Origin of the sequence: Terasakiella brassicae (assembly GCF_014641495.1) — a bacterium.
GTDB classification, from domain to species: Bacteria; Pseudomonadota; Alphaproteobacteria; order Rhodospirillales; family Terasakiellaceae; genus Terasakiella; species Terasakiella brassicae.
In genome coordinates this window covers 1-115343 of record NZ_BMHV01000011.1, presented here as the reverse complement: position 1 = coordinate 115343, position 115343 = coordinate 1, and the positions used below count along the sequence as shown (strand labels likewise).

106 protein-coding genes, 1 tRNA gene and 1 pseudogene (1 of these 108 running past the window's edge) are annotated in these 115343 nt (G+C 47.9%); 49 read left to right on the top strand and 59 right to left on the bottom strand.

Going from position 1 to position 115343, the window contains the following annotated elements; translation table 11 throughout:
• The 3 genes in view from IEW74_RS09350 to IEW74_RS09340 are tightly spaced (at most 4 nt apart) and all read left to right on the top strand, a layout consistent with a single transcriptional unit that may run on beyond the window.
• Positions 1–1692 carry the 3' portion of an FAD-dependent oxidoreductase gene (locus IEW74_RS09350; protein ID WP_188664114.1) on the top strand. It extends 84 nt beyond the left edge of the window, so the window shows 1692 of its 1776 coding nt (coding positions 85–1776); the start codon falls outside the window, past its left edge; the stop codon is at positions 1690–1692.
• Positions 1693–1694: 2 nt separating this feature from the next.
• Entirely contained in the window at positions 1695–3530 is a 1836-nt protein-coding gene (locus IEW74_RS09345; RefSeq protein WP_188664112.1) for a 2-oxoacid:acceptor oxidoreductase subunit alpha, read from the top strand.
• Between the two features lie 4 nt (positions 3531–3534).
• A complete protein-coding gene (locus IEW74_RS09340; RefSeq protein WP_188664110.1) occupies positions 3535–4587 on the top strand; it encodes a 2-oxoacid:ferredoxin oxidoreductase subunit beta in 1053 nt (350 codons plus the stop codon).
• 36 nt (positions 4588–4623) lie between these two features.
• On the opposite strand, the gene IEW74_RS09335 is transcribed toward IEW74_RS09340, so the two are convergent.
• Together IEW74_RS09335 and IEW74_RS09330 are read right to left on the bottom strand one after the other, a co-directional pair.
• On the bottom strand, positions 4624–5313 hold the full coding sequence (locus IEW74_RS09335) for a class I SAM-dependent methyltransferase (RefSeq protein WP_229734293.1): 690 nt from the start codon (positions 5311–5313) through the stop codon (positions 4624–4626).
• A gap of 3 nt (positions 5314–5316) precedes the next feature.
• Positions 5317–5844, bottom strand: coding sequence for a hypothetical protein (locus tag IEW74_RS09330; RefSeq protein WP_188664108.1), 528 nt, complete (start codon positions 5842–5844; stop codon positions 5317–5319).
• Positions 5845–6008: 164 nt separating this feature from the next.
• On the opposite strand from IEW74_RS09330, the gene IEW74_RS09325 reads away from it, so the two are divergent.
• A complete protein-coding gene (locus IEW74_RS09325; RefSeq protein WP_188664106.1) occupies positions 6009–6602 on the top strand; it encodes a malonic semialdehyde reductase in 594 nt (197 codons plus the stop codon).
• A gap of 102 nt (positions 6603–6704) precedes the next feature.
• The gene (locus tag IEW74_RS09320) at positions 6705–9218 is read left to right on the top strand and encodes an EAL domain-containing protein (protein ID WP_188664104.1); all 2514 of its coding nucleotides are present in this window, start codon (positions 6705–6707) and stop codon (positions 9216–9218) included.
• Here IEW74_RS09320 and IEW74_RS09315 read toward each other — a convergent pair.
• Both IEW74_RS09315 and IEW74_RS09310 read right to left on the bottom strand, forming a co-directional pair.
• Positions 9215–9484, bottom strand: coding sequence for a (2Fe-2S) ferredoxin domain-containing protein (locus tag IEW74_RS09315; protein WP_188664102.1), 270 nt, complete (start codon positions 9482–9484; stop codon positions 9215–9217). The two genes, IEW74_RS09320 and IEW74_RS09315, sit on opposite strands and share 4 nt — an antisense overlap.
• A gap of 276 nt (positions 9485–9760) precedes the next feature.
• A complete protein-coding gene (locus IEW74_RS09310; protein WP_188664100.1) occupies positions 9761–10027 on the bottom strand; it encodes a hypothetical protein in 267 nt (88 codons plus the stop codon).
• A gap of 123 nt (positions 10028–10150) precedes the next feature.
• Here IEW74_RS09310 and cutA point away from each other — a divergent pair, with 123 nt between their 5' ends.
• Positions 10151–10483, top strand: a complete 333-nt coding sequence (gene cutA, locus IEW74_RS09305; RefSeq protein ID WP_188664097.1) for a divalent-cation tolerance protein CutA — start codon at positions 10151–10153, stop codon at positions 10481–10483.
• Positions 10484–10513: 30 nt separating this feature from the next.
• Here cutA and IEW74_RS09300 read toward each other — a convergent pair whose 3' ends face one another.
• Positions 10514–11665, bottom strand: coding sequence for a bifunctional 2-C-methyl-D-erythritol 4-phosphate cytidylyltransferase/2-C-methyl-D-erythritol 2,4-cyclodiphosphate synthase (locus IEW74_RS09300; RefSeq protein ID WP_188664095.1), 1152 nt, complete (start codon positions 11663–11665; stop codon positions 10514–10516).
• A 76-nt stretch (positions 11666–11741) separates the two neighbouring features.
• Between IEW74_RS09300 and IEW74_RS09295 the strand changes: the two genes are divergently transcribed.
• From IEW74_RS09295 to IEW74_RS09240, 12 genes are all read left to right on the top strand, one after another.
• Positions 11742–12551 (top strand): cytochrome C assembly family protein, encoded by an 810-nt coding sequence (locus IEW74_RS09295; protein ID WP_188664093.1) that lies wholly within the window; start codon positions 11742–11744, stop codon positions 12549–12551.
• Between the two features lie 177 nt (positions 12552–12728).
• On the top strand, positions 12729–13727 hold the full coding sequence (gene dusB / locus IEW74_RS09290; RefSeq protein WP_188664091.1) for a tRNA dihydrouridine synthase DusB: 999 nt from the start codon (positions 12729–12731) through the stop codon (positions 13725–13727).
• Positions 13728–13729: 2 nt separating this feature from the next.
• Positions 13730–14827 carry a two-component system sensor histidine kinase NtrB gene (locus tag IEW74_RS09285; protein WP_188664089.1) on the top strand — a complete coding sequence of 366 codons (1098 nt, stop codon included), beginning with the start codon at positions 13730–13732 and terminating at the stop codon, positions 14825–14827.
• Positions 14828–14845: 18 nt separating this feature from the next.
• Entirely contained in the window at positions 14846–16294 is a 1449-nt protein-coding gene (gene ntrC, locus IEW74_RS09280; protein WP_188664087.1) for a nitrogen regulation protein NR(I), read from the top strand.
• 106 nt (positions 16295–16400) lie between these two features.
• Positions 16401–18707, top strand: a complete 2307-nt coding sequence (locus tag IEW74_RS09275) for a sensor histidine kinase NtrY-like (RefSeq protein WP_188664085.1) — start codon at positions 16401–16403, stop codon at positions 18705–18707.
• Complete coding sequence (ntrX, locus tag IEW74_RS09270; RefSeq protein WP_188664083.1) at positions 18697–20085, top strand: nitrogen assimilation response regulator NtrX; 1389 nt, start codon at positions 18697–18699, stop codon at positions 20083–20085. The genes IEW74_RS09275 and ntrX overlap by 11 nt, the downstream gene beginning before the upstream one ends.
• Positions 20086–20097: 12 nt before the next feature.
• Positions 20098–21474 carry a Trk system potassium transporter TrkA gene (gene trkA / locus IEW74_RS09265; protein WP_188664081.1) on the top strand — a complete coding sequence of 459 codons (1377 nt, stop codon included), beginning with the start codon at positions 20098–20100 and terminating at the stop codon, positions 21472–21474.
• 3 nt (positions 21475–21477) lie between these two features.
• Positions 21478–22326 carry a D-amino-acid transaminase gene (locus IEW74_RS09260; protein WP_188664079.1) on the top strand — a complete coding sequence of 283 codons (849 nt, stop codon included), beginning with the start codon at positions 21478–21480 and terminating at the stop codon, positions 22324–22326.
• A 4-nt stretch (positions 22327–22330) separates the two neighbouring features.
• Positions 22331–23026: an HAD family hydrolase gene (locus tag IEW74_RS09255; protein WP_229734292.1), complete on the top strand. Its 696-nt coding sequence runs from the start codon at positions 22331–22333 to the stop codon at positions 23024–23026.
• A 51-nt stretch (positions 23027–23077) separates the two neighbouring features.
• The gene (gene hfq / locus IEW74_RS09250; protein ID WP_069185874.1) at positions 23078–23326 is read left to right on the top strand and encodes an RNA chaperone Hfq; all 249 of its coding nucleotides are present in this window, start codon (positions 23078–23080) and stop codon (positions 23324–23326) included.
• 77 nt (positions 23327–23403) lie between these two features.
• Complete coding sequence (gene hflX / locus IEW74_RS09245) at positions 23404–24762, top strand: GTPase HflX (protein ID WP_188664154.1); 1359 nt, start codon at positions 23404–23406, stop codon at positions 24760–24762.
• Positions 24763–24899: 137 nt separating this feature from the next.
• Positions 24900–25169, top strand: coding sequence for a hypothetical protein (locus tag IEW74_RS09240; protein WP_188664076.1), 270 nt, complete (start codon positions 24900–24902; stop codon positions 25167–25169).
• A gap of 3 nt (positions 25170–25172) precedes the next feature.
• Here IEW74_RS09240 and IEW74_RS09235 read toward each other — a convergent pair whose 3' ends face one another.
• Both IEW74_RS09235 and IEW74_RS09230 read right to left on the bottom strand, forming a co-directional pair.
• Positions 25173–25562 (bottom strand): GtrA family protein, encoded by a 390-nt coding sequence (locus IEW74_RS09235; RefSeq protein WP_188664074.1) that lies wholly within the window; start codon positions 25560–25562, stop codon positions 25173–25175.
• Positions 25563–25568: 6 nt separating this feature from the next.
• Positions 25569–26297, bottom strand: a complete 729-nt coding sequence (locus tag IEW74_RS09230) for a class I SAM-dependent methyltransferase (protein WP_188664072.1) — start codon at positions 26295–26297, stop codon at positions 25569–25571.
• 113 nt (positions 26298–26410) lie between these two features.
• Here IEW74_RS09230 and IEW74_RS09225 point away from each other — a divergent pair, with 113 nt between their 5' ends.
• Genes IEW74_RS09225 through asnB form a run of 3 tightly spaced genes read left to right on the top strand, consistent with a single transcriptional unit; the run spans position 26411 to position 30810 of the window.
• On the top strand, positions 26411–27946 hold the full coding sequence (locus tag IEW74_RS09225) for a hypothetical protein (RefSeq protein WP_188664070.1): 1536 nt from the start codon (positions 26411–26413) through the stop codon (positions 27944–27946).
• A gap of 11 nt (positions 27947–27957) precedes the next feature.
• Positions 27958–28947, top strand: a complete 990-nt coding sequence (locus IEW74_RS09220; protein ID WP_188664068.1) for a glycosyltransferase family 2 protein — start codon at positions 27958–27960, stop codon at positions 28945–28947.
• Positions 28948–28956: 9 nt separating this feature from the next.
• Positions 28957–30810 carry an asparagine synthase (glutamine-hydrolyzing) gene (gene asnB / locus IEW74_RS09215; RefSeq protein WP_188664066.1) on the top strand — a complete coding sequence of 618 codons (1854 nt, stop codon included), beginning with the start codon at positions 28957–28959 and terminating at the stop codon, positions 30808–30810.
• A gap of 12 nt (positions 30811–30822) precedes the next feature.
• Here asnB and IEW74_RS09210 read toward each other — a convergent pair whose 3' ends face one another.
• Positions 30823–31497: a c-type cytochrome gene (locus IEW74_RS09210; RefSeq protein ID WP_188664064.1), complete on the bottom strand. Its 675-nt coding sequence runs from the start codon at positions 31495–31497 to the stop codon at positions 30823–30825.
• 190 nt (positions 31498–31687) lie between these two features.
• Here IEW74_RS09210 and IEW74_RS09205 point away from each other — a divergent pair, with 190 nt between their 5' ends.
• The 3 genes from IEW74_RS09205 (at position 31688) to IEW74_RS09195 (ending at position 35275) form a co-directional block, all read left to right on the top strand.
• Complete coding sequence (locus IEW74_RS09205) at positions 31688–32512, top strand: inositol monophosphatase family protein (protein WP_188664062.1); 825 nt, start codon at positions 31688–31690, stop codon at positions 32510–32512.
• Entirely contained in the window at positions 32505–34316 is a 1812-nt protein-coding gene (gene recQ, locus IEW74_RS09200) for a DNA helicase RecQ (RefSeq protein ID WP_188664060.1), read from the top strand. Before IEW74_RS09205 ends, recQ begins: the two co-directional genes overlap by 8 nt.
• A 95-nt stretch (positions 34317–34411) precedes the next feature.
• Positions 34412–35275, top strand: coding sequence for an NAD(P)-dependent oxidoreductase (locus IEW74_RS09195; RefSeq protein WP_188664058.1), 864 nt, complete (start codon positions 34412–34414; stop codon positions 35273–35275).
• Positions 35276–35382: 107 nt separating this feature from the next.
• Here IEW74_RS09195 and mazG read toward each other — a convergent pair whose 3' ends face one another.
• From mazG to thiS, 11 genes and pseudogenes are all read right to left on the bottom strand, one after another.
• Positions 35383–36213 carry a nucleoside triphosphate pyrophosphohydrolase gene (gene mazG / locus IEW74_RS09190; protein ID WP_308419096.1) on the bottom strand — a complete coding sequence of 277 codons (831 nt, stop codon included), beginning with the start codon at positions 36211–36213 and terminating at the stop codon, positions 35383–35385.
• Between the two features lie 635 nt (positions 36214–36848).
• Complete coding sequence (locus IEW74_RS09185) at positions 36849–37622, bottom strand: MBL fold metallo-hydrolase (RefSeq protein ID WP_188664056.1); 774 nt, start codon at positions 37620–37622, stop codon at positions 36849–36851.
• 1 nt (position 37623) lies between these two features.
• Positions 37624–38403 carry a TatD family hydrolase gene (locus tag IEW74_RS09180; RefSeq protein WP_188664053.1) on the bottom strand — a complete coding sequence of 260 codons (780 nt, stop codon included), beginning with the start codon at positions 38401–38403 and terminating at the stop codon, positions 37624–37626.
• Between the two features lie 17 nt (positions 38404–38420).
• Positions 38421–40148 carry a methionine--tRNA ligase gene (gene metG / locus IEW74_RS09175; RefSeq protein ID WP_188664051.1) on the bottom strand — a complete coding sequence of 576 codons (1728 nt, stop codon included), beginning with the start codon at positions 40146–40148 and terminating at the stop codon, positions 38421–38423.
• 41 nt (positions 40149–40189) lie between these two features.
• Positions 40190–41305, bottom strand: a complete 1116-nt coding sequence (locus IEW74_RS09170) for a DNA polymerase III subunit delta' (RefSeq protein ID WP_188664049.1) — start codon at positions 41303–41305, stop codon at positions 40190–40192.
• Complete coding sequence (gene tmk, locus IEW74_RS09165) at positions 41302–41940, bottom strand: dTMP kinase (protein ID WP_188664047.1); 639 nt, start codon at positions 41938–41940, stop codon at positions 41302–41304. The genes IEW74_RS09170 and tmk overlap by 4 nt, the downstream gene beginning before the upstream one ends.
• A complete protein-coding gene (locus IEW74_RS09160; RefSeq protein ID WP_188664045.1) occupies positions 41940–43088 on the bottom strand; it encodes a D-alanyl-D-alanine carboxypeptidase family protein in 1149 nt (382 codons plus the stop codon). Before IEW74_RS09160 ends, tmk begins: the two co-directional genes overlap by 1 nt.
• A gap of 1 nt (position 43089) precedes the next feature.
• The gene (locus tag IEW74_RS09155; RefSeq protein WP_188664043.1) at positions 43090–44067 is read right to left on the bottom strand and encodes a septal ring lytic transglycosylase RlpA family protein; all 978 of its coding nucleotides are present in this window, start codon (positions 44065–44067) and stop codon (positions 43090–43092) included.
• Positions 44068–44133: 66 nt separating this feature from the next.
• Positions 44134–45327, bottom strand: coding sequence for a lytic murein transglycosylase (locus tag IEW74_RS09150; protein ID WP_188664041.1), 1194 nt, complete (start codon positions 45325–45327; stop codon positions 44134–44136).
• Between the two features lie 100 nt (positions 45328–45427).
• Positions 45428–46156, bottom strand: a complete 729-nt coding sequence (locus IEW74_RS09145) for a type 1 glutamine amidotransferase (protein ID WP_188664039.1) — start codon at positions 46154–46156, stop codon at positions 45428–45430.
• 26 nt (positions 46157–46182) lie between these two features.
• Positions 46183–47169 (bottom strand): annotated as a pseudogene (gene thiS / locus IEW74_RS09140) (sulfur carrier protein ThiS).
• 138 nt (positions 47170–47307) lie between these two features.
• On the opposite strand from thiS, the gene aroQ reads away from it, so the two are divergent.
• The 4 genes from aroQ (at position 47308) to aat (ending at position 50361) form a co-directional block, all read left to right on the top strand.
• On the top strand, positions 47308–47751 hold the full coding sequence (aroQ, locus tag IEW74_RS09130; protein ID WP_188664035.1) for a type II 3-dehydroquinate dehydratase: 444 nt from the start codon (positions 47308–47310) through the stop codon (positions 47749–47751).
• Positions 47752–47769: 18 nt separating this feature from the next.
• On the top strand, positions 47770–48225 hold the full coding sequence (locus tag IEW74_RS09125; RefSeq protein ID WP_188664033.1) for an acetyl-CoA carboxylase biotin carboxyl carrier protein: 456 nt from the start codon (positions 47770–47772) through the stop codon (positions 48223–48225).
• A gap of 12 nt (positions 48226–48237) precedes the next feature.
• Entirely contained in the window at positions 48238–49581 is a 1344-nt protein-coding gene (gene accC, locus IEW74_RS09120) for an acetyl-CoA carboxylase biotin carboxylase subunit (RefSeq protein WP_188664031.1), read from the top strand.
• 99 nt (positions 49582–49680) lie between these two features.
• A complete protein-coding gene (gene aat / locus IEW74_RS09115; RefSeq protein WP_188664029.1) occupies positions 49681–50361 on the top strand; it encodes a leucyl/phenylalanyl-tRNA--protein transferase in 681 nt (226 codons plus the stop codon).
• On the opposite strand, the gene IEW74_RS09110 is transcribed toward aat, so the two are convergent.
• The 5 genes from IEW74_RS09110 to IEW74_RS09090 form a co-directional block, all read right to left on the bottom strand.
• The gene (locus tag IEW74_RS09110; RefSeq protein ID WP_188664027.1) at positions 50283–50699 is read right to left on the bottom strand and encodes a DUF2155 domain-containing protein; all 417 of its coding nucleotides are present in this window, start codon (positions 50697–50699) and stop codon (positions 50283–50285) included. The two genes, aat and IEW74_RS09110, sit on opposite strands and share 79 nt — an antisense overlap.
• Positions 50699–51163, bottom strand: a complete 465-nt coding sequence (gene mlaD, locus IEW74_RS09105) for an outer membrane lipid asymmetry maintenance protein MlaD (protein ID WP_308419095.1) — start codon at positions 51161–51163, stop codon at positions 50699–50701. Before mlaD ends, IEW74_RS09110 begins: the two co-directional genes overlap by 1 nt.
• Before the next feature lie 18 nt (positions 51164–51181).
• Positions 51182–51649, bottom strand: coding sequence for an MlaD family protein (locus IEW74_RS09100; RefSeq protein WP_188664025.1), 468 nt, complete (start codon positions 51647–51649; stop codon positions 51182–51184).
• 99 nt (positions 51650–51748) lie between these two features.
• Complete coding sequence (locus tag IEW74_RS09095) at positions 51749–52102, bottom strand: NADH:ubiquinone oxidoreductase subunit NDUFA12 (protein ID WP_188664023.1); 354 nt, start codon at positions 52100–52102, stop codon at positions 51749–51751.
• Positions 52103–52198: 96 nt separating this feature from the next.
• Positions 52199–53971 carry a putative bifunctional diguanylate cyclase/phosphodiesterase gene (locus IEW74_RS09090; protein ID WP_188664021.1) on the bottom strand — a complete coding sequence of 591 codons (1773 nt, stop codon included), beginning with the start codon at positions 53969–53971 and terminating at the stop codon, positions 52199–52201.
• A 694-nt stretch (positions 53972–54665) separates the two neighbouring features.
• Between IEW74_RS09090 and IEW74_RS09085 the strand changes: the two genes are divergently transcribed.
• From IEW74_RS09085 to IEW74_RS09070, 4 genes are all read left to right on the top strand, one after another.
• Positions 54666–58328 (top strand): vitamin B12-dependent ribonucleotide reductase, encoded by a 3663-nt coding sequence (locus IEW74_RS09085; protein ID WP_188664019.1) that lies wholly within the window; start codon positions 54666–54668, stop codon positions 58326–58328.
• Between the two features lie 151 nt (positions 58329–58479).
• Positions 58480–58950, top strand: coding sequence for a RidA family protein (locus IEW74_RS09080; RefSeq protein WP_188664017.1), 471 nt, complete (start codon positions 58480–58482; stop codon positions 58948–58950).
• A complete protein-coding gene (locus IEW74_RS09075) occupies positions 58871–60085 on the top strand; it encodes a GNAT family N-acetyltransferase (RefSeq protein WP_229734289.1) in 1215 nt (404 codons plus the stop codon). The genes IEW74_RS09080 and IEW74_RS09075 overlap by 80 nt, the downstream gene beginning before the upstream one ends.
• A gap of 83 nt (positions 60086–60168) precedes the next feature.
• Positions 60169–60552, top strand: coding sequence for a hypothetical protein (locus IEW74_RS09070; RefSeq protein WP_188664015.1), 384 nt, complete (start codon positions 60169–60171; stop codon positions 60550–60552).
• 3 nt (positions 60553–60555) lie between these two features.
• Here the strand turns inward: IEW74_RS09070 and IEW74_RS09065 are convergent, their stop codons facing one another.
• The 5 genes from IEW74_RS09065 to IEW74_RS09045 form a co-directional block, all read right to left on the bottom strand.
• Entirely contained in the window at positions 60556–61644 is a 1089-nt protein-coding gene (locus IEW74_RS09065) for a CaiB/BaiF CoA transferase family protein (protein WP_188664012.1), read from the bottom strand.
• 98 nt (positions 61645–61742) lie between these two features.
• Positions 61743–64067, bottom strand: a complete 2325-nt coding sequence (gene clpA, locus IEW74_RS09060) for an ATP-dependent Clp protease ATP-binding subunit ClpA (protein WP_188664010.1) — start codon at positions 64065–64067, stop codon at positions 61743–61745.
• 29 nt (positions 64068–64096) lie between these two features.
• Complete coding sequence (clpS, locus tag IEW74_RS09055) at positions 64097–64426, bottom strand: ATP-dependent Clp protease adapter ClpS (RefSeq protein ID WP_188664008.1); 330 nt, start codon at positions 64424–64426, stop codon at positions 64097–64099.
• A 174-nt stretch (positions 64427–64600) separates the two neighbouring features.
• On the bottom strand, positions 64601–65326 hold the full coding sequence (locus IEW74_RS09050) for a phasin family protein (RefSeq protein ID WP_188664006.1): 726 nt from the start codon (positions 65324–65326) through the stop codon (positions 64601–64603).
• A 141-nt stretch (positions 65327–65467) separates the two neighbouring features.
• On the bottom strand, positions 65468–66136 hold the full coding sequence (locus IEW74_RS09045; RefSeq protein ID WP_188664004.1) for a hypothetical protein: 669 nt from the start codon (positions 66134–66136) through the stop codon (positions 65468–65470).
• A 120-nt stretch (positions 66137–66256) separates the two neighbouring features.
• On the opposite strand from IEW74_RS09045, the gene IEW74_RS09040 reads away from it, so the two are divergent.
• Positions 66257–67447 carry a D-alanyl-D-alanine carboxypeptidase family protein gene (locus IEW74_RS09040; protein ID WP_188664002.1) on the top strand — a complete coding sequence of 397 codons (1191 nt, stop codon included), beginning with the start codon at positions 66257–66259 and terminating at the stop codon, positions 67445–67447.
• Between the two features lie 262 nt (positions 67448–67709).
• On the opposite strand, the gene pgmG is transcribed toward IEW74_RS09040, so the two are convergent.
• The 7 genes from pgmG to IEW74_RS09005 form a co-directional block, all read right to left on the bottom strand.
• Positions 67710–69089: a phosphoglucomutase/phosphomannomutase PgmG gene (gene pgmG, locus IEW74_RS09035; RefSeq protein ID WP_188664000.1), complete on the bottom strand. Its 1380-nt coding sequence runs from the start codon at positions 69087–69089 to the stop codon at positions 67710–67712.
• Between the two features lie 66 nt (positions 69090–69155).
• On the bottom strand, positions 69156–70472 hold the full coding sequence (locus tag IEW74_RS09030; RefSeq protein ID WP_188663998.1) for a UDP-glucose dehydrogenase family protein: 1317 nt from the start codon (positions 70470–70472) through the stop codon (positions 69156–69158).
• Positions 70473–70493: 21 nt separating this feature from the next.
• On the bottom strand, positions 70494–71369 hold the full coding sequence (galU, locus tag IEW74_RS09025) for a UTP--glucose-1-phosphate uridylyltransferase GalU (RefSeq protein ID WP_444545762.1): 876 nt from the start codon (positions 71367–71369) through the stop codon (positions 70494–70496).
• 87 nt (positions 71370–71456) lie between these two features.
• Positions 71457–72896: a hypothetical protein gene (locus tag IEW74_RS09020; RefSeq protein ID WP_188663994.1), complete on the bottom strand. Its 1440-nt coding sequence runs from the start codon at positions 72894–72896 to the stop codon at positions 71457–71459.
• Positions 72889–73362, bottom strand: coding sequence for a J domain-containing protein (locus IEW74_RS09015; RefSeq protein WP_188663992.1), 474 nt, complete (start codon positions 73360–73362; stop codon positions 72889–72891). Before IEW74_RS09015 ends, IEW74_RS09020 begins: the two co-directional genes overlap by 8 nt.
• Positions 73363–73369: 7 nt before the next feature.
• Positions 73370–74122, bottom strand: a complete 753-nt coding sequence (locus tag IEW74_RS09010) for a division plane positioning ATPase MipZ (protein ID WP_188663990.1) — start codon at positions 74120–74122, stop codon at positions 73370–73372.
• Complete coding sequence (locus tag IEW74_RS09005; protein ID WP_188663988.1) at positions 74119–76176, bottom strand: molybdopterin-dependent oxidoreductase; 2058 nt, start codon at positions 76174–76176, stop codon at positions 74119–74121. The genes IEW74_RS09010 and IEW74_RS09005 overlap by 4 nt, the downstream gene beginning before the upstream one ends.
• Positions 76177–76280: 104 nt before the next feature.
• On the opposite strand from IEW74_RS09005, the gene IEW74_RS09000 reads away from it, so the two are divergent.
• From IEW74_RS09000 to IEW74_RS08985, 4 genes are all read left to right on the top strand, one after another.
• Positions 76281–76691: a hypothetical protein gene (locus IEW74_RS09000; protein ID WP_188663986.1), complete on the top strand. Its 411-nt coding sequence runs from the start codon at positions 76281–76283 to the stop codon at positions 76689–76691.
• Positions 76692–76712: 21 nt separating this feature from the next.
• A complete protein-coding gene (locus IEW74_RS08995) occupies positions 76713–77831 on the top strand; it encodes an NAD(P)/FAD-dependent oxidoreductase (protein WP_188663984.1) in 1119 nt (372 codons plus the stop codon).
• An 11-nt stretch (positions 77832–77842) separates the two neighbouring features.
• A complete protein-coding gene (locus IEW74_RS08990) occupies positions 77843–78910 on the top strand; it encodes a hypothetical protein (protein ID WP_188663982.1) in 1068 nt (355 codons plus the stop codon).
• Positions 78911–78998: 88 nt separating this feature from the next.
• Positions 78999–80630, top strand: coding sequence for an acyl-CoA synthetase (locus IEW74_RS08985; protein WP_188663981.1), 1632 nt, complete (start codon positions 78999–79001; stop codon positions 80628–80630).
• 18 nt (positions 80631–80648) lie between these two features.
• On the opposite strand, the gene IEW74_RS08980 is transcribed toward IEW74_RS08985, so the two are convergent.
• From IEW74_RS08980 to cobD, 3 genes are all read right to left on the bottom strand, one after another.
• Positions 80649–80891, bottom strand: a complete 243-nt coding sequence (locus IEW74_RS08980) for a hypothetical protein (RefSeq protein WP_188663979.1) — start codon at positions 80889–80891, stop codon at positions 80649–80651.
• A 68-nt stretch (positions 80892–80959) separates the two neighbouring features.
• Positions 80960–81163 carry a hypothetical protein gene (locus tag IEW74_RS08975; protein ID WP_188663977.1) on the bottom strand — a complete coding sequence of 68 codons (204 nt, stop codon included), beginning with the start codon at positions 81161–81163 and terminating at the stop codon, positions 80960–80962.
• Between the two features lie 75 nt (positions 81164–81238).
• Positions 81239–82240 (bottom strand): threonine-phosphate decarboxylase CobD, encoded by a 1002-nt coding sequence (gene cobD / locus IEW74_RS08970; RefSeq protein WP_188663975.1) that lies wholly within the window; start codon positions 82238–82240, stop codon positions 81239–81241.
• Between the two features lie 301 nt (positions 82241–82541).
• Between cobD and IEW74_RS08965 the strand changes: the two genes are divergently transcribed.
• The 3 genes from IEW74_RS08965 to IEW74_RS17605 all read left to right on the top strand — a co-directional run bounded on the left by IEW74_RS08965 (position 82542) and on the right by IEW74_RS17605 (position 85374).
• Positions 82542–83591: a Glu/Leu/Phe/Val family dehydrogenase gene (locus IEW74_RS08965; protein WP_188663973.1), complete on the top strand. Its 1050-nt coding sequence runs from the start codon at positions 82542–82544 to the stop codon at positions 83589–83591.
• Between the two features lie 156 nt (positions 83592–83747).
• Positions 83748–84788: a Fe(3+) ABC transporter substrate-binding protein gene (locus tag IEW74_RS08960; protein WP_188663971.1), complete on the top strand. Its 1041-nt coding sequence runs from the start codon at positions 83748–83750 to the stop codon at positions 84786–84788.
• A 163-nt stretch (positions 84789–84951) separates the two neighbouring features.
• The gene (locus tag IEW74_RS17605; protein ID WP_373283804.1) at positions 84952–85374 is read left to right on the top strand and encodes a PilZ domain-containing protein; all 423 of its coding nucleotides are present in this window, start codon (positions 84952–84954) and stop codon (positions 85372–85374) included.
• Here the strand turns inward: IEW74_RS17605 and IEW74_RS08950 are convergent.
• Positions 85310–85744, bottom strand: a complete 435-nt coding sequence (locus tag IEW74_RS08950) for an Lrp/AsnC family transcriptional regulator (RefSeq protein WP_188663967.1) — start codon at positions 85742–85744, stop codon at positions 85310–85312. The two genes, IEW74_RS17605 and IEW74_RS08950, sit on opposite strands and share 65 nt — an antisense overlap.
• Positions 85745–85837: 93 nt before the next feature.
• Between IEW74_RS08950 and IEW74_RS08945 the strand changes: the two genes are divergently transcribed.
• From IEW74_RS08945 to IEW74_RS08935, 3 genes are all read left to right on the top strand, one after another.
• Positions 85838–86800, top strand: a complete 963-nt coding sequence (locus IEW74_RS08945) for a nucleoside recognition protein (protein ID WP_188663965.1) — start codon at positions 85838–85840, stop codon at positions 86798–86800.
• A gap of 63 nt (positions 86801–86863) precedes the next feature.
• On the top strand, positions 86864–87796 hold the full coding sequence (locus IEW74_RS08940; RefSeq protein WP_188663962.1) for a response regulator: 933 nt from the start codon (positions 86864–86866) through the stop codon (positions 87794–87796).
• Positions 87797–87856: 60 nt separating this feature from the next.
• Entirely contained in the window at positions 87857–88984 is a 1128-nt protein-coding gene (locus IEW74_RS08935; RefSeq protein ID WP_188663960.1) for a THUMP domain-containing class I SAM-dependent RNA methyltransferase, read from the top strand.
• Positions 88985–88988: 4 nt separating this feature from the next.
• Here the strand turns inward: IEW74_RS08935 and IEW74_RS08930 are convergent, their stop codons facing one another.
• On the bottom strand, positions 88989–89408 hold the full coding sequence (locus tag IEW74_RS08930; protein ID WP_188663958.1) for a DUF1489 family protein: 420 nt from the start codon (positions 89406–89408) through the stop codon (positions 88989–88991).
• Positions 89409–89641: 233 nt separating this feature from the next.
• On the opposite strand from IEW74_RS08930, the gene IEW74_RS08925 reads away from it, so the two are divergent.
• Positions 89642–91288, top strand: coding sequence for a SulP family inorganic anion transporter (locus IEW74_RS08925; protein WP_188663956.1), 1647 nt, complete (start codon positions 89642–89644; stop codon positions 91286–91288).
• On the opposite strand, the gene IEW74_RS08920 is transcribed toward IEW74_RS08925, so the two are convergent.
• Genes IEW74_RS08920 through IEW74_RS08875 form a run of 10 tightly spaced genes read right to left on the bottom strand, consistent with a single transcriptional unit; the run spans position 91272 to position 102174 of the window.
• Entirely contained in the window at positions 91272–91949 is a 678-nt protein-coding gene (locus IEW74_RS08920) for a DUF445 domain-containing protein (RefSeq protein WP_188663954.1), read from the bottom strand. The two genes, IEW74_RS08925 and IEW74_RS08920, sit on opposite strands and share 17 nt — an antisense overlap.
• A gap of 46 nt (positions 91950–91995) precedes the next feature.
• Complete coding sequence (locus tag IEW74_RS08915) at positions 91996–92898, bottom strand: hydroxymethylglutaryl-CoA lyase (protein ID WP_188663952.1); 903 nt, start codon at positions 92896–92898, stop codon at positions 91996–91998.
• 56 nt (positions 92899–92954) lie between these two features.
• The gene (locus tag IEW74_RS08910) at positions 92955–94952 is read right to left on the bottom strand and encodes an acetyl/propionyl/methylcrotonyl-CoA carboxylase subunit alpha (RefSeq protein ID WP_188663950.1); all 1998 of its coding nucleotides are present in this window, start codon (positions 94950–94952) and stop codon (positions 92955–92957) included.
• A 5-nt stretch (positions 94953–94957) separates the two neighbouring features.
• The gene (locus IEW74_RS08905) at positions 94958–95746 is read right to left on the bottom strand and encodes an enoyl-CoA hydratase/isomerase family protein (RefSeq protein WP_188663948.1); all 789 of its coding nucleotides are present in this window, start codon (positions 95744–95746) and stop codon (positions 94958–94960) included.
• A gap of 15 nt (positions 95747–95761) precedes the next feature.
• Positions 95762–97375 (bottom strand): carboxyl transferase domain-containing protein, encoded by a 1614-nt coding sequence (locus IEW74_RS08900; protein WP_188663946.1) that lies wholly within the window; start codon positions 97373–97375, stop codon positions 95762–95764.
• A 3-nt stretch (positions 97376–97378) separates the two neighbouring features.
• Entirely contained in the window at positions 97379–97990 is a 612-nt protein-coding gene (locus tag IEW74_RS08895) for a 2-hydroxychromene-2-carboxylate isomerase (RefSeq protein ID WP_188663945.1), read from the bottom strand.
• A 2-nt stretch (positions 97991–97992) separates the two neighbouring features.
• The gene (locus IEW74_RS08890) at positions 97993–98607 is read right to left on the bottom strand and encodes a 2-hydroxychromene-2-carboxylate isomerase (protein ID WP_188663942.1); all 615 of its coding nucleotides are present in this window, start codon (positions 98605–98607) and stop codon (positions 97993–97995) included.
• Between the two features lie 16 nt (positions 98608–98623).
• Entirely contained in the window at positions 98624–99760 is a 1137-nt protein-coding gene (locus IEW74_RS08885) for an acyl-CoA dehydrogenase (RefSeq protein ID WP_188663940.1), read from the bottom strand.
• A 36-nt stretch (positions 99761–99796) separates the two neighbouring features.
• The gene (locus IEW74_RS08880) at positions 99797–100984 is read right to left on the bottom strand and encodes an acetyl-CoA C-acyltransferase (protein WP_188663938.1); all 1188 of its coding nucleotides are present in this window, start codon (positions 100982–100984) and stop codon (positions 99797–99799) included.
• A gap of 17 nt (positions 100985–101001) precedes the next feature.
• Positions 101002–102174 (bottom strand): isovaleryl-CoA dehydrogenase, encoded by a 1173-nt coding sequence (locus IEW74_RS08875; protein ID WP_188663936.1) that lies wholly within the window; start codon positions 102172–102174, stop codon positions 101002–101004.
• Between the two features lie 642 nt (positions 102175–102816).
• Here IEW74_RS08875 and IEW74_RS08870 point away from each other — a divergent pair.
• Entirely contained in the window at positions 102817–103392 is a 576-nt protein-coding gene (locus tag IEW74_RS08870; protein WP_188663934.1) for a hypothetical protein, read from the top strand.
• Here IEW74_RS08870 and IEW74_RS08865 read toward each other — a convergent pair.
• The 7 genes from IEW74_RS08865 to IEW74_RS08835 form a co-directional block, all read right to left on the bottom strand.
• The gene (locus tag IEW74_RS08865) at positions 103389–103823 is read right to left on the bottom strand and encodes a PaaI family thioesterase (protein WP_188663932.1); all 435 of its coding nucleotides are present in this window, start codon (positions 103821–103823) and stop codon (positions 103389–103391) included. The two genes, IEW74_RS08870 and IEW74_RS08865, sit on opposite strands and share 4 nt — an antisense overlap.
• 22 nt (positions 103824–103845) lie before the next feature.
• On the bottom strand, positions 103846–104298 hold the full coding sequence (locus IEW74_RS08860; protein ID WP_188663930.1) for an acyl-CoA thioesterase: 453 nt from the start codon (positions 104296–104298) through the stop codon (positions 103846–103848).
• 261 nt (positions 104299–104559) lie between these two features.
• Complete coding sequence (locus IEW74_RS08855; RefSeq protein WP_188663928.1) at positions 104560–104952, bottom strand: MerR family transcriptional regulator; 393 nt, start codon at positions 104950–104952, stop codon at positions 104560–104562.
• A gap of 72 nt (positions 104953–105024) precedes the next feature.
• Positions 105025–106443, bottom strand: coding sequence for a magnesium transporter (gene mgtE, locus IEW74_RS08850; RefSeq protein ID WP_229734288.1), 1419 nt, complete (start codon positions 106441–106443; stop codon positions 105025–105027).
• A gap of 6 nt (positions 106444–106449) precedes the next feature.
• Entirely contained in the window at positions 106450–108756 is a 2307-nt protein-coding gene (locus IEW74_RS08845) for an NADP-dependent malic enzyme (RefSeq protein ID WP_188663926.1), read from the bottom strand.
• A gap of 276 nt (positions 108757–109032) precedes the next feature.
• On the bottom strand, positions 109033–109512 hold the full coding sequence (locus IEW74_RS08840; RefSeq protein ID WP_188663924.1) for a cupin domain-containing protein: 480 nt from the start codon (positions 109510–109512) through the stop codon (positions 109033–109035).
• A gap of 103 nt (positions 109513–109615) precedes the next feature.
• Positions 109616–109702 (bottom strand) — tRNA-Leu (locus tag IEW74_RS08835).
• Positions 109703–109827: 125 nt separating this feature from the next.
• On the opposite strand from IEW74_RS08835, the gene lipB reads away from it, so the two are divergent.
• Entirely contained in the window at positions 109828–110475 is a 648-nt protein-coding gene (lipB, locus tag IEW74_RS08830) for a lipoyl(octanoyl) transferase LipB (protein ID WP_188664144.1), read from the top strand.
• Positions 110476–110553: 78 nt separating this feature from the next.
• On the opposite strand, the gene IEW74_RS08825 is transcribed toward lipB, so the two are convergent.
• A complete protein-coding gene (locus IEW74_RS08825; RefSeq protein WP_188663922.1) occupies positions 110554–111378 on the bottom strand; it encodes an OmpA family protein in 825 nt (274 codons plus the stop codon).
• 233 nt (positions 111379–111611) lie between these two features.
• Here IEW74_RS08825 and IEW74_RS08820 point away from each other — a divergent pair, with 233 nt between their 5' ends.
• The 3 genes from IEW74_RS08820 (at position 111612) to IEW74_RS08810 (ending at position 115154) form a co-directional block, all read left to right on the top strand.
• A complete protein-coding gene (locus tag IEW74_RS08820) occupies positions 111612–112295 on the top strand; it encodes an HAD-IA family hydrolase (protein ID WP_188663921.1) in 684 nt (227 codons plus the stop codon).
• Positions 112296–112297: 2 nt separating this feature from the next.
• Positions 112298–114373, top strand: a complete 2076-nt coding sequence (locus IEW74_RS08815; protein WP_188663919.1) for an AsmA family protein — start codon at positions 112298–112300, stop codon at positions 114371–114373.
• A 73-nt stretch (positions 114374–114446) separates the two neighbouring features.
• Complete coding sequence (locus IEW74_RS08810) at positions 114447–115154, top strand: ATP12 family chaperone protein (RefSeq protein WP_188663917.1); 708 nt, start codon at positions 114447–114449, stop codon at positions 115152–115154.
• Positions 115155–115343: the final 189 nt, after the last annotated feature.

Here is a 115343-nt window from a genome sequence, read left to right as displayed (position 1 = left end):
CCGGAATACATTCGCCTTATTTTAGCACGCCGTTATACGGACTCCTACATGGTCAACTGGGAAGCAAACGTGTTCCCTGGTGTCTTGGGTCGTGTCTGTGACCGTCCGTGTGAACCAGCCTGTAGACGTCAGCGCGTCGAGGAAAAACCCGTGGCGATCTGTCGCCTTAAACGGGTTGCTGCCGATAATAAGGAAGAGATCAAAGACCGTCTTCCCATCATCCCGACCAAGAAAAATGGCAAAAAAATTGCCTTAATTGGCGGGGGACCGGCATCCCTGACGGTTGCGCGCGACCTGATGCCCTTGGGATACGAATGTACGATTTTTGAACGTGATGCCCAGGCTGGCGGCATGATGCGCACCCAAATCCCGTCTTTCCGTCTGCCTTTGACAACATTGGACAGCGAGGTCGATGTGGTTCTGGACATGGGGGTTGAACGTCGTTTTAAGGGCGATGTTACCTCTATGAAAGCCGTGATGGATGAAGGTTTTGACGCTATCTTTGTCGGCACCGGCGCCCCAAGCGGCCGTCCGTTAAAAATGGATGGATTGGAAGAAGCCGGTGATCATGTCGAAATCGGCATTAACTGGCTGGCGGGCGTTACATTCGGTCATATCAAAAAAGCACCGAAACGGGTCGTTGTTCTGGGCGGTGGTAACACGGCAATGGACTGTACACGCACAGCACGCCGATTGGGCGCACAAGAGGTCAAAGCCATTGTGCGATCTTCCTATGACGAAATGAAATCTTCAGAATGGGAACGCGAAGATGCAATGGCGGAAAATGTCGAAATTATCCCCAACCACACCCCTTTGCGGTATGTGGTCGAAGATGGGAAATTTATCGGCGTTGAATTTGACCGTGTGAAAACACATTGGGAAAAAGGCAAACGTAAACTGATTTCAACAGGGGAAGCGCCTGTTCTGGTCGAATGTGATCTTGTTCTGGTTGCCATTGGTCAAGATGCCAGCTTCCCGTGGATTGAACGCAACCTCGGTATTGATTTTGATGACTGGGGCATGCCTGTTCTGAACAAAGACACCCTGCAATCCAGCCATGAGAAAGTCTTCTTTGGGGGGGATGCGGCCTTTGGTCCGGAAAACATCATTACCGCCGTTGCCCACGGCCATATCGCAGCCGGGTCCATTGATCGTTTTCTCAATAAGGAAAAAGACGTCAATGCCGTTCCGGTCGGGGAATACAGTCTGACTTCACAGAAAATGGGCATTCACGAATGGTCTTATCAAAGTGCTGTTTCCAATGATCCGCGCAACACGGTGCCGGTGATGAATTTGGAAGAGGCACTGGCAAATATCGATGCCGAAGTCGAACTCGGATTTGATGAAAAACTCGCCTTAAGCGAAGCCGCCCGATGCCTAAGTTGTGATGTGCAGACCGTCTTTTTGGGGGAACGCTGCATTGAATGCGTTGCCTGTGAAGATATCTGCCCGATGGACTGTATCAACTTTATCCCCAATGGTGACGAAGACGACTTGCGTGCGCGCTTACGTGTCCCGGCGATTGGAAATGACCGCGATATTTATGTTTCCGGCGAGCTGAAAAGCCGCAAAATTATGGTTAAGGACGAAGATGTATGTCTGCATTGCGGCCTATGTGCCGAACGATGTCCGACAGGGGCATGGGATATGCAGAAATTCCTTTTCAAAGCGACACAGATTGAGGTGGCATAAACATGAAAACCATTAATTCAGTCAACGAATTCGTCATTCGCTTTGCCAACACAAACGGAACCGGCTCTGCCAGTGCCAACAACATGTTCGCCAAAGCAATTTTCCGCATGGGCGTTCCGGTAAGCCCACGCAACGTCTTCCCATCAAACATTCAGGGTATGCCGACATGGTATGACGTGCGCGTCAGTGAAAAAGGCTATCTGGGGCGCCGCGCCGGTGGGGCCGACATCGTTGTTGCCATGAACGCGCAAAGCATGGTGGATGATGTACAAAGTGTCGAGGCAGGCGGTTATTTCCTCTATGACTCAACCAAGGAAATCGACCCGCAATTGATGCGCAAAGATATTACGTTTCTGGGGATGCCCATCTCAGCCATCTGCCTGCGTGAATATAACGACCCGCGTCAACGCCAACTGTTTAAAAACGTCATCTATGTCGGTGCGCTGGCAGCTTTGCTTGATATGGATTTCGATGTGCTGAAAGGTTTAATCGCCGATCAGTTCAAAGGTAAGGAAAAGCTGATTTCGCCGAACGTTCATGCGTTAGAACTCGGCTATCAATATGCCAAAACAAATTTCAACTGCCCGCTGAGCATTCGCGTTCAAAAATCAGACAAAGTCGGCAACCGCATTCTGATTGACGGTAACACAGCCGCTGGTTTGGGTGCTGTTTACGGCGGGGCAACCGTGGCAGGATGGTATCCGATCACTCCCTCCACATCGGTTGTGGAAAATTATGAAAAATACTGTAATCGTCTGCGTATTGACCCGGCCTCGGGCAAAAAGAACTTTGCTGTTATGCAGGCCGAAGACGAACTTGCCGCCATCGGTATCGCCATTGGTGGGGGGTGGAACGGGGCACGTTCCTTTACCGCAACGTCCGGTCCGGGTATCTCCTTGATGACGGAATTTCTCGGCCTTGCTTATTTTGCCGAAATTCCGGTTGTTTTAATTGATGTGCAACGCGCAGGCCCGTCAACCGGGATGCCGACACGGACACAACAATCTGACATTCTTGCTTGTGCTTATGCCTCTCATGGAGATACGAAACAGGTCCTGATCTTCCCATCCACACCAACGGAATGCTTCCATATGACAGCGGATGCGTTTGATTATGCCGAACGTATTCAAACGCCGATCATGGTGATGACGGATCTTGATCTCGGTATGAACGATCATATGAGTGACGAACTCAGCTGGGACGACAGCCGCACGTATGATCGTGGCAAGGTCTTAAATGCCCAACAACTTGAAGAAGTTGAAGAATTTGGACGTTATCTGGACGTGGACGGTGATGGCATTTGTTATCGTACCTATCCCGGCACACACCCGGAAAAAGGCATTTATTTCACACGTGGGACGTCACGCAACGAATATGCCGCTTACACAGAACGTGGCGAAGATTACGTGCGCAATATGGAACGTTTAAATAAAAAGTTCCGTACTGCTGCCGAAATTCTGCCACAACCGGAAATGCACAGCCAAAACAAAGGCAGCAAAATCGGTGTGGTTTATTTCGGCACAACGAATGCTGCGATGGATGAAACGTTTGATCTTCTGCGCGCACAAGGCCAAAACGTCGACGGGATGCGCCTCAAGGCGTTCCCCTTTGCCAAGGCTGTGGAAGATTTTATCGAACAACACGATCAGGTCTTTGTTGTTGAACAAAACCGCGACGCCCAAATGCGGACCCTGTTGATGAATGAACTGGACATTGACCCGGCAAAACTGATCAAAGTTTGTAACTATGACGGTTTACCGATTACGGCCGATTTCATCAGCACAACCATTCTCGATCATATCGCCGTTGCACCGGCTTCAAAAGTGGCAAGAGGGTAAGAACATGAGTTACTTGAAATCCAAATTTCACCACCCAAAACTTGCAAAAAACGATCTTGGTCTGACATATCGCGATTACGAAGGGGCCTTGTCCACCTTATGCGCCGGTTGCGGCCATGATGCGGTTGGCGCGGCCCTTGTTCAGGCTTGTTTTGAATTGTCGCTGGAACCACACAAGGTTGCCAAGCTGTCCGGCATTGGCTGTTCGTCCAAGGCACCGACTTATTTCCTTGGTAAATCGCATGGTTTCAACACGGTTCATGGACGCATGCCGTCTGTTGCAACCGGGGCCAGCATGGCAAACCGCAGTTTAAAATATGTCGGCATGTCCGGTGATGGGGATACGGCTTCCATCGGTATGGGGCAATTTGCCCATGTGGTACGCCGCCGCCTTGATATGACCTATATCGTTGCGAATAACGGCGTGTACGGCCTGACAAAGGGGCAAACAGCTGCCACCGCAGACAAAGGATCACATACCAAAAAAGGGGAAGAAATCCTTTGGTCTGCCATTGACCTGCCGACAATGGCCCTGCAATTGGGGGCAACTTTTGTTGCACGCAGTTTTTCCGGTGATAAGGATCAGTTGGTCCCCTTGTTAAAAGCGGCCCTATGCCATGAAGGTTTTGCCTTTATCGACGTGTTGTCGCCTTGTGTAACCTTCAACAACCATGCGACATCCACACGCAGCTATGATTATGTGCGTGAACATGTCGAAGCCGGTAATATTGCCGATTTCGTACCCTCGCGTGAAGAAATCACCACAAAATACGCAGAAGGCGAAAGCAAGGATATCTGTCTGCATGACGGATCCCTGATCCGCCTGCACAAAGGAAAAGACGGCTATGATCCGACAGATCGTTTTGCCGCTATTAACGCGATTGAACAACATCGCATCAAAGGTGAAATCCTGACAGGCTTGCTCTATTGCGACCCAACCTTGCGCGATATGCACGATTTTCTAGGAACAACGGAAACACCGCTTAATACACTGGACGAAAAAACCCTGTGCCCCGGCAATCACGCCTTGGCCGGGATCAACAACAGCTTCCGCTAAAACAAAGAAGGAGAGGGGCTTTTAGCCCCTCTTTTTTTAAGCCGGTTTTTGCAGCAAGTTCATACGGGTCGGCTGATCGAAATAGGTACAACCATCTTCTTTTTGAACGCCATAATGGGCAAAGGCTGCGCGAAGTTCAGCATCCTGTTGTTCGAAAATTGCATCGCGTTCCGGGTTCGGCCCTGTCAACTTATCACGTAATTCTTCAAAATTTTGACGACGAACCGGATGGTTGTAGGTTTCCTCTTTCACCCATTTAAGCCCCAATTCCTCGTATCGATTCAAGGCTTCATAAGCCTTCGCACGCACATAGGTTTCATCATCAATGGGTTTAAGCAGTTCAAAATGCGGGCCTTCTGCCATTGGTTCGGACACATAGACAAAACCACCGGGGCGCAAGACACGCACGGCTTCTTTTAAGGCGTTGAACTGTTCATCAACCGGGATATGGTGCAAGCTGTTGAAAAAGACGACCACATCCATGCTGGCATCTTCAAACGGTAAGTCCTGCCCAACGGCATCGATGAATTTCTCATCACGAACACAGTCATAAGACAACGCCTTTTTCATCTGACGGGGGGAACATTCAATCCCGATAACATGCGCGCCTTGCTTGGCCATCATACGACTGAGGTGACCTTCGCCACTGCCGACATCCAGAACGTTTTTTCCTTTTAATTGAATATTTTCTTTTAAAACATCCGCGTTCTTTTTGGTTTGCATCATAATTTATTCCACACGATAAGATGAATGACAGGCACTACACACATCAATTATTTCACTAAGTGCCGTAAAGACGCGTTGATAATCATCCGTCGTTGGCGGTGTCGCGACATTTTTGGCAATATTTGCAAAATGAGCCGCCGCATCATGGAAAACGCGTCCCATTTCACGGACTTCATCCGGCATAAAACGACCCATCCCGCGTCCTGGATGATCAATGCGTGATTTACTTTCTCGCAATTTCATCAACATTTCTTCGATTTCTTCATCGGTTCGCCCCTGTTGCTGCATCACCTCACGTACAGAATGACCAAACCCCATTTTATTTTCCGCGATATAAGCCGCCGTTTTGAAATCCCCCGCAGACAGGGCCTGAGTGATTTCATTCAGGTTATCAAGGTGCGTACGCATTTCTTCCAGAAAAATCGACTTCACTTCTTGCGGGACCAAAATGACATTACGATCATCCCCATAAGCCGAAGATGTCCCGAACACAAAGAGACAGCACGCTCCCATCATCAACAAACGTTTCATTTTATCCTCCGACTTTAAACGTGTCGTGATTTTAAATTCGAAAACCCTAATAAGACAAGATAAATCTAATCTTAAAAAAACAACCTAATCTATTGAAGGATAAGAAAACTCGGCCTATCTTATTTGAATAACAAAAATAATTTTGGATCGAATAGGGAAATAGAATGTCAGCACCTTTACCACAAGAAGCCTTAGACCAGCTTTTTTTGCAAGCCCGGACCCACAATCTTTGGCAAGACAAAGAAGTAAGCGACGATCTTCTCAATCAGGTTTGGGATTTGGCACGCTGGGGGCCAACAAGTATGAATTGCTGTCCCGCACGTATTACATTTATTAAAAGCCCTGAAGCCAAAGAAAAACTAAAAAGCTGTTTATCCGAAGGCAATATTGCCAAAACAATGGCGGCCCCCGTCACAGCCATTATCGCGACAGATCTGCGTTTTTTCACCAACATGCCACGCCTGTTTCCCAGTTTTCCCGGTGCCGCCGACATGTTCGATCAAAACCCTGAACTGGCAGAAGAAACCGCAATCAGGAATTGCACCTTACAAGGCGCTTATTTAATCATAGCATGTCGTACTTTAGGGCTGGATTGCGGGCCAATGTCCGGTTTTGATTCTGAAAAACTTGATAGTGTTTTCTTTAAGGATTCCAGCTTGAAATCTAACTTCCTATGCAATATTGGCTATGGTGACACAGCAGGTCTTTATGATCGTGGCCCAAGACCTGCATTCGATGAAGTCTGTTTAATTGAATAATTCATACTTTCGGTCGAATACGTAAAGGTAACTGTATTTTTACTTACCGAACGTGATAGTTTAATGCCGAATATAATATAACAAATGTGAACGCCTCTGAACATGAACCCCATAAACGAAGAGATTAGCAGTATCGTAAACCGGACTTTGCTCACCTGTAAACCGGATGACACGATTGCAAAATGCGCCGCAGCCATGCAAAACGCCGGGGTCAGTTCTATCCTTGTCGAAGAGAAGGGCGTACCTATCGGAATTTGGACAGAGCGTGACAGCTTGCGTCTTGATGTTTCCAATCTGGCCGTTTTTGACCGCCCGGTACGCGACCTGATGAACGCACCGGTTAAATCCATCCGCGAAGACATTTCCATTGGCGCGGCTGCGGTCCGGTTTAAGGAAGAAAAAGTTCGTCATTTGCTGGTCCTGAGCAAAGACAACACCCCTTGTGGCATCATTACGCAAACGGATGTCATTTTAAAACATGGGGAAGAATATTATCTGACAGTCAAAACCGTGGAACAAACCATCACGGTTGCCGCACCCATCGCCCCTGAACACGTCAGTTTCAGCGAAGCCTTAAAAATCATTCAGAACGCACCGCAAGCCGCTGTGTGTGTTCTGTTTAACGACAATAGCTACGGCATTGTCACTGAAAAAGATGTCACGCGTTTTCTGTCTCAACGCAGCTTCCCGGAAACAATCGGGCAGGCGGCCTCGCGTCCGCTTAAAACCATTTCCAAGGACGCGAATTTATTGGAAGCCCGCAATATGCTGGTTTCAACAGGTTTTCGTCACCTTGGTGTTGCCGACGACAACGAGAATATCATCGGCTTGATCAGTTTTTCCGGTATTTTATCCAGTTTGCAATTTGAATACGTCCGGCGTATCAATTCTATTTTGGAAGAACGCTCCCAAGCCTTGCGCGCATCGCAAAACAGCCTTCACCTTGCCCATAAGATCATCGAAGCCTCGCTGGACGGCATTATTATCGTCAACTCGCAAGGCAAAATCGATTATGTCAATCCGACCTTTACCCATGTGACAGGATACAGCAGCGATGAAGCGGTGGGCCAGACGCCGGCCCTCCTCAAATCCGGCCGACATGAAGAAAATTATTATACAGAGATGTGGCAACAACTTCAAATTGATGGCTATTGGCAAGGTGAAATCTGGAACCGGCGAAAAAACGGGGAAGTCTACCCGGAATGGCTGACCATCACCGCCATTCGCAACGATGCCGGTGACATTTACCAGTATGCGGGTATTTTCTGCGATATTTCCGAACGTAAAAATCAGGAAAACCAAATTCGTAGACTGGCCTATTTCGATGAACTGACCAAACTGCCAAACCGTCGACTATTTTCTGACCGCCTGAATATGGCGGTTGCCCGTTCCAAACGCCACCATGAACGCCTTGCGATTATGTTCGTCGATCTGGACCATTTCAAAAAGATCAACGATACCTTGGGCCACAACACAGGCGATGCACTGTTGGTTGAGGCCGCAGAACGCCTGAAACATTGCACACGCGATGAAGATACCGTTGCCCGAATGGGCGGGGATGAATTTATCCTGCTCTTTCCCGATATTGAAAGCGTTGATGAGGTAACAAAGGTCGCCCAACGCATTGTTGAAGCATTTTCCGACCCGTTTGTCGTGGATCAGCAAAACCTGTTTGTCACTGCCAGTCTGGGCATCAGTGTATTCCCGGATGATGGCGAAGACGCGGAAACCATTATTAAAAATGCAGATGTCGCCATGTATCGTTCAAAAGATGCCGGGCGCAGTACATTCAACCTGTTCAATGCATCCTTTACAGATCAAAGCTTGCGCCAACTGGAAATCGAAACCGCATTGCGCGGCGCAATCGCACATGATGAATTCGAACTTTACTTCCAACCTCAAGCCGCCGCTGGTGATGGCACCATTGTTGCTGCCGAAGCACTGCTGCGCTGGCACAACGAAAAAATAGGTAAGATCGGTCCGGCAGAATTTATCCCCATTGCCGAGGAAATCGGCATTATCTCCAAAATCGGCGAATGGGTCCTGACAAAGGCGTGTCGCCAAATTCGGGAATGGCAGGATAAGGGATATCCGGCTCTCACCGTTGCGGTCAATATTGCGCCCGAACAGATTAAAGACAATACCTTTCCGTTATTTGTTGAAAAATTACTGGAACAATTTGACCTATCCGGTCGATGTCTCGAAATCGAAATTACCGAAGGATCCTTTATTGACGAACCCGAACAGGTGAAGATTAATCTCTTTGCCCTCAAAGAAATCGGCGTACGTATTGCAATTGATGATTTTGGAACTGGTTATTCCAATCTGGGGTACTTGCGAAACCTGCCGATTGATCACCTGAAAATCGATCAAAGCTTTATTCGCGGCATGTTTCAGGAAGAAGGCAACCGCCAACTGATCTCAACCATGATTGCCATGAGCGAAAACCTCGGCATGCATAGCATCGCAGAAGGTGTGGAAGAACAAATTCAAGCTGACTTCCTCAGTCAAGGCGGGTGTTCATTGCTGCAAGGTTATCTTTTGTCACGCCCAGAACCGGCCGCAACATTTGAACGCCATTTAAAAAACGGCTTACGCTGGCCTGATAAAAATTAAGTCTGTTTCAATTCCCGCTCCAGCCAGTCGGCAATCTCTGAAACTTTATCTGCATCGCCGCCCAAATAGAAATTACCACCGGCAATCCGCATGCTGGGACCCTCATTGCACTGCCCCAAACAGGTAATTGCCTCTAATTCAATGGCAATGGAACGCTGTGTCACTTCCTCTTGCAAGGCCGCCATTATTTTTTCGCTCCCACGCAGCCCACAAGACGGACGACCCAAGGCAACAGCTTTATTGGTACAAATATATAACTTTTTCATAGAGTTAAATATAATCCTTGGGAAATATTTTTTCCAGCTCACTTCATTTCCTGCCCCTCATACCTCTCAAAAATCTGCGCACGCAGTTATTTTAAAGAAGAGCAGGGCATTTTTTATTAATCTTCGACAAAACAACCCTAAAAAAACTTCATTTGCAGTAGCAATTAAAAAAAAGAAAAATGAACGAGCCGCCTTCGAATTAAAGAAAACTAAAATTAAAACAAGTTGATTATGTTATTTGTTTTATTTGCACACAAATAATTTTGTGAAAAACGGCTAATCTCCTTTTAAAACCTCTCGTCCCACATCGGTCAATTTACAAACCAGCCAGTCCGGTTTTAACGGATTTGAAAACCAGGGTTCAGCCCAACCATTTCGGATGCAGCTTTGAACCGTCTGGAGATTGATCTGCTGACCGAACTCGTCAAACAGAGGGAGCTTTCCACCGGCCTGTTCCAATCCGCGTGACAGCCATTTTCGTTGGGCATCACTCGGTTTTAAGGATAGGTCTTCATCGTGAAGTTTGGCATCGTCCTTTGTCATGGCAATCTCATTTTGGATTCGTGAAGGATTATCGTATGGTAATCCGTCTGGCAAAAATAGCCAAGTCTTATACGTACCGCCCCGGCAACGGCAGGCACAAATCCTTGAGGAAAGGAGATCAACATGAAATCAATGGTCCTGTATGTAACCTGTTCAAACGAACAGGAAGCACGATCCATCGGGCAAAAATTATTAAAAGAACGTCTTGTCGCCTGCGTCAATATTCTGCCAACCATACAATCCTTGTATTGGTGGAACGATGACATTCAAGAGGATTCGGAAACGGCCTTTTTCGCAAAAACAACCGATAAAAATGTCGATGCGGCAATTACCTTGATCAAGGCTTCCCACAGCTACGATTGCCCCTGTATCGTGGCCCTGCCTATCGAAAAAAGTAACCCGGACTTTCTACAATGGATTAAGGAACAAACCACAAAACCACACGACAATGAGTAACGATGCCATTTCGTCATCGTTACATTTTTATCAATAAATTTTCACACTTGCACTCGCCTGTGCAGCAATGCCTTCGCCGCGACCAGTAAAGCCCAGTTTTTCCGTCGTGGTTCCTTTAACGCTCACCCGATCCAGATCGATATTGGCAATTTCCGCAACAGATTGGCGCATAGCTTCCCGATAAGGCCCGATTTTGGGACGCTCACAAATAATCGTTACATCCAAATTGACAATTTGCCCGCCGCGCTCTGTTACCAAATCACAGGCTTTTTTTAGAAAACGATCCGATGAGGCACCTTTCCATTGCGCATCACTGGGCGGAAAGTGACTGCCGATATCACCGGCGCCAATCGCGCCCATAATCGCATCGGTTAAAGCATGCAACGCAACGTCAGCATCAGAATGTCCGGACAAAGCATGTGTATGAGGCACTTGAACACCACATAAGGTGACAAAATCACCCTGATCAAAACGGTGTACGTCAAACCCTGTCCCGGTCCGAAATTCCACATCCATTTGCAACATCCTTTCCGCCCGATGCAAATCATCTGGCGTTGTAATCTTAAAATTATCTTCATGGCCCAGCGACAAGACGATATGGCGCCCGTCCACCTCCATCAAGGCTGCGTCATCGGTTAATTCCTGACCACGGTGCCTTTGATGTGCCTGAATAATTTCATCAAACACAAAACCTTGCGGTGTTTGCGCACGCCATAACCCGGTACGGTCCACCGTTTCAGGACATTGACCATCCTGCATTTCACGTTTCAATGTATCAGAAACCGGAACAGCCGGAATAACACCAACGCCTGTTTCGATATGTGCAATCACACGATCTATTACATCCAGTGTTACAAAGGGACGGGCCGCATCATGGATCAGGACACCACGTGGTTCCAAATCCACCAAGCTTTCCAGACCACGACAGACCGATTCTTGTCGGGTATCGCCGCCAAAGACCGGATCTAACAGGTCTAAACCGTCCGCAGCCTTGCGATATAAATCAAGATCATCAGGATGAATGATGACGCGCACGCCGATTACATCAGGATGGGATAAAAATGCGCAAGCCGTCTTGCGTAATACCGCTTGGTCGCCAAGACGACAATATTGCTTGGGCAAATCCCCGCCAAAGCGTCTTCCACGCCCTGCGGCAACAATGATGGCATAAATATTTTTCATATGATCTTCATACCCAGCGAAAGGTTTTCAGACAATAGCTATTGCATCCTTGGCTCACATAAGGCTAGATACTGCCATGATGATACAGTCGATGATCTTCAGTTTAAGCGCGGTATTGGCTCTGGCTGTCCCGGCGCTCTATTTTCTAAAAGAACCCAAAGGGCAGGGGGGATCTTTCTGGTCCCTCATGGCTGTTGCATTGGCGGGTTCTGTAAGTTGGACCCTTGCTCAGCTTTCCGGTGAATGGCGCACCTCGCTTTCCTTGGCAATCTGGGTCACAATTTCTGCGACTGTTATCAGCCACACCATTCTTTGCGGATTCTATCAATTGGCTTGGCGTTTAACGCCACTATTGATGCCTTATATGGCAGCAATGGGACTTTGGGCGATTCTCTGGTCTGCTTTTCCCGGTCATGTGATTGAAAATACTGACGGACCTTTAAGCAACTGGATTGCTTTCCATATCCTTATTTCAATCTTCACCTATGCCTTGGCGACAATCGCCGCCATTGCCGCACTCAGTGCTTTTTTGGTGGAACGTGCCCTTAAACAGAAACGCCCCACAAAACTCACCCGCATTTTGCCGTCTATTCTCGATAGTGAAAAATTATTGGTTCACCTGCTTATTGCCTGTGAAATCATCTTGGGACTTGGCGTTTTGTCCGGTATGGGTGTCTCCATGATGGAAACAGGCAAGTTACTGCCAGCCGACCATAAGACGCTTTTCTCCATTGCAACTTTCATTGCGATTGCCGGCTTGTTATGGGCGCATCACAAAAGCGGTATTCGTGGGCGCAAAGCCACCCGTATTGTGCTGGTTGCTTACCTGTTGCTCAGTCTCGGCTTCTTCGGTGTCAAATTCGTCACCGATGTTATGATGACCTAAACACAGACAAAATCACACTTTTGCAAAAATCGCATCATGAAAGCCCCACATATTTTTGCCGGGGCTTTCATTACGTTGTCCATAATAGATATTAAAATCTGTTTTTTTGCCTCTTAATCATTTTTTTTCGATTGCCGCGCTGCAATAAAATGCCTATAGTTTGTGCAGAGAGTGGATATGATTAAAAAACAGACATTATCAATTGGCCCTATAAAGCTGACAAGCCCCGTTGTGCTCGCCCCTATGTCGGGCGTGACCGACATGCCGTTTCGAAAACTGGTAAAACGTTTCGGGGCAGGGCTTGTTGTATCCGAAATGATTGCCAGTCAGGAAATGCTGCGGGCCTCAGACAAAACACAAAAAATGGCAACATCCTGCGCAGATGAAAGCCCCATTGCAGTCCAGTTGGCGGGTACAGACCCACAAATCATGGCAGAAGCGGCAAAATTAAACGAAGCACGCGGCGCTGACATTATCGACATCAATATGGGGTGCCCAGTTAAAAAAGTCGTGAAATCATTCGCTGGATCAGCCTTGATGCGCAATGAAGACCTTGCAGGCGATATCATGCGCGCCGTCAAAGAAGCCGTTTCTATCCCCGTTACGGTCAAAATGCGCCTTGGCTGGGATGAAGACAACCTGAATGCCCTGACATTGGCCCGCATGGCACAGGAGATTGGATTGGCTTGCGTCACCATTCATGGGCGCACCCGCAATCAGATGTACAGCGGTCATGCCGACTGGAATGCCATTGCCCCGATCAAGCAAGGCCTTGATATTCCCGTCATCGGTAACGGCGACCTCAACACATTGGAAGACGTTGAACAAATGATTGAACAGGCCGGTGTGGATGGCGTTATGATCGGACGCGGGGCTTATGGTCGTCCGTGGTTCTTGCGGCAGGTTATGGACTATCTGGAAAACGGTCAAAAAACACCGCCACCCTCATTAGAAGAACAATGTGAAATTCTTTTATCGCACTACGATGCCATGCTGGATCATTACGGCGAACATGTCGGTGTGCGCCATGCCCGAAAACATATCGGCTGGTACTGCAAAGGCCTGACGGGTGCCACAGATTTTCGCAATCAAATTATGAAACTTGCCTCGCCTGACGAGGTGCGCAACCTAATTCAAAAATTTTACAACGATAACATAACCCGAAAGGTTGCCTGAACATGCCGAAAGCCAACATCTCTTTTGATGGTGAGGTCATCCTCAATTCTGTTGCCTCTTGCGTCTTCGTCATTAATTCAAAAGGTATCCTCCAGTTCGTCAACACGGCAGGGGAACAGCTTTTACAAGCCAGCGCACCTTATCTAAAAGGGCATGATCTGGAAGAATTCATCCCGAACGACAGCCCCATCCTTTCGCTGATCCATCAGGCCCGTATTGATCAGGCCACCGTTTCGGAAAACAGCATCACGCTTGAATCGCCACGTCTGGGGAAACATCTGGTCAACGCGCATGCCTCGCCCTTGGTCGAAGATCCGTCCTTAATCATCCTGACCCTGACCAAGCGGTCTTTGGCCGACCAGATTGCCCGGCAACTGAAGCATCGTTCCGCCGCGCGTACCATTACCGCAATGTCTGCCATGTTGGCCCATGAAATTAAGAACCCCTTATCCGGCATTCGTGGTGCGGCTCAATTATTGGAAAGCACAGCCAGCGAAGAAGATAAAGCCCTGACCAAGCTGATTACGGACGAAACCGATCGCATTTGCGCCCTCGTGGATCGCATGGAAACCTTTACAGATGGTCGCCCCATCAAGCGCGATGGTGTCAATATTCACCAGGTTCTCGAACATGTTCGCCAATTGGCACAAAACGGTTTTGGCTCCCATGTCCGTTTTTCTGAAAATTACGACCCATCCCTGCCTTTGGTTTTTGGCAATAAAGACAACTTGATCCAAATCGTTCTCAATCTTGTCAAAAATGCCTGTGAAGCCACCACAGGTGAAAACGCGGAAATCACTTTAACAACCGCTTACCAACATGGTGTGCGCTTGGCGGTTCCGGGGTCCAACACACGCGTCCATTTACCATTAATGGTGTCCATTCAAGATAACGGCCCCGGCATACCGGAAGATTTACGCCCCCATCTGTTCGAACCTTTTGTGACGACAAAACAAAAGGGCAGCGGCCTTGGCCTTGCATTGGTTGCAAAAATGGTGGGCGATCATGGCGGCCTGATTGAATGCGAAAGCGAACCCAAGAAGACGATATTTCGCATAATGCTGCCCATGTATTCCGAAAAACAAAACGGCCCGTTATAGAAAAGAAGGGAAAATAAAATGAGTGCAACAATCCTAATTGCAGACGACGATGCTGCCATCCGTACCGTTCTCAATCAAGCATTGGGGCGCGCCGGTTATGAAGTCCGCGTAACGGGAAATGCCTCAACCCTTTGGCGATGGGTCAATGATGGGGAAGGAGATCTGGTTATCACCGATGTCGTCATGCCCGATGAAAACGGACTTGATCTCATTCCACGTATCAAAAAAATTCGCCCCGAATTGCGCTGCATCGTTATGAGCGCCCAAAACACCTTGATGACAGCCGTGCGCGCTACCGAACGCGGTGCTTTTGAATATTTACCTAAACCTTTTGATCTCAATGAATTAACATCCGTTGTCAAACGGGCACTTGAAACCCCGCAAGCCAGCAAATCCCACACGGTACCGACCAATAACATGGAAGAAGACCTTCCGTTGATCGGGCGTTCCCCTGCCATGCAGGACATTTATCGCACGCTTGCCCGTTTGATGGGGACCGATTTATCTGTGATGATTACAGGGGAGTCCGGCACAGGTAAGGAACTGGTGGCGCGTGCCCTCCATGATTACGGCAAGCGTCGAAATGGCAGTTTTGTCGCCCTTAACATGGCGGCGATCCCCAAAGAATTAATCGAAAGTGAATTGTTTGGTCACGAAAAAGGATCATTTACCGGTGCCACCAACCGGAAATCCGGTCGTTTTGAACAGGCAGAAGGCGGCACCCTGTTTCTGGATGAAATCGGAGATATGCCAGCCGAAGCACAAACCCGACTTCTGCGCGTCCTGCAAGAAGGTGAATTTACGACAGTCGGTGGGTCGACCCCGATCAAAGCCAATGTGCGTATTGTTGCCGCAACCCACCGCGATTTACGCAGCCTGATCCGCCAAGGTCTGTTCCGTGAAGATTTATATTATCGCCTGAATGTGGTGCCGATCCGATTACCCCCGTTGCGTGAACGTACAGAAGATATCCCTGAGCTCGCCAACCATTTCCTATCTCAGGTCGCTGAAGAAGGGTTGCCGTGGAAAACGATTGAGAAACCAGCACTCGAACGTTTAAAACAACATAATTGGCCCGGTAACGTCCGCGAACTGGAAAACGTCATTCGACGCCTCGCCGCCTTATATTCACAAGAAACCATCACCTTGGAGGTTATTCAACAGGAATTGGCTGAACTGAACGCCCAAAGTGCAAACGGTGGCGGCGATAGTGAACCGGATAACCTTTCTTCTGCCATTGAAAAGCATTTACGGTCCTATTTCGATGCGCATGGCGACAGCCTGCCGCCCTCCGGCCTCTATGACCGGGTCCTAAAAGAACTGGAACGCCCTTTGCTTTCCATGACATTAGAAGCCACAAACGGCAATCAAATAAAGTCTGCTCAACTTTTAGGATTAAACAGAAATACCCTTCGCAAAAAAATTCGGGAACTGAATATTCCTATAACCAAAAATGCCGTAAAATAATCTTTGGTAAATGCGCAACAGGCGTTGCAACTTTGCAACAGATATGTCTAAACTCCTGTCAACATGCGATGAGGCAAGCAAGCCGAGGGAGTTATAATAAGCCATCATGCCTGAGTCTTTTCCCAAATCCAGTGCTGACCAACTGACCAAACTGATGACCTGGGTTCGTCGAACGGGACTAAGCCGGAAATTAGCTTTCCTGCTGGTTATCTGCGCAGTGACATCAGGTGTCGCAACTTTTGTTGCCATGACCAGTTCCGGTCCTTCAGGGGCTGCTCCATCCGACATTCTGAACCTGCTTTATGTCGATGCCGTCCTGCTTTTGTTGCTTGGCGCCCTCATCATTCGGCGCATACTCAAATTACACACGCAACATTCGCGTGGCATTGCCGGTTCGAAACTTCATACCCGGCTCGTTGTTTTTTTTAGTTTGCTGGCGGTAACCCCGGCAATTCTGGTCGCGGTATTTGCCGGACTATATTTAAATTTGGGGATGCAATCCTGGTTTAGTGAACGTGTCTCAACGGCGCTGAGTTCCTCTCAAACCGTTGCCAAGGCCTATCGTGATGCCCATGTCAGGTCCATTCAGATTGATGCACTGGCGATGGCTAACACGCTCAACCGCAAAGCCGCACAGCTTTCACGCTCCCGCTACGTTCTGGAACGTGAATTGAACCAGCTGGCACAAGAAAAAAATCTTGTTGAAGCGGCCATCATTGACGGGCAAAGCCGCGTTCTTGCCCGCACAGAACTCACACTCAGTCTTGCCTTTGACCAAATATCACGCGGAGTTCTGGATCAGGCAGACCAAAATGAAGTTGTCGTCACCTTTGAACCGCAAAACGACCGAACACGAGCTATCGTCAAACTGGATAACTACATCGACACCTATCTGTTTATCGGACGCTTCATTCCACCGGAAATCAGTGGGTCCATTGACCGGGTCGAAAATGCCTATAAACAATATTCGGAACTGGAAAAACAGCGCGAAGGCATTCACATCAGCTTTGTTATGATCTTCATGGTCATTGCATTGATGCTCCTGCTGGCTGCGGCATGGCTGGGGATGACCTTTGCCAACCAGATGGTTCAGCCATTGATCGACCTGATTACCGCTAGCGAACGTATCCGCAAAGGCGATCTTGCCGCACGGGTTGATAAAGACCATAGCGGGGACGAAATCGGTCTTCTTGGTCGCGCCTTTAACCGTATGGCCGAACAGCTTGAAACGCAACGTGAAAGCCTTATTGAAGCAAACCGTGAAATGGCAGAGCGCAACCGATTTACCGAAACGGTTTTGGATGGGGTCAGCGCCGGTGTTATCGGTCTTGATGGACAAGGCAAAATCCATCTCCCCAACCGTTTTGCCAGTCTTTTTCTAAAAAGCGAAATCAGTACACTTGCGGGTCAGCCCTTGGAAAAAATCGTCCCGGAATTGAAAGATCTTCTGTCGCAAGCTCAGCAAAAACCCATTCGCGTCGCACAACGGGAAGTTAAGCTTTTGCGGGATGGGCAGTTGCGTATCATCAATGCCAGCATTGCCGCAGAATGGGTTGATAACGATATTATCGGCTATGTTCTGACGTTTGATGATATTACCGAACTGCAAAGCGCACAACGCCGGGCGGCATGGGCAAACGTGGCCCGGCGCATTGCTCACGAGATTAAAAACCCGCTGACACCTATTCAATTATCGGCAGAACGTCTTAAACGTAAATACGCCAAAGAAATTACCAGTGACCCCGAAACATTTGAAATGTGTACCGCGACCATTATCCGACAAGTTGACGATATGCGGCGCATGGTTGATGAATTTTCCTCCTTCGCCCGCATGCCACGCCCGGTCCTGAAGCCCGAAAATATTAGTGAGTTATGCGGCGAGATCATCTTTCTGGAACGCAACCGTACAGAAATGGTGGAATATGATATAAAACTGGCCGCCCCGGACATGACCTTGCTGTGCGACCGTCAGCAAATTGCCCGGCTACTTACCAATCTGGTAAAAAATGCAGCGGAAGGCATCTTTTCAAAATACGATTTTGATCCAGATGATGCACATATAACGGAACATGATGCCCCCTTGGGAAAGGTTTCGCTGGAGCTTTTGGAAACCAATCAGGAAATCATTATTCGTATTGAAGATAACGGCATTGGCTTTCCACAGGAAGAACGCGAACGTTTGACGGACCCTTACGTCACAACGCGGACCAAAGGAACGGGACTGGGGCTGGCAATTGCCAAAAAAATTGTAGAAGAACATCAAGGGAAAATGGCCTTGAAGGATAGAGCAGGGGGCGGCGCAATTGTCGAATTGCACTTCCCGGAATTGGAAGAACACGGGTCCAGCCCGCAAAAAGAGAAAGAAAGTAACCCGATGGATATGGCAATAAGGTTGGTAAGCGATGGCGTATGATATTTTAATTGTCGATGATGAAGCCGATATTCGCATGTTAACGGCGGGTATTCTTGAAGATGAAGGATATGAACCGCGCGAAGCCGGCAGTGACGTACAGGCCTTGGATAGTGTACGCAAACGCCGTCCCAGTCTTGTCTTGCTGGATATCTGGTTACAAGGCAGCAGGCTGGATGGCTTGGGCATTTTAAAGGCCCTGAAAAAAGACCATCCCGACCTGCCGGTTATTATGATGAGCGGTCACGGTACCATTGAAACGGCTGTGAAGGCGTTACATGATGGTGCCTACGATTTTATCGAAAAACCTTTCAAAACCGATCGTCTTTTAATGGCGGTTGAACGCGCACTGGAAACTGCGACCTTAAGGCGCGAGAACGAAGAATTGCGCAGCCGGGGCGCAGTGGAAAGCGAATTGATCGGTATTTCTTCTCGCTTAAACCAACTGCGCCAAAGCGTTGAAAAGGTGGCACAATCCAACAGCCGCGTTTTAATCAACGGACCAGCCGGATCCGGTAAAGAGGTTTGCGCACGTCATCTTCATTTTCAATCACGCAGAGCAAAAGGCCCCTTTGTTGTACTCAATTGCGCAACAATGGACGCAGACCGTGTAGAAAGCGAACTGTTTGGTATTGAAGCTGTCAACGGCAATCCCGGCAAAGTCGGCTTCTTCGAACAAGCCCACAACGGCACCCTGTTGCTGGACGAAGTCAGCGATATGCCGAGCGAAACACAGGGGAAAATTGTCCGCGTCCTTCAGGAACAACGTTTTCAGCGGGTCGGGGGGAATACCCCTGTTGAAGTTGATGTCCGTGTTGTCGCCGCATCTTCCAAAGATTTAAACGTGGAAATGGCAGAAGATCGTTTTCGCGAAGATCTGTTTTATCGCCTCAGTGTCGTTCCAATTGATCTTCCGGCTTTATTTGAACGGCGCGAAGATATTCCTTATCTCGCGAATTACTTTATGAATAAAACCGCACAGGTGCTGGGACATTCACCGCGTATCTTCAGTGAGGAGGCCCTAGCCGCCATGCAGGCCTATGACTGGCCGGGAAATGTACGGGAACTGCGCAATGTGGTGGAACGTATTTTAATTATGGCCCCAGGGACACCGGATGACCCGATAAAAGTCGATATGTTGCCCCGTGAGGTTACAACCAGTGATTCCGATACATTAAATTGGGACCCCACCAGTGAAATTATGAGCTTGCCACTGCGCGAAGCGCGGGAAATCTTCGAACGTGAATATCTGAATACTCAAATCAGTCGTTTTGGCGGTAATATTTCCAAAACGGCCAGTTTTGTCGGCATGGAACGCTCCGCTCTTCATCGCAAGTTAAAATCCTTGAACTTGACGATGGACGAAAAAGCAAAAGCGTAAGGAGAATCTGAAATGAAAGTCATTATTTGCGGTGCAGGCCAGGTTGGTTCCAACATCGCCCATTATCTTGCGCTGGAAGACAATGATGTCACTGTTGTCGATCAATCCCCCGCATTAATCGGTAAAATCACCGACACACTGGATTGTCGGGGGGTAACGGGTCATGCCAGTCACCCTGACGTTTTAAAAGAAGCAGGTGCAGAAGATGCAGACATGCTGATTGCCGTGACCTATACGGATGAAATCAACATGGTTGCCGCACAAGTGGCCCATTCTCTATTCAAGATCCCCAAGAAAGTGGCCCGTATCCGTTCACAATGTTATCTCGCACCGGAATGGCAAAATCTGTACACACGCGACAACTTACCGATCGATGTGATTATCTCACCCGAGATCGAGGTTGCCCGCGCGGTTATGCGCCGTCTAACCGTTCCGGGGGCAACCGATATGATCCCCTTGTGTGATGGGAAAGTTCGCCTTGTCGGGGTTCGTTGTGAAAAAGACTGCCCCCTTGTCTTCACACCTTTGCGCCAACTGACACAACTGTTTCCTGACCTCAATATCGTCGTCATCGGGCTGGTTCGGGATGGAAAATCCATTATTCCGACAGCGGACGACCAGTTGCTCCCCGGTGACGAGGCCTTCTTTGTTGTCGATGAAGAACATATGGTGCGCGCCCTGACAGCATTTGGTCACGATGAAACAGAAGCCCGCCGCCTGTTGATTTTCGGTGGCGGCAATATCGGTCTGTTCCTCGCCCAACAGTTGGAACGGGAATATCCGTGGGTCAATGCGAAAATCATTGAGAAAAGTGAAACACGCGCCCGTCAAATTGCTTCCCAGCTTACGAAAACTACCGTGTTATGCGGGGATGTCCGTGATCAGGAACTTTTGATCGAAGCCAACGTCACCGCCGCTGAAACCATCGTCGCCGTGACCGATGATGATGAAACCAATATTTTGGGCTCCTTACTTGCCAAACGCATGGGATCTCAACGGACAGTGACCTTGATCAACAAGGCGTTATATGAACCTCTTTTGAACAATTTGGGGATCGACGTTGTTGTTAACCCGCGCAGCATCACCGTTTCCCAGATTTTGCAACAAGTGCGCAAAGGTCGCATTCATTCCGTTCATAGTTTACGCGAAGGATTTGGCGAATTGATCGAAGCCGAAGCCTTGGCAACCTCACCGCTGGTCGGTGCACCGTTGCGTGATGTTAAAATGCCCAATGGTGTTGTTCTGGGGGCCATCGTGCGCGATGGGCAGGTCATTTCACCACGGGGCAGCACAGTCATTGAACCCAAAGACCGGATCGTTCTGTTTGCCGCATCCGATGCAGTGCGCAAAGTGGAAAAAATGTTCTCAGTCCGTCTGGAGTTCTTTTAAAAAATGTCAAGATTTGCCTATGTTAACGGTGCTTATGTGCCGCACGAACATGCCAGTGTCCATATTGAAGATCGCGGTTTTCAATTTGCCGATAGCGTCTATGAAGTCATTTATCTTTATAAAGGGAAACTGATTGATGCAGAGGCACACCTGAAACGGCTGGAACATTCTTTGAATGAACTGGATATGGACATGCCCAAATCACGAGCGGCCTTCATGGTTACTATCAAAGAACTGGTGAGGCGTAATCGTGTGAAAACCGCGCTGATCTATGTGCAAGTGACCCGTGGCAGTGCCGTACGCGATTTTTCCTATCCCGAAAATACAATGCCGAGCGTTGTTATGACGGCAAGACGGGTGGCCCCCTTTGATGCAAACGTCCCCCTTAAAGGGATAAAAGTAATGAGCCTGCCCGATATCCGCTGGGCACGCTGCGATATAAAAACCACATCCTTACTCGCAGCTTCCATGAGCAAACAAAAAGCACAGGATAACGGTTTTGACGATGCATGGCTTGTCACTGACGACCAGTTTGTGACCGAGGGGACATCAAACAATGCCTGGATTTTGCGCGAAGATGGAAGATTACAAACACGCAAACCCTCCCACGAAATCCTCAACGGCATTACCCGACAGGCCATCATCAAACTAGCCGGGCAAAAAGGTATTGAAATTCTTGAAGATGCCTTCAGCCTTGATGAAGCCAAAAAGGCGAAAGAAGCCTTTGTGACCAGCTCAAGCGCCTGCGTCAAACCCGTCATTCAAATTGACGACACAACCATCGCAGATGGAAAGCCCGGTCTTTTCACCCAACAAATTGCAAAAATCTATGCCGATTTTCTTGAGGAATAAAAACGTGAGCCATTTCCCCCGCCCACAAGCCGTGATCTTTGACTGGGACAATACCCTTGTCGATACATGGCCAGCCATTCACGATGCGATTAATCATACGCTGGTCGCAATGGGGCATAAGGCGTGGACCTATGACGAAACCCGCCAACGCATTCGTAAATCCATGCGTGATAGTTTTCCTGAATTATTCGGAGATCGTTGGGAAGAAGCCGGTAAAATATTTTATGCCCGATTCGAAGAATCCCATATCAGTCAATTACAGGCAATTGAGGGTGCCGAAAACCTTCTCAAAGCCTTATACAGCAAGGGGTTTTACCTTGCTATTGTCTCTAACAAGAGGGGAAAATACCTTCGCCAAGAAGTTGAGCATTTAGGCTGGGGAAAATATTTCAAAAAGCTCGTTGGTGCAGGGGATGCTCAACTGGACAAACCCAATCCGGCACCCGTTGATTTAGCCCTTGGAAACAGCGGAATTCCTAGGGGTTCAGACGTCTGGTTCGTAGGGGATACAGATGTGGATCTGGAGTGCGCACACAACTCAGGATGTATATCCGTACTGATAAGAGAGCAAGCACCGAGTCAAGGAGAATTTGACGAGTTCCCTCCTTCTTGGTATTTCAGTAATTGCATGGAGTTAGCTTCGACATTGAATAAATGTGACGTTTGGGAGACTGATCAACAAGTCGAGCAAGCTCTATAAAAGACCAAACCATAAATGCCAACGATAAAGATAATTAGGGAATATAGACCCATGGCTGCTGAAAAGTCTCAGAATGTGCAAGACGTTTTTTTAAATCACATTCGTAAACAAAAAAATTCCGTCACCATTTTTTTGGTAAACGGTGTAAAACTCCAGGGGATTGTAACTTGGTTTGACAACTTCTCTGTGCTGCTGCGCAGAGACGGTCATACACAACTGGTGTACAAGCATGCGATTTCGACAATCATGCCTTCTTCACCGGTACAATTGTTCGATCCGTCCGGCGAAGACGAAGAGTAAACGTGACGAACGAAAATAATCCGCCCAAGAACCAATCAAAAACGGGCTGGAGCGATGATAACGACCGAACTCCTTGTTTGGTCGTTCACCCGCATTTAAAAAGCGAACGCGGTGCGTTACGCTCCCCTCAGGCACGTCTCGAAGAATGTATCGGCCTTGCCTTGGCTATTCATGTTGATGTGGTCCATAGCGAAGTCGTCAATATTGCACGTCCCAAACCGGCTACCTTGTTTGGTCAAGGGGTGGTTGAGGCACTGGCAACCACCATTGGCCGCGTGGATAAGCATAAAGACGAATGGGATGACGATGACATTGGGCTTGCCATTGTTGATGCAGCGTTGTCTCCCATCCAGCAACGCAATCTTGAAAAAGCATGGAACTGCAAAGTCATTGACCGTACCGGACTTATCCTTGAAATTTTCGGGGAACGTGCCCGCACGGCAGAAGGGTCCTTGCAGGTTGAATTGGCGGCCCTGACGTATCAACGATCCCGCTTGGTGCGATCCTGGACCCACCTGGAACGCCAACGTGGCGGACTTGGATTTATTGGCGGTCCCGGTGAATCTCAAATCGAGATTGATCGTCGTCTCATTGACGAACGTATCGTTCGATTGAAAAAAGACCTCGGCGAAGTCAAACGCACCCGTGAATTACACCGCAAAGCCCGGCGCAATACGCCATACCCGATCGTTGCCCTTGTCGGCTATACCAACGCCGGGAAATCAACGCTTTTCAACCGACTGACAAAAGCGGATGTCTTTGCACAGGACTTGCTGTTTGCCACATTGGACCCGACCATGCGTTCCATCACGCTGCCATCCGGGCGTGATGTCATCATTTCAGATACGGTCGGCTTTATTTCCCAACTCCCGCATGAATTGGTTGCCGCCTTCCATGCCACGTTGGAAGAAGTCCATGAGGCTGACGTCATTTTACATGTCAGAGACGCCTCCCATCCTGACACAGAGGCACAACGAGCCGATGTTCTGGATGTTCTCAAAACATTGGGGGTGGAAGAAAAACTCGAAGATTGCCTGATCGAGGTCTATAACAAAGCCGACCTGCTGGATCAGGAAGATCTGGATATCATTGCCAATCGGGTCAATCGCTCAAACGGTCTGGTCAGTATGGTATCTGCCGTTACAGGGCAGGGGTGTGATCAACTTCTTGATGACATCAATAAACTGCTCAGCGCACGTTTCCAGATCTTCGAAGTCGAGGTCCCTTACAGTGACGGTCAAATGCTCAGTTGGATTTATGCGCATGGGGAAGTGACAGAACGCAATGAAGGCGAGAACGGATTTCATATCACCGTCAAAATGAACGACATGAACACCTCACGTTTTCAGCAAAAATTCCCGCAGCTTTTCCCTGCTATCGAACCAGAAGAAAAAGACGAAGATTCGCAACAATCAACCGGATGGTCTCCCACTTAGGGCAACCGTCCGCAAAGATTATCTTTCCAACTGGCTTTGTGCTTCTCTTTTGCCTTTCTTTAACTTCTTTCCCGCAAACTGTTTGTAAAATCACACAGATGATCTTATCTACAAGTAGATGTGAAAGAGGAATAGAAATGGCAACAAAACAAGCACAAGCCAGATGGCGTTCCCGACATCAGCTTGTTAAAAAACAGCTTAATGTCATGGCGAAACACCTGATTCACGAAGATCTGGAAGAAATCGCCCGCAATTATGACCTAAAAGGAAAGGGTGAAGCCGTCACCTTCGCCACCTTCGTCACTAAAGCCATGCGTCAACAAGCCGAATATAACCCGGAAGCCAAACGCATCATGGACCTGCTGGAAAACGCCTATAAACGGGACCGCGATATTTACAGACCTTGAGTGCTATTTTTTAAAAACAAAATATTTCATGCCGAAATAGCTCACGAACATGGAAACGGCTGTTGCGGGAAAGAGGGCAATAACCGGATTTTCTTCCAAAACGGGATAAATGGCAAGAACGCCAATATAACAAATATAATTTGTCAAAGACGCAAGAAGCATCGAACCACAATAGGCGCGATATTCTACCCAACTGGGTGCTGCTGTTGTCTTAAATGTTTTAGTACGGTTAATCCACCAGCTTGCAGTAATAGATCCCCACAACCCAACAATCTGACCAACGTACGCATGCACCCCTAAAACATTGCTCAAAACATACAATATAATCGTATTCACCAGAAATGCACTGGCGCCAGCAAAAAGAAAATGTCCATAATGTTTTATTTTTTCCATCGATAATTATTTCTGAAGTAAATAGAAATAAGACACACCGAATGGCGGTTTTATAATCGGTGCAATTTTTGTATCAAGCTCAAAGATGACTTTAAGGCATCTGTTAATGAAGGCATTATTGATATTGTTTTCACTTTTCGCCTGAATATTAAAAAAACGAATAATTTTTCGCGCACTCCAAATCGGAATGAACAAAATAAAATTAAAAAAACATTCTACCTGAACGGAAAAGGGGGCAGCCTTAATCAAATTGGTAATTTCTGATTTGTTGTAACGTCTTTTATGCAAGGAGATATCATCTTGTAATCCCCACAAAGACATAAACATCGGAACTGTTATCAGTGCATGCCCGCCCGGCTTTAAAATACGGTATATTTCTTTTAAAGCTGTTTTATCATCATCTACATGTTCCAAAATATCAGTTGCAACCACAAGGTCAAAACTGTCATTTTCAAACGGAACGGCACAAATGTCGCCTTTTGTAACTGCGGGTAAGCCCTTTGCATGACAAAATGCTATGGCATGTTCACTAAAGTCTAACCCTTGAATATTGGAAAATCCCATATCAACCAGCATACGCAAATTGGTCCCGGTGCTGGTTCCAATATCCAGAATTTTTGCTGTTTCAGGTAAATTCAGACGCGAAATATAAGCTTGAAAGAAGGACCGTCTGGCAACAAACCACCAGTGATCTTGCTCAAGTGCCGCTTCTGCTTCGTAAGCTTCTAATTTCATCCTTTTATCCAGACAGTGGTATTTCATTGATTATATAATGAAATACTCTTTACCATTAAATGGTTTAGCTATAACTTCCATTTTTTAAGATTAAGATAGATATACGAAAGCCAATGAGAAAAATAGAGAAAAAAGGCATACAGGAAAAGATAATTCTCTCAGACCTTCAGCCCTATAAACAAGCAGGTTATTCTCGCGTTTTTATTGTTGTATTTACCGGTCTTATTTTACTGAAATTATTCTATCTTTTCTCCTTTGGCCCTGTTTTCTTGCCCGATAGTACGGGCTATATCAAATTCGCAAATCTCGTTCTCAATGAAAAAGAATGGATCAACCATGTGGATTTGAGAAACGCTTTCTGGCAACCGGAAACCGCATTTCGCAGCATAGGCTATCCTGCTTTTCTAGCCTTCAATAAATTGATTTTTGGCGAGCTGTTTGATTGGAGTAGTATAGGTATTCAGATCACTTTGTCCCTTTATACCAGTTATCTGATTTACCAATTAAGTGATCGCTTTTTAAAAAATGAAGTTCTGGCTCTCTTCTGTGCAAGCGCGCATGCACTCAGTCAGGGACTATTAATGGACCAATGTCTTCTGACCGATAGCCTAAATACAAGCTTGATGGTCATTGTGCTTTGCACGATTTCGATCAAAATAATCGACAGGTCTCCTCCCAAAACCGCAACTGTATTAGGCTTGGGCACTCTTATCCTCATTGCTTTTTCTATTCGGGAGGCCGGTAATTTTCTGCAATTCCTATTATGGCCAATTGTTCTTTACTGGATTATTCGAAATCATCCCTTGTGGTCTATGCGTATCTTTTTGTTCATGCTTTTTATTAGTCCCATATTTCTAGGTGTTTACGGGTATAAAACATGGAATGAACATAGAACGGATAAACGTTTTATAACAACTGCCGGACAATCGACCATGTTTTTTCCTGTTTTTAAACTGAAAAAACAAGGAATTGACGCCTTGAAAGATGACCCGCTCTTCCAAGGCTTGCCCGAATACGTATATCCTCTGGACGAGCAGGTTATGATTAATAGCTATGCCATCAATAAACACCTTCATTCACAACATAACTTTAATGCTGTCGAAATATCTAATTATGCCTTCACAACTTTTTTCAGACTATGGAAAACATATCCGGTTGGAATGGTCGCAGGCACTTTTTCCGAAATCCGTGAAAAACAGTTGTTTTCCAGCTTTATGCCTGTTGAAACATGGGTGAAAACTCATCTATGGGCACGTGGCAGCAAACCATTTCAAAAACGGCGCGATATGATGGAAAAGGTCAAAACAGAAGGGCGTTATGAACTCTTGCTTGCCTATATTGCGCGTCACTTGGAACGTATTATTTCAATTTTGATTTCAGCAGCCTTTGTAATCGGCGGGCCCATTTTATTTTATCGAACTCTCAAGAAAACAGGATATCGCCTCCAAAACCTGCCGGATCAAGTTTGGCTCATTACTTTTTATTGGTTGCTCTATTTCGGTTACACATTTGCTTACGCTATGGTACATCTTGAGCAACGCTATCTATTACCCGTTGTTCCTTTCTTGACAATCAGCGGCGTTTTGATACTGAAACAAGCCTTCTTCAAGCTGAAAACAGTAATTCGACCAAACAATTTTAATACGTGAGTTTTATTTAAATGACTGTAGAAAAAAAAGAAAAGAACCAGAAGGCCATACGCCCAAACTTATCTGTTATCGTCCCTTTTTATAATGAAGAAGACAACATCGGTTCTCTTTACAAAGAGATTAAAAGCACACTGGAAGAAACAGAACGCACATATGAAATTATCTTTGTGAATGACGGTTCCAGCGACAAAACACTAGAGCGCGGCATAGAGATCGCCGAGCAAGATTCACATGTCCATATGATTGACTTGTTACGCAATTACGGGCAGACAGCCGGTTTAATGGCAGGACTGGATCATGCACAAGGCGACATCATCATCTCTATGGATGGTGATGGTCAAAACGATCCCGCCGAAATACCCAAATTATTAGGCAAGCTTGAGGAAGGTTATAGTGTCGTTTCCGGCTGGCGGGCGGACCGGCAAGACAATGCGATGACCAGAACCTTACCAAGCCGCATCGCCAATTGGTTAATTTCCAAAGTTTCCGGTGTGCACCTGCATGATTACGGCTGCGCCCTTAAAGCCTATCACAGGGAAGTTGTTGAACAAGTTCGTCTCTATGGTGAAATGCACCGCTTCATCCCCATTTACACAGTGTGGCAAGGCGGAAAAATCGCAGAAATCGAAGTCAACCACCGTGCGCGCATCCATGGTGAATCAAAATATGGCCTAAACCGTATCTTCAAGGTACTTCTTGATTTGTTTTTAGTCATGTTTTTGAAACGCTACATGACAAAACCCATTTACATATTTGGTGGATTTGGCTTCGCTTCGTTACTCCTTGCATTTATTTGCGGACTTTGGGCGGTCTGGTTAAAAATCTTTGACGGTGTTTCTTTTATTTTAACTCCGTTACCTATGCTCACTGGCACATTCTTTACAACGGGGATCTTGTGCATTCTCATGGGGTTACTGGCCGAACTTCTCGTGCGGACCTATTTTGAATCTCAAAATAAGAATATTTATCAAGTCAAAAAACACTATAACAAGAAAGACTAGAAGACAGCCATGTGTGGAATTGCCGGCTTTTTTGGGCACGGGACCCAAGAAGATTTAAAACGAATGACGAATTCCATCGCCCACCGGGGACCGGATGGGGAAGGGGCTTATCAAGATGACAATTCCCCCGTCTTTCTAGGCCACCGCCGCCTTTCCATTGTGGACTTGGAACACGGTCAACAACCCATGACCAACACAGAACGCTCTGTCTGGGTTACATTTAATGGTGAAATATACAATCATCGCGAACTCCGACACGATTTGGAAACAAAAGGATATAAATTCAACACCCCAAATAGCGATACGGAAGTTCTCGTTCATGGCTGGCAAGAATGGGGGGAGGAATTACCACTTAAACTAAATGGCATGTTTGCCTTTTGTATCTGGGACAAGAAACGTGAAACCATGTTCCTTGCCCGTGATCGCTTTGGCGAAAAACCATTGTTTTGGGGGCACCAAAAAGACCTTTTTGTATTTGGGTCTGAGATTAGCGTCTTTCAGGCTCATAACAGTTTTGACACAGCCTATAGTCAATTAGCCTTAAAAAAATATTTTGCTTATGCATTTATTCCCGCACCGTTCAGCGCATTTGAAAACTGCTATAAACTTAAGCCCGGTCACAGCCTAACATTCAATGTGCGAACGCAAGCACATAAGATCACACCTTATTGGCAATTTCGAATTGAGGTTCCGGCTTCCCCACCAAGTTTTGAAGAAGCCGCTGAGGAACTGGAAACTCTCTTCGTACAAGCCGTAAAACGGCGTCTTATGAGCGATGTACCTTTGGGCGCTTTCTTATCAGGTGGTGTCGACAGCAGTTCCGTGCTCGCCGCAATGTGTCGCATTTCCCCCGCCCAATCCGTGCAAAGCTTCGCCATAGGCTTTACAGAGAAGTCATTCGACGAATCAGCTTACGCCCGGGAAATGGCGGCATCATTAGGCTGCAAGCATCACGAAGAAATTTTAGATCTGACAAAAGCGCGCAGCATTATCCCCGATGTTCTTACTCAACTTGATGAACCGATGGCGGATGGTTCTTTGCTTCCGACCTACCTGCTCTGTCAATTTGCCCGCAAGCATGTAAAAGTCGCCCTGAGCGGAGATGCCGGAGATGAACTCTTTGCAGGCTACGACCCATTCAAGGCTTTACAACCAGCAAACGTTTACCAACAGTTTGTTCCGAAATTCATGCATCAAGCCGCAAAATCTTTGATCGACTTATTGCCTATGTCCAATAAGAATATGAGTTTGGATTTCAAATTACGTCGCGTTTTAATGGGGCTGGATCACCCGCGTCCACTTTGGCTGCCGACTTGGATGGCGCCACTGCAAACAAATGATATTTGTGATTTATTTAATGCACCGACAAATGCAGAAGAACTCTATGCAGAAACATTGGATTTATGGAACGAAAGCCCAAACAAATCACAAATTGATAAATCTTTAGAATACTTTACGAATTTTTATCTGCCGGATGACATACTAACAAAAGTCGACAGAGCCTCTATGATGAATGGGCTGGAAGCTCGTGCCGTCTTTTTAGATTGTGATCTTGTTGAATTTGTCCGTCGCCTTCCTTGTCATTATAAGTTTGACGGAAAAACAACCAAAAAAGTTTTAAAGAAAGCCGTCTCTCGCCTTGTTCCGGACACCGTTCTCAACCGCCGAAAAAAGGGGTTTGGGGTTCCCTTGATGACATGGATGAAGGAAATACCACTCAATGCAAAAGGTGCGGATAACTTTCAACTCAACTCAAACAACATCGAAACGTACATATCCCAACATTTATCAGGACAAAAAGACTATCGTTTTTTTCTATGGAACTGGCTGGTTTTACAGAAATCAAAAGCATCACACCTCTGATTGCTATCTTCTTTAATCATCCTGAACAGACAAGAAGGCGAGAACGTCTTCGATATCCTTATCCGTCATTTCCCCGAATAATTCGACTTGATCCACATGCTCACGCTCGCCGGATCTGAAATCCTGGAATTGTTTTTTCAGGTATTTAATGTGCTGTCCGGTAACAGCGGGCTTGTTGCCACGGCCCATGCCATCCTTGTTGTGGCACCCCCGGCACATCTCCATATAATATTCTTCGCCATTTTCCAAATCGCCTTCGTGTTTGGGGATTTGTACAACGGCTTCGGCCTGTTGCAAACGTTCCAGCCCATCTATACGACCGCTCACTTCAGGCAGTTGGCTTGCCAGCTTGATATTAGAAAGATAAGTCGTGATATCGCGGACATCTTCCGGCGGTAATTCGCGGTCATTGGCAAAAGGCACCATCGGAATGTTAACCCGTTTGCGGGTTTTGAAATTCTTGATTTGCTCTTCCATATATTCTTGCGGCAATCCGGCCAGTCGCGGATAAACACCACCGCCCCCGCCTTGACCCAAGCTGCCATGACAACCCGCGCATAGTTCATTGATGTCTTCGGCATTATATTTGTCATATTCATAATCTTCAGGAACATCCGCCGCCCAGAGGGATCCGGTAAACAGCAGACATGATAATCCAGCAGAACGTGCAAGCGCTTTCACGAACATCTTGGGGGGCATCCTTTACATTCAGATTTGTTATACATTTTCTGCATGTGATAATTATTCCAGCCGAAATCCACCTTGATGTTCATCAACAAAACAAATTCAGTTGTTCAAATTTCCTCTAAAGCTGCCAAACGTTAATTTTTAGCATTTCGTGCATGACTCTCCATTCGAGCATCGCTATAACTGGCGCATGAAACTGGATGTCGATCATATCACCCGCATTATTTGCGAAGTCGCTGAGCAAGAGATCATGCCGCGCTTTCAAAAGCTGGCGGCCAGTGACATTATGGAAAAATCCCCCGGTGATCTGGTCACAACGGCTGATATCCAAGCCGAAATAAAATTGAGCGCCCGTTTGATCGACTATTTGCCCGGCTCCCTCGTTGTTGGGGAAGAAGCGGTTGCCAAAGATAAATCTGTTTTAACAGCATTAGATAGCACAGAACCCGTCTGGATTATCGACCCTGTCGACGGGACGCGTAATTTCTCAAAAGGCAATAGCGTTTTTGGCTCTATGGTGGCCTTGGCCCATCAAGGTGAATTGATTGCCTCGTGGATTCACGATCCGGCCCGCAAACGCACCGCTGTCGCAGAAAAAGGGGCAGGGGCAAGTTTGGCCGGTCGCCCCCTTCATGTTAAGAAATTTCACAGTCTTGAACATATGACCGTTTCCTTAAATGCCAAACATCGACGCTGGCTGGAAGATCGTGCCGTCGATGGCTTAGGCCCCGTTCCCCATATGGCTATTCGTTACGGTTCGGTGGCCCATGATTATATTTCTCTGGCAGCGGGTGAATTTCATTGTGCACAATATCGCCGCCTTCATACATGGGATCATGCCGCAGGTATCTTGCTTCACCGTGAAGCCGGCGGATACGATTTTATGGTGGGATCACAAACGCCTTATAAACCGAAAGTTTATACGCAGGACTGCCTTTTGATTACGCCCAATAAAGATGTTTGGGAAGAGGCGCGCCGTTTCCTCAATCCGGGATCAGACAGCTATCATGTCTAAATCACCACAGGAAATTTTACGGAACGTTTTTGGTTTTTCCGATTTTCGTGGCGTTCAGAAAGATGTCATCGAACGCACGATTGCAGGGGGGGACTCCCTTGTCCTCATGCCAACGGGCGGGGGGAAATCCCTGTGTTATCAGATCCCGGCTGTTTGTCGCAAAGGCTGCGCCATCGTTATTTCACCCCTGATTGCCCTGATGCAGGATCAGGTCACCGCCCTGTGCCAAGTCGGAATTAAGGCTGCAACACTCAATTCCACCATTGCCCCGGATGAAGCTTACGAAATTGAACGTGCCATGCGGGCAGGGGAACTGGACCTTGTTTATGTTGCACCGGAACGTCTGCTGACGGATCGCTTTTTTACACTGTTAAATCATTGCGATATTTCCTTATTTGCGATTGACGAGGCCCATTGCGTTTCCCAATGGGGACACGATTTTCGGCCCGAATACCGCCAATTGGTCAACCTGCACGACCATTTTCCAAATGTACCGCGCATCGCCTTAACCGCGACCGCAGACGGGCCAACCCGCCTGGATATCATTGAACGGCTTAATCTGGGGCAAGGTGAAGTCTTTATCACTGGATTTGATCGCCCCAATATTCGTTACAATATCGTACCAAAGAACAATGCCAAAACTCAGCTTTTGAAATTCCTGCAGGAATATGACGAAAATGACAGCGGCATTGTTTATTGCATGAGCCGTAAAAAAGTTGAAGAAATCGCAAACTGGCTCCGGGACAAAGGCTATGACGCTTTATCCTATCATGCAGGTATGGATAAAAACATCCGCAGCCTCAATCAAGATAAATTCGTGCGCGAAGAAGGGATCATCATGGTCGCCACTGTCGCGTTCGGTATGGGGATTGATAAACCCAACGTCCGATTTGTTGCCCATATGGACCCGCCCAAAAGCCTTGAAGCCTATTATCAGGAAACAGGCAGGGCCGGACGGGACGATTTACCTTCACAAACATGGATGGCCTATGGCTTGCAGGATGTCACCAAACTGCGTCAGTTTACCGAAAGCTCTGACCTGCCGGAACGCCAAAAGCATATTGAGCGCCAAAAACTGGATGCCTTGCTGGCTTATTGCGAAACCCATCGCTGCCGCCGTCAGGTTCTACTGGAATATTTTGGGGAAACCTTAAACGAGCCTTGCGGCAATTGTGATACCTGCCTCAACCCGGTGGAAACATTTGACGGCACCGTTCCCGCCCAAAAAATCCTGTCCTGTATTTATCGAACCGGGGAAACATTTGGGGCAGGGCATATCATTGATGTTTTACTCGGCGAAGAAAACGACAAGATCATGCGTTTTCGCCATAACCAGCTCAGCACCTATGGCATTGGAAAAGAACTTAAACGCGAGACATGGCGCTCCATCATCCGCCAGCTTGTCGCCCTTGGACTGGTGCGTATGGATATTGAAGGGTATGGTGCCTTAAAACTTGGCCCCGATGTGCGTGAGGTCTTGCGCGGGGAACGCAATGTTCTCATGCGCAAAGACCCCGATGCCCGTCGTTCTGCCAAAGCCAGACGTGAGGCACGCACCACCATTGTGCTGGAACGCGAAGATGATAAATCCCTGTTTGAAGCCTTGCGCGCCAAACGCAAAGATCTGGCCGAAGAACAAAACGTGCCGCCCTATGTGATTTTTGCCGATGCCACATTGATCGAAATGGCTAAAACACGCCCGAGTGATGCAGACAGTTTTTTGGCCCTTTCCGGCGTTGGTCAAACAAAGTTGGAACGCTATAGCAGCATATTTATGGATGTTATCAACGGGTTTGATGATTGATTACATTGTCTCTATAACAATCTATTCTTTGATTTCTCCATTACACAAACTTATACTGCTTCCCAATTATTTAAGAATTTAAAAGGGAGATAAAGATGAAGGTTGCATTCCTTGGCCTTGGTGTTATGGGCTATCCGATGGCAGGCCACCTGCACAAGGGCGGGCATGACGTCTGTGTTTATAACCGCACAACCGCCAAAGCGCAAAAATGGGTTGCCGAATACGGTGGTTCCTATGCAGAAACGCCTGCAAAGGCCGCTGAGGGGGCGCAAATTGTTTTTGCCTGTGTCGGTAACGATGATGACCTTAGAAGCGTCTGTACAGGCAAAAACGGTGCTTTTGACGCTATGGACAAAGGTACAGTCTTTGTGGATCACACGACAACCTCCGCCGAAGTCGCCCGTGAAATGGCCCTCGAAGCTGAAAAACGCGGACTGTCATTCATGGATGCCCCCGTTTCCGGCGGTCAAGCCGGGGCAGAAAACGGCACGCTGACCATTATGGTTGGCGGCAGTTCGGAAAGTTTCGAACACACCAAGCCCGTTCAGGAATGTTATGCCCAAGCCGTCACGCTTATGGGCGATGTCGGGGCAGGGCAATTGACCAAAATGGTCAACCAGATCACTTTTGTTGGTGCCGTCCAATCCATTTCCGAAGGCTTGGCCTTTGCAGAAAAAGCCGGACTGGCCCCTAAAAAAGTTATCGATGTGATTTCCAAAGGAGCTGCCGGATCATGGCAATTGTCCAATCGTGGCTACACAATGGTTGAAGATAAATTTGACTTCGGTTTTGCTGTCGATTGGGTCAGAAAAGACCTTGGCTTTGCCCTTGATGAAGCCCGCAAAAATGGCTCCGCTTTACCGGTCACCGGACTGATTGACCAGTATTACAAAGAAGTCCAACGCATGGGCGGCGGACGCTGGGATACCTCAGCACTCATCAAATTACTACGTGATTAAATGCCCCCCATATCATGCAAAAATCCCTCAGCTTTACCTGAGGGATTTTTACTTTAACAACGTAATTTACTTATTATTTATCAATAAGATAAAAGTTAAAGTTAAACTCATTTTTCAAGTTCCTTAGCCGCTTGCCAATGGCGCTCCATTTCCTCCAGCGTCGCATCCACCATCTCTTTTCCGTCTGCGCGAACACCAGCCTCCATTGCCTTAAAGCGACGTTCAAATTTTACATTACAGGATCGCAGCGCACTGTCCGGATCCACATCCGCCCAACGTGCCAAGTTGACGACTGTAAACAGCAAGTCACCGATCTCATCCTTGATCCGATCTTTGGACGGTTGGACGTGATGAACCTCCTCTTCGACCTCTTGCAATTCCTCCCGGATTTTATCCAGAACCCCATCTACATCAGGCCAATCAAAACCAACCCGAATGGCACGCTTTTGTAATTTCAAGGACCGGGTGAGGGCGGGTAAACCACCCGCAACACCATCCAATGCAGACGGAATATCCTGTCCAGCCTGCATCGCTTTTTCTGTGCGTTCACGTTCTTTCTGCTGTTCCCATGCAACGGTTTGCGCATCCGCTGTTTCAATGACTTCATCCCCAAAAACATGTGGATGACGCGATACCATTTTGTCCGCAATGGATTTTGCAACATCATTGAAATCAAAAAGATTTTCATCCTTTGCCATTTGCGCATGAAACACCACCTGCAACAGTAAATCACCCAATTCTTCTTGCAGGTGAGGCCAATTCTTATGCTCAATAGCATCAGCAACCTCATAAGCTTCTTCAATGGTGTGTGGGGCAATTGTTTCAAAGGATTGCTCAATATCCCAAGGGCATCCGTCTTTTGGATCACGCAGTTTTGCCATGATCGCCAACAGGCGAGACATCTCGCTCTCAAAAGAAGAGGAATCAAATTTTGTCACTTTTAAGCTCCCGACACCAAAAGACCGAAGAAATTTGAATAGGCACCATGCCTGAGAACGTCCTCGCAAGAAAGTCGAAAATAGCAAAAATCAAACAGATCAAGCACGGAGCCAAACCACAAACAAATTAAAGCTAAGCGCAGAAAATTGCGTCTATTTGCAGCACAACCAGCAAATGAGCACGAAGTTAAAGTAAGTTATCCGCAAGGGAGCCACCTCGGAAATTTCTTAAACCTCATCTTTCTTCACATATCTTTTGTCGCATAATATATATTATGTATTATTTTAATACATAATATTTTTCATATGGTTAACTGGTATTAACGGCATTCTTACCGTCAGTTAAATCATGGATATCTTTTTAATGTTTTTAGGCTTTTTGTCGTCAGAATGTGCTTTAAGGTTTCTACTTTTACGCTGTCTCGCCTTGCATGCGCACTGATAAAACAAACGGACCTGAAGGCAAATCCCACACCTTTTGAAACAAACACACTCAATAAAACTTAGGGAAATTGACTCAATTTTATGAGTCTGTTGCTGATACAAAACACAACAAAAAACGCCCCTATTTTCACAGGGACGTTAAATAGAATCAGTTTGTTGATTCTAATGATTTCAGATTCAGTTCCTTGAATCTAGACGTCGATAACCAACCCATCAAAACAAGGCTGGATATGTTTAGGCAACGTCTCTGACAGCGCGTTATAGTCCAATCCACTGCCTAAATGCGTCAAGAACGCCTTCTCAGGTGCAATGTCTTTAACCCAACGCACCGCCTTTTCGACGTCCGCATGGGTCGGATGCGGTGCATCAACCAGTGTCCCGATCACCCAAACCTTGATCCCACGCAGTAAATCAAAGCTTTCCGGCGGCATATTCACCACGTCCGTTGAATAAGCAAAATCCCCGATCCGATAACCGATCGTTTCGCAATATCCATGATCCTGCACGATCGGCATAATCGATTGCCCGTTGACCTCAAACGCAACACCACTTTCCACCAAATGCGGTTTCAGGACCGGTTTATAAAAAACATCCGCCCCCGGTGCCAATGGTTCCAGAACATATCCAAATCGTTGTTGAATATGATCCAGCGTTTCCAGATTAAGATAGATATCCAACGCTTCATTTTGCGTGCGGTTTACGCTGCGCAGGTCATCAATGCCATGTAAATGGTCCGCATGACCGTGGGTATAAAGAACCCCGTCAATACGCGTATAATCCTTATTTAAAAGCTGCTGGCGTAGATCAGGAGATGTATCTACTAGTAGAGATAGGGATTCATTTTCCACAAAAATGGACGGCCTGAGACGCCTGTTTTTCGGATTATCAGGGTCACACTTGCCCCAATAAGGCCCGATCCCGGGAACACCGCCTGAGGGGCCACATCCAAGGATCGTTACACGCATATCAGCCTCGTTTCGCTTTGGAAAAGAGTGTAAAGTAATTGTCCGTGCTCTGTTTGGCGAACTCTTCTTCGCTTAGCCCTTTGATCTCGGCAACCTTGGCCGCTGTAAAGGCCGTATAAGCCGGCTCGTTTCGTTTTCCCCGCTTGGGGATCGGGGCAAGATACGGTGCATCCGTTTCCACCAACAAGCGATCCACAGGAACGTTCTTAATTGCCTCTCGTAGTTCTTCTGCCTTCTTAAATGTCACGATGCCGGAAATAGAGATGTAAAACCCCATCGAAACAACACGTTGGGCAAACGCATCCGATGCCGAAAAACAATGGATTAAACCACGAAACGGTGCCTTGTTATATTCTTCTTCAATAATAGCAAGCGTGTCTTCTTCGGCATCGCGGGTATGAACAATGACCGGCAGGTCCAACTTTCGCGCCGCCTCGATATGCGTGCGAAACTGTCTTTGCTGGATCTCGCGTGGACTGTGTTCATAAAAATAATCCAGCCCGGTTTCACCAAAACCAACAACCTTGGGATCACTTGCCCATTGAACCAACTGATCCACGGTCACTTCCGGTTCGCTATCGGCGTTATGGGGGTGAATACCAACCGTGCAAAAGATATTGTCATGCGCCTTGGCAATCGCATGGACCTGATCAAATTTCGTCACATGGGTGCAGATCGTCATCATGGTTTTGACACCGGTCTCTTCAGCACGTGCTAAAACCGCTTCAAAATCTTCCTGAAATTCAGGGAAATCCAAATGACAATGGCTATCGACTAACATCTTTTTCGGTTGCAGGCTCAGACTTGCGTCAAAGCCCCCTTCTCTTTCGCTTTTTCCAGATCGGCGGAATTCAGTTCATCCAGCTTGCCGTCTTTAAATTCAATTTCAAAAACAGTTTCTTTATTTTTCGGGTTCTGACGAAGCGCCCGTTTGATCAAGAACGTACCGTCCTTGCCCTCATAGGTCTTTTCCAATTCTTCATGGTCAATGAAGCGCGGGAAAACGCCTTCGGGTTTTTCAAGCTTGGTTCCGGCCATCAAGGCCCCTGCCTCACCACACGCTTCAAAATTGCGGTTTTCAGGGGCAATTTCCAGCAAGCCTAACATTTTGTCCATGCTGGTCGGCATAAAGGGTTGCAGAACCAAAGCAACGTTGCGGATCGTTTCCGCCAAGACATATAAGACCGTTGCCATACGATCCGGGTCTTCTTTTTTCAATTTCCACGGTGCTTGCTTATCCACATAGGCATTCGCTGCGCGGATGACCAGCCAAATGGTTTCAATCGCATCATTAAAGGCTTGTACGTCAATTTTTTCGCGCACACCGGACACCAGATTATAGGCCTGAGCAATCATCACCTGATCTTCTTCGCTATAAGCGCCCGGTGCGGGAATGGCCTCGTCACAATTTTTGACAATCATGGACAAAACACGCTGGGACAAATTACCCAGATCGTTGGCCAATTCGCTGTTCATGCGTGTGACCATCGCAGAATGGGCAAAATCCCCATCATTGCCAAACGGGACTTCGCGCAGCATGAAATAACGCACCTGATCCAAACCGTATTTATTCACCAGATCAATCGGATCAATGACATTGCCAAGCGATTTGGAAATTTTCTGGCCTTCATTGGTCCACCAGCCATGTGCAAACACACGTTTTGGCAAGGGCAAATCAGCGGCCATCAGGAACGCAGGCCAATAAACCGCGTGGAAGCGCAAAATATCTTTACCCACCATATGTACATCCGCAGGCCAGTATTTTTTATACTGTTCCGCTTCTTCATCGGGATAGCCGACAGCCGTGATATAGTTGGTCAGCGCGTCCATCCAGACATACATGATATGATCATCATCACCGGGCACCGGAACGCCCCATTTAAAAGTCGTTCTGGAAACGGAAAGGTCTTGCAGGCCACCTTTTACGAAACTGATCACTTCGTTGCGACGCGATTTCGGCAGAATGAAATTCGGGTTTTCGTCATAGAACTTCAGAAGCTTGTCTTCATAGGCGGATAATTTGAAGAAATAGCTCGGTTCTTCCACCCATTCCACTTCTGCGCCGGATGCCTTGGCAATACGGGTGCCGTCCGGTTTCTTTTCCAATTCGTCTTCTGTATAGAACGCTTCATCGCGCACCGCATACCAACCTTCGTAACCGCCAAGATAAATATCCCCGCGTTCCTGAAGGCGCATCCACAGGGCCTGACAGGCTTTTTTGTGGCGTTCTTCTGTGGTGCGAATAAAATCATCGTTGCTATAGCCCATAAAGGCCGCCAAATCGCGGAAGTTTTGCGAAACACTATCGGTAAAAGTCTTAGGATCCACCCCTTTTGCATTGGCCGATTTTTCAACCTTTTGACCATGTTCATCCGTACCGGTCAGAAACTTTACATCAAAACCGTCCAAACGTTTGAAACGAGCCATCACATCGCAAGCCAACGACGTATAAGCGTGACCGATATGCGGTTTATCATTCACATAATAAATCGGCGTTGTGATGTAAAACGGTTTAGATCCCGACATGGGGTTCTCCTGATTATAAAGTCAAACGTTTGAATAGGCGTTTATCGTTTCATCGCCCCTTCAAGGGCAAGAAAAGATGTCAGCAGGGCTTGTTTGCGATCCAGATTACCGCTTTGTGCCTGATCGAAGTTGGTGGATATTTTTTCCCACACATCCATCAATCGGGTTAAATCCGCACTTTGCAGGACACGGATCATCAAAGCGTCTTCGCTGTCACTCAGGCCCAGCCCTGAGGTCTTACCCCGTGCCCCTTGCGAGATCAAGCGTCCTAACCACCAGCACAACAAGTCCCCCATCGTGCGAAAGGCATCATCAGCCCCCGCGCGTGCCATCTTGTCCCCCAGCTTATGCAAGGCTTCCACGTCCAATTGCGGCAAGGTTGAAAGCAGTTTCAACAGCTCTGAATGTAGTTCCAAACCGCCTTCTTCATATAAAGAAAGTGCCCGTCCAAAGCTGCCTTCTGCCAGTTTTGCCAAGCCTTGCGCATCCGCCCGTGACGAATCGGGCGCATACTTGCCCAATAATTCAATCAAAATATCATCATTTAAGGGGTTCAGGTGCAATGTGCGACACCGCGAACGAATGGTCGGCAACAAACGTCCGGGATTGTGGGCCAATAACAACAACACCGCCTGTTCCGGCGGTTCTTCCAGAACTTTCAAAACGGCATTGGCGGAATTCCGGTTCATTTCATCAGCTGCGTCAATAATGACGACCCGCCAACCGCCTTCAGCAGATGTTTTTCCCAAAAAGGAACCGACACCGCGCACACGATCCACGCCAATCACGCCCTTGAAACGGTTTTTCTTTTCATCAAATTCCCGCTCAATCGTCATAACATCGCCATGTGCGCCAACCGCAATCCGGCGAAACACAGGGTCTTGTGGGTCGACATACAGGCTGTCAGGTTCCGTTGCAGGCAATTCCTCACCAAACAACCCTGCCCCTTGATCATCGCCTTCCGGGCGACCATATCTCAGCAAAAAGCGGGCAAAGCGATAGGCCAGTGTTGCTTTGCCAATCCCGCGCGGCCCGGTCATTACCCATGCATGATGCATACGACCGGAATTATAGCTTTCCAGCAAGGTCTGTTCCGCCTCGAAATGACCCAACAAATCCGGGGTGCTGCGCGGGGTGAGCTTTTCCGGCTCACTCATGGTAAGGTCACTCCAAGGCGTGTTTGAACATCATGGCGGATATCGGACTGAATTTCATCAATGGATTGTGTCGCATCAATAACACAACAGCGATTTTGTTCGGCATTGGCAATTTCCAGAAAACCGGTTTTCAATTTTTCGTGAAAATCCAAAGCCATTTTTTCATAACGGTCTTCTGCATCACCACGTCCAAGAGCACGTTGCAACCCTGTTTTAACAGGCAGATCCAAAATAAAAGTCAGATCAGGTCGATACCCCTCAATCGCGATATCCCACAGATCATAAAGGGATTTTAAAGGTAAACCATGTGCGTATCCCTGATAGGCAATGGTCGAGTCTGCAAAACGATCCGAAATCACCCAAGCCCCACGTTCAATCGCAGGCCAAACGATTTTGCACAAATGATCCCGACGTGCGGCAAAATTAAGCAAAGCCTCACTCATACCGTCCCAACGTCCGGCGTCACCCGTCACCAGTAACTTTCGGATTTCTTCCGCGCCGGGACTGCCACCGGGCTCGCGCGTCAAAACGACTTCAAGACCAGCCTGTTCAAGGGCTTCTTTCAGCAGGCGGACCTGTGTACTTTTGCCCGCCCCTTCGCCCCCTTCCAGGGTGATGAAACGCCCTTTGGTCATCAGCCGGTTACGCCCCAGATGATGGATTTAAGCGCAGCGCCCAAACGTCCAACGAAACCGAGACGACCCGCGTCTTCTGCGGCATAAAGCGGGATTTCAACACTTTTGGTATCCGGTGCACTAATCACGACCTTCGCCAGTTGCTGACCTTTTTTAATCGGTGCCGGAATGGGGCCATCGTATTTGACTGTGACCTTCATCTCGCGTCGACTTTTGCGCGGCAAAGTCACTTCCACATCCTGATCAATGACCAACCCAACCGTTTGTTTTTCAGATAGCCAAAGTTCGGCTTGCGTTACTTCTTCGCCTTTTTTAAACAACGCATAATTATTGAATTCACGGAAACCCCATTCGATCAAGCGTTCAGACTCGCTGGATCGGGCACGTACGCTGTTCAAGCCGTTAACAACCAATACAAGACGGCGATCATCGCGAAGGGCAGAAGACGCCAAACCATACCCGGCTTCTGAGGTATGTCCGGTTTTCAAACCATCAGCACCCATTGTTTTATAAAGTAACGGGTTACGGTTGCTTTGACGAATACCGTTATATTTGAAATTCTTTTCGGCGAAAAATTTATAATATTCGGGAAATTCGCTTATCAATGCACGCGCCAGAATGGATAAATCACGCGCTGTCATACGTTGACCCGGGTCCGGCCATCCTGTCGCATTGGAAAAAGACGAATTCATCATGCCGAGTTCCTGAGCTTTTTCCGTCATTTCGACAGCAAAGTTCTTTTCAGAACCCGAAATCGCTTCGGCAACCACAATACAGGCATCGTTACCCGATTGAATAATAATCCCTTTAATCAGGTCTTCCACACGTACTTTCTGGCGCGGTTCCAAAAACATCGTGGAACTGCCTGATGCCGCCCCACCCTTGCGCCATGCATTTTCAGATACACTAAACTCATCATCCAACGACAAACGCCCGTCTTTCAAACGTTCAAAGACGAGGTAAAGCGTCATTAGTTTGCTCATGGAAGCCGGCGGCATACTGACATCGGCGTCTTTTTCAAGCAAAACATGACCGGTTTTGACATCAACCATAAAGGCTTCGCGTGCGATCGTATCAATCGCAAAAGATGATGTTGCAAAGAGTGAAGCGGCAAGCGCCGTTGACAGAAAGGTAGTGCGCAACCTCATTTTAGCCTTTTCCTTTTTCTACAATAATTTTCGCAGACGGAAAGCCTGCATTGATAACGTCATTTAAAAGCTGATCGGCTTGATCGACATTTTGAAACGGACCAACCCGAACACGATAAAAATCGCGGCCATTCACCAGAACTTGCGAAATCTGGACATCGCCGACATCCATCAATTGCGCCTTAACCCGGTTGGCATTGTCAAATCGCGAAAAGGCGCCAGCCTGTATATACATGCGTGTCGGTGAAACCGGATATGTCCGAACGGCTGTATCTGTTTTTTGCATAACCGGTTCACTTAAAGCCGATTGCGCAGGTTGAGGTGTCCCCATCGCGGTTTGAACCGGTTTGGGTGTCGGCGCCACATCTGCCCCGTTGGGGGCATCCAGACTTTGCGCACTGACCATTGGCTTTTGAATGGCACCGGACTTAATCGGGGCCTGGTTGCCTGCAACCTGATTAACCAGCGAATTTTTCAAAGCAAGGCTTTGGTCTTTTAAAATTTCAACCTTGACCCGTGCCGTTCCCTTTTTCGCAAAACCCAACAACTGAGCCCCGCGCCGCGACATATCTAAAATACGTCCATGCGCAAAGGGACCACGGTCATTTACCCGGACCACCAGCGAGCGTCCATTTTCAAGGTTTGTCACACGGACCAAAGATGGCAAGGGCAGCGTGCGGTGCGCTGCACTGACCTGATTCATATCAAAAACTTCGCCATTGGCTGTCGGCTTTCCATGAAACTTCGGCCCATACCAAGAGGCAATGCCCGTTTCCACATAATCAAAATCTTCCGCCGGATAATACCAAACGCTTTGAATTTGATAAGGGTTCCCGATTTTATATTTGCCACTTACCGCAGATGAACCACCCGCATGTTTGACGGAACTAGAAAGAAATTGCGTTTCCGCACACCCACTCAGCAATACACTGGCCATCAGGGCCAATGCAATCTTTCCGGGGCCAAAGAATGTCTTCATTTTATAAACCTTGCTTGCCTTGGTGTGCCTACCATACTGCCCAATTGCCATCCCATCAACCCCGCCTTATTTCAAAAGGTCTAAAAGTTCAATACTGGGATATCCATCCGCCGGAATTCCTTTAGACTTTTGAAAGGCCTTAATGGCTTTGCGCGTACGCGAGCCTGCAATCCCGTCAGGCTTACCAACATCATATCCCAGATCATTCAGGCGCGCTTGTATCTGTAACATTTGCGCACGACTAAGCGGCGTTTCCTCAATCTGCGGCGTTTGCAACGGACCGCCCCAGACCAATCGATCCGCCAAATGACCAACGGCAACGGCATAAAAGTTTGACCGGTTCCAATCCAAAATAGTCCGGAAATTTTCATAAACCAAAAATGCAGGTCCACGATACCCCCCCGGTAAAATCACAGAGGCCTGCATATCCGCAACGGGCAACGCGCCCCCATCAATTTTTGTAACCCCCAACTTGGCCCATTGCGCCAAATTCTTTTTTGTACCCAATCCGGTTAAATCCAGATTAAACCCGTCCGGTAACTTGACTTCGCGTCCCCATGTTTCGCCCGCTTGCCAACCCGATTGTGACAAAAAATTAGCTGCAGAATAAAAAACATCCGGCAGGCTTTTCCACATATCACGCTTGCCATCCCCATCCCCATCAACGGCATAGGCCTGATAGGTTGTCGGCATAAACTGGCAAAATCCCATTGCCCCCGCCCAAGAAGCCTTTACATCAAAAGGAATATCGCCCCGGTCCATGACCTGTAGAGCCGACATCAACTGTTTGGTAAAAAATTCTGAACGGCGTTCATCATGCGCCAATGTTGTCAAAGACTGGATTAACGGAAAAACGCCCGTATAATCGCCAAAATTGGTTTCCAATCCCCAAAACGCGACCAAAAAACGCGGCTGCACACCGTATTTATCATGCACTTTTTTAAACAAAGCCGCATGTTTCTTTAAAAGGTCGCGCCCGCGCTGAATGCGCTTTTCTGAAATTCGTCCATTCAGGTATTTCCAGAAGGTCAAGGAAAACTCGGGCTGACGACGATCCAGTTCCAGCACCCGCTTATTGGGCACCAAACCGTTCAAGGTATTGTCCAGCGTATTTTTAGAAATTCCGGCACGGGCCGCTGTATTTCTGAAATCATTCAGCCATGATTGATAATCCACCTCGGCCTGCGCCGGTAATGTGGCACCGACCCAAAGAGATGCAGCCAGCGCCCCTGCTTTTAAAAAGCTTTTTTTATCAATCATGTATGCCTCTTCATATGGTGGTTTGGAAAAGGGTTTCCGTTTTTCTATATATCAGAATAGGCAAAAAGCCCTAACCATTCGTGAAGAGAATTATGAAAAATCAGTCACATTCGCACAAGTTTTCACCTGTGATAAAATCACCAATCATCCGCATAACCTGTGCGTTGTGAACATCCGTGGATTGCATGGAATCGATTGCCGCACGTCCGGCTGCAACATCCAGTTTTTCCCCCAGCAGGCTTTCAATAAGGTCTGTTTCAAATTCCCGGCTAAATTCAGGGTGTGCCTGAAACGAAAGGGCGCGCCCTTCGTAACGCAACGCTGCAACCGGGCAGTGCTCAGACCGGGCAAAAACCGTTGCGACAGGGGGAACTTCAACAACCTGATCCTGATGAATGGCATACAGGTCAAGAAAATCCCCCTCAATACCGATGATATTTTCTTGCAGTTCGTATCGTTGAAAGCCAAGCTCCCAGCCTTTTGGTGATTTGATGACCTTGCCGCCCAAGGCCTGTGCAATCAACTGGTGACCAAAACAAATTCCGACTAAGGGAATATTGTTTTCATAAACCTTGCGCGCAAAATCTAATAAACCGGTGATCCACGGCAAATCTTCATAAACGCCGCTGACCGAACCGGTAATCAACCATGCATCGCACGCATCAACGCTATCCGGGAAATTATTTTCAAACACACGATAGGTTTGAAAAGATAACAACGCTTTTTGTGCCGATAGCCCTTGAATGAAAAAATCTTCATAAAGCCCATCGTATTTCTGCATGATTTTATTGGAAAACGTTCCGCAGACCAGCAGCCCAAGCGTTGTCATTCGTTGCCTATTTATATATTCAAAGACTATTTTGCGTCGATCAGACCGGATGTCGGGGAACTCGGGTCGCCGTATTGCTTTTTAGGCATACGTCCGGCCTTAAACGCCAAACGACCCGATTCGACAGCCAGCTTCATGGCTTTTGCCATTGCAATCGGATCTTTTGCCCCGGCAATTGCCGTATTCATCAAAACACCGTCACAGCCCAGTTCCATTGCATAAGCGGCATCCGAGGCTGTCCCTACACCCGCATCAACCAAGACGGGGACTTTGGCATTTTGTTTAATGATTTGAATATTGACCGGATTGAGAATCCCAAGACCGGAACCGATGAGCGACCCCAATGGCATAATCGCAACACAGCCCATATCTTCCAACATTTTGGCGGCAATAGGATCATCTGAACAATAGACCATCACCTTAAAGCCTTCCTTGATCAGCATTTCTGCCGCTTTTAAGGTTTCTGGCATATTGGGATAAAGCGTTTGCTGATCACCCAAGACTTCCAATTTAACAAGATCCCAGCCACCGGCTTCACGGGCCAAACGCAAGGTCCGTACGGCATCATCGCACGTGAAACAGCCCGCCGTATTGGGTAAATAAGTGTATTTTTTGGGATCGACATAATCAACCAGCATCGGCTGACTTGGATCGCTGACATTCACACGACGTACCGCAACGGTTACAATTTCGGCCCCACTGGCTTCAATCGCCACCTTGGTTTCTTCGAAATCCTTATATTTACCGGTCCCGACCAACAATCGGGAAGAAAAACTTTGTCCGGCAATTTCAAATGTGTCGCTCACGTCTTAACATCCTCCGCCAATAAAATGTACGATTTCCAACTTGTCGCCGTCTTCCAGCAGAACAGTGTCGAATTGTGATTTAGGTACAATTTCACGGTTGCGTTCAACCGCAACTTTTTTAGGGTCAAGTCCGATATCCAGCAGAAGTTTTTCTACGGATTGCGCCGTTTCCAGCGTTCTTTCTTCACCGTTTACAATGACAATCATGGTTACTCTCAGGCTTTAAAAACGGCCCGAGTATGGACGAGGGTTTCTCGATGTGCAAGAGGGCGATTAAAGAAAGATTGCATGCTGTGTAAGGCATGCTATAACGCTAGGACTACTTCGCAACATTAATAGCAAAAAATGTCGAAAAGAATTCTCATACTGAACGGACCGAACCTGAACATGCTGGGCACGCGTGAACCGGACGTATACGGACACGAAACCCTTAAGGATGTTGAAGATATGTGCAAAACTTGCGCATCCGATCTTGGTCTGGACATCGACTTCCGCCAATCCAATCACGAGGGCAATCTTGTCGACTGGATTCAAGAAGCAAAAGAGTCTTTTGACGCCATTGTTATTAACCCGGCAGCTTACACCCATACCTCTGTCGCCATCCTTGATGCGCTGCAAGCGGTGGGCAAGCCTGTCATCGAAGTGCACCTATCCAACATTCACAAACGTGAAGCCTTTCGTCATACATCCTATGTTTCCAAGATGGCCACAGGCGTTATCTGCGGGTTGGGACCACAGGGTTACATACTGGCGTTACAGGCGATCTCACGTCTCCTTTCAAGTCGCTGATGAAGAGAATCAATTATAATGGCTAAGGATAAATTCAATAGCGAACTGGTTCGCGAACTGGCTGAATTGCTGAACGATACCGGTCTTACTGAAATCGAATACGGTCAGGACGACTGGCACATTCGCGTTGCTAAAAACATTACTGTAACCGCAGCGGCTGCCCCTGTCGCAGCCGTTGGCGCTGCTGCCCCGGTCGGCGGCGCAGCACCGGACACCGATGCAGGCGACCCGGCCAATCACCCCGGTGCGGTCACGTCCCCGATGGTTGGCGTTGCCTACCTTTCACCGGACCCCGATTCACCGCAGTTTGCCTCTGTCGGCGACACGGTGACCGAGGGACAAACCCTCTGTCTGATTGAAGCCATGAAAGTCTTCAACCCCATCCACGCGCCGAAAGCCGGAAAAGTGACGCGTGTGCTGGTTAGTTCCGGTTCACCCGTCGAATTCGGCGATCCGCTTTTCATTATCGAATAATAGGGCTTGCCCATGTTTGAAAAAGTCCTGATTGCCAACCGTGGCGAAATTGCCCTGCGCATCCATCGCGCCTGTAAAGAAATGGGTATTTCCACAGTTGCCGTTCATTCCACGGCTGACGCCGATGCCATGCATGTGCGTCTCGCCGACGAGGCTGTCTGTATCGGTCCGCCGCCCAGTAAAGATAGCTATTTGAATATTCAAGCTATTTTATCTGCGGCAACCATTACAGGTGCCGATGCCATCCATCCCGGTTACGGTTTCCTGTCGGAAAATGCCAACTTCGCCGAAATGGTTGAAGAACACGGCTTTACCTTTATCGGTCCGACACCGGAACATATCCGTATGATGGGCGATAAAATCACAGCCAAACGAATTGCCGAAGAAACAGGCATGCCTGTTGTTCCCGGCTCCAAAGGGTCTGTCGATAGCGTCGCGGATGCTTTGGCAATCGGTGAAGAATTCGGTTATCCCGTGATCGTCAAAGCCACCGCTGGCGGGGGCGGTCGTGGCATGCAACTGGTCCGCAATCCCGGTGAGATGGAAGTTAACTGGAAAACAGCACGCACCGAAGCCCTTGCGGCATTTGGGAATGCGGATGTTTACATTGAAAAATTCCTGACGAAACCGCGCCATATTGAAATTCAGGTTCTGTGTGACACGCACGGTAATGCCGTTCATGTGGGAGAACGCGACTGTTCATTGCAACGACGAAACCAGAAAGTTCTGGAAGAAGCCCCTTCCCCGGCATTAAATGAAGCACAACGCAAGGAAATCGGTGAAACCGTTGCCGATGCGATGCGCAAAATGAAATACCGTGGTGTTGGAACGGTGGAATTCCTCTATGAAAATGGTGAGTTCTTCTTTATCGAGATGAACACGCGTTTGCAGGTGGAACACCCGATTTCAGAAATGATCTCCGGCCTTGATCTTGCTCGTGAACAAATTCGTGTCGCCTCTGGTGCACCGCTGGGTTATACTCAGGACGACATTAAATTTCAGGGCCATTCCATCGAATGCCGTATCAATGCGGAAGACCCGGAAAACTTCATGCCGTGCCCTGGTAAAATCACCGACTATCACGCCCCGGGTGGTTTGAGTGTCCGTGTTGATTCGGCCCTTTATTCCGGCTACAGCGTGCCGCCGCATTATGACAGTATGATTGCCAAACTGATCGTACATGGCAACAACCGAAACGAATGTCTGATGCGTTTGCGTCGTGCCCTTGGCGAATATGTCATTGGCGGGATTAAAACGTCTATTCCTCTCCATCAGAAACTTCTGGAAAATGCAGATTTTATTAATGGGGATTATGATATCAAATGGCTGGAAAAATTCGTCGGCCTGACTGATTAAAAAACAAAAAGCCGTCACTTGAATAAGATTCAAGCTGACGGCTTTCTTGTATTTAAATTCCGTCTCCTTATATGTAAATCAATGAGATAAGGAGTTCACATGGACAGAAGCGAACGATATGTCATTACCGCTGAGACATTGCTAAGAGCCTACGCTGCCGGTGTGTTTCCTATGGCAGAAACGCGGAAATCCCGGGATTTATTTTGGGTTGACCCGGAAATGCGCGGTATTTTCCCATTGGACGGATTAAAAATTTCACGCTCTTTGCGCAAAATATTACGCCAAGGGAAATTTAAGGTCACCTGCGATACAGCCTTCGACAAAGTTATGGAAAAATGTGCAGAAAGCACCGAAGACCGTCCCGACACATGGATGAATGAAGATATTTTTCGCCTTTATAATGAACTTTTCCGCATGAACTGCGCGCACAGTATCGAATGTTGGCAAGACGGGGAATTGGTTGGCGGCCTTTATGGCGTTAGCCTCGGCGCGGCTTTTTTTGGTGAAAGTATGTTTTCACGATGCTCCAATGCCTCAAAAGTCGCCTTGGTACATCTGGTCGCACGCCTGCGATTGTCGGGTTATCAACTTCTGGATAGCCAGTTTATTACCGATCATCTTGCCTCAATGGGCGCGATCGAAGTCCCGCGTCAAAGTTATCATTTGATGCTGGATGAAGCCATGCAGACAATTTCAGCCTTTTATTCAGACCCGACAGAAACAGAATTGTCTGAAGAATTAGAGGCCATGTTCTTGCAATCCAGAACCCATACGTCATAAACCGGATGTTCCATCGGGTTTAGTGCCGGACTGGATGCAAACATCCATCCGCGAAACACAGGGGAAGCAGCTTCGCCCGGTTTGACTTCTGAAATATCTAAAAAGGCAGCACTTTCCGGTGTTTCTGTCGGTGGACGCTTATCACACTTACGTGCAACGATTTCTAAAGTCCCGAATTTAATAAATTGTCCGACCGGGGCCTCCAGACGCGATACCCTTGCTGTTACCTTATCAAGGCCTTGTAAAATCACAGTATCATAAGGTTCAGCGTAACCAGCCTGACTGATCGTCAAGGAAGCAGACAGCCCCAAAACGCCCCATAAGGTACGTGACAACATCACTGTTGCCCCTCCCCGCCGGTTGCGAGGAATATAATTTCACCGACTTGATCTTCCAGTGATTTAAAATCTTTGGTGTTCTCGATAGAACCGCCTGCTTCAACAAAGTTTTCACGATCAGCCCCCGGTTCCAGACGCACATATTTCCCACCGATCAAGCCGCCACTGACAATCGAGGCCACCGTATCAGCAGGCAATTTCAAATCCGGGCGAATGGTCATGGAAATAACCGCGTCGTAGGTCTCATTATCCAAAGTACTGTCCAGTACGGAACCGACCTTGATACCGTTCATACGCACATCACTGCCCTTTTGTAATCCGCCGATCTTTAGAAAAGCGGCCTTTACCGTATAGCCTTCAACCGATTTAACCTGTGCTTCGTTCAGCGCAATATAAAGAAAGCCCGCAGCAACCAGCAACACAACACCGCCCATCACCGTTTCAACGATATTTTTGCCCATCATTTCTTCGTTACCTTCCTTTTATTCTTCTTTTTGTGCCCGTTTGGATTTACCTTCGGCGATAATCAGTTCCAAAAGTTCTTCCACCACAACAGAGCTTTGTGCCATATCTATCCGACCACCGTCAGCGATATAATTTTCATCCCCACCGGGTTCCAGTTCGATAAACTTGTTGCCAAACAAACCATCCGTATGAATGGCAGCCGAGGTATCAAACGGCAAGCGTACATTTTTATCCACCGCCATCGTTACAACAGCACGATAATTTGCATTGAGATCAGCACTGATAACCTGACCGATACGAACACCGCCCATGCGTACGTCCGACTCTTCCATCAGACCATCAATCCGGCTGAACGTTGCAGATACTTTATATATCTGATCATTGCCGGCTTCATCCGATTTGCCATAAGAAACGAGAATAGCCAGAACCAAACCTAGAAAAGTCAGCCCGCCAACGGTTTTTTCTCTGCGCTCAGAATATTTCACGTCAATCTCTCCCTAACCCTTCCGTCCCAGTCCGGCACGAAAACGGGCGCTCAAAAGCGCCCGCAAATCTTAGAGGTCTACAGCCATAAATTCAATGACTTATTCGGGTTGCCATGCTTCATAGTCGCCTGTCGCACGAGCGCGCTGCCCGCCATGACGTGCGTCCCCTTGCGGGAAGTAAGCGTTTGTCGTCCCTGTCAGGTTGGGCAGGTGTTCTTTTTGCCACTGTTTTGCCTGCGTTGCTTCTTCTGTCAGCGGTTCAGAAACAGTGTGATGCAACCATGCATGCCATTCTGCCGGTACTTTAGAGGCCTCGCTCACCCCACGGTAAACGACCCAGCGACGCTCACGGCCCTGAAGCTTCTTTTTGTTGCGATAGTATTTGTTACCGAATTCGTCGGTACCAACCAACGTGCCGTTAAGCCAAGTGTACACACGTGTTCCGATTGTCATATCAATTCAACTCCGAAGCCCCGAGCAGGGTAGCATTGTCAATCGTGCGATCTACGCACATAAAATTCCTAGGCCATGTTTAGTCGATTAAGCGGTTTACTGCAAGACTCTGAAATCAGAAAATCCACCCTCTTGCAGTATTTTTTCCATATCCTCAGCAGGAACCGGACGGCTGAACAAAAACCCCTGCCCCAAATCACAGCCTTTTTCTTTCAAAAATTCAAACTGTTCTTGCGTTTCAATCCCTTCTGCCACCGTCTTCAACCCCAAGGCTTGCGCCAACCTGATAATCGCATCCACAATCGCGGCATCACGTTCGTTATGCGTCACTTCATTAATAAAAGCACGGTCGATTTTCAATTTGGAAATGGGCAGACGTTTCAAATAGGACAAGGAAGAATATCCGGTCCCGAAGTCATCAATGGATGCCATGACCCCAAATTCTCGCAGATCATTCAAGGTGCGAATGGCAGAATCGGGTTCTTCCATTACCGAACTTTCCGTCAGTTCAAGCTCAATCAATTCCGGTGGTGTTCCGGTTTCTTTTAAAACATCACTCATCAACTGCAAAAGACGTTCCGGTTGGGCAAATTGTCGCCACGATATATTCACCGCCATTGGAATGGCCCCGTAACCGGCCTCCATCCATCGTTTTGCGGTCATACAGGTTTCATAAAGAACCTGATGACAAATATCACCGATTAACCCTGCCTCTTCGGCAACCGGAATAAATTCACCCGGCCAAACCAACCCCAGACGCGGGTGACGCCAACGTACCAAGGCCTCCATCGCTGCAATTTCGCCGGTTTTCACATCGATAAGCGGCTGGAAAAAAGGGATAAATTCTTTGCGCAGAATCGCCTTGCGCAATCGGTTTTCATAGGCCAAGACCCGCAAGGCCCGGGTATTCATTTCCTCGACATAAAAACGATAACCGCCCGGCGAGGTCAAATGAGCACGACGTAAGGCCGTATCCGCATTCATCATCAGGCTTTCGGCATTTTCACCATCACGATGGGCCAGACTGATTCCCATACTGACACTGACATCAAGGCGACGCGTACCAATATCAAACGGAATTTTCATGCGTTCCAAAATACGTTCGGCAATCTCGGCAACACTCATATCACCATCAATATGGCGCAAGACAATCGAAAAGCTTTCCGCCCGTGGATGGGCTAAAAAGGTCCCTTTGGGCAGAAAGTCGGCCAATTGGCTTGCCACGGTTGTCACCAATCGATTTGCTGTTTCCTGCCCCAATGTATCATTGACCAGATCCAACCGATCAATCGCCAAAGCCAAAACGGCAAAACTCTCGTCTTTTTCCTCAAACAAAATATTGAGATGTTCTTCCAGAGCCATTCTGTTGGGCAATTGGGTCATCTCATCATGGTAAGCAAGATATCGCAGGCGTTCATCCAGCAAGTGCTGTCCGGTGATATCCATCGCCGCCCCGTCCCAGATCGTTCCCTCTTTATTATGGACAGCCACATTGGCAAAAACACGGATACATAATTTGCCAAGCTTGTCGTCCAGCAAACAGACCTCTTGATCAAAAGGCGTATTGCTGCGTGCAGAACGACGCAAACGACGAAACAACCTGTCGCGCAACCTTTGATCCAGCAAATTTAGAAAATTATCGGCATCCTGCGTGATTGCGTCTTCATCAGCCCCCACCAAAGAACTGATCGTAGAGCTGATATAAGGAAAGGAAATTTTTCCGCGTGCGTCCATTTCCAGTCGAAACAAAGTCACCGGCAAGTTACCGATCATTTTCCCCAGACGATTTTCTGATTCGCGCAACGCATTCCTGAGTTTGCAAATTTCCGCTTTCAATTCTTGCGGTGTCTCATCGTCGAGGGGTTTCATTTTTTGTTCAAGCGCCGTTTTTTTATGTTCTTTAGTCAATTTAATTGGTCCCACCCCAAATTCTCGCTGGGGATCATAGCACAAATTTCCCGATCTTTACCTGACTTCTGATCGTTTCTGAAATATTGCTGCAAGATTTGTTTCATCTTTGTGCAACATATAGCGCAAAAAGCATTCTGGAACAATTCTACCTTTTGAGGTGTGTTTTCACAAAGGATTGCGATTCTTTTATCCGTTTGCAGTAAAAAACTGGCATATTTACCATCAATCAAGCAAGCAAAATTCGATTCTCATTAGAGTTTCCCTAGCTTTTCGACCTCCCCCACTCACCACACCATACCTAGTGCCTTTGACAGCAAGTAAACACAAGGGGTTGCGAGATTTTGCCTAAAAATGAAACAGTTCAAGAGGTTTTTTTGTGATTTTTTTTTTGATTTTTTTTCCACAGGCAAAAGGTATGCGGAATCGGCAGTGTAGCTAACGTTCTGATTATTTCGGGTTAGTAACGGTGAATAACTATACTTTGGTAGTACCTTGAAATCCATTTCATAAAATGTTCTACATCTTGTGCCCATGACGGAAGAAGGCACCCACAATATAGGTGTGCACAACGTTGCTGGGACGGGATAACCACAAAATTTTGTTTAACGATTTTAAGCCATTCTTTTAAAAGTAAGAGGCATCAGGGGCATCAATGCGTATTCAACGTCATTTCACGCACGAAGATAAATCACCTTACGACGGTATTGTCTTTCGTAAAGCAAGTAGCGAAATCCGTAACCCGGACGGTTCCATCGTCTTTCAGGCCAGTGATCTGGAAGTCCCGGAAAGCTGGTCCCAGGTTGCATGCGATGTACTGGCTCAAAAATATTTCCGTAAAGCCGGCATTCCCGCCGTTTTAAAAGCTGTAAAAGAAAAGGACGTCCCTCAGTGGTTATGGGCAAGCGTTCCTGATCAAGATGCGATGAAATCCATTCCTGCCGAAGACCAGTTTGGCGGCGAACATTCTGCCAAACAGGTTTTTGACCGTTTGGCGGGAACTTGGACGTATTGGGGTTGGAAAGGCGGCTATTTTGATAGCGAAGCCGATGCGCGTGCCTATTTTGACGAAATGCGTTATCAGTTGTGCGCGCAAATGGGTGCACCAAACTCCCCGCAGTGGTTTAACACAGGCCTGCACTGGGCCTATGGTATTGACGGTCCGGCCCAAGGCCACCATTACGTCGATTTCAAGACTGGTAAACTGGTGCGCTCCAAATCCTCTTATGAGCATCCCCAGCCTCACGCCTGTTTCATCCAGTCCATTCAGGATGATCTGGTCAATGAAGGCGGCATCATGGATCTGTGGGTTCGTGAAGCCCGTCTCTTTAAATATGGTTCAGGGACCGGTTCCAACTTCTCCAACGTACGCGGGGAAGGCGAACCCCTGTCCGGTGGCGGTAAATCCTCCGGCTTGATGAGCTTCCTGAAAATCGGGGACCGCGCCGCAGGTGCGATTAAATCCGGTGGCACCACCCGTCGTGCGGCCAAAATGGTCGTTGTCGATGTCGATCACCCCGATGTTGAAGAATTCATCTCCTGGAAAGTAAAAGAAGAACAAAAAGTTGCTGCCCTTGTTGCGGGTTCCAAACTTGCCCAAAAACATATGGGTGCCATTATGGAAGCCTGCTGCACGGCAGGCGACAGCGAAGATGCGTTTGATCCCAAGCAGAACAAGCCGCTGAAAAAAGCCATCATTGCCGCGCGCAAATCCATGATCCCTGAAAATTATATCCAGCGTGTTATTGAATTTGCCAAACAAGGCTACACCGATATCGAATTCCCGGCCTACAATACGGATTGGGATTCCGAAGCCTACACAACGGTTGCGGGCCAAAATTCCAACAACACAGTCCGTGTTTCCAACGAATTTCTGCAAAAGGTATTGGATGACGGCGAATGGGAACTCATCAACCGCAGAGACGGCAGCGTTGCCAAACGGATCAAGGCCAAAGAGCTTTGGGAAAATATCGGTTATGCCGCATGGGCCTGTGCCGATCCGGGTATCCAGTTTGACAGCACCATCAACGAATGGCACACCTGCCCAAGCGATGGTCGCATCAATGCGTCCAACCCTTGTTCGGAATATATGTTCCTTGATGATACCGCCTGTAACCTTGCCTCCTTGAACCTGCTGCAATTCACCAAAGAAGACGGCACGTTTGACGTTGCCTCTTTCTCCCATGCAGTTCGCATCTGGACGGTGACATTGGAAATCGCGGTTATGATGGCGCAATTCCCATCCAAGGAGATTGCACAACGTTCTTACGATTATCGGACATTGGGACTTGGTTTTGCCAATATCGGCGGCCTGCTGATGGCCTCTGGCCTGCCGTATGACAGTGCAGAAGGCCGCGCTTTATGTGGGGCGATCACCGCCCTAATGACAGGTGAAGCGTACGCAACATCTGCAGAAATGGCACAAAGCTTGGGGGCTTTCCCGGGATATGCCAACAACGCAGACCATATGTTGCGCGTTATTCGCAATCACCGCCGTGCCGCACAGGGCCTGAAAGACGATTACGAAAACCTTGCTGTTCTGCCGGTTCCGCTGGATGCCTCCAACTGCCCGGAAAGCAGCCTTGTGGAAGCCGCCCGCAAATCATGGGATCGCGCTTTGGAACTTGGCAACGAACATGGTTTCCGCAACGCACAAGTGTCTGTGATTGCACCGACAGGAACAATCGGTCTGGTTATGGATTGCGACACCACAGGGATTGAACCGGACTTCGCCCTTGTGAAGTTCAAAAAACTTGCTGGCGGTGGTTATTTCAAAATTATCAACCGCATTGTCCCACAAGCCCTGATCAAACTGGGCTACACAGAACAACAAACCAACGATATGATCCGCTATGCTGTTGGGCATGGCACGTTGAAAGGGTCCACCTTCCTGACCCACGAACAGTTGCGTGAAAAAGGTTTTGATGACGAAGCTTTAGCAGCTTTGGAAAAAGCACTTGCCGATGCGTTCGATATCAAATTTGCCTTCAACAAATGGTCGCTTGGTGAAAAGTTCTGTGTCGATAAACTGGGGATCAGCGCGGAGAAGCTAAACGACCCAACCTTTGATATGCTGGTGGAACTTGGTTTCGACAAAAAAGAAATCGACAATGCCAATACATATGTTTGCGGCTCCATGACATTGGAAGGTGCCCCGCACCTGAAAGACGAACATTTACCCGTCTTTGATTGTGCCACACCTTGTGGACGCAAAGGGACACGCTTCCTGTCTGTTGAAAGCCACATTCGCATGATGGCGGCGTCCCAGTCCTTTATTTCCGGGGCCATTTCCAAAACCATCAATATGGCACATAACGCCACGGTTAAGGATTGCAAAGAAGCCTACCTGCTGTCATGGCGTCTGGGCTTGAAAGCCAATGCGCTTTATCGTGATGGTTCCAAACTGTCACAACCGTTGCAGGCACAGGTTCTGGAAGATGAGGATGCGGACGAAACATTCGCAGAAACTGTTGCAGACCAACCGTCTGCAAAACGAGCGGAACTGGTGGCGGAACGCATCGTTGAGCGCGTTGTTGCCCAACGGCGCAAACTGCCGAATCGCCGTAAAGGCTACACACAAAAAGCATCTGTCGGCGGTCACAAAGTTTACCTGCGTACCGGGGAATATGAAGACGGTCAATTGGGTGAACTTTTCATCGATATGCACAAAGAAGGCGCGGCCTTCCGCTCTTTGATGAACAACTTCGCCATTGCCATTTCCTTGGGTCTGCAATATGGCGTGCCACTGGATGAATTTGTGGAAGCCTTCACATTCACCCGCTTTGAGCCAAGCGGTATGGTGGAAGGTAACGACACCATCAAAATGGCCTCTTCCGTTCTTGACTATATCTTCCGCGAGCTTGCGGTATCTTATATGGATCGTTCCGACCTTGCCCACATTAAACCGGACGATTTACACCATGATACTGTTGGTGGGGGTGAAGCCCAATCCGAACTTCCGCAAGAAGATAAGGATAAGGCAAACCAGATGATTGAACGCGTGGCCTCCCAAGGTTACATGCGTGGTCGCTTCCTGGTTTTTAAGGGTAAGCCGGGCGAAGGTTCTGAAGGCTCGCCCAGTGGCGGTTCCGTCAGCGGTTCTGCCGCAAGCGGTACAGCCGATCTGGCAGCCGCAGCAACCATCGACGGCGAACCCGATATTTTTGAAGAAACCGACCAAAAGCTGGAACAAATCCGCGAAGCCCGTATGAAAGGTTATGAAGGCGATGCGTGCCCCGAATGTGGCAACTTCACCTTGGTGCGTAACGGCACCTGCCTGAAGTGCGTGACTTGCGGTTCAACATCTGGTTGTTCCTAATCACCACCAAATAAGACGAAGCGAAGACTGAATAAAGGGGAAAGCGGGCCATTTCGGCAACTTTCCCCTTTATTTTCATAAAATAGCACTTGTTCTTTCCCCCTCTTCACCTAAATTCAAATTATTGATATTCCAAATAAAAGGACTAAAAATGGCTGGTAAAATCGAAGCACGCCTGCAAGAGTTAGGGATCACCTTACCCAAAGCCAATAAAGCAGTTGCCAACTATGTACCCTACGTCATAACCGGCAACCTTATTTTCGTTTCCGGCCAGATCACCATGCTGGATGGTGAATTAAAATATATTGGTCGTTATGGCGAAAATTTAGGCGTGGAAGACGGTATGGCCGCTGCCCGTTTATGCGGCCTCCATTTAATCTCTCAGGTAAAAGAAGCCGTTGGCGGCGACCTGGATCGTATTACACGGGTTGTCAAACTGGGTGGCTTTGTCGCCAGTATGCCGGAATTTACCGACCAGCCAAAAATCGTTAATGGTGCCTCAGACCTGATGGTCGAAGTTTTCGGCGAACCTGTCGGACAACATGCCCGTGCTGCCGTGGGTGTTGCCGCCCTGCCCCTTGGCGTTTCTGTTGAAATTGATGGTGTCTTCGAATTTGCCTAAAATCGCGCAATTCGAACGGATCAATCAAATCGATCCACAAATGTGGGACGCATGTGTGGGCGAAGATAATCCCTTCGCCACACATGCATTTCTATGCGCATTAGAAGATAGTCGTTGCGTCCATCCCGATCATGGATGGTTGCCACAACATCTTGTTTTAACAGACGATAGCGGACAAATTAACGCCTGTACTCCCCTTTATTTAAAAAGTCACTCCTATGGCGAATATGTGTTCGACTGGTCATGGGCTGAAGCTTACGAACGTGCCGGTGGACGTTATTACCCAAAACTTCTTTGCGCTATTCCGTTCACACCAGTCAGCGGGCAACGCCTGTTAACACATGCCGATTGCAGCACCGAAGATAAGAAACAACTTCTGACCCACCTGCTTGCCCATGCCGATAAAATCGGTGTCTCCTCCCTTCACATCAATTTTGCCCAGAAAAAGGAATGGGAAATGATGCAGGATTTGGGGATGCTGGGCCGCATAGGGCATCAATATCATTGGACCAATCATCATTATGAGAATTTTGATGACTTTCTAAATGCCTTATCGTCACGCAAACGAAAAGCAATCCGCAAGGAACGAAAAGCCGTTATTGAAAGCGGTATCAAGCTTACAACACTCAGTGGGCCTGAAATTCAGGAACATCATTGGGATGCTTTTTACGATTTTTACCTCGACACATCGGGGCGCAAATGGGGGCACCCTTATCTCAATCGGGATTTCTTTTCCCTTTTGGGGCAGCGCCTTGGGGATCAAACCGTCTTAGTCCTTGCCTTGCAAGATCAACGCATTGTCGCAGGTGCCTTAAATTTAAAAGGCAATGACACCTTGTTCGGACGATATTGGGGCTGTCTGGAAGACTATCGTTTTTTACATTTCGAAGCCTGCTATTATCAAGCGATTGACTATGCCATTGCCAACAGATTAAAGCGCGTAGAGGCTGGTGCCCAGGGGCAACATAAAATTCAACGCGGATATCTGCCTGTTGAAACCTACAGCGCACACTGGATTGCAAATCCTTCATTTCGTAATGCCGTTGATGATTTTCTGGAACACGACAAAACAGTCAACCGCATGGAAATGCAAGAGCTGATGAAACTGTCCCCCTATAAGACGGATTCTCAATAAAAAATCACTCAAATGAGTGAGGTTATCTTTTTAAGCCTGCCCCATAATACAAACAGATATGGAAGCAGGAATAAAAATATAAAATGTTACTCCACAGCAATACAACACAGCGTACCGGATACCCGTTCATTGATAACAGCCATCCAATCATCGCCGCATATGTCAACGCCATTTGCGACGAGTTATCACGAGGCAAGTCCCCGCGTCATATCCTGAGCTTAATCAAAAACCTACAAAACCAAATGGAAACATACCTGATCAGCAAAAAGGCCTGTCAGGACAAATGCGGTTGCCCGTCTTATGCCCATTCCCTTTCGGCACGCGACCAGTTGGATGACATTTATCTCTCTTTTTCTAAGATAGAGGCAATATCACAAGAAGACGCCATTGAACGCATTCGTTTCTGGGCCAAACAAGCCGTTTTTAATGTAGATCAACCTTGTTTCAGTTGTATGGAAAGACACTAATCCCTATTCCAGCAGGCTTTCAATTGTAACTTCTTTCATAGCCGGGCGCGCTTTGGGTGGTTGATTATCAACCCATGCCGGAAAACGGATTTCATCCCCAAATGCAATTTGGCGCGCCTGAACATGTGGATGTGTCAAAACCGCATCCGGGCTATGGATTGGTTCCATACAACAATCAGCAGGCAATAACAGGGCGGCCCATTCATCCAATGTACGCATCTTAAACAAATCACGTAAAGTCGCAATCAGATCGTCTTGGGGTTGCGGTTCGTTTTGGCGAGCGATCAGATCCTCCCGCCCAACGGCTTTGCAGAAATTTTGCCAAAATTTGGGTTCAATCGGTGCAAAGGCAAAATGGCGATTGTCTTTTGTTTCATAAATCCCATACCACGCAGCGGCACCGCCGGTCAGTTCCCCCTGCCCACAGGCATCGACTTTGCCTTTCGCTGCTGGTGTTAAACTGAGATAATTCCAGCTCAAGGCCGCCTCAAACAGGCTTACGTCAATAAAAGCCCCCTGCCCTGTACGTTCGCGACGAAACAATGCCGCCAGAATGGAACTGACCGCCTGCATCGCCCCGCTATGATCCGCCAGTGGGGGGAAAATCGGTACCGGCCCACAGTCTTTGTGCCCGGTCTGTGACAAGGCCCCGGTCAAGGCCACATATGTCATATCATGGCCTGCAACCTGCGCATAAGGTCCGTTTTGTCCATAACCGGACAACGCACAATGCACCAGTTTCGGGTTCATTTGTTTCAAGGTGTCATGGTCAAACCCTAAACGACCCATGACACCGGGGCGAAAGGATTCCAAAAGGACATCGGCTTTCTTTACCAACTTAGTAAAAGCGGCCTTGCCCTCTGTCGATTTTAAATCAATTTTGACAACGGATTTCCCTGCATTCAATTGCTTATAAAGAGGAGATATCCCGTCTTCACCTTCCATAAAGGCAAAACGCATCGGATCGCCCACAGGCGGTTCCACCTTAATGACATCGGCACCTAAGTCACGCAAAGTCATCGTCGCAAAAGGACCGGGAATATATTGGGAGAGATCCAGAACTAGAATATTTTCTAAACAATTGTCGAACATAGGTGCCTCTTCTCATCAAGATAAGGTCATCCCTCCCGACAAGGGAAGAATGACCCGTTTTCTTAATCTAGGCACAACATTGTTTGGAAGGCAAACATTTATTTAACCGTTGCCGGTACCTTGCTTGCTTTTTTATCCGTGTTGCGTTTCGGTTTGGCGGCTAATTCCTCTTGCGGGAATTCAAACACCACTTTGTTATTGTCGATCTTGACCTTAACCAATCCGCCTGTGACCAGTTTTCCAAACAGCAATTCTTCAGCCAACGGCTTCTTGATATGTTCTTGAATAACGCGGCTTAATGGACGGGCACCGTAATGTTTGTCATAACCTTTTTTGCCCAACCATTTGCGCGCTGCCGGTGTCAGTTGGAATTCAACGCCGCGATCGGCCAGCTGGCCTTCCAGTTCCATAATAAACTTGTCAACGACCTTACCAACCACATCTTCGGACAGATTGGCAAACGGAACAATCGCGTCCAAACGGTTGCGAAATTCCGGTGTGAACAGTTTTTCAATCGCTTCCTGATCCTCGCCTTCGCGGCTTTCGCGACCAAAGCCAATGGCATTTTTCGCTAAATCGGCTGCCCCGGCATTGGTGGTCATAATCAAAATGACATTACGAAAATCAATGGTCTTGCCATTATTATCCGTCAACTTGCCATGATCCATCACCTGCAACAAAATATTAAACAGGTCGGGATGTGCTTTTTCAATTTCATCCAACAAGACAACACAATGCGGATGTTGGTCTACGCCATCGGTTAACAGCCCGCCTTGGTCAAATCCAACATAGCCCGGTGGTGCACCGATTAATCGGGATACGCTGTGTCGTTCCATATATTCAGACATATCAAAGCGTAACAGCTCCACCCCTAATGTGCGGGATAATTGGCGGGCCACTTCGGTTTTACCGACCCCGGTGGGACCGGAGAATAGATAGCTACCGATCGGTTTATCCGGTTCACGCAGCCCGGCCCGTGACAGTTTAATCGCTGTCGATAACTTATCGATGGCCAAATCTTGCCCGAACACCATGCGTTTGAGGTCATTATCCAGACTTTTCAACGTTTCTTTATCATCCGTTGAAACGGATTTTGGTGGGATCCGGGCAATTTTTGCAACCGTATCTTCCACATCTTTCACCGTTACCGTTTTGCGACGTTTACTTTCCGGCAGCAACATACGCGATGCACCGACTTCGTCAATCACGTCAATTGCCTTATCGGGTAACTTGCGATCCCCGATATATCGGGCAGAGAGTTCAACCGCCGCACTCAGCGCATCATTGGTATAGCGGACCTTGTGATGTGCTTCGTAATAGGGTTTCAAGCCGCGCAAAATCTTGATGGTATCTTCGATAGAAGGTTCTGCAACATCAATTTTCTGGAAACGGCGCACAAGGGCACGATCTTTTTCAAAATGGCCCCGATATTCCTTATAGGTTGTCGAACCGATACACCGCAAAGACCCGCTCGCCAAAGAAGGTTTCAGCAGGTTCGAGGCATCCATCGCGCCGCCACTGGTGGCCCCGGCCCCAATGACCGTGTGGATTTCATCAATGAACAGAACCGCATGCGGGCGGGCTTCCAATTCTTTAACAACGGCTTTCAAACGTTCTTCAAAGTCACCCCGATAGCGGGTTCCTGCCAGAAGTGCCCCCATATCAAGGGCATAAATGATCGCTTCATTCAGAACTTCCGGCACCTGTTTTTCAACAATGCGCAGGGCCAAGCCTTCTGCAATTGCTGTTTTCCCCACACCGGGATCACCAACATACAGGGGATTATTTTTACTGCGGCGGCACAAAACCTGAATGGTACGGTCCAATTCGGCCTGACGACCGATTAACGGGTCAATTTTTCCTTCTTTTGCCTTTTCATTCAGATTGACGCAATAGGTATCTAAAGCCTTGGCGCGGTCTTCTGCACCTTCATCATCCTGTTCCCCGTCACTGTCAGCCCCATGAACAGGACGATCTTCAGAAAGCCCCGGTACTTTGGCAATTCCATGAGAGATATAATTGACGGCGTCAAGGCGGCTCATATCCTGAATTTGCAGGAAATAGACGGCATGCGATTCCCGTTCGGAAAACAGGGCGACCAAAACATTCGCGCCTGTGACCTCTTCGCGCCCCGAAGATTGAACATGAATGGCCGCACGTTGCACAACGCGTTGAAAACCACTTGTCGGGGACGGCTCGATTGGGCTGTCGTGGCGAAGGTTGTTAAGTTCTTCTTCCAGAAAAACGACCAAGTCTTCGCGCAGTTGATCAATTGATACATCACACGCACGCATCACGGCAACCGCATCCGGATCCTCAATCAAGGACAAGAGCAAATGTTCCAGTGTGGCCATTTCATGTCTATGTTCCGTCGCGAGGGCCAAAGCGCGATGAAGGGTTTGTTCCAAATTTCTCGATAGCATTTTTATATCCCTTCCTTGCCGTTACGTTATTAATCTTTTTCGATCGAACACTGCAATGGATGCTGATGTTGTCGGGCCAGGTCCATCACCTGTGCGGCTTTGGTTTCAGCAACTTCATAGGTAAACACCCCGCACAAACCCACGCCTTTGGTATGGACATGCAACATAATCTGTGTGGCCTCTTCCTGATTTTTACCAAAAAAACGTTCCAGAATATGGACAACAAATTCCATCGGTGTGTAATCGTCATTCAACAACAACACCTTATACATAGACGGGCGCTTGGTTTTTGATCGCGTTTTTACCGCAATCCCAACATCACCATCGTCGTCATTGTCTCTATGATCTTCGTTACTCATTTTCGTTCATCAATCGTTTATACAATCCATTGGTCCGGTCCGTATCCGGTTCCTTTAATATTAGTCCGTTTTATGCACGATGAAACCCCCTAGGTGAAAATAGCGCATAAAAAAACACCCGATCATCAAAACCGGGTGTTTTTTTCGAAGCGAGGCTTCTAAAACAAAAGTGTTTTAGGCAGCTGTTGTCACGTTGAGTTTTTCAACGCCAGCTTCAACGCGCTCTTGCAGCGGCTTTGAAGCTTCTTCAGCGATTTTGGTAGAGGCTTCTGAAATGCGTGTCGCATTTGCCATCATTTTATCGTAACCGGATTTCAACAACTCGGCTTGAAGTTCAGCGATTTCCTGCGGCGTTTTGCATTCAAATACTTTTTTCGAAGCAGCCATGTTTTCTTCAATAGACGTGCGTGCGATTTCAGCAAACAAAGAAGCAACATCCTGAACGCCTTTCGCAGCGATTGAGGAAGATTTGACAAATGCGTCAACATTGCCTTTGGAGAAAGCCATCGCATCTTCAACAGCCTTGAATGTATCAACACCGTCTACTTTAAAGAATTTTTCCATTTGCTCTTTAGAAAATTCGAACATTTCGTTGTAACCTTCCTGAATTTGGGTAGAGAGGAGTTCAAGTTTAGCTTCTAAAACAGGTTTTTCATCTGTTGCGGAAGTTTCCTTAACAGTACTTGCAGCCTTCGCAGGCGCAGTTGTAACCGTTTCAGTTTTTACATCGGTTTTCGCTTCCACAGCAGGTGCTGTTTTCGGAGTTGTTTCTGCAACAGGTTCAGCCTTCACAGGTGCGTCTGCTTTTTTTGCAGCAGCAACTTTTCTGGCTGGCGCTTTGCGCGTTGTTGCTGTGGACTTCGTGGCAGGAGCCGGAGCTTTCTTGTCAGTGCTAGTCATCTTCAACCTCATCAGCGAAAACTTGGGATTTTATCAACGTCTGCACCGCTTAAACCTTGCACTGCAGCATTTAACACAAGATACCATAAAATTGAGTTTGGTCAACTATTTTTTTGCACCGCAACAAAAGTTTAAATTGTCTTACCCACCTTCAAATCCGATCAATCCATTTTCCCCTACCTGCAACAAAAACGGGTTGACATCACTCATACTCCCCCAAATATCCAATGGTGACAAACGCTTAGGCTCCTCCACCTGAACGCCTGTGTTATCAAGGGATAGAAGCAAATCATCAAACGTCATGGCGTCCCACCTTTTTGAAGGCCAAAGGTACGCGTTAAAGTAAAATGCACCATCCACACATGCGGCTACCGTCCAGTAAAACTTATCGGAATAGAGGCGTAAGCCATGCGGAGCCGGTTGCAGCGCAGCACTCGAAATAAGGGAATTTTTGATATCTTTCAGCACCTTATCGGTTACAAGAATTTCAGAGGAAACACCTCTCCAAGGGCCTAAAAGATCCTGCACAGACGTTTGGCGCAAATTTGCTTCACCCGTGACTAAAGTCTTTATTTTACCCGCATGAAAAAAAACATCATAGGTGCGCGTTTGGCGTTGATAAATCCCGTTATAGACAAAGCGGTAGCGGTCAGCACCTAAACCGGCACAAACTTTGCGTATATCATCCCCGTTTACATAACTAAACCAGGTGAACTTTCTCGTCACCGGATTTTCCAATCCCCCTTGATAGGTACAGGAGGCAACGACAATGACCAGCATCAATGCAAAAAAGGCGCGAAGAATAGACATTTCTTTAAGAATCCTTCATGTTGTTTAACTCTTTCTTATCAAACTGCAGGCACACTGACCATGAAGCATTTCACATGATGGAATTTATTGGGCACACGGAACGGGACAGGTTGCGAAAAAATGAACGCTAGAACACACTATCGAACATTTCAAACAACAAAACGAACAGCGGTTAAATGGGGACTGGTTGCACTTTTTGCCTGCTTGACCTTCCTGATCGTACCTGCTCAGGCAAAATATGCCACCTTTGTGATGGATGCCGAGACAGGTAAAGTTCTACAGAACACCAATGCTGATACGCGCAATTACCCGGCCTCCCTGACGAAAATGATGACCCTTTTCATGCTGTTCGAAGCCCTTGAAAGCAAAAAGGTCACGCTGGATACAAAAATGCGTGTGTCACGCCGCGCCACATGGCAACCCCCTTCTCGGTTGGGTTTGAAACGCGGTAGCCACATCCGGGTGGAAGATGCGATTTATGCACTTGTCACCAAATCTGCCAATGATGTCGCCACGGTCGTTGCCGAACATTTAGGCGGTACGGAATGGGAATTTGCCAAAGAAATGACCAAGAAGGCCAAAGAGATCGGCATGACGCGTACAACATTTCGCAATGCCTCCGGCCTGCCTCATCGTCGCCAACTCAGTACAGCGCGCGATATGGCAAAACTGGGCAATACGTTATGGAAACGTTTCCCGCAATATTACAGCTATTTCAAAACAGAAAGCTGGACATACAAAGGACGTACCTACGGCAACCACAATAAGCTGATGAAAAAATACGATGGTATGGACGGCATTAAAACCGGCTATATCCGTGCTTCCGGCTTTAACCTTGTGTCTTCGGTTAACCGGGAGGGACACCGTCTGGTCGGTGTTGTCTTTGGCGGCAAGACAGCCACACAACGCAACAACATCATGGCGCGCATTCTTGATCAATCCTTCACAAAAGTTGATCCGCAAATGATGGCCGCCTACCAGAAAAAAACGAAAGCCAAAAAAGAACAACGCGTGCAGGAAGTGGCCTCCAAGCGCCGCTCTACAGGCTGGGGCGTTCAGGTTGGGGCCTATGGCACATATTCCAAGGCTGAACGTCAGGCCATCGCAGCAGTTAAACGCGCCCCGAGCTATTTAAGCGGTGCTCAGACTATGGTCGTGCCTTTGAAAAACGGTCAGAAATCAGTGTATCGTGCCCGTGTTGTCGGCGTGGAAAAACGCGAAGCCTACCGCGCCTGTCGTGCCTTGAAAAAAATGCGTCAACCTTGCATGGTCTTTCGCGCAAAATCGACACAAGTGGCCTTGAATAAATAAAACGATACAAAACAAAAAACACCCTAAAAAATGAGGGCGTTTCAGACTGCTGACAAAGTGTTTTTAGTAAATAATTGACCAAAAGCCGTTGTCCCGCACTTGATGCGGGATCCATTTAAAATCAATGGATTAGATGTTACTCATTGGACAAAGATGGATCCCCGATCAGGGTCGGGGATGACAGTTGAGCGGCTTTGTCAATAACCTGAAACGCCCTAAAAAATGAGGGCGTTTTTTTATGTTTATTGTTAGAGACAAACCTTTAGAAATCCGGTGCTGCAATTTGGCTGGCTTCCAGTTGTTCCACGAGGTTTGCTTTCAGGCGCACCAACCCGGCTTCATCCTTCGCCTCACAGCGGGCAACAAGAACCGGTTGCGTGTTGGAGGCCCGTAATAGCCACCAGCCATCCTCAGTGACAACACGCACCCCATCCACATCAATCACCTTAAGGGTCGTATCCCCGGCCAAGCGTGCCTTGACTTCTTCTGCAACGGCAAATTTGCGATCTTCAGGGCAGTCAAAACGTAATTCCGGTGTATTGATCATTTTCGGCATGCCATCCAGCATGCTGTCCAACGTTTCATCCGTTTGCGTCAGAATGGAGATCAAACGGATTGCCGCATAAAGCGCATCATCAAAACCGTAATAACCATCCTTAAAGAAGATATGGCCGCTCATCTCACCGGCAAACGGAGATTCAAGTTCTTTCATCTTGGATTTAATCAGGGAATGCCCGGTTTTCCACATCATCGGCTGACCGCCCATGCGTGCAATTTCATCAAACAAGACCTGAGACGCCTTCACATCTGCGATAATGGTTGAGCCGGGTTTACGCGACAAAATCTCTTTTGCCCAAATGACCATAAGCTGATCCCCCCAAAGCACACGGCCCTGACTGTCAACCACACCGATGCGATCCCCATCCCCATCAAAAGCAATTCCCAGATCACAAGCTTGATCGGCAACACACTTTTTTAAATCCACGAGGTTTTTTTCAACGGTTGGATCGGGGTGATGGTTCGGGAATGTCCCGTCAATATCTTCAAACAATAAAGAATGCTGACCGGGGAGTTTGTCACAGATCATGCGCATGGCTTCCCCTGCCACACCATTTCCGGCATCCCATGCAATTTTCAAGTCTCGTCCGGGTTTAAAATCGGATAGAATGCGTTCTACATACCCATTCAGCAGAGGGCGCTGTGTACTCTCCCCTTCCCCGTTCTCAAAATCCTGAGCTTCAATCAGACGCCCAAGGTCTTGGATATCGGCACCGAAGAAGGACAAGCCGGACAGCATGAGTTTCATACCGTTATAATCCGGCGGATTATGCGAGCCTGTAATCATCAGCCCCGCATCACTATTCAACGCATAGGTCGCATAATAAAGCATCGGCGTAGGACCACGGCCTACCTCGAAAACCTGAAGCCCACAGGCTGTCAAGCCCTTCACAGCAGCAGCAGCCAGTGCAGGCGAGCTGAGTCGCCCGTCATATCCGACAGCAACGGATTTGCCGCCCGCACGAACAACGCGTGTCCCAAAAGCGCGGCCTAATTGTTCAACAGCTTCTTCGGTAAAAGTATCACCAACAATGCCGCGAATATCGTATTCGCGCAAAATATTGGGATTGATGGAAATGGTCATATCTGTTTCCCCTTTATAATCTATGTACAAAAATCCCCGCCAAAAGCGGGGATCTTATGGATAAACTTAAACTTCCAGCTTGGGTCTGCCAATACAGCTATACTCAAAACCGGCGTCTTTCATTTCCTGACGATTATAGATATTGCGCAAATCAACCATCACCGGGGCTTTCAACAGCTCTTTCACCCGTTTTAAATCCAACAGACGGAATTCATTCCATTCCGTAATAATGACAAGTGCGTCTGCGCCTTCCATCGTGGCGTAAGAGTTTTCTTTCCATTCCACGTTTGGCAATAACTCTTTGGCTTCCGTCATGGCTTCGGGATCAAAGGCAACAATATTCGCCCCGGCAGACTGCAATGCCGGAATGATGTCAAGGCTTGGTGAGTCACGCATATCATCTGTATTGGGTTTAAAGGCAACGCCCAGAACAGCAATTCGTTTCCCGTCAACAGAACCGCCGCAGGCTTCAATCACCTTCTGCGCCATTTTCTTTTTACGTTCGGCATTTACTTCGACAACCGTCTCGATAATCTTTAAAGGGCTGTCAAACTGTTGGGCTGTACGCACCAAAGCCAATGTATCTTTCGGGAAACAGGACCCGCCATAACCGGGACCGGCATGCAGGAATTTTTTACCAATCCGTCCATCCAGACCGATCCCTTTGGAAACCGCCTGAACGTCTGCGCCAACCTTTTCGCACAAATCGGCAATTTCATTGATAAAGGTAATTTTTGCTGCCAAAAACGTATTCGCTGCATATTTAATCAATTCAGATGTGCGGCGTTGCGTAAACAGGATCGGCGTTTCAATCAGATGCAACGGACGATAAAGCTGACGCATGACTTCCTGTGCCCGCTCACTTTCCGTACCGATCACCACCCGGTCCGGGCGCATAAAGTCTTCGATCGCCGAACCTTCACGCAAAAATTCAGGGTTGGAAACCACATCAAATTCGGCATCGGGGCGCGTTTCACGGATAATTTTTTCAACTTCATCACCAGTTCCAACCGGAACCGTGGATTTATTGACAATAACCGTATAGCCATCCATCGCTTCTGCAATTTCTTTGGCAGCGGCATATACATAAGATAAATCGGCATGCCCATCACCACGGCGTGTCGGTGTTCCAACAGCGATAAAAACTGCATCGGCGGCCTTCACGGCCTCTGTCAAATCCGTTGTAAATTCCAAACGGCCGCCACTGACATTATTTTCCACCAACTTATCAAGCCCCGGCTCGAAAATCGGCATAATATTTTCATGCAGCTTGGCAATCTTTGTTTCGTCTTTATCGACGCAGGTGACGTTGGTCCCAAATTCCGAAAAACATGCACCGGAAACAAGGCCAACATACCCGGTACCAATCATTGCAATACGCATTGGATTTCCTAATACTTAAATCTATTGTGTGAGTTCGCTCAAAATACGCTGCACACCATCGCGCAGATCATCACGAGCTAAGGCAAAGGCAAGGTTGGCTTCGATAAAACCCAACTTCGAGCCACAATCATAACGTCGACCTTCAAAACGCAACCCTCTAAATTCAATAGCAGGGATTGTTTTGGCCATCGCATCGGTTAATTGAATTTCATTCCCGGCACCCGTTTCCTGTTTATCCAACTGTGCAAACACTTCCGGCTGGAGGATATAACGACCGATAATGGATAGGTTTGACGGTGCGTCTTGCGGATCCGGTTTTTCAACAAGGCCATTTGCCTGTGCAATACGACCATCATCCTCCACCACATTCAGCACACCGTATTTATAAGTCTCTTCGCGTGGTACTTCTTCGATCGCAACCACGTTTCCACCAGTTTGATTGTAAACATCCATCATCTGGGCAAGGCAGCATTTATTCTGCGCCAAGACCAAATCATCGGCCAACAAAACTGCAAAAGGTTCATCACCAATCAGTTCTTTGGCGCACCAAACGGCATGACCAAGACCTTTCGGCTTCATTTGCCGTGTGTAAAACACTTTACCCGGTTCGGGCAGAATGTCCAAAACCGCTTTGTGAATGTCTGTTTTACCCTTTTCGACCAATGTATCTTCTAGTTCGTACGAATGGTCAAAATGATCTTCCAGCGCCGTTTTTCCACGCCCTGTTACAAAGATGAACTGTTCAATACCGGCGGCAATTGCTTCTTCAACCGCATATTGAATGAGAGGCTTATCCACAACAGGCAGCATCTCCTTTGGCAAGGCTTTGGTCGCCGGCAAGAAACGAGTCCCCAACCCGCCAACCGGGAAGACAGCTTTCCTGACTGGTTTTGTCATATTCATCCCCTAGATTACATCAATTCTGGACACGGCTTTGTGCCACAGCATGCTGTGTAACGCAAGCAAACGCGCACTCAAATTACACTATTTTTTTGTTTCACCGCTGCGATAATCCCGCCATAGCTTTCTTGCCTTTACACAGTTACGGAATTTGATCGTCTGGTTCGTACGGATGGCATCCATCTTCAAGGCAATGGCCGCTTTTACCTGCGCATAAACAGAATCGCAATAAACCTTGGTAATGGAATCCGGGCCGTTGGCTTCCCATGTCGCTACACTTTCCTGTTTTTTGGCGGTTTGTCCGGTGAAGGCTTCTTCCATTTTTTTCAGGTTTCCCTGCAACGCCTGCAAGATGGCATCTTCACGTTTTTTGCTGTTCACCTGCCCTTTCATCCTTTCGATACGTACATGTTGTTGGGCAAGTTCACCGACTCTAACCAATTCCAGAATGAGTTCTTCAGTCGTTTGGAACGCCATTTCATGTGTCACGATCATCATACGTTTTTCTGGATGACTGCGTCGATAATCATAAGTCGCAAACAATTTGCTGTCGGGAAAGCGTCTGTCGTGGAAGCGCGATGGTGGCATATAATGGATCTCATCCAGAAAGTTCACCTTATCACGCAAGATGACGGGGAGTTCACGTGCTTGCTTAATCGCTTCACTCATTTGCGAAAGAAACTCTTTCGTTTTGACATCTCCATAAAGCGACCCATAAATCTTTATATTTCCGTATCGAGTGGCTATCTGATCCTGAAATTCGGCATCATCCAGTTTTGCAAACAAATGACGTTGCGCGGCCAGCACAAGACTGTAAGCCAATTGTCGCGGTGATTGATCATGTAAGAAACCGGCAGAAACCTGCACCCATTCATTTTCTTCACCCCATTGAATGAAACGATCACTTCCTTCACCCGATGGTAAAATTTCCAAGGCAGGGATAAGCTGCACCAATGGTGCAAAATAAGGGGCAACGGCTTCTACTTCATTTAACGCTTCACCCAAACGTGTTGCAAAAGCAGCAAAAATATCTTCATCCAATTTTTCATGGCGGATAATGGGAAAACGCCCGACAACCTGAAAATCATCCCCTTTTTGTTGTTCGCCTGCCCCCAAACCACAATCGACTTTTGACGGACGCCAATCTTTCGCCCACGCCAATCCTGTATTTGCCACCTGATGCCTTGCAGAATCAACCGCGCGTTTAACAATGTCTCGTGCGGCGCTATCCCCGCCCCATGCCGCCAATTGTGACCACATAATTGCTTTTTCCAGTGCCATGTCACCACGGGCTTCTTCTAGAAAATATTCCGCGACATGCCGCTGCGCCGGGGCAACTGCCGCATGGGCCAGTTTCAGGAATGTATTTTGTGCGCTTTCCACATCCCCATATTTTTTTCGATGAAGGGCAGCTTTGTAAGTCGCAACAACGCTTTGCATATCGCAAAATTCAACTGCCAACGCACGATAAGGGGAAAACGCAATCAGACCCCCGAGCAGCACATACCAAAAACATTTAATCATTCAGCAAAATATCCTTTGCCTGATTGATTTGAGACGCCAAATAATCTGACCCTCCCTTATCAGGATGTACTTGTGCAATCAAGCGATGGTAAGCGGCTTTTATTTCCTCAGGACTCGCGCCTTCTTCCAAGCCCAAAATGGCCAATGCTTCCTGTCGTGTCATCCCGTCACGGCTTGGCGGCGTTTTTGGCGCACCTTGTTCCTGACGATACCAGGACCGAGCCGTTTTTCCGATATTGAACAAACTATGAAAACGGCGAAACCAGACATATAAGGCCGGAAGCCCTGCCAGCGCCCATCCCAACCGACCACTGACAAGCAAAAATAAAATGATTAACAGAAGTGAAAGACCGATCAACCATTTCAATACCCGGATCACATCTTTTGGATTTGCCTCAACAAACCAGCGCCCCAGAAGGTACAGGCACAATAAAAATGCAAATCCAAGTACGAGATAGGCGATCATAATCCCCTCATCCTTTTAAACAGGGCAAGTTCATTGCCTCAACCAAGTTTCGTACTTCCTGACGGGCGGCGACATGTGACATGGAAAGTTCATCCCCCTTCATATCCATCATGGTCAGACCTTTTAGAAAAAGTTCGCGATAAATCACCCGTTCCCCGAAACCGCTGACGACACGACAACCAATCCGTTTTGACAAAGCATCCAGCAATCCTTCCATATCGCGTTTATTGCGTGCATCCAGATGGCTGAGACGGTTGCGAAGAACAATCCAATCGACCACAGCCCCCGGATTTTTATGCATTTTCAGTTGCCGTTGCTTCCAGACGGTTTCCGCATAATGACTGGGCCGTTCGATTTGCAAGCTTTCCCCGTTCACACGTGCCAAGACGTCAAGATCGATAAAGCTGTCATTTAAGGGGGTCACCAACGTATCGGCAAAACTATGGGCCAGACGCCCCAATGGGCTATCGTGTCCGGGGGTGTCAATCACGATTACATCTTCTGCCTCGCTTAGTCGTTGAAACGCATCCTCAAAATGACCGTTGTCTTCCACAATTCGCACATGGTCCGGTGCCTTTAACAAACGTTGTGCCTTGGTTCGGTTCTCCACATATCGCGATAATGTGCCCTGACGTAAATCCAGATCAATGGACCCCACCTGAAGTCCGTGATCCAAAAGCGCGGCAATAACATGCATGGCAACAGTGGATTTCCCACTGCCGCCTTTTTCATTCCCGAAAACGATGACATGCGCAGTCATGCGTTTGGCACCTCCAACCAGACAGATGTATCGTGAAAAACAGCACCATTGTTGGGATAACCCGGTTGTGATGACACCAGCGTATTAATTCCCTTACCTTCGATAAAGCTTTCGTTCGGCCAGATCCCTTCGACGACAAGCGTATCTTCATGCTGGCCTTTGACCGCAACTGCATTCAACAGAACACTACCGCGTTCATTCCCGATCCGTACAAGTTCCCCTTCTGCAATACCAAGACGGCGCATGACACGTTCGTTTACCTTGACCTCAGGACAACGTTCTTTAATACGTGACGTTTTGGTTTCACTAAAGGTACTATTCAAAAAGTTTTGTGACGGCGGTGTGATCAAACGATACGGGCGTTCCTCTGATTTTTCATCAATCACATTCCAATGACCCGGTAATTCCGGCATTTCAGCACCTAATGGCCCCAGCGCAGGCCAGTCCGGTTTAAAACGGAATTTGCCATCAGGATGCGCAAAACCGTTCAAGAAATGAGCTTCTTCAAATGAAGGGGTTAAATCATGCCCTGTTTTTTCGATGATTTCATCCATCGGTGGATAACCTGAAGCCTGTAACGTTTCTTCCACGATTTCCCGGTCACTCAGATCAAAGCTTCGATGTGTTGCGCCCAAGCGTTTTGCAAGGGTGCTCACGACTTCATGGTTGGATTTACATTCCCCGGCCGGATCCAAAACAGCCTTGGCAACCTGCAATGTGCAATGACCGCTGGCGGTATATAGATCATCATGTTCCAAAAACATCGTAGCCGGTAAAACAATGTCGGCCATTTTTGCCGTTTCGCTCATAAATTGTTCATGTACACAGGTAAACAAATCATCCCGCATAAACCCAGCGCACACGGCCTCAGTATCCGGGGCAACGGCAAGCGGATTGGTATTTTGGATAAATAAGGCCTTAACCGGCGATCCGCCTTTCAAGGCTTCAGGACTGCCATTCAGAATTTCCCCAATACGTGATTGATCCAGCACACGGGCGCCACATTTGTCACCGTCTTTGGCTTCAATCAGGTTTAAGTCCAATTTTGCCAATCCGCCTTGACCATATAAAGCGCCGCCGCCTTCATACTGCCATGCCCCCGTGACGGCAGGCAAACAGGATACGGCATGCATATTATGCGCCCCATTGCGTGATCGGGTCATGCCATGACCAACGCGCAGAAAGCTTTTTTTCGTACTGCCATAAAGACGGGCAAAACTTTCAATCGTATGAACAGGTAATCCGGTAATGTCAGAGGCCCATTGCGGTGTCTTATCCTTTAAATGTTCTTCCAGTTCTTGCGGTACGTCAGTATATTTTGCCAGATATTCCCGATCAGCATATCCTTCTTTAAACAGCAAATGCATCACGGCACAGGCGAGCGCCCCATCCGTACCGGGGCGCAAGGCAATATGCATATGGGCCTTGTCGGCTGTTTTGTTTTTATAGGGATCGACAACAATCAGTTTTGCCCCATTGCGCACCCCGGCAAGGGCATGGGTCATTAAATGGATTTGACTGGAAACCGCATTCAGTCCCCAAATCACAATCAGTTCTGATTTTTTCATTTCCTGTACATCAGGGCCATATTGCGCCCCGACACCGGATTGCCAGCCTGGACCGCTCAGGGCCACACAATAGGTCCCCTGCATGGCACTGAACCCCAGTTTATGGGATAACCGGTTGATGCCATTGCGCATCAAATATCCCATCGTGCCTGCATAGTAAAACGGCCAGATTGCTTCTGGACCGTCTTCTTCGCGAACCCGGATTAAATTGGAACAGATTTCATCATAGGCTTGATCCCATGAAATGCGTTCAAACTGTCCGCTTCCCTTGGCCCCTGTGCGTTTTAAGGGGTAAAGCAAACGATCAGGATGATGAATACGTTCTTGATATCTGGAAACTTTTCCACACAGAAGGCCGCCCGTAAACGGGTTTTCAGAACTGCCTTTGACCTTTCCAATTCGTTGTGCCCCCAATTTTTCCACTTCCAGCGGGCAAACACTGGGGCAATCGTGAGGACAGACGGATTTCACTATTTCAGAGCACATAGCACCAATCTCATTTATTTTCGTTGCCCTAATGTAGTTCGATCTCTTGTCTTTTTGCAAGGAACACAGTAGCGTGGGCGCAATCTTATATTTGGACGAATAAAATGAAAAATGCACTGATTATTGTCGCTGGTTTTTTGGCACTCTTTATTTCCGTTTCTGTTTTTATCCTCTATGAAAGCGGAGATGTCAGTCAGGAAGAAGGCTTTCTCTACAGTGCAATCGGCTGCACAAGCCTTTATAAAAAGCTGGAAGAACCTGAAAAGGTCGATCGTCTGTTAAACCTGATTCACAATTTCAGTGAAAAACAAGGCATCACGGAAATTCAGCCGGGCTATATCTCACGCTTTATCAAACTGGTTGAAAAAAAGTGGGAAAAAGAAAACAACGTTGCCAACAAAAATTGCAGCGGCATCTACAATATGGCACTCAATGAAAAACAACCCGCTCAGTATAATCAGGTGACCCAAAGCGTTATTGCATACCTGCACGAACTGGAAAGCAAAAAGCACTAATATTAATTGAGGTCTCTTGCAATGAGCGAACATGTAAATGCCATTGTCATTGGCGCGGGTGTTGTCGGACTGGCCGTTGCCCGTGAATTGGCCCAATGTGGAAAAGAAGTCATTATTCTTGAAGCAAACCAAGCCATCGGTATGGGCACCAGTTCGCGCAACAGCGAAGTGATCCATGCCGGGATTTATTATCCAAAAGGCAGCCTGAAAGCCCGTTTATGTGTTGAAGGCAAACATCTGCTTTATGATTTCTGCGACAGTCATGGTGTCCCTTACAAACGGCTTGGAAAATTGATTGTGGCAACGTCAAATTCTCAAGTCGACGCCCTTCATTCCATTCGTGAAAAAGCTGCTCATAATGGCGTAGACGATCTTGTCTGGCTTGATCAGGAAAGCGTTCTGGAAAAAGAACCGAACCTGAATGCGAAAGCGGCTTTGCTGTCACCTTCAACCGGCATCTTGGATACCCATGCCTTTATGCTGGCTTTACAGGGCGATGCGGAAAATCATGGGGCCATGCTCGCCCTGAACAGTCCCGTTATACGAGGTGAGGTCACACAAAACGGCATGGCACTTGAAGTCGGCGGTGATATGCCCATGACAATCAGTGCTGATATTGTCGTTAACTCTGCCGGACTCAACGCCATTTCATTGGCTCGCGAAATCAATGGCATAGAGAAAAAGCTGATCCCCAACGATTATTACTGCAAAGGGAATTATTTTTCACTGGGATGTAAGGCACCCTTTAACCATCTGATTTATCCGGTCCCTGAAAATGCGGGTCTGGGCGTTCATTTGACATTGGATATGGGGGGGCAGGCCCGTTTTGGCCCCGATGTTCAATGGTTGGATAACGGTGATAACATTGACTATAATGTCGATCCAACACGCGGTGAAAAATTCTATGATGCGATCCGGCGCTATTGGCCCGATTTAAAAGACGGCGACCTGCATGCCGATTATTCAGGCGTGCGCCCCAAAATACAACACCCCGGTGAGGAAGCACGCGATTTCCTTATTCAAGGGCCACAAGATCATGGTATTTTAGGTTTTATAAACTTATTCGGCATAGAATCACCGGGATTGACCTCAAGTCTCGCCATTGCAAAAGAGGTCCGCAAGCAGTTGAAATTGAATTGAACGTGAACCCTATGAAACGAACATTGACAAGTTTTTGCTTTTCCTTAGCTGTCGGGTTGTCGCTTCTGGCAACACCAGCAAACGCCCAGCTCCGTTCCCAAGGGAAAGTCCTGACCGATCAACCAACGCAAGAACCTGATTTATTTCTTGCTGATCCCTTGGTCGATTATGCAGAAGAAATGCGCAAATTCGTTCAGGGTATCGCCAAATATGGGCGCCAATTCAAACGCGACTTCCTTGTTATTGTGAACGATGGCACAGGGCTTTTGACACAAGTCATTGATATAGACCAGCAAATCAGCGCGCCCAGTTCCGTTTTTATGAAATCTCTGGACGGTCTTATCCAACCTTCCCTGTCCTATGGTAAAGAAGGTTTCGGTGTGCCGACCGATAAAAAAGAACAGGAAGAAATGCTCGCGGACCTCAAAGTCGCCCGCGATGCAGGCCTTAGAATTTTCACGCTTGATTATGCCTCCAAACCCGTGGATATCGACAAAGCTTTACGTTTTTCTATGAAACATAACTTTGTGCCTTATGTCGCACCGGGTATGGGGTTTAACAATAACAAGCTACCGAATTGGCCGAAACGTCCGTTGCATGAAAACGCCCATACCATCAGCAATGCCGGTCTGGTGAAAAACTATCTTCTTGTAAACGATTCCTCTCGCATTGGCAGTGCAGAGGAATACGCCATGAAAATTCATAACACCAATTACGACATGGTGGTCACTAACGTCTTTCATCATCGCGCACAGGTCTTTGGTCCCCATAACGTACGCACGATGCAGTATAAAAAACTCGGGGCGCGCCGTCCTGTCCTTGCCCAGATGGATATTGGAACAGCTTACGCCGGGGCCTATTACTGGAAGCCGGACTGGAAAATGGGCAACCCGCCCTGGCTACTGGATCTTGCCCCCAACAGTTCGGACCGTTATCTGGTGAAATACTGGCACCCTAGCTGGCAACAAATCATCTATGGCAACAACATGTCCTTTATGTATGGCATTATAAAAGAAGGCTATGATGGCGTGGTCCTTAATGGTGTCAATGTCTATGAGCTGTTCGCCAACCCTGAATAATTTACATAAACGCCCCTCCCCTACGCAGTTATGGGGATTGCCAAACTGTTTACTCCCCCTACAATCATAAAAAATATGGGAGAGTGCAATGCTGGAAAAAAAATCAAACTACAACGAAGTTTGCGCCGTTTTTAAATGGGATATACCGTCTCATTTCAATATGGGTGTCGCCGTTTGTGACCGTCATGCGGAACGTGATTCTGGCGCAACGGCCTTGATCGTGGATCAGGGCGAGGAAGGCGTGACGCGATATAGCTTTGGTGACGTTCGTTCTTTTTCCAACCGGATTGCCAACCTGTTTCAAGACAAAGGCATGCAAGCCGGTGATCGTGTCGCTATTTTGCTGACCCAGTCTATTGAAACGGCCTCAACCCACGTTGCCGCATGGAAAAGCGGTTTAATCTCCATTCCGCTCTTCACCCTGTTTCGCGAAGAAGCTCTTGAATTCCGCCTTGCCAACAGCAAAACACGCGCCCTTGTCACAGATCGTGAAAATTATAAAAAAATTGCACCTTTACGTGACAAGATTCCGGCGCTGGAATTTATCTTTATTGTCGATGGATCAGTGGAAGGTTGTGAAGATTTTCAACATCAAGTCCAACAGTGCAGCGATCAATTCAGTGCGTTGAATACACGAGCAGAAGACCCGGCACTCATCATCTATACATCAGGGACGACCGGCAATCCCAAAGGCGCGCTTCATGCCCATCGCACCCTGTTAGGACACGTTCCCGGTGTCGGCATGCCGCAGGAATTCCCCCCTCAATCCGGTGATTTATTCTGGACACCGGCTGACTGGGCCTGGATCGGTGGCTTGATGAATATTCTTATGGGCGCATGGTATTTGGGCATCCCCGTTCTGGCCCATCGTGCAAAGAAATTTGATCCGGTCGATGCCTTGAAATTGATGGAGAAACATAAAGTCCGTAATATCTTTATGCCGCCAACAGCGCTTAAGCTTATGCGGCAGGTCGATAACATCGCAGAAAATTTCGATTTACATTTACGCACCGTAACCGTTGCCGGTGAACCGATGGGCGAAGAACTTCTGGCATGGGGGCAGCGGGCGTTTGGTCTGACATTAAACGAATATTACGGACAAACTGAATGCAATCTCGTTGTTGCCAATTGTTCTGCCCTTATGCAAACAAAACCCGGTTCAATGGGCCGCCCGGTCCCCGGCCATGATGTACGTATTATTGATGCTGACGGGAACGAGGTTGAACGCGGTCAGATCGGTGATATCGCTGTGCGCGCAGGTGATCCGGTCATGATGCTGCACTATTGGGACAACCCGCAAGCCACCGAGAAAAAATACCGTAACGGTTGGCTGATTATGGGGGATCTCGGTTATATGGATGAAGATGGCTATATCTTCTTTGTCGGACGAGATGATGATCTCATTACATCGGCAGGCTATCGGATCGGCCCCTCTGAAATTGAAGACTGCCTGACAAAACATCAAAGTGTTGCCTTGGCGGCTGTTATCGGTGTCCCCGACCCAATCCGCACCGAAGCTGTCAAAGCCTTCATCGTCCTGAAAGACGGTTTTCAAGCCACAGATACACTGGAAGAAGAATTAAGGGTATTTGTGAAGGACAAACTGTCCCCGCACGAATACCCCCGCCATATTGAATTTTGCGACCAGCTTCCCCTAACAGCAACAGGGAAAATTCGTCGTAAAGATTTACGAGACGCAGAAATCGCCAAGCAACGCTAACTTGTTGCTTGGTGCATCTTAATATCTGCGTGTACCGATTTCACACGACTCGATCACAAAGCCCTGTTCGGGTGGATAACGGTCATTGATCATTGTCAGTGCTTCGGCTTTGTTTTGAGCCACAACGTTCTGATAGTGAACATCGGCCCATTCATCGCCATAGTCCAGATGCGTGTTGTTTTCTTTAACGCATGCACGAACTTCTTTGTTGTAAATACCAACTTCAAACGTTTTTTGATTTCCGGTCGCAACGGCAAACATGATGCTGCCTCCCTATTCATGTTCATAACGAGAATAATGGTAGGACCAGTTTGTTAAGATTTACTTTATCAAGCCGGACTAATTCCTTTTATGATAAAGCCACGGTCTTTGGGATATTTCGTCAAAATCTTACGACGTGCATCGGCTTCATCGCGTGCGCTGATCTCAATATAATGAACATCTGCCCATTCATCACTGTAACTGGCCCGTTCGCCATTTTCGACCGCACGTTTCACCAGCTCGTTATAAATTGCGACTTCGTAGAGCGCCATAATTACCTTCCTCAAGATGTTTTTTATTCACGAGAATCTATACTATTTTTTTTGCGTTCCTTACTGTGATTAATATCACAAGTTAATAATTTCCATAAGCTCGCTCAACCTTTGCCATTCGTTTTCCTCACCGGGAAGACCGATGCGCAAATACTGTGGGCGTTCAGGAAAGGGGCGCACGAGAACACCATTTTTGGCCAAAACCTCATAAACCTCTGTTGCATTTTCGTGAAAACAATATCTGAAAAGAGATGTTCCCCCGACAACCTGCAAACCACCTTTGCTTAAAATATCGTCCAAGCGAAATGCACAGCGGGCCAATGTCTCGCGTGTATGTTTAATCCAGTGAATATCGCGAAAAGCATGTCTGGCAATTTCCATCGCCGGGCCATTCACCGCCCAAGGGCCAATTCCTTCTTTCAGACGTTCTGCCAACGCACCACTGGCTAATACAAAACCCAACCGAATACCCGCCAGACCAAAAAATTTACCGAACGAACGCAAAACAACCAACCCCGGTTGTCCAACATGACCAGATAAATCCAGTGTCGGTGTGCAATCACTAAAGGCCGCATCCACAATTAACAGGCCCCCCTTTTGATGCAAGGCTTGCGCCATCTCCAACAATGTGTCGGGGGCATGTACATCCCCTGTTGGATTGTTAGGGTTTACCACAATCACGATTTCTCCATCGTTCATGGCTTCAAACACATCTTCAACTTCACGAACATCATGTCCGGCCAAGCGCCAGCAGAATTCATGTTCTTTATATGTCGGCCCGACAATGCGAACAGCTTTGGGCTTTTCAAATAAATGCGGGAAAATTTGCAATAAGGTCTGCGTACCGGAAACAGGAATAACTTTTGCAGGATCATCCACCCCGTAATATTGCGCCGCTGCGACCTTTAAATCATCCAACACTTCCTGATCCGGCAAACGTGTCCACAACCCTTTTTCAATATCGGGAATCGGATAGGGCATAGGGTTAATTCCGGTCGATAAATCCAGCCATCCCTGTGACGGCACCCCAAAAGCCTGTGCTGCACCTGCTAAATTGCCCCCATGAAAGACTGCCACGCGCCTACTCCTTGGTAATTTTATTATTTATAAAACCGTTTCGACGCAATGGTTAGCACGCTGTCGTCTTGCACTCAAGCACGTCGATTCGAGAAAAAGCAATAAAGTTTCAAGTGTAATTTTTTAACGTAAGAAAGCTACCTTGTTTTAGCGTAAAGCAGAAAGATTCGAAACGATTGCTGCATTGCCAAAAATTACCTATAAAAACAATGATTTAAGCCACATTTACTCTTGAATTCACAACCGGATTACACACATAAAAGGAAACGAGATGAAAAGAATTTTTTAACAGGAGAAAATCATGTCTGTCTTTACGGCCCCCGATTTCGATGGGCACGAAAATGTTGTGTTTGGTTGCGATGAATTAACCGGCTTGAAATGCATTATTGCAATCCACAACACCAATCTGGGTCCTGCACTTGGCGGCTCCCGATTCTGGAATTATGAAAACGAACAAGCCGCCCTGACAGACGTGTTACGTCTCTCCAAGGGAATGACCTACAAAGCCGCCGTTGCCGGTCTGGAACTGGGCGGCGGTAAATCTGTGATTATTGGCGATGCTAAAAAAATCAAAACGCCGGATTTGATGCGTGCGTTTGGCCGTGTTATTGAAAGCCTGAACGGTAAATACATCACCGCCGAAGATGTCGGCACCACCGTACAGGACATGGATTATATTCGCGAAAGCACAGCCCATGTCCGTGGTAAATCCAGCGGCAGCGGCAATCCCTCCCCCTTGACTGCGCTGGGGACTTTTTTAGGTGTCAAGGCCGCCGTGCAACATACGCACAAAACAGATGACCTCAAAGACATGCGCGTTGCCGTACAAGGCGTTGGCAATGTCGGATACTATCTGTGCAAATACCTGCACGAAGCGGGCGCTAAACTAGTCGCTTGCGATATCAATCAGGATAGCCTCAACCGTGTTGTTGCAGAATTTGGCGCAGAGGTTGTCGCGCTGGATGATATCTATGGGCAAGACGTGGATGTTTATGCACCATGTGCCTTGGGTTCCACCATTAACGACACCACCATTGCACAACTGAAGACCAAAATTGTCGCAGGGGCAGCCAACAATCAATTGGCAGAAGCCCGTCATGGCGAAATCCTGATGGAAAAAGGGATTCTCTACGCCCCCGATTACGTCATCAACGCAGGCGGTCTCATCAACGTTGCCCATGAAACCGACGATTATGATTTGGAAGTCGTAAAAGCAAAGACACACAAGATCTACGACACGCTTTTAGAAATCTTCCAACGTTCTGAAGCACGCAATCTGCCGACCTCGGTCATTGCCGATCATATGGCAGAAGAAATATTTAAAGGCCATGTCAGCGCCGCCGCAGAATAGAATTACACATATAAAACAATAAGATATATAAAATTTAAGCAGCTTTCTACATATTGAGAGCTGCTTTTTTACTTGCAAGTCGTTCTCACTTGCGATATCAACCGTTCAGAAATGAAAATCATTCGCATATTCAACCTTCTGACTTATGGACTGAAAATGAAGAAAATATCACTGAGCAAAACCGCACTTTCACTTGTGGCTGGTATCGTTGGCTTGACCTCTTTCAACATGAACGCAAATGCGGCCGAAGAAGTAAATATCTATTCTTACCGCAAAGAGGTTTTGATCCGTCCTTTGCTGGATCGCTTTACTGAAAACACAGGGATCAAAGTTAACTTGGTCAACGGTAAAGCAGACGTTCTTCTGGAGCGCCTGAAAAGCGAAGGCATGAACAGCCCTGCCGATATTCTGATTACTGCCGATGTTGGTCGTTTGATCCGTGCAGAAGATGCAGGTGTTCTTCAATCCGTTGAATCTGATACCTTGTCCAAATTGATCCCGGCACAATATCGTGACCCGAAAGGTCAATGGTTTGGTCTTTCTTTGCGCTCACGTGTTATCTTCACCGCAAAAGACCGTGTCAAGCCGGGCGAAATCAGCACATACGAAGATTTAGCCGACCCCAAATGGGCCAACCGTATCTGCATTCGTTCCTCCGGCAATATCTATAATCAATCCTTGCTCGGTTCATTGATCGAACATAACGGCAAAGAAAACGCCGCGACATGGACCAAGGCTGTTGTCGATAATCTGGCCCGCAAACCTCAAGGCGGGGATCGTGACCAAATCAAGGCTGTTGCGGCGGGCGAATGCGATGTCGCCGTTGGGAACACCTACTATTTTGGCCGCATGCAAGCCGGCAAAGATGCAGGTGAAAAAGCCGCAGCAGACAAAGTAGAACTTGTCTGGCCAAACCAAGAGGGACGGGGCGCTCATGTAAACATCTCTGGTGCCGGTGTGACAAAATCTGCAAAAAACAAAGAAAATGCGGTTAAATTGATCGAGTTCCTCGCGTCTGACGAAGCTCAGGCCATCTATGCAAAAGATGTCTTCGAATATCCGTTACGTGATGGAATCGAACTTTCACCAACCGTTGCGGCTTGGGGTAAATTTAAGGCCGACGATATTGAACTGGCAAAATTTGCAGCCCATCAGAAAGAAGCTGTCAAAATGTTTGATCAGGCCGGTTGGCGTTAAGCGCAATCCGTCTCCTAATACCTATATATTAACACCCTCCTAACCCTGTGTTTCGAGGGTGTTTTTTATTTCCATTCCAACTTACCCTGCAATACACCACAATCCCTGCGTTTATTAACGAAACATAAGAAAACAATAAATCACTTTGAATTAATACAATTTTATGCCAAAGTACTTCAAAAGGATAAGAAGGGGCGCAATAGAAATGGTAACTGAGAATAGAAAAAACAGAAGGCAGCGGATAGATTTTTTGGCATCCGTGCGCATTCAGGACCGCGAATATGAAATTCGGGTCAAAGACATTTCAGTCAAAGGAATGAAGCTGCAAACCCGATATAAGGGATTGTACTTGCCGATTGGTCAAAAAGTTACAATTCACATCCCCTTTATCGCGGATGTCGAGGCCATTGTAAGCTGGCATGATGAAGAAACGCATGGTCTGATTTTCACCAGTTGCCCACCTGTTATGCGCCAATTTGTTGAAAGCATCCTCCCCGTTGGGGATCATATTGAAAAAACGTTCAAGACTGAATCACATTCATTACAAAAGACGTCCGAAAACGAATTACATTTTTATCGTGATTGAATAATCGTTCACAAACCTGACGATATTCATCCATATCCGCAAGCTTCAGGATCAGAAGGCAATCGCTTTCCCCTGTAATGCCGTAAGCTTGCGTCACGGAAATTTCCTGCCTTAATCGTTCGTGTAAAACGGCCTGTGCCTGTGCGCCATGTCGATCCAAATCAACCTCAACCACCGCGATCAGATTACGCCCTAAAACTTTATCATCAATTATCGCCACCGTTTTCTTAATCACGCCTGTGCGTTTAAGCCTTTGAACCCGGCGCAAACAACTGCTGGGCGACAGGTTCACTTGTTCAGCCAGTGCTGCATTTGTCACATCCGCATTCTTTTGCAAAATCGTGACGATATTTCGATCAATCTTGTCCATGCAATATTATTGCATAAAGCTGCAATATTTGACCACATATTGATTCAATTTTATTCTAAGGTCAGACCCACTTGTTGATCTAAGGATAAAATTATGAAAACACTGTTGGACTGGGTCAAAAAACCATTTTGTGACAGCCTCACCCTTTATTGGGAACTGCTAAAAGTCATGGTACCTATTATGGTACTGGTGCGCATTGCCGTTGAATTCGGCCTGATTGAGTATGTGAGCATCGTTTTCACCCCGTTTATGGACCTTGTCGGCTTGCCACCGGAAGCGGGGATCGTCTGGACAACAGCCATGCTGGTCAATATTTATGCCGGTATGGTTACTCTTGTCGCCCTGCTGCCCGAAGCCCCCATGAGCGTTGCCCAAATTACGGTCTTGGGAACCATGATCCTGATTGCACACAGCCTGCCGATCGAACAACGTATTGTCCAGAAATCCGGGCCCAGCCTGATTGCCACCACAGCACTGCGCATTGTCGGCGCCATGACATTGGGGGCCATTCTGAACGCGGTCTATACATCCTTTGACATGTTACAGGAAAATGGCGTGATTTCATGGTTACCGAGCACTCAAGCTGACGCCAGTTGGCAACAATGGGTCATGGATAGTGTTATCTCCCTGTTCTCCATCTTCTGGATCATCTTTGCCCTTGTCCTCTTATTAAAAATACTGGACCTATTGAAAATCACCGATCTGATTTCCAAGGCGCTTTCCCCTCTGCTCGGGCTAATGGGGATCAGTGCCAATGCCATTCCCGTAACGATGATCGGTGTCATGCTGGGGCTTGGATATGGGGGGGCGTTAATTCTGCGTGAAGCCAAGGAAGGCAAAATGTCTTCACAGGATATTTTCCTCTCCCTCAGCTTCATGTGCCTGTTTCACAGCGCGCTGGAAGATACGTTGCTCATTCTTGCCCTTGGCGCGGACCTGAGCGGTATTCTCTTTGCCCGCCTGTTATTTGCCTTCCTCGTTTTGCTTGTTTTGAGCAAATTAATCAAAAGCCTTCCCCAACCTGTATTTGAGAGATTTTTATTTTCAAAAAGCTAGGGTATGCATCCGTTCAGTGTTATGTTCCTGAAGTCAGGCGCATATACGAATAAAGGATCGGGTGTGAAAAAGTACGATTTTCAGGATATCGATATTCTGATTGCGGACCAGAACCAACTGGTCCGCAGCGGATTAAAAGGTATTTTGAATCAATCCGGTTTTCGCAAAATACATAATGCGGGCGACCTTGACCAAATGATTGAACACATTGTGGTCAAATGCCCGGATTTGCTTCTGTGCGATATCAGCCTGCCGGGTGGTGATGTCTGTGAAGCCGTGCGGGAATTGCGCCACAACCAATGTGGGAACAACCCTTTTTGCTCCATCATTCTGTTTATTGACGAACCCAACGAAAGCATCGTTCGGGCAGCCTCGCAAGCAGGGCTGGACGATCTGCAAATCAAACCTGTTGTCGCGCAAAAAGTCCTTGATCGCATTCACTATCTGGTTGGCAAACGCAAACCCTTTGTTGTAACCACCGACTACATCGGCCCGGACAGACGTTCCAGCAAACGCCCCGGCACACAAGAAATTCCAACAATGGATGTGCCCAACAGCATTGCCCTGAAAGCAGAAGGAAAGTTTGATCCCCGCAAATTCCAAAAGGATGTCGAAAGTTCATTCTGGAATATCAACGCGCAAAAAATCGAACGGCACGCTTTCCAAATCAGCTATCTGGTCAATCATATTGTCCCAGCCTATCAGGCCGGGCAATTCAACAAAGAAAGCCTCGGTATGGCCCAACGCCTTGTTGTTGTTGCCGAAGATATTGCCAAAAGACTGGAAGAAAGTGATTTCGACCATCTGTCCCACTTGGTCGCCACCTTGCAAAAAGTTGCCAAATCGTTGTGGGAAAGCGGCACCCTTCCCAAACGCAAGGATCTGGAACTTTTACCCGAACTTTCCGCCGCAATCTCAGCAACATTTCATGCGACGAACAACAGTACGGATTTTGCCAGCCAAATCGTCTCCTCTGTACAAAAGAATTACAAATAAACAATATCAATGGACCATAAATCTATCGACGCTTGCTTCTTTACAGGATAAGTATGCGCCATGAACACACAAACAGACCTCGAAATTTTCCTCGTCACGGTTCCGGGCCTTGAACCTGCGCTAAAATCAGAAGCCGTGGAAAAGGGATTCAAAAAACCGGTAAGTGCCAAAGGCGGCGTCACTGTCAAAGGAAGCTGGCTTGACGTTTGGCGCGCCAATCTGGATTTACGCGGTGCCAGCAAGGTTTTAGTACGCCTTGGTACATTTCGCGCCATGCATTTGGCACAACTGGACAAACGCGCCCGGCGCTTTCCCTGGCAAGAGACCTTGCGCAACGACATCCCGGTCCGCATCGAGGTGACCTGCAAAAAATCAAAAATTTATCATCAAGGCGCGGCCAAACAACGCATTGAAACCGCAATCACAGAAGAACTCGGCGCCCCGATTTCAGACGATGCAGATCTATGCATCAAAGTCCGTATCATCGAAGATTTATGCACAATCAGCCTTGATACCTCTGGTACCGGCCTGCATAAACGCGGGCACAAAGAAGCCGTCAATAAAGCTCCCATGCGCGAAACCCTCGCCGCCCTTTTATTGCGCCAATGCCAATTCACCGCCGATGAACCCGTCCTCGACCCCATGTGCGGGTCCGGTACATTTGTGATAGAGGCAGGTGAAATTGCCGCCAACCTCGCACCGGGTCGCAGCCGCAGTTTTGCCTTTGAACAACTTGCAAGTTTTGATGAAACACGTTGGGAAAAGTTAAAAGAAGCACGCGCACAAACGTCTCAAAAACCCAAATCTGATATTCGTTTTTACGGGTTCGACCGGGATGGCGGTGCGATCAAAATCAGTCGTGCCAATGCGGAGCGCTCAGGTATTGACGCGTTATGTCATTTTGAAAAACAGGCCATCAGTCATTTAACCGCCCCGGATGGACCAACCGGGCTGCTTATTGTCAATCCGCCTTACGGTGGGCGCATTGGGGAAACAAAAAAACTGTTCCCGCTTTATAGTGCCTTGGGAAAGACCTTAACAGATAAATTCAAAGGCTGGCGTGTCGCCATCATTACCAATAACGATGCCTTGGCGAAGGCAACAGACCTGCCGTTTAAAAAGAGTAAAACCTCATTCTCACATGGCGGCATTCGGGTGACCCTTTTTCAAACCGATCCCTTGACATAATCCGCTAAAGCAAGCCAAGTTCGCGTAATTCGGACTGCATATCTTCGGGTAATTGATCTCCCTCAGGACTGCGTTCATCAATATCGCGCGGGATATCTTTGTCTTCAAAGTACCGCCAGCCCTGAAAAGGCTTTTGCGCCTTCAACTGCGTTCGGATCAAGCCGGGCTTTAAAAAGATCAGGCAATACTTGCGCCCCTCATCGTCCATCCTCTCTTCAAACCCGGTGATTTCTTGGCGCACACGGAACTGTCCTTTAATCACCCAATATAATGATCCCCCATCTAAAAGTTCCTCTTTGCGTTTGGGAGTATTACGTGTGTCGGTGAAAACCATTGCGTAATCTCGCAATTTACGGGCCTGAATGCTTTCCAGTTCCTCTATATCTTCCACACCGGCGGCAAGCTTTCGAATATGAATAGTCATCGTTTGTCTCTTGTTTGAAGTCAGCCCTTTGTCGCATGTCTGAACCAAAAGGTCCAGCCCGAGAACCCAGGGACCATTAACACCTGACAAAATAGTTGCTTAGTCAATTATTCCTATGGCATGCTGAACGAACCGTTAAAACAATAAAATCAGCTCCGTCGCCGCCATCTGAAATGAACCGCGCCCCCTTGCACCTTTTCAGGTTGACCCGACAGAGGAATACAGGGCAACCCATGAATATTTTTTCAAATATCAAAGGTGATTTTTATGGCGGTGTGACCGCCGCCGTTGTTGCTCTGCCTCTGGCTCTCGCTTTTGGGGTTGCTTCCGGTGCTGGGCCGCTTGCAGGATTGTGGGGCGCCATCCTCGTTGGTTTTTTTGCCTCTGCTTTTGGGGGAACGCCGTCTCAAGTCTCCGGTCCTACAGGCCCCATGACCGTTGTCATGGCCGCTGTGATTATGCAATATGCAAACGATCCGGTTATGGCCTTTAGCGTTGTGATTATGGGCGGGGTTTTACAAATTTTATTTGGTCTCTTCCGCTTAGGCAATCTTATTTCACTCGTCCCCTATACGGTTATCTCCGGTTTTATGTCCGGTATTGGCTGTATCATCATTATCTTGCAAACAGCCCCTTTACTCGGACAGGACATTCCAAAAGGCGGTACCGTTGGTGCCTTAAAAGCCTTGCCCGACATGCTTTCGCATATAAACAATGATGCCATGATCGTCGGCTTACTGTCTTTGATCTTGATGGTGATTTGGCCCAAACGTCTCAGTTACTTTTTACCCGCCCCTTTGCTATCCCTTATTGTTGGCACCCTATGTGTTTTAACAGTCTTGCCCAATGCGCCCGTCATTGGGGATATCCCCACCGGATTTCCGGAAATTCATATCCCGACCCTAACATATAACGCCTTAAGCGATATGTTGGGCTCTGCCCTTATTCTGGCATTGCTTGGATCCATCGACAGCTTGCTGACATCACTTATCGCCGATAGCCTGACAAAAAAACCACATCATTCCAATCGTGAATTAATCGGCCAAGGCATTGGCAATGCAATCGCCGGATTGTTCGGTGCCATTCCCGGTGCCGGGGCGACCATGCGAACGGTCATCAATATTCGGGCTGGCGGTATGACCCCATTATCCGGGATTATCCACGCCCTTATCCTGTTCGCAATGGTTATGGGACTTGGTCCACTGGCGGAAAAAATACCGCATGCTGTCCTTGCTGGAATTTTGATGAAAGTTGGTTGGGATATTATCGACTGGAATTACCTGCAACTGATTAGAACAGCACCACGCAAGGGGGTTGTCCATATGTTGCTGGTCTTGTTCCTGACCGTTTTTGTCGATCTGATTATTGCTGTCGGCGCCGGGCTGGTTTTGGCCAGCTTAACATTCGTCAAACATATGGCTGACCTTCAAGCCAAAGGGGTGCAACGGTTTCAGGGGGGCAATAATGACGAAGACTTGTCCATGATCCGCCTGAGTACGGAAGAAAAAACAGCCTTGCAAAATCTATCGCATTTTTTGGTATTTTATCATTTTGATGGCCCGCTCAGCTTCGCGGCGGCAAAGAATGCCTTTGCCAAACTGGATGGCGACCATAAATCAAAAATCGTTCTCTTTGATTTTTCCAGTACGACCTATATCGATACAACCGCCGCCCTGACCTTAAAAGAGGCCATACAGACTCTCTCTCAAGACGACAGCGAAGTTACCATTTGCGGTTTATTGCCTGAGATTGCAATCTCGCTTAACGGATTAAACGTACTTAAATCAGTAAAAAGCCAAAACATTTTTCAAGACAGAAAAGCAGCCTTTCTGGAACTTGCCCAAAGAGATTTAAATACAGCAGCTAAATCAAACCAATAACCAGACCGATCAGGCCACCAAATACACCACCCCAGACAACCAGCCAGCCCAAGTGTTTACGGATCATATCCTGTACGATGTCTTTCACATTTTGCGGTGTCAGTTCGTTTAAACGGTTGTCGATAATGACTTCGACCTTTGCCACCAGCGCCGCCGTTACATCTTGTGTACTGGTTCCTTTGGTTGAGCTTTCCGCAAGTTCACCAACAATATTTTGAAGTTTCTGGGTTACAGGCTCGCGTAAAGGTTCCAAGGCTTTGCGCCCGCCAACCATCGACAACATCCCGCCCAGCGATGAACCTTCGATTGCCTCTGTCAAGCCGTTAAACACCCGGTCAAAATCGATTTTTTCAACAATAGACGATCCCATAGACTCGCTATTTTGCAGGAAAAAACGTTCGATATGTTCGTGGGAAAAGAATTCTTCAACAATAAGTTTTTTGATCCCGGCTTTGAAATCTTCAAACCGACTGGGGATCACACCTGAACCATACAAAAACGGGACTTTTTCAAACAGCATATGAACGGCAAGCCAGTTCGTAATCCCACCGGATAGCGCAAAAAGACCGACCGTGAAAAACAGATCCCCATGTACGGGTAGAAAATAGCCGATTACACAGAATAACAATGCAACCAGATTGGTCATTGCGGATTTGTTCATGTACGCCCCATATGCTGTAACAGGCGCACATGAACTGTTTATCCGATTAACAGCGTGCGCCCAATGCCAATGATACCTTGGATGCAGGTGCGCGACCGATTACATGACTGATGAAGCGTCCTGCCTCGCACAATTTATCCAAATCGACGCCGGTTTCAATACCCAATCCGTTTAACATGTAAACAACATCTTCCGTCGCCACATTACCAGACGCCCCTTTGGCATAAGGGCAGCCGCCCAATCCGGCAACAGACGAGTCCACAACCGACACACCCATTTCAAGGGCTGCATAGATATTTGCCAACGCCTGCCCATACGTATCATGGAAGTGAACAGCCAGTTTTTCCATCGGGACAACCGCACTAACGGCCTTTAACATATCCTGAACCTTGCCCGGTGTCCCCACCCCGACCGTGTCGCCAAGCGAAATTTCATAGCAGCCCATTTCATAGAGCTTGGCCGCAACTTCCGCCACTTTTTCCGGGGCAATATCGCCTTCATACGGACAACCGACCACACAGGAAACATATCCCCGCACCGCAATGTTTTTTTCTTTTGCTGCAGCCATGATCGGTTCAAAACGGGCAAGGCTTTCTGCAATCGAACAATTAATGTTCTTTTGTGAAAAACTTTCAGACGCCGCCCCAAAAATGGCAACCTCTTGCGCGTTCACCGCCATTGCCGCTTCAAACCCCTTCATATTGGGAGTTAGAACCGGATAGGATACGCCCGCCTTGCGGGTAATCGTTTTCATAATTTCTGCACTGTCGCCCATCTGCGGTACCCACTTGGGCGAGACAAAGCTGCCCGCCTCAACCACAGGAAGCCCCGCATCCGCAAGACGATGGATCAATTCGACCTTGGCCTTCGTCGGTACAATTTCTTTTTCATTTTGCAGACCATCGCGTGGGCCGACATCTACAATTTTGACTTTCTTGGGTAAAGCCATTGTTTTCTCCCTGAATAAAGGCCCCTGGTGAGATGCAGGGGGACACTTTACAAAATCTACTCGCTATCGATTTTCAACAGCTCCACACCTTCTTCAAGCTGATCACCGGCATTAAAGAAGATATCGACAACCACACCGTCCATCGGGGCGGAAATGGTATGTTCCATCTTCATGGCTTCAAGGATCATCAGGCTATCGCCTTCTTTAACGTTCTGATCTTTTTCCACCAAAACAGCAACCACTTTCCCCGGCATGGGCGAGGTCAGGGAACCGCTTGCTTCGTTCATGCCTTCAGCCGCAGCCAACGGATCAAACAGTTTCAGCGCATGGGCTTGACCATGTACCAGAATTTCCAGCCCTTCGCCATGACGGACCACGGTTGCCTTCATTCGGCGTCCGCCCAGATCAGCCAATAAATCCCCGTTTTCATCACGCACACCACGCACCATGACATCGGCACCCGGCAATTCCATCAGATAGCCTTCGTCGCGATAATGGCAAGTTACGGTGATAATATCTTCGCCATTGATGAAATAAAGCTCGTGATGATTATCATCATTCATACGGAAACCGCTGGTGCTGTTCCACGGGCTAAACGGGTCACCCGACCAATCCGCATGGGACTGGGCTTCTTCATCACGACTGATAAAGACATCCAGACACGCCAAGGCCAAGGCATCATCCGTGATATTTTCACGATCCGGGAACAAATCACTTTCGTGTTTTGCAATAAAGCCCGTATCCACATCAAAATTAACAAATGCAGGATGTGCGGCAACGGTTGCCAAAAATTCAATATTCGTTGTGACACCGACAACCTGATATTCGTTCAAGGCTTTACGCAAATGACGCAAGGCCCCTTCGCGTGTATTGGCCCAAACAATCAGCTTGGAAATCATCGGGTCATAGTGAATGGACACTTCATCCCCTTCACGCACACCGGTATCAATGCGCACATGCGCACTTTCTTGTGGCGGGCGCAGATGTTTTAATTTCCCGGTTGCCGGAAGAAAATCATTATCCGGGTCTTCGGCATAAACGCGCACTTCAATCGCATGACCGTTGATCGTCAAATCATCCTGTTTGCGCGGCAGGTTTTGGCCGGCTGCCACCCGCAATTGCCATTCCACAAGGTCTTCGCCGGTGATCATTTCCGTAACCGGATGTTCCACCTGCAAGCGGGTATTCATTTCCATGAAATAGAAAGACCCGTCTTCATCCAGCAAGAATTCGACCGTTCCGGCACCTTCGTATCCAATGGCACGGGCCGCATTGCAGGCGGCTTCCCCCATTTTGCTACGCAGGTCTTGCGCCATCATCGGGGCGGGGGCTTCTTCAAACACTTTTTGGTGACGACGTTGAACGGAACAATCACGTTCAAACAAATAGACCACATTGTCATGTTGATCGGCAAAGACCTGAATTTCCACATGGCGTGGCTTGGTCAGGTATTTTTCAATCAACATATGATCGTCGCCAAAGCCTTTCATAGCTTCGCGTTTGGCTGCGTCATAGGCCGCAGACATTTCATCTGCATTCCAGACAACCCGCATCCCTTTTCCGCCCCCACCGGCAGAGGCTTTTAAGATGACCGGATAACCGATTTTTTCGGCTTCGCTCAGCATCAATTCCACGCTTTGTTCTTCACCGTGGAAGCCGGGTACCAACGGAACGTTGGCATTTTCCATAATCTTTTTGGCTTCGGATTTGGACCCCATTGCCTCAATCGCGCCGACAGGCGGGCCGATAAAAGTAATATCGTTTTCCGCCAAGGCCCGGCAAAAGGCCGCATTTTCCGACAGGAAGCCATAACCCGGATGCACGGCTTGCGCCCCGGATTTTTTACAGATATCAATAATTTTATCGTAGCATAGATAACTTTCCGCTGCGGCTGACCCGCCGATATGAAAAGCTTCGTCCGCCATTGCCACATGCATGGCACTGGCATCGGCATCGGAATAAACCGCAACCGTCTTTATCCCCATCCGGCGCGCCGTTTTAATGACACGGCAAGCAATCTCGCCACGGTTTGCAATCAGAATTTTATGAAACATCGTTCTTACCCCTCGACCCAAGCTGGTTTTCGTTTTTCCAGAAAAGCGCTCAAGCCTTCTTTTCCTTCATCAGACGCGCGTTGTTTGGCGATACGTTCAGCCGTGTCTTTAATCACATCCTCATCGACCGGACGGTTGTAAACGGCAAAAATTAGATCTTTGCACGCCGCAACAGAATTCGGCCCCGCAATCATCAAGCTGGCAATCAGGTCTTCAACCGCACTATCCAGCTCGTCTTCATTCACCACACGATGCAGCAAGCCAAAACGCAAAGCTTCATCCGCCTTGAACCGTTCTGCCGTCAGCATGTAACGACGAGACGCACGCTGCCCCATCGCATTGACCACATAAGGGGAAATCACCGCCGGGATCAGTCCCAGCTTAACCTCGGACAGGCAGAAGCTTGCCCGTTCTGTTCCCACAGCCATATCACACGCGGCAACAAGTCCGACACCACCGCCAAACGCCGCGCCTTGAACACGGGCAATCGTCGGTTTGGATAGGAAATTCAGCGTTTGCAGCAAACCACCCAGCCCCATTGCATCGCTGAAGTTTTCTTCATAAGAATACCCTGCCATGCGTTTCATCCAGTTCAGGTCCGCCCCGGCACTGAAACTTATCCCTTCTGCCGCCAAGACGACCACACGGACCGCATCGTTGGCATCCAGTTCTTTCAGTTTCAACGTCAGGTCTGCAATCATCGCATCATCAAACGCGTTATGCAGATCACCGCGCGTCATGGTCAGTGTTGCCACACCACGCGCATCGATTTCGATTTTCGAAGTCTCACTCATTGATCCATCGCCCCCTTACATCCGGAACACGCCGAACTTCGTCGGCTCAATCGGTTTGTTCAGGGCCGCAGACAGGGACAAGCCCAACATCATACGGGTATCGACCGGATCAAAAATACCATCATCCCACAAACGTGCGGAGGCGTAATACGGGTGACCTTCTTTTTCGTATTTTTCCAAAATCGGTTTTTTGAACTCCGCTTCGGCCTCAACGGACCATTCTTCGCCTTTACGCTCCATCCCATCGCGCTTGATGGTGGACAGAACGCCAGCGGCCTGTTCGCCCCCCATTACGGAAATACGGGAATTGGGCCACATAAACATAAAGTTCGGAGAATACCCCCGGCCACACATGGCGTAGTTACCCGCCCCGAAAGACCCGCCAATCACACAAGTAATTTTTGGCACATTCGCACAAGCTGTCGCCGTCACCATCTTGGCACCATGTTTGGCGATACCTTCGGCCTCGTACTTACGACCAACCATGAAGCCGGTAATATTTTGCAAGTACAACAGCGGAATACCACGTTGGGCACACAGTTCAATAAAGTGCGCGCCTTTTTGCGCACTTTCGGAGAACAAAATACCGTTGTTCGCCACAATCCCGACCGGATAGCCGTACAAATGGGCAAAACCACAGACAAGCGTTGTACCGTACAGCGCCTTGAATTCATCAAAGCGCGATCCATCCACAATACGGGCAATGACTTCACGGATATCAAATGGTTTTTTGGTATCTGCCGGAATAATACCGTACAGTTCCTTGGCATCATAAAGCGGTTCTTCCGGTTCACGAATATCCAGGTTTGGATTTTTTACACGGTTCAGGTTACGCACAACCTGACGCGCCAAGGCAAGGGCATGCCCGTCATCTTGCGCGTAATGATCGGCAACACCGGATGTTTTACAGTGAACGTCCGCGCCACCCAAATCTTCGGCACTTACAACCTCGCCCGTTGCGGCTTTCACCAACGGTGGGCCGCCCAAAAAGATCGTGCCTTGTTCTTTAACAATAATGCTTTCATCGGACATGGCAGGCACATATGCCCCACCCGCCGTACAGGATCCATGAACGACCGCAACTTGCGGAATGTTCTGGCCGGACATATTGGCTTGGTTATAGAAAATACGACCAAAATGATCCCGATCGGGGAAAACTTCGTCCTGGCGCGGCAGGTTGGCCCCACCGGATTCCACCAAATAGACACAAGGCAGATTGTTCTGCATGGCAATTTCTTGTGCGCGCAAGTGCTTCTTCACCGTGATCGGATAATAAGACCCGCCTTTTACCGTCGGGTCATTGGCGACGATCATACATTCCTGACCTTCGATACGACCGATCCCGGTAATCACGCCACCGGCGGCAATGGTGCCATCTTCGGGATACATTTCCCAACCCGCAAGCTGGGACAGTTCCAGAAATGGTGAACCGACATCCAGCAGACGGCGAATACGTTCGCGCGCCAGCAATTTACCACGGCGAATGTGACGTTCATTTGCCGTTACCCCACCGCCTTGTTTTACGGTCTTAATGACGTTACGAAGATCATCAACCTGCTTTTGCATGGCCTCGGCATTTGCCTTGAAATCTTCGGAACGGGTGTTAATTGAACTTTTCAGGACGCTCATAAATTATCCCCATTTCCCTGTTTTAAGCCAGTCGCGTACCATTGGCAGACGGTCCCAACCCCAAAAATCCTCACCATCCACACGGATGAAAGGAGAGCCGAAAACGCCACTGTCAATAGCAGCCTGACCTTCTTCGATTAATCTTTGTTTGGCCTCAGATGAGGTCACAGCTTTGATAAATTCTTCACGATCGATACCGCACTCGGCGGCAACATCTGCGGTTTCTTCCACCTCCCACATGGGGCGGGCATCTGCAAAATAAGCCTTGTACGCCGCTTTTGCGAATTTGTGTGCGCTCAAGGTCTTCCCTTGATCTTTCAACCAGTAAAATCCACGCGGTGCCGCCAAAATCGCAGCCGGGAATTTTTCCGGCATTTGCCAAGGGGTGCCTGTATAAGCGCTCATACGTTCCCAATCTTTGACACAATAGGGACCTTTTAGCGGCACTTCCATAAAGGGGCGAGAGCCTGTGGTTTTAAAAGCGGGACCCAGCATAAAAGGTTTCCAGAGAACCTCGCGGTCAAATTCTGCACCAAGTGCATCAATCTCCTGCGCGGCGAAATAGCCATACGGGCTGCCAAATTCAAAATAAAATTCAATCGGGCCTTTGGTCATATTTACCATCCCCCTGTTTTCAACCATTCTTCGATTTGGTCTTTGCGATCATTACCCCAGAAGGGTTCTGCGTCAACAATGATAAAAGGAGCACCGAACACGCCCTTTTCAATTGCTTGTGCTGTTTCGTCTTTTAAGCGCGCCTTAACTTGCGGGTCTTGGCACCCTTCAATCAGCTTATCCGGATCAACACCGACCTGAATTGCCAAGCGGGCAACATCCTCATGCGTAGTTGGGGCAATTCCATCTTCGAAATAACGGGCAAATACCGCGTGTGCAAAGTCGAAGATCACCTCATTATGATGATCTTCCAACCAGTAAAAAGCCCGTGACACCGCTAACGAGACATAAGGAAACTCTTTTGGAACAACAGCTTGACGACCTAGTAGACGTGCCGTTCGCAGAAAATCACGTTCCCCATAAGGGCCGCGAAGCGGTTGATGAAACAGCGGACGCATACCCGTCTCTTGAAACACAACGCCCAACATAATCGGGCGCCAAATCACCTGACGACCATATTTTTCAGCCAGTTCATTCATCCATGTGCTGGTCAAATAGGCATAAGGTGAAGAGAAATCGAAATAAAACTCGATCGGGCGCGGGTCCACTGTTTTCATCTCCGTTCCATCATCCTCAACCGTTAATCACGGCGCGGCTGATGACAATTTTTTGAACTTCACTGGTACCTTCGTAGATTTGGCAAATCCGAACATCACGATAATATTTTTCCACCGGAAACTCGGACGAATAGCCATATCCGCCAAAGACCTGAATGGCATCGGAACACACACGTTCCGCCATTTCAGAAGCAAAGACTTTCGCCATAGAGGCTTCTTTCAGACACGGCTGATCCGCATCCTTCAGGCTTGCGGCATGCAAAACCATCTGACGGGCCGCATGTACCTGCGTTGCCATATCAGCCAGTTTAAACGCAATCGCCTGATGTTCACAGATCGGTTTACCAAAGGCAACGCGTTCTTTGGCATATTCAACAGCGGCATCCAACGCGGCACGTGCCATACCGACACATTGTGACGCAATCCCGATGCGACCGCTTTCCAGATTGGACAGGGCAATTTTATAGCCCATGCCTTCTTCACCCAACAGGTTTTCAGCCGGAATACGCATATCTTCAAAAACGATTTGTGCGGTATCCGATGCCTTCTGTCCCATCTTGTGTTCAAGGCTGGAAACGATATAACCGGGTGTATCTGTCGGCACGATAAAGGCAGAAATTCCCTTCCCGCCTTTATCCGGATCTGTTACGGCAAATGCAATGAGCGTATCGCCAATTTTACCAGAGGTGATAAATTGCTTGGTTCCGTTAAGTACATAATGATCACCATCACGCTTTGCCCGACACTTCAAAGCAGAGGCGTCAGACCCCGTATGAGGCTCAGTTAAAGCAAAACATCCAAGCTTCTCCCCCGCGACCATCGGGGCAAGGAATTTTTCTTTTTGCTCGTTATTGCCAAACTTTAAAATCGGCCCATAACCCACTGAATTATGGACAGAAAGAACCGTACTTAAAGCACCGTCTCCGGCGGCTATTTCTTCAAGTGCCAGTGCAAGTCCGACATAGCCGATTTCCGATCCGCCAATCTCTGCCGGGGCAACCATCCCCATCAGGCCAAGCTCTGCCATCTCTGCAAAAATCTCGGGTGGGAAGGCCTCGTTGGCCTCCCACTCACGGGCATTCGGGGCAATGCGATCTTGGGCGAAATTACGCACCATATCGCGGATCAATGTTTGTTCTTCATTCAGAATCATTTGATTGACTCTATTCCCACAGGTTCATTACTGATGTTATGCGATGCGTTCAAAGGCCATAGCGGTTGCTTCACCACCGCCAATGCACAAGGACGCTACCCCTTTGGTCTTGCCGTATTTTTCAAGAGCTGCCAGCAAGGTCACAATCACACGTGCACCGGATGCGCCGATCGGGTGACCTAAGGCACAGGCCCCACCATGGACGTTGACTTTGTCCGCATCCAGTTCAAGGTCACGGATCGCAGCCATAGTTACAACCGCAAAGGCTTCGTTGATTTCCCACAGGTCCACATCATCCTTGGACCAACCGATTTTAGACAACAGATCTTTCATGGCGAAAACAGGTGCTGTTGTGAACAGGTTCGGTTCCTGCGCATGGGTTGAATGCCCCACAACACGCGCCAACGGTTTCAGGCCCCGTTTTTCTGCTTCAGACTGGCGCATCATCACCAATGCCGCCGCACCATCTGAAATAGAAGACGAATTTGCCGCCGTGACTGTGCCGTCTTTGGCAAAAGCAGGACGCAGTGTCGGGATTTTTTCCGGCATGGCTTTGCCCGGTTGCTCGTCAATTTCAACAACCTTTTCGCCTTTACGGGACTTAATTGTAACCGGGGTAATCTCGCCTTTGAAGGAACCATCTTGAATGGCCGCATTTGCCCGGCTTAACGAACGAATGGCAAAATCATCCTGTTCTTCGCGGGTAAACTGATAAGACTGTGCACATTCTTCAGCAAACGTCCCCATCAAACGACCTTTGTCATAGGCATCTTCCAGACCGTCAAGGAACATGTGGTCTTTCACTTCGCCGTGACCCAGACGCATCCCGCCGCGTGCCTTGGGCAACAGGTAAGGCGCATTTGTCATGCTTTCCATACCACCGGCAACCATCACGTCATTGACACCCGCTTTCAACAGGTCATGGGCCAACATGGCGGCTTTCATACCGGACCCACACATCTTGTTGATCGTGGTGCAGCCTGTTTTCAACTCCAGGCCAGCACCTAGGGCAGCTTGACGCGCAGGGGCTTGCCCCTGACCTGCACCCAGAACGTTCCCGAAGATCACTTCGCCCACGTCTTTTGCATCCACGCCGGAACGCTCGACAGCAGCCTTGATGGCCTGCGCACCCAGTTCAGACGCCACCAATTCGGAAAAATCGCCTTGCATCCCGCCCATAGGTGTACGCGCAGAACCGACAATGACAATAGGATCGTTTGACATGTTGAGTATTCTCCAGATTATTTCGTTTCGTTAAACAGTTCACGACCGATCAGCATACGGCGGATTTCACTTGTCCCTGCACCAATTTCGTACAGTTTGGCATCCCGCAACAGGCGACCTGTCGGATATTCATTGATGTAACCATTGCCACCCAGAATTTGAATAGCATCCAAGGCCATTTGCGTGGCTTTTTCAGCAGAATAAAGAATAACACCGGCGGCATCTTTACGGGTGGTTTCCCCGCGCGAACAAGCCGCCCCAACCGCATAGACATAAGCACGACACGCATTCATGGTGGAATACATATCGGCAACCTTGCCCTGAATGAGCTGGAATTCACCGATAGACTGGTTGAATTGCTTGCGCTCGTGGATATAAGGCACAACCACATCCATACACGCCATCATAATCCCTGTCGGACCACCAGCCAGAACCGCACGTTCATAATCCAGACCGGACATCAAAACGCGAACGCCCTTGTTCAATTCACCCAGAATATTTTCTTCCGGCACTTCGCAATCCTGAAAAACCAGCTCGCAAGTGTTTGATCCGCGCATACCGAGTTTGTCGAGTTTTTGCGCCGTTGAAAAACCTTTGAAACCTTTTTCAATGATAAAGGCCGTAATGCCTTTGGGGCCAGCATCCATATCGGTTTTGGCATAAACAACCAATGTATCGGCATCCGGGCCGTTGGTGATCCACATTTTATTCCCGTTCAGAATAAAACGATCCCCTTTCTTTTCCGCCTTCAAGCGCATAGAGACCACGTCGGATCCGGCGCCCGGCTCAGACATTGCCAAGGCACCGATATGTTCACCGGAGATCAGTTTGGGCAAGTATTTCTTTTTTTGTTCTTCATTTCCGTTGCGACTGATCTGGTTCACACACAAGTTGGAATGTGCGCCGTATGACAAACCGATGGAGGCAGAAGCCCGGCTGATTTCTTCCATCGCAATGATATGTTCCAGATACCCCAGACCTGCCCCGCCGTATTCTTCATCAACCGTAATCCCCAGCAGGCCCAACTCACCAAAACGCGGCCACATATGATTAGGGAAAGAGTTTTCCAAATCGGTTTTTTCTGCGATTGGTGCAATTTCTTCCTGTGCAAACGAACGAACCGTATCGCGGATCATGTCTGCCGTTTCACCAAGATTAAAGTTTAAAGACGGATACTCTACAAAGCTCATTGCTCTTTCCCATTTCCCTGAGAGTTAAAAATAACCGGCAGCGCATTTTTCCAACGCTCTGGCGCCAGTTGTTCCCTGTTTAAATCTGCCTCAAAAGTAATTAACGTTTACGTAAACGTCAACTTAAATTTAGAAATTTTTGCTTTACAGCGCAAAATCTCTTGGCTAACGGCTTAGAAATCCTTTTGTTTATATAAACAAGGAAACCATGATCGCTTTTCTTCAAGACAACGAATATGTCCTTCACATTAAATTAGCCTGAGATCAATTTCGATTCTTCAAGAGGCCTTCGATTCAATTTCAACATCAAAAACGCACAGAAACGCACAGAAACGCCACTTTGGGTGGTTTTTTTTCATAAGGGAAACAAGGCCTTATTTGTCAAAGCACTTAATTAACCATATATAAAACATGGTTAATTGGCTATGCTGGCGATATTCCCGTTTTTGTTTTTAGTTGCATTACAACCGCAACATCCCCATTTAAATCAACATGGCAAAGCACCTTACATGGATAAAACGGTTTGCATTTGCCCTACTATACATTGGTATTTGGGCAACCGTTTCGCCTGCACAAGGCTTTTGCCCGCAACGCATTGCTTACATTGAAGAAAATGCACTAAGCAAATTAACGCTGCCAACCATGCGCCAAATTTATCAAGACCTCGGTTGTTCATCAAAATTTATTGCCTTGCCGGGACGTCGCGCCTTGTCATCCTTTAATCAAGGACAAATTGATGCGGAAGCCTTTCGCCTTACCCTTGTTGAAGAAAAATACCAGCGGCCGTTTTTGCGTTCGCACCATCCGGTTCTTCAACTCTACAGTTACCTCTGGGTCGCACCTGATTATAAAGAAACAGATCAGCGGCCCTTTGGGTATGTGAAAGGAATCCTGTGGCAGGAAGGCTATGCAAAAGGGAAAAGATTTTCTGCATTTCACAACACAACCAATCTTCTCAAGGCCTACAACAGCGGGAAAATTGCCGGTTTTCTGGCAAGCGGAACGGCCATCCGCCTGAAAACCGAAAAGAATGTACTGTCACCGCCGCCCATCGCTTTTCAACAAGTACACAGCGCCCCCTTATATCATTATACGCAGGAGGGATATCGCAAGTTTATCATGCTGTTTGATCAGCACATTGAGAAACACAAGCCCTTTGCAGAAATAAGTGAAAAGATGCAAGTGCCTGCTGAAAAGTCGCGCCTGATCACCAACTAAGCCGATACAGCCATCAGGGTTTGAATAGCCGTTGCACATTGTGTTTCGACCCCGTCCCTGACACCAAACACGTCGATTTCCGTCACGGTCAGTGTGCGCCCGGCTTTAACAACGCGCCCGGTCCCTTTTAGAAAATCCCCGGCACCGGGGGCGATAATGTTTAATTTATATTCGACAGTCAACATGGCCTGACCTTCTGGCAGCAAGCTAAACCCGGCAAAGCCACCGGACACATCCGCGAGCGAGCCAATCACCCCCCCATGAAAATAACCATGATGCTGGTCCAGTTCTGGCTTAAAGGGCAGATGAAGTTCGCAATAACCGGGGCGCAATTCCGCAATTTCAACACCAAGATATTTCATAAAGCCCTGCGTATCGAATGCCTTTTGAACAAGCTCTACATAATTCTCGCTTTTGGGTGTTAAGTCCATAATGCGAACCTCCCTTTCTGGTTTATTGCGCGGCTTCTTCCTGCACAGTTAAATATTTTTGACCTGCTGCAAGGATATGATCGGGGAAAGGAACAGCACGCCTTTCCTGACGGTCCATATGAACACCGAACAATTCGCAGCTTGCCGCAACCTCACCACTCACACTATGGGTCATCTCATGAATCAGCTTGAATTTTCGTCCGTCCAACAACGCAAGCTTGGTGTGAATTTCAACGCAATCACCGGGCATCAATTCCCGTTTATAGGTCACATGATGATCAACGGCAGCCACACCGGCCTGACATTCCTGAAAATAATGATTGGTCAATCCCAGCATGGACAAAAAAGTCCAAGCGGCATCATCAAATTTCGCCATATAGTGACGGACATTCAAATGCCCCATATGGTCACATTCCCATTGCTGAACGGTACTGCGATGTGTCAAGGGGGGATTGCTGCTGTTAATAACGCTCATTCTCTCACGGTCCATTTTTTGTTAACCTCACCATGTTAGTTTACGTTTACGTAAACGTCAATAATATGCACAAAAAAAGAGCAAGAACACTTGCCCAGATTATTGACAAAGCCCTTAAACTGTCATCCCCGACCCTGATCGGGGATCCATCTTTGTCCAATGAGTAACATCTAATCCATTGATTTTAAATGGATCCCGCATCAAGCGCGGGATGACGGCCTTGGGTCAATTATTTAACGCGGATTCGGGATAAGATTATGATTAACGTTGTTTTTGCTTCAACAATCCAGAACACTGTTCTTCCAGTGTCTCCAGCTCAGACAGCATTGCCGTAATATCCTGTTGTTGCTGGGACAAAGCATCGCGGCGACTTTGAATGCGTTTTAAGAAAACCTGCAACTGCATCACTTCAGAACGATCCGTATCATAAAGATCAATCAATTCCTGAATTTCGGATAAAGCAAAACCCAGCCGTTTCCCCCGCATAATCAAACGCAGGCGAACACGGTCACGCGATGAATAAATCCGTCTCTGCCCTTCGCGGGCCGGAGAGATCAGGCCTTTATCTTCATAAAAGCGGATTGTCCGAGTCGTGATGTCAAACTCTTTGGACAAATCTGTGATGCTATATGTTTTCTGTCTTTTTTCTGTCATAACGCCAAAACATTACTTAACCTTTACGTAAACGTAAATAGTTTTCTTTCAATTCAGAACGCTTCAGACAGATTAACCAAGCAAAAACAGGGCGGCAAGCCCAAGAAATGCAAAAAAGCCGACAACATCGGTCACTGTTGTCAAAAAAACAGAGGACGAGATTGCAGGGTCTGCCCCATATCGGTCAAGCGCGACTGGAATTAACGCGCCCGCAAGACCGGCAACAACCATATTGACGATCATCGCCACCGCAATGACGGATGCCAAGGCCGGATCTTGAAACCAGGCCCATGTCGCCAGACCAATAAGAATGGCAAAAATCACACCATTCATTGCCCCCACCGCAATTTCTTTCCCGACAACGCGCATGGCGTTTGCAGGGGTCAATTCTTTCATGGCAATGGCACGTACCGCAATTGTCAGGGTTTGTGTGCCCGCATTCCCCCCCATCGAGGCCACAATCGGCATAAGAACGGCCAAGGCCACGAGTTGTTCAATCGTCGCACTAAAGAGACCGATCACCATCGAGGCAACAATCGCCGTCCCCAGATTGACAACCAGCCACCAGACACGGGATTTGGCGGCATCAAGCGCGGAACTGTAAAATTCATCCTGCGTGACCCCCCCCATACGCATGATATCTTCTTCGTGTTCTTCATCAATAACGTCAACAACGTCATCGATTGTGATCACACCCAACAGACGCCCATTGTCATCAACAACAGGGGCTGAAACCAGATCACGGTCACGGAAGATAAAGGCAACTTCTTCCTGATCGGTGCCAACCGGAATGGTTGTCAGTTGTTCTTCCATCAAATTGCCGACCCGAACCGGACGTTTATTACGCATCAATTGACTGAGCGGCACCGTCCCTAAGGGTTTGTGTTTTGGGTCAACAACAAAAATTTCATAAAAATCTTCCGGCAGGTCCACATCGCTGCGTAAATAATCCAGCGTTTCCCCCACCGTCCAGAAAGCCGGGACCGCCACCAAATCGCGCTGCATGAGACGTCCGGCGGAATCTTCGGGAAAGGACAAACCTTCCATAAGAACCGCGCGTTCCCCATGCGGCATGGCTTCCAGAACTTCTTTTTGGTCTTCTTCGTCCAGTTCTTCGATAACGGCCAGCGCATCGTCACTGTCCATCTCGGCCAAGGCTCTGGCAACTGTACCGGCGCCAATTTCGTAGACGACTTCTTCCAGAATATCCTGATCCAGTTCGGACCAGACTTCCGGCTCCAGGTCATCCCCAACGATTTGGAGAACCTTGGTCCGGTCTTCCGGTTTGAGCTGCTGCACCACATCGGCAGCGTCCGCGTAGTGCAGCTCCTCAAACAGGTCTCGAACGGCTTCTTCGTTGCCATCACGCAAATGTTCGCGAACATCGTTAACATGTTCATCGCCAAGACCAAACGCATCGCCTTCCTCAATTTCGACTTGAGGCTGGACGCTTTTGTCTTCTTCCATTTGCTGTTCCGGCAATTCAGTCACGCATTCTTACTCCGCTTCACCCGCATGGATTTGTGCATCCACAACGGCAACAGCACTGACATTCACCACCGCACGCACCGTGGCAGAAGGTGAAAGGATGTGCGCCGGTTTCGCAGCCCCCAACAAAATCGGACCGACCGGCAAGCCGTCAGCCGTCATTTTCATCAGGTTATAGGAAATGTTAGCTGCATCAAGGTTCGGCATAATCAACAGGTTCGCCGATCCACGCAAGCGCGAATTGGGGAAAATATTGTTACGAAGCTGTTCAGATAATGCGGAATCGGAATGCATCTCGCCTTCAATTTCAAGGCGGGGGTCGCGTTCCAACACCATTTCACGTACACGGCGCATTTTCAGGGATGAAACAGAATCACGGTTCCCGAAGTTGGAATGAGATACCAGCGCGACTTTGGGCTTCATACCAAAACGACGGACTTCTTCCGCCGCCATCAAGGTGATTTCCGTCAACTCTTCGGCACTCGGATCATAGTTCACATAGGTATCGCACAAGAACAAAGTGTCGTTATCGGTGATTAACAGGTTCATGGCCGCCATAACGGACTTGCCTTCACGCAAGCCGATAATGTTCTGAACTTCTTCCAAATGTTTGAAATACCGTCCCGTTGTGCCACACACCATTGCATCGGCATCGCCCCGGTGCAGCATAATTGCGGCCACAATTGTCGCACGCGAACGTACCAGCCCCAGCGCAGCCTTTGGTGAAACGCCATTGCGCCCCATAATGCGATGGTAATAATCTGCATAATTATGGAAGCGCGGATCACGCATGATCTCGACAACCTCGACATCTTTGTCGAGTTCCAAACGCAATCCCAAGCTTTTGATCTTGTTTTCAATGGCTTCCCGACGACCGATCAGGATCGGCACGGCAATCCCATCATCCACAACGATCTGAACCGCACGCAAGACGCGTTCATCTTCGCCTTCCGCATAAACAATTTTCTTGGGCAGACGTTTGGCTTGTTCAAACACCGGCTTCATCGTCATGCCGGAACGATAAACAAACTGTGACAGCTTTTCCCGATACGCATGGAAATCATGGATCGGACGTGTCGCCACGCCACTATCCATCGCCGCTTTTGCCACGGCCAAAGTCACATTCAAAATCAGGCGAGGATCAAACGGTTTCGGGATCAAATATTCCGGCCCGAAACGTAAATCTTCTTCGCCGTAAGCTTTGGTCACACGTTCGTCTGCTTCGGCCATTGTCAGGTCTGCCAAGGCTTCCACACAGGCCATTTTCATTTCCGCATTAATCGTCGTCGCACCGACATCCAGCGCACCACGAAAAATATAAGGGAAACATAAAACGTTGTTGACCTGGTTCGGGTAATCCGAACGCCCTGTTGCCATAATACAATCCGGGCGCACTTCTTTGGCCAGTTCCGGACGGATTTCAGGTTCCGGGTTGGCGAGCGCGAAAATAATCGGCTGCTTGCCCATCTTGGCAACCATTTCCGGTTTAAGAACGCGCGGGGCTGACAGGCCAAGGAAAATATCGGCCCCTTCAATGGCTTCATCAAGGGTGCGCAGGTCTGTTTCCTGTGCAAAAACGTCCTTGAATTCGTCCATTTCTTCGGTTCGGCCTTTATAGACAACACCGACAATATCCGTAACAATGATGTTTTCCGGCTTCAAGCCCATGTGCTTCAACACATTCAAACAAGAAAGCGCCGCAGCCCCCGCACCGGAGGCCACCAATTTCACATTATGAATGTCTTTACCGACAATGCGCAGTGCGTTTTTCACCGCCGCACCGACAATAATCGCCGTGCCATGCTGGTCATCGTGAAAGACCGGAATATTACATTGTTCTTTCAGTTCACGTTCCACGACAAAACATTCCGGGGCCTTGATATCTTCAAGGTTGATCCCGCCGAATGTCGGTTCCAGTGACTTGATAATTTCAACCAGTTTGTGCGGATCACGTTCTTCGATTTCAATATCGAAAACGTCAATACCAGCAAACTTCTTAAATAGAACGGCCTTACCTTCCATCACAGGCTTGGACGCCAACGGGCCGATTGCACCAAGACCTAAAACGGCCGTTCCATTTGTGACAACGCCCACCAAATTTCCGCGCGCCGTCATATTTGCGGCTTCTTTTTCATCACGGACAATTTCTTCGCAGGCAAATGCAACGCCCGGTGAATAGGCCAGCGCAAGATCGCGTTGGTTCGCTAACGGCTTGGTCGCAGTGACACTGATTTTACCGGGGACCGGATTGCGGTGGTATTCCAGCGCCCCTTCCCGAAATTTGGCTTCTGTATTTCGTTTATCTTCTTCTGCCATTCACTCGTCCCCTTTTGTGTGGCTATTTCGACAGCGATTCGAATTTTATCGGGTCTCCAACTCTTCCCTCTCCTGAAGTGCCAGAAATCTTACTTACTGCATCATGTTGTTTTTATTCAGCTATATGCGTTGGGTAAGAAGGACGTTTTCTTGAATGCCCATCTTTTCGACAGGTCTCCTGCAACAATATCCGTATTGGGAAAAATCACAACAGAAAAAGCTGTGACAAAAATCGCTTTTAGTCCACCTTCGTCTATGAAATCAAAATTTCAAAGGTTATTTCTTTCCTCCTTGCGGATGTTCGATTTTATCAAGATCGACCATTTCCCATTTCATCCCTTCATTGCGGAACAGGCGTTTCTTTTTATCTGGGTATTCGCCCACATCGTGTGCCAGACGTTGACCAACCACGATACATTTTAAGACCTCTTGGCCTGTATTGGTCATACAGTGGGCCAAGCCGCCTTTGCGATATCCGATAAAATCACCCGGGCCGATATCAGTCCGTTCTTCTCCAATACGCACAACACCATGCCCACTGAGTACATAAGCGCATTCATCTTCATGGAAATGGACATGAAGTTCCGTTGAGTCCGCCCCCGGCGGAACCTCGATCAAATGAAAGCCAAATCCGGTAATCCCGGTCAGATCCCCCAGCGACTTGTTAATCCGTTTTGCATTCGGGTTTAAAAAATGCGTTTTATCCGTACCAGCAAACGCTTCAATCTCTTCTTTCTTCAGAACATACTTATCCATGAGCAATCTCCAGTTTTATAAAATTTGGAAACAGTCTAAAGGATGAAAACAAAGAAAGACAAAATAAAAAAATCCCCGCTTTCGCAGGAAAGCAGGGAGATTTTGGTGCGGTCGAGAAGATTTGAACTTCCACTCCGGTTAAGGAACAACGACCTCAACGTTGCGCGTCTACCGATTCCGCCACGACCGCATAAAATGTGGCATTTGATGAAAGGACGGTGTATGAAGTGTCGAACCGCGTTTCATCTTGTGGCGTGGTATATACAAATGATTCACATAGATCAAGACATGAATGATAAAAAAATTTCGACTTTGATGAGAAATGGCATCGAGTGGCGTTTCAGTGACGACGAAGTTCCTTATGAAACAGCACTTTCCTTTATGGAACAGCGTGTTAAAGAGATTGCCGAAGGAAATGCACCAGAATGTATCTGGTTATTGGAACATCCCCCACTTTACACCGCCGGAACCAGCGCAAAACAAGAAGATTTAATCGATCCGGAACGGTTCCCTGTTTATGACGCCGGACGGGGCGGTCAATATACCTATCACGGCCCCGGTCAACGCATTGCCTATGTCATGCTGGATTTATCCAAGCGCGGGCGTGATATTCGCAAATTCGTACAGAATCTGGAAGAATGGGTCATTCAAACCCTTGCGACCTTTAACATCACCGGGGAACGACGCGATGGACGCGTGGGGATTTGGGTAGATCGTGGTATGGGGCGTGAAGATAAAATCGGTGCCATTGGCGTACGTGTGCGCAAATGGGTCACGTTTCACGGTATTTCATTGAACGTAGAACCGGACCTGTCACATTTTAACGGAATCGTCCCCTGTGGGATTAGTGAACATGGCGTGACCTCCTTACAGGATTTGGGCATCTGGATCACAATGTCGGAAATTGACAGCCTGTTGATGACCTGTTTCGATGCGGTTTTTGAAGACGAATCGCAAGAATAACCTTCTGTTTTTTCTTCAAACATAAAAAAGGCGACCTCAATATTGAGATCGCCTTTTTTGATTTGAGTTGAATCTTCCTTATTTGAAGGAAACAACCACACGGCGGTTGCGTGATTCTTCAACTTCGTCACCCGTGGTGACAGCGTTTATGCTTTCGCCGTTTGCACCGACACGGATTGCATTGCCTGCAACGCCGTGACCTTGCAGAAATTCAGAAACAGCCTGTGCACGAGACAAAGCAAGGGCTTCGTTATAAGCGGCTGAACCTTTGGTATCCGTATGGCCGTTAACCATAACAGCCTTAGCGCCACGGCCCATCATGGATGCTTTCACCAACAAAGCTTTGGCTTCGTCATTCAACGCTGTGCTATTGAAGTCAAAATAAACGATGATGTCTTCCATCGGTGCCATCGCCGGTTTTGCCATCGGCTTCGCCGTCATGTCATTCAAGCCCGCCATGAAGTACTTCTTACAGGCTTCAATATCATCCGGCTGGAAGTTTTCTTCCTGTTCCTGCATCCAGCAATCAAAACCGGCTTGTGCACGTGCCGCTGCTGCCGGCGATGCTTCTTTACCGCCTGCGGCATAAGCTGCCATCAGTTTTTCACGCGCAGCACTCAGTTCACCGACCTTGTCTTCCGGCAAGCTGCGGTCTGCAATCACCTGCGGTTCAACATTGCCTTGTGTTGCGGCAAGTGCTTTCCCGACGAAAAGGCGTGCATCAGCCCAGTCGCCTTCATCACGTTCCAGACCAGCCAAGCGCGCATACTCGCTCTGTAGCCCTTTTTGGAAAGCACTACCGTTGTTTTGTGCCATTTTCGCACCTTCAACGTCCCAGTTAGACGCACAGGCTGCCAAAAGCGGAAGGGCCCCAAGTGCTACGGCTGTTTTAAAAAATTTCATGTATTGCCTCCTAAGCTTAAACCAAATCTTCATCGCTCATCGTCGAATGAAAGCCACCCACACAAGCCGCGTAGACGCTTGTCACAATCAGACTGTAACCTCATATGTTTGTAGTATTCTACATTTGTAGAAGAAATACAAACTTTAGGATTATTAAAATGATTGTATCTGAGCTAGCCTAGTGCAAGCTAAATATTTATGATTGTAAGTGATTGTTATCACAGGAGCCCCCTTTGACCCCGAAGAACCCTTTGCAACTGGCAATTTTTGACTGCGATGGCACATTAGTTGACAGCCAGAACGCTATTATCACAGCCATGAATTTGACTTGTGATAGTTATAATCTGGACCGAATCCCGCGCGACTCCATCCGTCGAATCGTCGGCTTACCCCTTGAAATCGCAATGGAACATTTATTCAGTACCCAACCCAGCCGATTCCACTATGAAATGGCGGAGACATATCGACACCATTTTCGGACCATGCGGGAAAATGATGCTGTAGAAGAACCCCTTTTCCCCGGCACACTTGAGGCACTGGACGACTTGGAATCCCAAGGCTGGTTGTTGGGTGTTGCGACAGGAAAAGCCATGCGCGGACTGATACCCACCTTGCAAACACATAATCTGGAAAACAAATTTACAACATTGCAAACGGCGTGTCGGGCACGGGGCAAACCCGACCCGGAAATGGTGGAAAACGCCTTGGACGAAACCGGTGTCGACGCAAAAAATGCGGTTGTCATCGGGGATACGACCTACGATATACTTATGGCATGTAACGCAAATGTAAAATCCATTGGCGTTGCATGGGGGTATCATACCCCCAAAGAACTGAAAGAAGCAGGTGCAGCATTGGTCATAAATACGTATGATGAACTTACCGAGGCGATAAACACAATAATGAAGGATGAATAGATATGGGACGTTTAAAACTAATTTTAGGGGGACTTGTCGTCCTTGTTGTCGGCGTTATTGTCGCCGGTATTGCGATCCTCAAATCCACCGACTTCAACCAGTATAAAGGGGAAATCACCGAACAGGCCAAGGCGGCCACCGGACGTGACCTTGTGATTAATGGTGATTTACAACTGGATATTTCCCTTTCCCCGAAAGTACGCGTCAGCGGTGTCTCGCTCTCCAACGCAGAATGGGGTTCAGCCCCCAATATGGTAAAAATCAAAAGCTTTGCGGCTGAAATGAAGCTGATGCCCCTTCTTTTCGGGGATATCCATATTGTTGAAGTCGCCTTGATTGAGCCAGAGATACTGCTGGAAACCAACAAAGACGGCAAAGGCAACTGGGAAATGGGCCCCAAAGAAGCCAAAACAGAAGAACAGAGCGCATCCAGTTCCGACCCGGCCAAGCTGCCCGCAGTCAACAAAGTGCGCATTGAAAAAGCACGTTTTATTTATAAAGACGGTGTCAAGGGCGAAACAACATCTATCGTAATCGACATGATGGAAGCGTCCGCCGATGATTTGGACGATCCGTTAAACGTTTTATTTAAAGGGTCTTTCAACGATCATGTTGTTGAATTGGCCGGTCAAGTCGGCACACCGGAAGGCCTGATGAACAACGCACCGATTGACCTTGACCTGATACTCAAAGCCGCAGGGGCCGAAGTTAAAATCACAGGTAACATTCAGGAACCGACAAAAGGCAACGGCTTGAATCTGGCCCTCAGTGCCAAAAGCGACAACATTGCCCGCCTCGCAGAATTAGCTGGCAGCCACGTTGGCAAAGTTGGCCCATTTGAAATGGCTGCAACAGTTTCCGGTGGCCAGATGAAATATAAAGCCGGTGGTTTGAACATCAAAATTGGCGGTAGCGATTTATCCGGCGATATTACAGCGGACCTGAGTGGTAAAATCCCGCAAATCGATGTCGCATTGAGTTCAAAATTACTGAACACCAAAGACGTCACACCGCAAAGCAGCGAACAAGCGAGTGCAGAACCGCAAAAACCGGCAGAAGGCACACCAGCCAAAGCTGAAAAACTCTTTCCGTCCGACCCACTTGTTCTGGACGGTTTGAAAGCGGCAAATGCCAATGTGGCCTATAAGGCTGAAACACTGATTGCCAATGATTTCACACTGACTGAATTCTCAAAAAAAGTTACATTGAAAAATGGATTGCTCAACGTTCAGCCAGCATTTGCAATGGGGGGCGGTGTATTTGACGGGCAAGTCACACTGGATGGTCGTAATTCCCCTGCAAAGTTGAAAATCGACCTGACGGGCAAAGACCTCGGCCTCGGCAACAGCCTGAAAGAAACAGGTGTCACCGACCTGATCCACGAAGGCAAAACGCAAATTCGCTTTGACTTGAACGCAACAGGCACATCTGTCGCAGGCTTGATGGCCTCCCTACAAGGGAAAACCCTGATCAACGTTGGGGAAGGCAAAATTAAATCCAGTAAGGTCAATTTCTTAGGTGGTGACCTGATCACGGGTGTCTTTGAAAATATTCTGCCCAGCGCCAAAGAAGGTGAATTCACGCCGTTTTCTTGCATGATTGTTAACCTCGATTTCAACAAAGGTGTTTCCAAATTCGACAAAAAAATCGCCTTGCAAACCAATGTAATGAACGTTGCCAGTTCCGGTGAAATCGATTTGGCAAATGAAACACTGGATGTGGGTGTCAAACCGGAACCGCGTGGCGATACCGCAGACCTTGGGATTAACGTTGGCGGACTGGCCAGTATGGTTCGCGTCAGCGGCCCGTTATCCAACCCCGGCATTGGCATTGATGCCTTTGAAACAGCCAAAGCCGCAATGGGTGTGGGTGCCGCAATTGCCACAGGCGGCATGTCCATTCTGTTCAGCAGCCTGACAGACAAGGCCTTGGCCGATAGCGATCCTTGTGCAACGGCACTGGGTAAAAAATCGACCTCCGCAGCGCCTTCCGCAACTGAAAATACAACACAGGAAAAGCAACCCGCATCGGACAATCCGATTGGTGGCTTGCTAAATCTGTTCGGAAAGTCTAAATAAGGGCCAATTGGCAAGACTCTTAAAAGGCCCCTGCCAAATGCGGGGGCCTTTTTTATATCGGGAAAGACAGATAATGGACTCTTCTTCTGCACTCAAACGTTTTTACAGATCCGTTGCGATTGAAGAACATGACAATGGATACGTTGTGACATTGGACGGGCGCCATCTCAAATCCCCGGCAAAACGCCCTCTGCACCTGCCGACACAAGATGTTGCAGAGGCATTGGCCTTGGAATGGGAGGCGCAAGACGAAATCATCAAACCGGCGACCATGCCTGTCATGGCCTTGGCCTCCACAACAGTTGATCGTATTGGCCAGCAACGCACCGGTGTCGTTGAACAAATTGCAAAGTACGGCGAAACAGACCTTGTCTGTTACTGGACCGATGACCCGAAAGAACTGGCAACACGCCAAGCCAACGCCTGGGTTCCTTTAATTGACTGGACCAAAAAAACATATGGCATTGAACTGAACACACAAACAGGTGTTATGCATCTGGCACAACCGGACGGCACGTTCGATGCCTTCCATAAAGTGATTGATCAATATAACGATTGGGAACTGGCAGCCCTTTCCAATGCCACCCATTGTACAGGATCCATCATCATTGCGTTGGCCTTGATGAACAATCATCTGGATGCGGATGCGGCTTTTGAAGTTTCACAAATTGACGAGACCTATCAAATCGAATTATGGGGCGAGGATTGGGAAGCCAAAGACCGGCGCGAAACCATTCTGAACGACCTCAAAAACGTCATACGTTTCCTGAATTATCTGTAAAATAAAAAAAGGGAGGCATAATCGCCTCCCAGACTGCTGACAAAGTGTTTTTAGTAAATAATTGACCAAAATCCGTCATCAACTCTCTTGAGCAAACACTTCGTCACGTATTTTTGCGTTGATGATGACGATCAGTTTTCTCATGGCGGCTGTTAAGGCCACAATTGGCCTTTTCCCTTTGGCTATCAG

What these genes read in the sequence shown, in the direction of transcription:
- IEW74_RS09345 (WP_188664112.1), top strand. Translation starts at nt 1,695, where the DNA reads ATGAAAACCATTAATTCAGTCAACGAATTCGTCATTCGCTTTGCCAAC.
- IEW74_RS09340 (WP_188664110.1), top strand. Translation starts at nt 3,535, where the DNA reads ATGAGTTACTTGAAATCCAAATTTCACCACCCAAAACTTGCAAAAAAC.
- IEW74_RS09335 (WP_229734293.1), bottom strand. Translation starts at nt 5,313, where the DNA reads ATGATGCAAACCAAAAAGAACGCGGATGTTTTAAAAGAAAATATTCAA.
- IEW74_RS09330 (WP_188664108.1), bottom strand. Translation starts at nt 5,844, where the DNA reads ATGAAACGTTTGTTGATGATGGGAGCGTGCTGTCTCTTTGTGTTCGGG.
- IEW74_RS09325 (WP_188664106.1), top strand. Translation starts at nt 6,009, where the DNA reads ATGTCAGCACCTTTACCACAAGAAGCCTTAGACCAGCTTTTTTTGCAA.
- IEW74_RS09320 (WP_188664104.1), top strand. Translation starts at nt 6,705, where the DNA reads ATGAACCCCATAAACGAAGAGATTAGCAGTATCGTAAACCGGACTTTG.
- IEW74_RS09315 (WP_188664102.1), bottom strand. Translation starts at nt 9,484, where the DNA reads ATGAAAAAGTTATATATTTGTACCAATAAAGCTGTTGCCTTGGGTCGT.
- IEW74_RS09310 (WP_188664100.1), bottom strand. Translation starts at nt 10,027, where the DNA reads ATGACAAAGGACGATGCCAAACTTCACGATGAAGACCTATCCTTAAAA.
- cutA (WP_188664097.1), top strand. Translation starts at nt 10,151, where the DNA reads ATGAAATCAATGGTCCTGTATGTAACCTGTTCAAACGAACAGGAAGCA.
- IEW74_RS09300 (WP_188664095.1), bottom strand. Translation starts at nt 11,665, where the DNA reads ATGAAAAATATTTATGCCATCATTGTTGCCGCAGGGCGTGGAAGACGC.
- IEW74_RS09295 (WP_188664093.1), top strand. Translation starts at nt 11,742, where the DNA reads ATGATGATACAGTCGATGATCTTCAGTTTAAGCGCGGTATTGGCTCTG.
- dusB (WP_188664091.1), top strand. Translation starts at nt 12,729, where the DNA reads ATGATTAAAAAACAGACATTATCAATTGGCCCTATAAAGCTGACAAGC.
- IEW74_RS09285 (WP_188664089.1), top strand. Translation starts at nt 13,730, where the DNA reads ATGCCGAAAGCCAACATCTCTTTTGATGGTGAGGTCATCCTCAATTCT.
- ntrC (WP_188664087.1), top strand. Translation starts at nt 14,846, where the DNA reads ATGAGTGCAACAATCCTAATTGCAGACGACGATGCTGCCATCCGTACC.
- IEW74_RS09275 (WP_188664085.1), top strand. Translation starts at nt 16,401, where the DNA reads ATGCCTGAGTCTTTTCCCAAATCCAGTGCTGACCAACTGACCAAACTG.
- ntrX (WP_188664083.1), top strand. Translation starts at nt 18,697, where the DNA reads ATGGCGTATGATATTTTAATTGTCGATGATGAAGCCGATATTCGCATG.
- trkA (WP_188664081.1), top strand. Translation starts at nt 20,098, where the DNA reads ATGAAAGTCATTATTTGCGGTGCAGGCCAGGTTGGTTCCAACATCGCC.
- IEW74_RS09260 (WP_188664079.1), top strand. Translation starts at nt 21,478, where the DNA reads ATGTCAAGATTTGCCTATGTTAACGGTGCTTATGTGCCGCACGAACAT.
- hfq (WP_069185874.1), top strand. Translation starts at nt 23,078, where the DNA reads ATGGCTGCTGAAAAGTCTCAGAATGTGCAAGACGTTTTTTTAAATCAC.
- IEW74_RS09240 (WP_188664076.1), top strand. Translation starts at nt 24,900, where the DNA reads ATGGCAACAAAACAAGCACAAGCCAGATGGCGTTCCCGACATCAGCTT.
- IEW74_RS09235 (WP_188664074.1), bottom strand. Translation starts at nt 25,562, where the DNA reads ATGGAAAAAATAAAACATTATGGACATTTTCTTTTTGCTGGCGCCAGT.
- IEW74_RS09230 (WP_188664072.1), bottom strand. Translation starts at nt 26,297, where the DNA reads ATGAAATTAGAAGCTTACGAAGCAGAAGCGGCACTTGAGCAAGATCAC.
- IEW74_RS09225 (WP_188664070.1), top strand. Translation starts at nt 26,411, where the DNA reads ATGAGAAAAATAGAGAAAAAAGGCATACAGGAAAAGATAATTCTCTCA.
- IEW74_RS09220 (WP_188664068.1), top strand. Translation starts at nt 27,958, where the DNA reads ATGACTGTAGAAAAAAAAGAAAAGAACCAGAAGGCCATACGCCCAAAC.
- asnB (WP_188664066.1), top strand. Translation starts at nt 28,957, where the DNA reads ATGTGTGGAATTGCCGGCTTTTTTGGGCACGGGACCCAAGAAGATTTA.
- IEW74_RS09210 (WP_188664064.1), bottom strand. Translation starts at nt 31,497, where the DNA reads ATGTTCGTGAAAGCGCTTGCACGTTCTGCTGGATTATCATGTCTGCTG.
- IEW74_RS09205 (WP_188664062.1), top strand. Translation starts at nt 31,688, where the DNA reads ATGAAACTGGATGTCGATCATATCACCCGCATTATTTGCGAAGTCGCT.
- recQ (WP_188664060.1), top strand. Translation starts at nt 32,505, where the DNA reads ATGTCTAAATCACCACAGGAAATTTTACGGAACGTTTTTGGTTTTTCC.
- IEW74_RS09195 (WP_188664058.1), top strand. Translation starts at nt 34,412, where the DNA reads ATGAAGGTTGCATTCCTTGGCCTTGGTGTTATGGGCTATCCGATGGCA.
- IEW74_RS09185 (WP_188664056.1), bottom strand. Translation starts at nt 37,622, where the DNA reads ATGCGTGTAACGATCCTTGGATGTGGCCCCTCAGGCGGTGTTCCCGGG.
- IEW74_RS09180 (WP_188664053.1), bottom strand. Translation starts at nt 38,403, where the DNA reads ATGTTAGTCGATAGCCATTGTCATTTGGATTTCCCTGAATTTCAGGAA.
- metG (WP_188664051.1), bottom strand. Translation starts at nt 40,148, where the DNA reads ATGTCGGGATCTAAACCGTTTTACATCACAACGCCGATTTATTATGTG.
- IEW74_RS09170 (WP_188664049.1), bottom strand. Translation starts at nt 41,305, where the DNA reads ATGAGTGAGCCGGAAAAGCTCACCCCGCGCAGCACCCCGGATTTGTTG.
- tmk (WP_188664047.1), bottom strand. Translation starts at nt 41,940, where the DNA reads ATGACCAAAGGGCGTTTCATCACCCTGGAAGGGGGCGAAGGGGCGGGC.
- IEW74_RS09160 (WP_188664045.1), bottom strand. Translation starts at nt 43,088, where the DNA reads ATGAGGTTGCGCACTACCTTTCTGTCAACGGCGCTTGCCGCTTCACTC.
- IEW74_RS09155 (WP_188664043.1), bottom strand. Translation starts at nt 44,067, where the DNA reads ATGAAGACATTCTTTGGCCCCGGAAAGATTGCATTGGCCCTGATGGCC.
- IEW74_RS09150 (WP_188664041.1), bottom strand. Translation starts at nt 45,327, where the DNA reads ATGATTGATAAAAAAAGCTTTTTAAAAGCAGGGGCGCTGGCTGCATCT.
- IEW74_RS09145 (WP_188664039.1), bottom strand. Translation starts at nt 46,156, where the DNA reads ATGACAACGCTTGGGCTGCTGGTCTGCGGAACGTTTTCCAATAAAATC.
- aroQ (WP_188664035.1), top strand. Translation starts at nt 47,308, where the DNA reads ATGTCGAAAAGAATTCTCATACTGAACGGACCGAACCTGAACATGCTG.
- IEW74_RS09125 (WP_188664033.1), top strand. Translation starts at nt 47,770, where the DNA reads ATGGCTAAGGATAAATTCAATAGCGAACTGGTTCGCGAACTGGCTGAA.
- accC (WP_188664031.1), top strand. Translation starts at nt 48,238, where the DNA reads ATGTTTGAAAAAGTCCTGATTGCCAACCGTGGCGAAATTGCCCTGCGC.
- aat (WP_188664029.1), top strand. Translation starts at nt 49,681, where the DNA reads ATGGACAGAAGCGAACGATATGTCATTACCGCTGAGACATTGCTAAGA.
- IEW74_RS09110 (WP_188664027.1), bottom strand. Translation starts at nt 50,699, where the DNA reads ATGTTGTCACGTACCTTATGGGGCGTTTTGGGGCTGTCTGCTTCCTTG.
- mlaD (WP_308419095.1), bottom strand. Translation starts at nt 51,163, where the DNA reads ATGATGGGCAAAAATATCGTTGAAACGGTGATGGGCGGTGTTGTGTTG.
- IEW74_RS09095 (WP_188664023.1), bottom strand. Translation starts at nt 52,102, where the DNA reads ATGACAATCGGAACACGTGTGTACACTTGGCTTAACGGCACGTTGGTT.
- IEW74_RS09090 (WP_188664021.1), bottom strand. Translation starts at nt 53,971, where the DNA reads ATGAAACCCCTCGACGATGAGACACCGCAAGAATTGAAAGCGGAAATT.
- IEW74_RS09085 (WP_188664019.1), top strand. Translation starts at nt 54,666, where the DNA reads ATGCGTATTCAACGTCATTTCACGCACGAAGATAAATCACCTTACGAC.
- IEW74_RS09080 (WP_188664017.1), top strand. Translation starts at nt 58,480, where the DNA reads ATGGCTGGTAAAATCGAAGCACGCCTGCAAGAGTTAGGGATCACCTTA.
- IEW74_RS09075 (WP_229734289.1), top strand. Translation starts at nt 58,871, where the DNA reads ATGCCCGTGCTGCCGTGGGTGTTGCCGCCCTGCCCCTTGGCGTTTCTG.
- IEW74_RS09070 (WP_188664015.1), top strand. Translation starts at nt 60,169, where the DNA reads ATGTTACTCCACAGCAATACAACACAGCGTACCGGATACCCGTTCATT.
- IEW74_RS09065 (WP_188664012.1), bottom strand. Translation starts at nt 61,644, where the DNA reads ATGTTCGACAATTGTTTAGAAAATATTCTAGTTCTGGATCTCTCCCAA.
- clpA (WP_188664010.1), bottom strand. Translation starts at nt 64,067, where the DNA reads ATGCTATCGAGAAATTTGGAACAAACCCTTCATCGCGCTTTGGCCCTC.
- clpS (WP_188664008.1), bottom strand. Translation starts at nt 64,426, where the DNA reads ATGAGTAACGAAGATCATAGAGACAATGACGACGATGGTGATGTTGGG.
- IEW74_RS09050 (WP_188664006.1), bottom strand. Translation starts at nt 65,326, where the DNA reads ATGACTAGCACTGACAAGAAAGCTCCGGCTCCTGCCACGAAGTCCACA.
- IEW74_RS09045 (WP_188664004.1), bottom strand. Translation starts at nt 66,136, where the DNA reads ATGTCTATTCTTCGCGCCTTTTTTGCATTGATGCTGGTCATTGTCGTT.
- IEW74_RS09040 (WP_188664002.1), top strand. Translation starts at nt 66,257, where the DNA reads ATGAACGCTAGAACACACTATCGAACATTTCAAACAACAAAACGAACA.
- pgmG (WP_188664000.1), bottom strand. Translation starts at nt 69,089, where the DNA reads ATGACCATTTCCATCAATCCCAATATTTTGCGCGAATACGATATTCGC.
- IEW74_RS09030 (WP_188663998.1), bottom strand. Translation starts at nt 70,472, where the DNA reads ATGCGTATTGCAATGATTGGTACCGGGTATGTTGGCCTTGTTTCCGGT.
- galU (WP_444545762.1), bottom strand. Translation starts at nt 71,369, where the DNA reads ATGACAAAACCAGTCAGGAAAGCTGTCTTCCCGGTTGGCGGGTTGGGG.
- IEW74_RS09020 (WP_188663994.1), bottom strand. Translation starts at nt 72,896, where the DNA reads ATGATTAAATGTTTTTGGTATGTGCTGCTCGGGGGTCTGATTGCGTTT.
- IEW74_RS09015 (WP_188663992.1), bottom strand. Translation starts at nt 73,362, where the DNA reads ATGATCGCCTATCTCGTACTTGGATTTGCATTTTTATTGTGCCTGTAC.
- IEW74_RS09010 (WP_188663990.1), bottom strand. Translation starts at nt 74,122, where the DNA reads ATGACTGCGCATGTCATCGTTTTCGGGAATGAAAAAGGCGGCAGTGGG.
- IEW74_RS09005 (WP_188663988.1), bottom strand. Translation starts at nt 76,176, where the DNA reads ATGTGCTCTGAAATAGTGAAATCCGTCTGTCCTCACGATTGCCCCAGT.
- IEW74_RS09000 (WP_188663986.1), top strand. Translation starts at nt 76,281, where the DNA reads ATGAAAAATGCACTGATTATTGTCGCTGGTTTTTTGGCACTCTTTATT.
- IEW74_RS08995 (WP_188663984.1), top strand. Translation starts at nt 76,713, where the DNA reads ATGAGCGAACATGTAAATGCCATTGTCATTGGCGCGGGTGTTGTCGGA.
- IEW74_RS08990 (WP_188663982.1), top strand. Translation starts at nt 77,843, where the DNA reads ATGAAACGAACATTGACAAGTTTTTGCTTTTCCTTAGCTGTCGGGTTG.
- IEW74_RS08985 (WP_188663981.1), top strand. Translation starts at nt 78,999, where the DNA reads ATGCTGGAAAAAAAATCAAACTACAACGAAGTTTGCGCCGTTTTTAAA.
- IEW74_RS08980 (WP_188663979.1), bottom strand. Translation starts at nt 80,891, where the DNA reads ATGTTTGCCGTTGCGACCGGAAATCAAAAAACGTTTGAAGTTGGTATT.
- IEW74_RS08975 (WP_188663977.1), bottom strand. Translation starts at nt 81,163, where the DNA reads ATGGCGCTCTACGAAGTCGCAATTTATAACGAGCTGGTGAAACGTGCG.
- IEW74_RS08965 (WP_188663973.1), top strand. Translation starts at nt 82,542, where the DNA reads ATGTCTGTCTTTACGGCCCCCGATTTCGATGGGCACGAAAATGTTGTG.
- IEW74_RS08960 (WP_188663971.1), top strand. Translation starts at nt 83,748, where the DNA reads ATGAAGAAAATATCACTGAGCAAAACCGCACTTTCACTTGTGGCTGGT.
- IEW74_RS17605 (WP_373283804.1), top strand. Translation starts at nt 84,952, where the DNA reads ATGCCAAAGTACTTCAAAAGGATAAGAAGGGGCGCAATAGAAATGGTA.
- IEW74_RS08950 (WP_188663967.1), bottom strand. Translation starts at nt 85,744, where the DNA reads ATGGACAAGATTGATCGAAATATCGTCACGATTTTGCAAAAGAATGCG.
- IEW74_RS08945 (WP_188663965.1), top strand. Translation starts at nt 85,838, where the DNA reads ATGAAAACACTGTTGGACTGGGTCAAAAAACCATTTTGTGACAGCCTC.
- IEW74_RS08935 (WP_188663960.1), top strand. Translation starts at nt 87,857, where the DNA reads ATGAACACACAAACAGACCTCGAAATTTTCCTCGTCACGGTTCCGGGC.
- IEW74_RS08930 (WP_188663958.1), bottom strand. Translation starts at nt 89,408, where the DNA reads ATGACTATTCATATTCGAAAGCTTGCCGCCGGTGTGGAAGATATAGAG.
- IEW74_RS08925 (WP_188663956.1), top strand. Translation starts at nt 89,642, where the DNA reads ATGAATATTTTTTCAAATATCAAAGGTGATTTTTATGGCGGTGTGACC.
- IEW74_RS08920 (WP_188663954.1), bottom strand. Translation starts at nt 91,949, where the DNA reads ATGAACAAATCCGCAATGACCAATCTGGTTGCATTGTTATTCTGTGTA.
- IEW74_RS08915 (WP_188663952.1), bottom strand. Translation starts at nt 92,898, where the DNA reads ATGGCTTTACCCAAGAAAGTCAAAATTGTAGATGTCGGCCCACGCGAT.
- IEW74_RS08910 (WP_188663950.1), bottom strand. Translation starts at nt 94,952, where the DNA reads ATGTTTCATAAAATTCTGATTGCAAACCGTGGCGAGATTGCTTGCCGT.
- IEW74_RS08905 (WP_188663948.1), bottom strand. Translation starts at nt 95,746, where the DNA reads ATGAGTGAGACTTCGAAAATCGAAATCGATGCGCGTGGTGTGGCAACA.
- IEW74_RS08900 (WP_188663946.1), bottom strand. Translation starts at nt 97,375, where the DNA reads ATGAGCGTCCTGAAAAGTTCAATTAACACCCGTTCCGAAGATTTCAAG.
- IEW74_RS08895 (WP_188663945.1), bottom strand. Translation starts at nt 97,990, where the DNA reads ATGACCAAAGGCCCGATTGAATTTTATTTTGAATTTGGCAGCCCGTAT.
- IEW74_RS08890 (WP_188663942.1), bottom strand. Translation starts at nt 98,607, where the DNA reads ATGAAAACAGTGGACCCGCGCCCGATCGAGTTTTATTTCGATTTCTCT.
- IEW74_RS08885 (WP_188663940.1), bottom strand. Translation starts at nt 99,760, where the DNA reads ATGATTCTGAATGAAGAACAAACATTGATCCGCGATATGGTGCGTAAT.
- IEW74_RS08880 (WP_188663938.1), bottom strand. Translation starts at nt 100,984, where the DNA reads ATGTCAAACGATCCTATTGTCATTGTCGGTTCTGCGCGTACACCTATG.
- IEW74_RS08875 (WP_188663936.1), bottom strand. Translation starts at nt 102,174, where the DNA reads ATGAGCTTTGTAGAGTATCCGTCTTTAAACTTTAATCTTGGTGAAACG.
- IEW74_RS08870 (WP_188663934.1), top strand. Translation starts at nt 102,817, where the DNA reads ATGCGCCAAATTTATCAAGACCTCGGTTGTTCATCAAAATTTATTGCC.
- IEW74_RS08865 (WP_188663932.1), bottom strand. Translation starts at nt 103,823, where the DNA reads ATGGACTTAACACCCAAAAGCGAGAATTATGTAGAGCTTGTTCAAAAG.
- IEW74_RS08860 (WP_188663930.1), bottom strand. Translation starts at nt 104,298, where the DNA reads ATGAGCGTTATTAACAGCAGCAATCCCCCCTTGACACATCGCAGTACC.
- IEW74_RS08855 (WP_188663928.1), bottom strand. Translation starts at nt 104,952, where the DNA reads ATGACAGAAAAAAGACAGAAAACATATAGCATCACAGATTTGTCCAAA.
- IEW74_RS08845 (WP_188663926.1), bottom strand. Translation starts at nt 108,756, where the DNA reads ATGGCAGAAGAAGATAAACGAAATACAGAAGCCAAATTTCGGGAAGGG.
- IEW74_RS08840 (WP_188663924.1), bottom strand. Translation starts at nt 109,512, where the DNA reads ATGGATAAGTATGTTCTGAAGAAAGAAGAGATTGAAGCGTTTGCTGGT.
- lipB (WP_188664144.1), top strand. Translation starts at nt 109,828, where the DNA reads ATGAGAAATGGCATCGAGTGGCGTTTCAGTGACGACGAAGTTCCTTAT.
- IEW74_RS08825 (WP_188663922.1), bottom strand. Translation starts at nt 111,378, where the DNA reads ATGAAATTTTTTAAAACAGCCGTAGCACTTGGGGCCCTTCCGCTTTTG.
- IEW74_RS08815 (WP_188663919.1), top strand. Translation starts at nt 112,298, where the DNA reads ATGGGACGTTTAAAACTAATTTTAGGGGGACTTGTCGTCCTTGTTGTC.
- IEW74_RS08810 (WP_188663917.1), top strand. Translation starts at nt 114,447, where the DNA reads ATGGACTCTTCTTCTGCACTCAAACGTTTTTACAGATCCGTTGCGATT.